At 62.1% G+C, this 115,343-nt stretch carries 89 protein-coding genes and 18 pseudogenes (2 of these 107 cut by a window edge); 48 read left to right on the top strand and 59 right to left on the bottom strand.

All coding sequences use genetic code 11. From position 1 onward, the window contains the following. Positions 1–517 carry the 5' portion of a class I SAM-dependent methyltransferase gene (locus F6X42_RS06505; protein ID WP_187633408.1) on the bottom strand. The gene continues 368 nt to the left of window position 1, outside the view, so the window shows 517 of its 885 coding nt (coding positions 1–517); the start codon lies at positions 515–517; its stop codon lies off the left edge, out of view. A gap of 707 nt (positions 518–1,224) precedes the next feature. Here F6X42_RS06505 and ptsP point away from each other — a divergent pair. The 5 genes from ptsP (at position 1,225) to F6X42_RS06530 (ending at position 9,845) form a co-directional block, all read left to right on the top strand. Next, complete coding sequence (gene ptsP / locus F6X42_RS06510) at positions 1,225–3,771, top strand: phosphoenolpyruvate--protein phosphotransferase (protein WP_187633409.1); 2,547 nt, start codon at positions 1,225–1,227, stop codon at positions 3,769–3,771. 22 nt (positions 3,772–3,793) lie between these two features. Further along, positions 3,794–5,602: a PTS glucose transporter subunit IIBC gene (ptsG, locus tag F6X42_RS06515; RefSeq protein WP_187633410.1), complete on the top strand. Its 1,809-nt coding sequence runs from the start codon at positions 3,794–3,796 to the stop codon at positions 5,600–5,602. Between the two features lie 120 nt (positions 5,603–5,722). Continuing rightward, positions 5,723–7,051 carry a c-type cytochrome gene (locus tag F6X42_RS06520; RefSeq protein ID WP_187633411.1) on the top strand — a complete coding sequence of 443 codons (1,329 nt, stop codon included), beginning with the start codon at positions 5,723–5,725 and terminating at the stop codon, positions 7,049–7,051. Continuing rightward, positions 7,048–7,530: a (2Fe-2S)-binding protein gene (locus F6X42_RS06525; RefSeq protein ID WP_187633412.1), complete on the top strand. Its 483-nt coding sequence runs from the start codon at positions 7,048–7,050 to the stop codon at positions 7,528–7,530. The genes F6X42_RS06520 and F6X42_RS06525 overlap by 4 nt, the downstream gene beginning before the upstream one ends. Next, on the top strand, positions 7,527–9,845 hold the full coding sequence (locus F6X42_RS06530) for a xanthine dehydrogenase family protein molybdopterin-binding subunit (protein ID WP_187633413.1): 2,319 nt from the start codon (positions 7,527–7,529) through the stop codon (positions 9,843–9,845). The genes F6X42_RS06525 and F6X42_RS06530 overlap by 4 nt, the downstream gene beginning before the upstream one ends. Before the next feature lie 121 nt (positions 9,846–9,966). On the opposite strand, the gene F6X42_RS06535 is transcribed toward F6X42_RS06530, so the two are convergent. Continuing rightward, on the bottom strand, positions 9,967–10,440 hold the full coding sequence (locus F6X42_RS06535) for a carboxypeptidase regulatory-like domain-containing protein (RefSeq protein ID WP_187633414.1): 474 nt from the start codon (positions 10,438–10,440) through the stop codon (positions 9,967–9,969). Between the two features lie 1,268 nt (positions 10,441–11,708). Between F6X42_RS06535 and F6X42_RS06540 the strand changes: the two genes are divergently transcribed. The 3 genes from F6X42_RS06540 to F6X42_RS06550 are packed head-to-tail and all read left to right on the top strand — an operon-like array spanning position 11,709 to position 15,490. Then, positions 11,709–11,963 (top strand): type II toxin-antitoxin system ParD family antitoxin, encoded by a 255-nt coding sequence (locus tag F6X42_RS06540; RefSeq protein ID WP_187633415.1) that lies wholly within the window; start codon positions 11,709–11,711, stop codon positions 11,961–11,963. Continuing rightward, the gene (locus tag F6X42_RS06545; RefSeq protein ID WP_187633416.1) at positions 11,960–15,106 is read left to right on the top strand and encodes a CheR family methyltransferase; all 3,147 of its coding nucleotides are present in this window, start codon (positions 11,960–11,962) and stop codon (positions 15,104–15,106) included. Before F6X42_RS06540 ends, F6X42_RS06545 begins: the two co-directional genes overlap by 4 nt. Positions 15,107–15,115: 9 nt before the next feature. Then, positions 15,116–15,490 carry a response regulator gene (locus F6X42_RS06550; RefSeq protein ID WP_187633417.1) on the top strand — a complete coding sequence of 125 codons (375 nt, stop codon included), beginning with the start codon at positions 15,116–15,118 and terminating at the stop codon, positions 15,488–15,490. 149 nt (positions 15,491–15,639) lie between these two features. On the opposite strand, the pseudogene F6X42_RS06555 reads toward F6X42_RS06550, so the two are convergent. Both F6X42_RS06555 and F6X42_RS06560 read right to left on the bottom strand, forming a co-directional pair. Next, a pseudogene (locus F6X42_RS06555) lies at positions 15,640–16,415 on the bottom strand (beta-propeller fold lactonase family protein). Positions 16,416–16,481: 66 nt separating this feature from the next. After that, positions 16,482–18,038, bottom strand: coding sequence for a methyl-accepting chemotaxis protein (locus F6X42_RS06560; protein ID WP_187633418.1), 1,557 nt, complete (start codon positions 18,036–18,038; stop codon positions 16,482–16,484). Positions 18,039–18,488: 450 nt separating this feature from the next. Between F6X42_RS06560 and F6X42_RS06565 the strand changes: the two genes are divergently transcribed. Continuing rightward, positions 18,489–18,833 carry a BON domain-containing protein gene (locus tag F6X42_RS06565; RefSeq protein WP_187633419.1) on the top strand — a complete coding sequence of 115 codons (345 nt, stop codon included), beginning with the start codon at positions 18,489–18,491 and terminating at the stop codon, positions 18,831–18,833. 207 nt (positions 18,834–19,040) lie between these two features. Here F6X42_RS06565 and F6X42_RS06570 read toward each other — a convergent pair whose 3' ends face one another. Then, positions 19,041–19,328, bottom strand: a complete 288-nt coding sequence (locus F6X42_RS06570; protein ID WP_187633420.1) for a hypothetical protein — start codon at positions 19,326–19,328, stop codon at positions 19,041–19,043. Positions 19,329–19,865: 537 nt separating this feature from the next. Here F6X42_RS06570 and F6X42_RS06575 point away from each other — a divergent pair. After that, positions 19,866–20,150: a hypothetical protein gene (locus F6X42_RS06575; RefSeq protein WP_187633421.1), complete on the top strand. Its 285-nt coding sequence runs from the start codon at positions 19,866–19,868 to the stop codon at positions 20,148–20,150. A gap of 316 nt (positions 20,151–20,466) precedes the next feature. On the opposite strand, the gene F6X42_RS06580 is transcribed toward F6X42_RS06575, so the two are convergent. The 6 genes from F6X42_RS06580 to F6X42_RS06605 form a co-directional block, all read right to left on the bottom strand. After that, positions 20,467–20,691 (bottom strand): hypothetical protein, encoded by a 225-nt coding sequence (locus F6X42_RS06580; protein ID WP_187633422.1) that lies wholly within the window; start codon positions 20,689–20,691, stop codon positions 20,467–20,469. A gap of 276 nt (positions 20,692–20,967) precedes the next feature. Then, positions 20,968–21,171: a cold-shock protein gene (locus F6X42_RS06585; protein WP_012428559.1), complete on the bottom strand. Its 204-nt coding sequence runs from the start codon at positions 21,169–21,171 to the stop codon at positions 20,968–20,970. A gap of 356 nt (positions 21,172–21,527) precedes the next feature. Continuing rightward, positions 21,528–21,890 (bottom strand): PHB depolymerase family esterase, encoded by a 363-nt coding sequence (locus tag F6X42_RS06590; protein ID WP_222945496.1) that lies wholly within the window; start codon positions 21,888–21,890, stop codon positions 21,528–21,530. Positions 21,891–22,181: 291 nt separating this feature from the next. Beyond that, positions 22,182–22,439 carry a DUF4148 domain-containing protein gene (locus F6X42_RS06595; protein ID WP_187633423.1) on the bottom strand — a complete coding sequence of 86 codons (258 nt, stop codon included), beginning with the start codon at positions 22,437–22,439 and terminating at the stop codon, positions 22,182–22,184. 770 nt (positions 22,440–23,209) lie between these two features. Continuing rightward, a complete protein-coding gene (locus F6X42_RS06600) occupies positions 23,210–23,545 on the bottom strand; it encodes a TonB-dependent receptor domain-containing protein (RefSeq protein ID WP_246529984.1) in 336 nt (111 codons plus the stop codon). 231 nt (positions 23,546–23,776) lie between these two features. Beyond that, complete coding sequence (locus F6X42_RS06605) at positions 23,777–24,709, bottom strand: LysR family transcriptional regulator (protein ID WP_187633424.1); 933 nt, start codon at positions 24,707–24,709, stop codon at positions 23,777–23,779. Positions 24,710–24,898: 189 nt separating this feature from the next. Here F6X42_RS06605 and F6X42_RS06610 point away from each other — a divergent pair, with 189 nt between their 5' ends. From F6X42_RS06610 to F6X42_RS06620, 3 genes are all read left to right on the top strand, one after another. Next, positions 24,899–25,699, top strand: a complete 801-nt coding sequence (locus F6X42_RS06610; RefSeq protein WP_281393948.1) for a putative hydro-lyase — start codon at positions 24,899–24,901, stop codon at positions 25,697–25,699. 155 nt (positions 25,700–25,854) lie between these two features. Next, positions 25,855–27,162 carry an MFS transporter gene (locus F6X42_RS06615; protein WP_187633426.1) on the top strand — a complete coding sequence of 436 codons (1,308 nt, stop codon included), beginning with the start codon at positions 25,855–25,857 and terminating at the stop codon, positions 27,160–27,162. Between the two features lie 50 nt (positions 27,163–27,212). Then, entirely contained in the window at positions 27,213–30,845 is a 3,633-nt protein-coding gene (locus F6X42_RS06620; RefSeq protein WP_187633427.1) for a hydantoinase B/oxoprolinase family protein, read from the top strand. A 39-nt stretch (positions 30,846–30,884) separates the two neighbouring features. Here F6X42_RS06620 and F6X42_RS06625 read toward each other — a convergent pair whose 3' ends face one another. Next, entirely contained in the window at positions 30,885–31,781 is an 897-nt protein-coding gene (locus F6X42_RS06625; RefSeq protein WP_187633428.1) for a LysR family transcriptional regulator, read from the bottom strand. Positions 31,782–31,883: 102 nt separating this feature from the next. Here F6X42_RS06625 and F6X42_RS06630 point away from each other — a divergent pair, with 102 nt between their 5' ends. After that, a complete protein-coding gene (locus F6X42_RS06630) occupies positions 31,884–32,747 on the top strand; it encodes an SDR family oxidoreductase (protein ID WP_187633429.1) in 864 nt (287 codons plus the stop codon). A gap of 430 nt (positions 32,748–33,177) precedes the next feature. On the opposite strand, the gene F6X42_RS06635 is transcribed toward F6X42_RS06630, so the two are convergent. Further along, on the bottom strand, positions 33,178–34,137 hold the full coding sequence (locus F6X42_RS06635; RefSeq protein ID WP_187633430.1) for a GlxA family transcriptional regulator: 960 nt from the start codon (positions 34,135–34,137) through the stop codon (positions 33,178–33,180). A gap of 157 nt (positions 34,138–34,294) precedes the next feature. Between F6X42_RS06635 and F6X42_RS06640 the strand changes: the two genes are divergently transcribed. The 5 genes and pseudogenes from F6X42_RS06640 (at position 34,295) to F6X42_RS06660 (ending at position 38,194) form a co-directional block, all read left to right on the top strand. After that, complete coding sequence (locus tag F6X42_RS06640) at positions 34,295–35,116, top strand: SDR family NAD(P)-dependent oxidoreductase (RefSeq protein WP_187633431.1); 822 nt, start codon at positions 34,295–34,297, stop codon at positions 35,114–35,116. A 98-nt stretch (positions 35,117–35,214) separates the two neighbouring features. Continuing rightward, a pseudogene (locus tag F6X42_RS06645) lies at positions 35,215–36,559 on the top strand (epoxide hydrolase family protein). Positions 36,560–36,722: 163 nt separating this feature from the next. Continuing rightward, positions 36,723–36,947, top strand: a complete 225-nt coding sequence (locus F6X42_RS06650; protein ID WP_187633432.1) for a DUF4148 domain-containing protein — start codon at positions 36,723–36,725, stop codon at positions 36,945–36,947. A gap of 36 nt (positions 36,948–36,983) precedes the next feature. Further along, entirely contained in the window at positions 36,984–37,259 is a 276-nt protein-coding gene (locus F6X42_RS06655; protein WP_187633433.1) for a hypothetical protein, read from the top strand. A 107-nt stretch (positions 37,260–37,366) separates the two neighbouring features. Then, a pseudogene (locus F6X42_RS06660) lies at positions 37,367–38,194 on the top strand (alpha/beta fold hydrolase). 209 nt (positions 38,195–38,403) lie between these two features. On the opposite strand, the gene F6X42_RS06665 reads toward F6X42_RS06660, so the two are convergent. Next, a complete protein-coding gene (locus tag F6X42_RS06665; RefSeq protein ID WP_187633434.1) occupies positions 38,404–39,099 on the bottom strand; it encodes a phosphatase PAP2 family protein in 696 nt (231 codons plus the stop codon). 1,258 nt (positions 39,100–40,357) lie between these two features. After that, positions 40,358–40,765, bottom strand: a complete 408-nt coding sequence (locus F6X42_RS06670) for a hypothetical protein (RefSeq protein WP_187633435.1) — start codon at positions 40,763–40,765, stop codon at positions 40,358–40,360. Positions 40,766–41,100: 335 nt separating this feature from the next. On the opposite strand from F6X42_RS06670, the pseudogene F6X42_RS06680 reads away from it, so the two are divergent. After that, positions 41,101–41,373 (top strand): annotated as a pseudogene (locus tag F6X42_RS06680) (SDR family NAD(P)-dependent oxidoreductase); the annotation flags it as partial. Positions 41,374–41,886: 513 nt separating this feature from the next. After that, entirely contained in the window at positions 41,887–42,183 is a 297-nt protein-coding gene (locus F6X42_RS06685; protein WP_187633437.1) for a hypothetical protein, read from the top strand. 382 nt (positions 42,184–42,565) lie between these two features. On the opposite strand, the gene F6X42_RS06690 is transcribed toward F6X42_RS06685, so the two are convergent. Together F6X42_RS06690 and F6X42_RS06695 are read right to left on the bottom strand one after the other, a co-directional pair. Then, the gene (locus tag F6X42_RS06690; RefSeq protein WP_187633438.1) at positions 42,566–43,951 is read right to left on the bottom strand and encodes a sensor histidine kinase; all 1,386 of its coding nucleotides are present in this window, start codon (positions 43,949–43,951) and stop codon (positions 42,566–42,568) included. Continuing rightward, positions 43,938–44,621 carry a response regulator transcription factor gene (locus tag F6X42_RS06695; protein ID WP_187633439.1) on the bottom strand — a complete coding sequence of 228 codons (684 nt, stop codon included), beginning with the start codon at positions 44,619–44,621 and terminating at the stop codon, positions 43,938–43,940. Before F6X42_RS06695 ends, F6X42_RS06690 begins: the two co-directional genes overlap by 14 nt. A 148-nt stretch (positions 44,622–44,769) precedes the next feature. Between F6X42_RS06695 and F6X42_RS06700 the strand changes: the two genes are divergently transcribed. The 5 genes from F6X42_RS06700 (at position 44,770) to F6X42_RS06720 (ending at position 53,173) form a co-directional block, all read left to right on the top strand. After that, positions 44,770–45,447 (top strand): response regulator transcription factor, encoded by a 678-nt coding sequence (locus F6X42_RS06700; RefSeq protein ID WP_187633440.1) that lies wholly within the window; start codon positions 44,770–44,772, stop codon positions 45,445–45,447. 143 nt (positions 45,448–45,590) lie between these two features. After that, entirely contained in the window at positions 45,591–47,069 is a 1,479-nt protein-coding gene (locus tag F6X42_RS06705; RefSeq protein WP_187633441.1) for an efflux transporter outer membrane subunit, read from the top strand. Further along, complete coding sequence (locus F6X42_RS06710; protein WP_187633442.1) at positions 47,066–48,277, top strand: efflux RND transporter periplasmic adaptor subunit; 1,212 nt, start codon at positions 47,066–47,068, stop codon at positions 48,275–48,277. Before F6X42_RS06705 ends, F6X42_RS06710 begins: the two co-directional genes overlap by 4 nt. After that, positions 48,274–51,387 carry an efflux RND transporter permease subunit gene (locus tag F6X42_RS06715; RefSeq protein WP_187633443.1) on the top strand — a complete coding sequence of 1,038 codons (3,114 nt, stop codon included), beginning with the start codon at positions 48,274–48,276 and terminating at the stop codon, positions 51,385–51,387. Before F6X42_RS06710 ends, F6X42_RS06715 begins: the two co-directional genes overlap by 4 nt. A 340-nt stretch (positions 51,388–51,727) precedes the next feature. After that, complete coding sequence (locus tag F6X42_RS06720; protein ID WP_187633444.1) at positions 51,728–53,173, top strand: DEAD/DEAH box helicase; 1,446 nt, start codon at positions 51,728–51,730, stop codon at positions 53,171–53,173. A 235-nt stretch (positions 53,174–53,408) separates the two neighbouring features. Here F6X42_RS06720 and F6X42_RS06725 read toward each other — a convergent pair whose 3' ends face one another. Together F6X42_RS06725 and F6X42_RS45560 are read right to left on the bottom strand one after the other, a co-directional pair. Then, complete coding sequence (locus F6X42_RS06725; RefSeq protein WP_312892522.1) at positions 53,409–54,137, bottom strand: amidohydrolase family protein; 729 nt, start codon at positions 54,135–54,137, stop codon at positions 53,409–53,411. Next, complete coding sequence (locus F6X42_RS45560; RefSeq protein WP_312892516.1) at positions 54,026–54,340, bottom strand: amidohydrolase family protein; 315 nt, start codon at positions 54,338–54,340, stop codon at positions 54,026–54,028. Before F6X42_RS45560 ends, F6X42_RS06725 begins: the two co-directional genes overlap by 112 nt. Positions 54,341–54,507: 167 nt before the next feature. Between F6X42_RS45560 and F6X42_RS06730 the strand changes: the two are divergent. The 5 genes and pseudogenes from F6X42_RS06730 to F6X42_RS06750 all read left to right on the top strand — a co-directional run bounded on the left by F6X42_RS06730 (position 54,508) and on the right by F6X42_RS06750 (position 60,830). After that, positions 54,508–55,590: pseudogene (locus tag F6X42_RS06730) on the top strand (IS630 family transposase). Between the two features lie 228 nt (positions 55,591–55,818). Continuing rightward, complete coding sequence (locus tag F6X42_RS06735; RefSeq protein ID WP_187633445.1) at positions 55,819–56,361, top strand: (2Fe-2S)-binding protein; 543 nt, start codon at positions 55,819–55,821, stop codon at positions 56,359–56,361. Then, positions 56,358–57,368: an FAD binding domain-containing protein gene (locus tag F6X42_RS06740; protein ID WP_187633446.1), complete on the top strand. Its 1,011-nt coding sequence runs from the start codon at positions 56,358–56,360 to the stop codon at positions 57,366–57,368. The genes F6X42_RS06735 and F6X42_RS06740 overlap by 4 nt, the downstream gene beginning before the upstream one ends. After that, on the top strand, positions 57,365–59,506 hold the full coding sequence (locus tag F6X42_RS06745; RefSeq protein WP_187633447.1) for a xanthine dehydrogenase family protein molybdopterin-binding subunit: 2,142 nt from the start codon (positions 57,365–57,367) through the stop codon (positions 59,504–59,506). Before F6X42_RS06740 ends, F6X42_RS06745 begins: the two co-directional genes overlap by 4 nt. 427 nt (positions 59,507–59,933) lie before the next feature. Then, positions 59,934–60,830, top strand: a complete 897-nt coding sequence (locus F6X42_RS06750; RefSeq protein ID WP_187633448.1) for an alpha/beta fold hydrolase — start codon at positions 59,934–59,936, stop codon at positions 60,828–60,830. Between the two features lie 14 nt (positions 60,831–60,844). Here F6X42_RS06750 and F6X42_RS46385 read toward each other — a convergent pair. The 9 genes and pseudogenes from F6X42_RS46385 to F6X42_RS06790 all read right to left on the bottom strand — a co-directional run. Further along, positions 60,845–60,999: pseudogene (locus F6X42_RS46385) on the bottom strand (transposase domain-containing protein); the annotation flags it as partial. A 112-nt stretch (positions 61,000–61,111) separates the two neighbouring features. Further along, the gene (locus tag F6X42_RS06755) at positions 61,112–63,133 is read right to left on the bottom strand and encodes a sigma-54-dependent Fis family transcriptional regulator (protein ID WP_187633449.1); all 2,022 of its coding nucleotides are present in this window, start codon (positions 63,131–63,133) and stop codon (positions 61,112–61,114) included. Between the two features lie 15 nt (positions 63,134–63,148). Further along, positions 63,149–63,415, bottom strand: a complete 267-nt coding sequence (locus tag F6X42_RS06760; protein WP_187633450.1) for a hypothetical protein — start codon at positions 63,413–63,415, stop codon at positions 63,149–63,151. Between the two features lie 60 nt (positions 63,416–63,475). Then, on the bottom strand, positions 63,476–63,982 hold the full coding sequence (locus F6X42_RS06765) for an acetone carboxylase subunit gamma (RefSeq protein ID WP_187633451.1): 507 nt from the start codon (positions 63,980–63,982) through the stop codon (positions 63,476–63,478). A gap of 43 nt (positions 63,983–64,025) precedes the next feature. Continuing rightward, positions 64,026–66,350: a hydantoinase B/oxoprolinase family protein gene (locus tag F6X42_RS06770; protein ID WP_187633452.1), complete on the bottom strand. Its 2,325-nt coding sequence runs from the start codon at positions 66,348–66,350 to the stop codon at positions 64,026–64,028. 10 nt (positions 66,351–66,360) lie between these two features. Beyond that, complete coding sequence (locus tag F6X42_RS06775) at positions 66,361–68,508, bottom strand: hydantoinase/oxoprolinase family protein (RefSeq protein ID WP_187633453.1); 2,148 nt, start codon at positions 68,506–68,508, stop codon at positions 66,361–66,363. 301 nt (positions 68,509–68,809) lie between these two features. After that, positions 68,810–70,837 carry a sigma-54-dependent Fis family transcriptional regulator gene (locus F6X42_RS06780; RefSeq protein ID WP_246529985.1) on the bottom strand — a complete coding sequence of 676 codons (2,028 nt, stop codon included), beginning with the start codon at positions 70,835–70,837 and terminating at the stop codon, positions 68,810–68,812. Between the two features lie 818 nt (positions 70,838–71,655). After that, positions 71,656–72,411: pseudogene (locus tag F6X42_RS06785) on the bottom strand (DUF6538 domain-containing protein); the annotation flags it as partial. Between the two features lie 372 nt (positions 72,412–72,783). Then, a pseudogene (locus tag F6X42_RS06790) lies at positions 72,784–73,331 on the bottom strand (SOS response-associated peptidase family protein); the annotation flags it as partial. 143 nt (positions 73,332–73,474) lie between these two features. Here F6X42_RS06790 and F6X42_RS06795 point away from each other — a divergent pair. Next, positions 73,475–73,864, top strand: a complete 390-nt coding sequence (locus F6X42_RS06795) for a response regulator (RefSeq protein WP_187633455.1) — start codon at positions 73,475–73,477, stop codon at positions 73,862–73,864. Positions 73,865–74,455: 591 nt separating this feature from the next. Here F6X42_RS06795 and F6X42_RS06800 read toward each other — a convergent pair. Further along, positions 74,456–74,620 (bottom strand): DUF2934 domain-containing protein, encoded by a 165-nt coding sequence (locus F6X42_RS06800; protein ID WP_187633456.1) that lies wholly within the window; start codon positions 74,618–74,620, stop codon positions 74,456–74,458. 799 nt (positions 74,621–75,419) lie between these two features. Then, positions 75,420–75,935 carry a hypothetical protein gene (locus F6X42_RS06805; RefSeq protein WP_187633457.1) on the bottom strand — a complete coding sequence of 172 codons (516 nt, stop codon included), beginning with the start codon at positions 75,933–75,935 and terminating at the stop codon, positions 75,420–75,422. A 173-nt stretch (positions 75,936–76,108) separates the two neighbouring features. Between F6X42_RS06805 and F6X42_RS43865 the strand changes: the two are divergent. Together F6X42_RS43865 and F6X42_RS06810 are read left to right on the top strand one after the other, a co-directional pair. Further along, a pseudogene (locus tag F6X42_RS43865) lies at positions 76,109–76,369 on the top strand (response regulator); the annotation flags it as partial. A 1,381-nt stretch (positions 76,370–77,750) separates the two neighbouring features. Further along, positions 77,751–78,122 (top strand): fasciclin domain-containing protein, encoded by a 372-nt coding sequence (locus F6X42_RS06810; RefSeq protein ID WP_246529987.1) that lies wholly within the window; start codon positions 77,751–77,753, stop codon positions 78,120–78,122. Positions 78,123–78,834: 712 nt separating this feature from the next. Here the strand turns inward: F6X42_RS06810 and F6X42_RS06815 are convergent. Next, positions 78,835–79,050, bottom strand: coding sequence for a hypothetical protein (locus tag F6X42_RS06815; protein WP_187633458.1), 216 nt, complete (start codon positions 79,048–79,050; stop codon positions 78,835–78,837). A 139-nt stretch (positions 79,051–79,189) separates the two neighbouring features. Between F6X42_RS06815 and F6X42_RS06820 the strand changes: the two are divergent. The 3 genes and pseudogenes from F6X42_RS06820 to F6X42_RS06830 form a co-directional block, all read left to right on the top strand. Beyond that, a pseudogene (locus F6X42_RS06820) lies at positions 79,190–79,615 on the top strand (SDR family NAD(P)-dependent oxidoreductase); the annotation flags it as partial. A 58-nt stretch (positions 79,616–79,673) separates the two neighbouring features. Next, a pseudogene (locus tag F6X42_RS06825) lies at positions 79,674–79,874 on the top strand (DDE-type integrase/transposase/recombinase); the annotation flags it as partial. 81 nt (positions 79,875–79,955) lie between these two features. Further along, positions 79,956–80,177, top strand: a complete 222-nt coding sequence (locus F6X42_RS06830; RefSeq protein ID WP_187633459.1) for a hypothetical protein — start codon at positions 79,956–79,958, stop codon at positions 80,175–80,177. On the opposite strand, the gene F6X42_RS06835 is transcribed toward F6X42_RS06830, so the two are convergent. From F6X42_RS06835 to F6X42_RS06865, 7 genes are all read right to left on the bottom strand, one after another. Continuing rightward, positions 80,144–81,658 carry an alginate export family protein gene (locus tag F6X42_RS06835; protein ID WP_187633460.1) on the bottom strand — a complete coding sequence of 505 codons (1,515 nt, stop codon included), beginning with the start codon at positions 81,656–81,658 and terminating at the stop codon, positions 80,144–80,146. The two genes, F6X42_RS06830 and F6X42_RS06835, sit on opposite strands and share 34 nt — an antisense overlap. Positions 81,659–81,750: 92 nt before the next feature. Continuing rightward, complete coding sequence (locus F6X42_RS06840; protein WP_187633461.1) at positions 81,751–82,446, bottom strand: YoaK family protein; 696 nt, start codon at positions 82,444–82,446, stop codon at positions 81,751–81,753. Next, positions 82,443–83,357 (bottom strand): glyoxalase, encoded by a 915-nt coding sequence (locus tag F6X42_RS06845; protein WP_187633462.1) that lies wholly within the window; start codon positions 83,355–83,357, stop codon positions 82,443–82,445. The genes F6X42_RS06840 and F6X42_RS06845 overlap by 4 nt, the downstream gene beginning before the upstream one ends. Positions 83,358–83,397: 40 nt before the next feature. Continuing rightward, positions 83,398–83,844, bottom strand: coding sequence for a DoxX family protein (locus F6X42_RS06850; protein ID WP_187633463.1), 447 nt, complete (start codon positions 83,842–83,844; stop codon positions 83,398–83,400). Between the two features lies 1 nt (position 83,845). Then, on the bottom strand, positions 83,846–85,735 hold the full coding sequence (locus F6X42_RS06855) for an amidohydrolase (protein WP_187633464.1): 1,890 nt from the start codon (positions 85,733–85,735) through the stop codon (positions 83,846–83,848). Between the two features lie 28 nt (positions 85,736–85,763). Beyond that, the gene (locus F6X42_RS06860; RefSeq protein ID WP_187633465.1) at positions 85,764–85,931 is read right to left on the bottom strand and encodes a DUF1427 family protein; all 168 of its coding nucleotides are present in this window, start codon (positions 85,929–85,931) and stop codon (positions 85,764–85,766) included. 164 nt (positions 85,932–86,095) lie between these two features. Next, positions 86,096–86,782 (bottom strand): hydrolase, encoded by a 687-nt coding sequence (locus F6X42_RS06865; RefSeq protein ID WP_184031324.1) that lies wholly within the window; start codon positions 86,780–86,782, stop codon positions 86,096–86,098. A 285-nt stretch (positions 86,783–87,067) separates the two neighbouring features. Between F6X42_RS06865 and F6X42_RS06870 the strand changes: the two genes are divergently transcribed. Next, complete coding sequence (locus F6X42_RS06870) at positions 87,068–87,349, top strand: XapX domain-containing protein (RefSeq protein WP_187633466.1); 282 nt, start codon at positions 87,068–87,070, stop codon at positions 87,347–87,349. A gap of 222 nt (positions 87,350–87,571) precedes the next feature. On the opposite strand, the gene F6X42_RS06875 is transcribed toward F6X42_RS06870, so the two are convergent. Together F6X42_RS06875 and F6X42_RS06880 are read right to left on the bottom strand one after the other, a co-directional pair. Beyond that, a complete protein-coding gene (locus tag F6X42_RS06875; RefSeq protein WP_187633506.1) occupies positions 87,572–87,760 on the bottom strand; it encodes a hypothetical protein in 189 nt (62 codons plus the stop codon). A 105-nt stretch (positions 87,761–87,865) separates the two neighbouring features. After that, positions 87,866–88,861 (bottom strand): alpha/beta fold hydrolase, encoded by a 996-nt coding sequence (locus F6X42_RS06880; RefSeq protein WP_187633467.1) that lies wholly within the window; start codon positions 88,859–88,861, stop codon positions 87,866–87,868. Positions 88,862–89,353: 492 nt separating this feature from the next. Here F6X42_RS06880 and F6X42_RS06885 point away from each other — a divergent pair, with 492 nt between their 5' ends. Next, positions 89,354–90,934: a cation:proton antiporter gene (locus F6X42_RS06885; protein ID WP_187633468.1), complete on the top strand. Its 1,581-nt coding sequence runs from the start codon at positions 89,354–89,356 to the stop codon at positions 90,932–90,934. Positions 90,935–90,975: 41 nt separating this feature from the next. Beyond that, on the top strand, positions 90,976–91,860 hold the full coding sequence (locus tag F6X42_RS06890) for a pirin family protein (protein WP_187633469.1): 885 nt from the start codon (positions 90,976–90,978) through the stop codon (positions 91,858–91,860). 54 nt (positions 91,861–91,914) lie between these two features. Here F6X42_RS06890 and F6X42_RS06895 read toward each other — a convergent pair whose 3' ends face one another. After that, positions 91,915–92,058 (bottom strand): hypothetical protein, encoded by a 144-nt coding sequence (locus F6X42_RS06895; protein ID WP_187633470.1) that lies wholly within the window; start codon positions 92,056–92,058, stop codon positions 91,915–91,917. On the opposite strand from F6X42_RS06895, the gene F6X42_RS06900 reads away from it, so the two are divergent. Next, positions 92,057–92,989 carry a LysR family transcriptional regulator gene (locus F6X42_RS06900; protein ID WP_187633471.1) on the top strand — a complete coding sequence of 311 codons (933 nt, stop codon included), beginning with the start codon at positions 92,057–92,059 and terminating at the stop codon, positions 92,987–92,989. The two genes, F6X42_RS06895 and F6X42_RS06900, sit on opposite strands and share 2 nt — an antisense overlap. A 61-nt stretch (positions 92,990–93,050) precedes the next feature. Here F6X42_RS06900 and F6X42_RS06905 read toward each other — a convergent pair whose 3' ends face one another. The 9 genes and pseudogenes from F6X42_RS06905 to F6X42_RS43870 form a co-directional block, all read right to left on the bottom strand. After that, positions 93,051–96,044, bottom strand: a complete 2,994-nt coding sequence (locus F6X42_RS06905) for an ATP-binding protein (RefSeq protein ID WP_187633472.1) — start codon at positions 96,042–96,044, stop codon at positions 93,051–93,053. A gap of 113 nt (positions 96,045–96,157) precedes the next feature. After that, complete coding sequence (locus tag F6X42_RS06910) at positions 96,158–96,673, bottom strand: DUF3331 domain-containing protein (RefSeq protein WP_187633473.1); 516 nt, start codon at positions 96,671–96,673, stop codon at positions 96,158–96,160. 72 nt (positions 96,674–96,745) lie between these two features. Continuing rightward, positions 96,746–97,734: pseudogene (locus tag F6X42_RS06915) on the bottom strand (MBL fold metallo-hydrolase). An 11-nt stretch (positions 97,735–97,745) separates the two neighbouring features. Next, complete coding sequence (locus F6X42_RS06920) at positions 97,746–99,473, bottom strand: FAD-dependent oxidoreductase (RefSeq protein WP_187633474.1); 1,728 nt, start codon at positions 99,471–99,473, stop codon at positions 97,746–97,748. A 70-nt stretch (positions 99,474–99,543) separates the two neighbouring features. Next, positions 99,544–99,840 (bottom strand): annotated as a pseudogene (locus F6X42_RS06925) (alginate export family protein); the annotation flags it as partial. Continuing rightward, a pseudogene (locus F6X42_RS06930) lies at positions 99,782–99,976 on the bottom strand (DUF1427 family protein); the annotation flags it as partial. The pseudogenes F6X42_RS06930 and F6X42_RS06925, both read right to left, overlap by 59 nt. Positions 99,977–99,999: 23 nt before the next feature. Then, on the bottom strand, positions 100,000–100,641 hold the full coding sequence (locus tag F6X42_RS06935) for a phosphohydrolase (RefSeq protein ID WP_187633475.1): 642 nt from the start codon (positions 100,639–100,641) through the stop codon (positions 100,000–100,002). 231 nt (positions 100,642–100,872) lie between these two features. Further along, the gene (locus F6X42_RS06940; RefSeq protein WP_246529988.1) at positions 100,873–101,388 is read right to left on the bottom strand and encodes a cyclic nucleotide-binding domain-containing protein; all 516 of its coding nucleotides are present in this window, start codon (positions 101,386–101,388) and stop codon (positions 100,873–100,875) included. Then, positions 101,385–101,612 carry a hypothetical protein gene (locus F6X42_RS43870; RefSeq protein ID WP_376776330.1) on the bottom strand — a complete coding sequence of 76 codons (228 nt, stop codon included), beginning with the start codon at positions 101,610–101,612 and terminating at the stop codon, positions 101,385–101,387. Before F6X42_RS43870 ends, F6X42_RS06940 begins: the two co-directional genes overlap by 4 nt. Between F6X42_RS43870 and F6X42_RS06945 the strand changes: the two genes are divergently transcribed. Both F6X42_RS06945 and F6X42_RS06950 read left to right on the top strand, forming a co-directional pair. Further along, positions 101,539–101,853, top strand: coding sequence for a hypothetical protein (locus F6X42_RS06945; RefSeq protein WP_187633507.1), 315 nt, complete (start codon positions 101,539–101,541; stop codon positions 101,851–101,853). The two genes, F6X42_RS43870 and F6X42_RS06945, sit on opposite strands and share 74 nt — an antisense overlap. A gap of 79 nt (positions 101,854–101,932) precedes the next feature. Further along, the gene (locus tag F6X42_RS06950; RefSeq protein WP_187633476.1) at positions 101,933–102,088 is read left to right on the top strand and encodes a hypothetical protein; all 156 of its coding nucleotides are present in this window, start codon (positions 101,933–101,935) and stop codon (positions 102,086–102,088) included. Between the two features lie 227 nt (positions 102,089–102,315). On the opposite strand, the gene F6X42_RS06955 is transcribed toward F6X42_RS06950, so the two are convergent. Continuing rightward, the gene (locus F6X42_RS06955) at positions 102,316–103,890 is read right to left on the bottom strand and encodes an ATP-binding protein (RefSeq protein WP_187633477.1); all 1,575 of its coding nucleotides are present in this window, start codon (positions 103,888–103,890) and stop codon (positions 102,316–102,318) included. A 266-nt stretch (positions 103,891–104,156) separates the two neighbouring features. Between F6X42_RS06955 and F6X42_RS06960 the strand changes: the two genes are divergently transcribed. Then, the gene (locus F6X42_RS06960) at positions 104,157–105,080 is read left to right on the top strand and encodes a LysR substrate-binding domain-containing protein (protein ID WP_187633478.1); all 924 of its coding nucleotides are present in this window, start codon (positions 104,157–104,159) and stop codon (positions 105,078–105,080) included. Positions 105,081–105,644: 564 nt separating this feature from the next. On the opposite strand, the pseudogene F6X42_RS06965 reads toward F6X42_RS06960, so the two are convergent. Next, positions 105,645–105,758: pseudogene (locus F6X42_RS06965) on the bottom strand (helix-turn-helix domain-containing protein); the annotation flags it as partial. A 103-nt stretch (positions 105,759–105,861) separates the two neighbouring features. On the opposite strand from F6X42_RS06965, the gene F6X42_RS06970 reads away from it, so the two are divergent. The 4 genes and pseudogenes from F6X42_RS06970 to F6X42_RS06980 all read left to right on the top strand — a co-directional run. Next, positions 105,862–107,064, top strand: a complete 1,203-nt coding sequence (locus F6X42_RS06970) for an MFS transporter (protein ID WP_187633479.1) — start codon at positions 105,862–105,864, stop codon at positions 107,062–107,064. Between the two features lie 26 nt (positions 107,065–107,090). Further along, positions 107,091–107,372: pseudogene (locus F6X42_RS06975) on the top strand (MoaF-related domain-containing protein); the annotation flags it as partial. Beyond that, positions 107,360–107,653, top strand: a pseudogene (locus tag F6X42_RS43875) (LLM class flavin-dependent oxidoreductase); the annotation flags it as partial. The pseudogenes F6X42_RS06975 and F6X42_RS43875, both read left to right, overlap by 13 nt. A gap of 224 nt (positions 107,654–107,877) precedes the next feature. Then, a pseudogene (locus F6X42_RS06980) lies at positions 107,878–108,828 on the top strand (alkene reductase); the annotation flags it as partial. 459 nt (positions 108,829–109,287) lie between these two features. Here F6X42_RS06980 and F6X42_RS06985 read toward each other — a convergent pair. The 7 genes from F6X42_RS06985 to F6X42_RS07015 form a co-directional block, all read right to left on the bottom strand. After that, on the bottom strand, positions 109,288–110,154 hold the full coding sequence (locus F6X42_RS06985; protein WP_187633481.1) for an alpha/beta fold hydrolase: 867 nt from the start codon (positions 110,152–110,154) through the stop codon (positions 109,288–109,290). Positions 110,155–110,231: 77 nt separating this feature from the next. Then, a complete protein-coding gene (mhpT, locus tag F6X42_RS06990) occupies positions 110,232–111,467 on the bottom strand; it encodes a 3-(3-hydroxy-phenyl)propionate transporter MhpT (protein ID WP_246529990.1) in 1,236 nt (411 codons plus the stop codon). Positions 111,468–111,555: 88 nt separating this feature from the next. Beyond that, positions 111,556–112,578, bottom strand: coding sequence for a 4-hydroxy-2-oxovalerate aldolase (gene dmpG, locus F6X42_RS06995; RefSeq protein WP_187633483.1), 1,023 nt, complete (start codon positions 112,576–112,578; stop codon positions 111,556–111,558). A gap of 12 nt (positions 112,579–112,590) precedes the next feature. Then, positions 112,591–113,532, bottom strand: a complete 942-nt coding sequence (locus tag F6X42_RS07000) for an acetaldehyde dehydrogenase (acetylating) (RefSeq protein WP_187633484.1) — start codon at positions 113,530–113,532, stop codon at positions 112,591–112,593. A gap of 9 nt (positions 113,533–113,541) precedes the next feature. Further along, positions 113,542–114,330, bottom strand: a complete 789-nt coding sequence (gene mhpD, locus F6X42_RS07005; RefSeq protein WP_187633485.1) for a 2-keto-4-pentenoate hydratase — start codon at positions 114,328–114,330, stop codon at positions 113,542–113,544. After that, positions 114,320–115,282, bottom strand: coding sequence for a 3-carboxyethylcatechol 2,3-dioxygenase (locus tag F6X42_RS07010; RefSeq protein WP_187633486.1), 963 nt, complete (start codon positions 115,280–115,282; stop codon positions 114,320–114,322). The genes mhpD and F6X42_RS07010 overlap by 11 nt, the downstream gene beginning before the upstream one ends. Position 115,283: 1 nt before the next feature. Then, positions 115,284–115,343: the 3' portion of a bifunctional 3-(3-hydroxy-phenyl)propionate/3-hydroxycinnamic acid hydroxylase gene (locus F6X42_RS07015; RefSeq protein WP_187633487.1), read on the bottom strand. 1,785 nt of this gene lie beyond the right edge of the window; 60 of the gene's 1,845 nt are visible here — the last part of the coding sequence; its start codon lies beyond the right edge, outside the window; it ends in the stop codon at positions 115,284–115,286.

The following is a 115,343-nucleotide window of genomic DNA, read 5'->3' on the forward strand; positions in this document are numbered from 1 at the left end:
CCCTGAACGCCCTGAGCGATCCGCCAGGCTTGCCCGCGACCATATACGAAACGGTGTCGGAATGTTGGGTCCCGATGCCGATTTCGATCACCGAGCGCATGGCTTCGCGATTCGCAAGGATCGCGCCGTACAGGTGGTGGTAGCTGTGGTGGTTCGACTTGTCGCTGCCTTGAGCGTCGAAGTGCTGCTTGAGCGCATTCGCGGCCTGCCGTTGTTCGTCGGTGGCCGGAAAGTCGGCGATTTCCGTGACGGGCGTCTTTGGCTTTCCGACGGAGGCCGCCAGCTCGCTCAACAGGGGAATCGTCTCGTTGATCGCCTGGACCGTGAGCTTCGACCGGGCCTTGTAGCTGCCTTCGCTGTACGGAATGAATTGCGGGAAGGTGCGCAGCACGTTCAGCACGCTGAAGTTGCTGAGCCTGCGCTGGGCGGCGCGCGCGTAATGATCGACGAGCGCGAAAGGCGCACTGTGGGAATTGCTGCGGAAGCGGGACTCGGTGCTGGCGACGGTATCACGCATAGTCGACCTCCTTCAGTCGGGTAATCGTGTCGTGCATGGAGTAGCAAGCCGTATGAGAATTCACGCAAGGCTCGACCATGAACTACTTCGTCGCCCGGCGCAAGCCCTTGCATGTTCCGGGCCAACATGACAGCGGCATTGCGACGACCGCGTGAAGTACAGGCAGCTTTCGCTAAGCGAGTAAAACACAGCTGCAGAGAAAGAGTCACTGGCAAGTTAGTAAAGACCATGTCGGTCTCGAGTCGACAAATCGGAAAATTCAGGCGCTTGCGTGCGAAATCGTCTCGTCTTGCAATCTGCGCTCAGTAACATATGCTCCTTGTCAGAGCGCTTCTCAGGTCCTTTTTCCGGGACCACGGTGCAAACGGTCGTCCACAGGCGCGAGGCGGTCCTACAAAGCAAAACAGCGCCGTCGCAGCGCGCCTGACGTCTGTCCGTTCGCCCCGGGGTCGATGCTGTGTGGGCGGCACCATCTTGAGAGCCGAGATATCACGCGCAACGAAACCCGTTTTGCGCATACCGGTGACGAGCGCGACCTTGTTTGGCTTTCCTGAGTTTCTGTCACCGACGCTTTTGTGACGTGCGCCGCTCACAGGTGGGTCAGCGGCGTAAGCGGCAATGGCGCCGACCGTACGTGTGAATGTCGCGCTCATGCGGCTCGAATCGAGCCAGTTCAGGCGAGCGTCAATGTACAAGGAGTGTTGTCGATGAAAGCTCCTCACCGTCCTCTGCGCGTCGAGTTGATTGCGCCGCTCTCGGGCGTACTGATTCCTCTCGACAGCGTGCCCGATCCGGTCTTCGCCCAGAAGATGGTCGGCGATGGCGTGTCGATCGATCCGACTTCGGATGAACTGCTATCGCCGCTCGCGGGCAAGGTCACGCAACTCCATAGCTCCGGCCATGCGATAACGATCACGGGCGACAACGGTCTGCAAGTGCTGCTGCACATCGGACTCGACACCGTGTTGCTGCGCGGCGAGGGGTTCATGCCGCTGGTCAAGGAAGCCGACGCCGTCGTCGTGGGCACGCCGCTGATCCGCTTCGACCCGATCGTCGTCGGCGCAAAAGCAACCAGCCTGCTCACGCAGATGGTGATCGCCAACGGCGATCTCGTCACGCGCTACGTTCCCGCGAACGGGCTCGTCGTTGCCGGCACCGACGTCGCGCTGTACGTCGAACTGGTCGGCAGCATCGAGGGCAAGGATACGGCCAGCGTCACCGGCACGATCCTCTCGGATGAGATCACGCTGCCGAATCCGGCGGGCCTGCATGCACGACCCGCCGCTGTCGTCGCGGTCGAAGCGAAGAAATACAAGTCGGAGATTCGGCTGCTGCGGGGCGACGCCAGTGCAAATGCGAAGTCCGTCGTCGCGATCATGGGGCTCGCCACGCAGTTCGGCGACAAGCTGCGCGTCGAGGCCCGCGGTCCCGACGCGGCAGAGGCGGCCGGCATCGTCGCGCGTCTGCTTGCCGAGGGATCGGGCGAAAAGCCCGGTGATGCGCCCGCACCCGCGGCGGCTGCGCCAACCGCACCGGCTGCGCCGGCGCCAGCGCAAAGCCAGGCGGCTGCCGCCGACACCGACGAATTCATAGGCGTATCCGCTTCGCCAGGGCTTTCGGTCGGCAGGATCGCGCAGTTCCGCCAGCAGGTCATCGAGGTCAAGGAAGCGGGTGAGTCGCCGCAACGCGAACGGGCGCAACTCGAAGCGGCCCAACATCAGGCGCGCCAGCAGATCGAATCGCTGAAGGCGACGCTCACCGATCCGTCGAAAGCGCAGATTCTCGACGCGCATCTCGAGCTGCTGGACGATCCGGACCTGATCGACGCCGCGATCGGTCACATCAGCGCAGGAAAGAGCGCGGGATTCGCGTGGCGCGACGCATTCCAGAAGCAGGCAAGCACGCTCGACAAGCTCGACAACCCGCTGCTGCGCGAACGCGCCGGCGACATACGCGACGTCGGCCGCCGTGTGCTCGCGCTACTCGCCGGCGTGAAGCAGGCGCAGATCGACGTGCCGGACGAGTCGATCCTGATTGCCGAGGAACTCTCACCGTCCGATACCACGTCGCTCGATCGCAGCAAGGTGCTCGGCTTTTGCACGACGACCGGCGGCGCGACGAGCCACGTCGCGATCCTCGCGCGCTCGCTTGGCATTCCAGCGATTTGCGGTATCGACGCGCGCGCGCTGCAACTCGCCGACGGTACGCCCGTCGTGCTCGACGGTTCGCGCGGCAGCTTGCGGCGCAACCCGAGCGCCGACGAACTCGAGAAGGCGCGCGAACGCATCAGGCGCCAGGCCATCAAACGCGAAGACGACAAGCTCGCGGCAAGCAAGCTCGCGATCACGGCCGACGGCCATCGCGTCGAAGTCGTCGCGAACATCCGCAATGCGCAGGAAGCGCGCGACGCGGTAGCGGCCGGCGCCGAAGGCGTGGGTCTGTTGCGCTCCGAGTTCCTGTTCGACGCACGAGACACCGCGCCTACCGAGGACGAACAGGCCGCCGAATATTGCGCGGTCGCGCAAGCGCTTGGCCGCGAGCGTCCGCTGGTGGTCCGCACGCTCGACGTCGGCGGCGACAAACCGCTGTCGTATCTGCCCCTGCCGAAGGAAGACAACCCGTTTCTTGGCCTGCGGGGTGTGCGCGTGAGTCTGGAGCGTCCCGACATCTTCCGCACGCAACTGCGCGCGATCCTGCGCGCGGCGCCGCTTGGTTTTCTGCACGTGATGTTCCCGATGATCGCCACCATCGACGAAGTGCGGGCGGCGCGCAAGATCCTGCTCGACGAAGCCGGCGATCGCGCGGCGAGCGTGAAGGTGGGCGTGATGATCGAAGTCCCGGCCGCCGCGCTGATCGCCGAGCCGCTCGCACGCGAAGTCGATTTCTTCTCGATCGGCACGAATGACCTCACGCAATACACGCTCGCAATGGACCGTGGCCATCCGCAGCTTGCGAAGCAGGCCGACGCGCTGCATCCGGCGGTGTTGCGTCTGATCGGCATGACGGTCGACGGTGCGCATAAGCACGGCAAATGGGTCGGCATTTGTGGCGGCATCGCGTCCGATGCGATGGCGGTGCCGGTGCTCGTGGGCCTCGGCATCGACGAGCTTTCGGTGAGCATCCCCGCGGTCGGTTCGATCAAGGCCCAGCTTGCACGGGTGACGACCGACGAAGCAAAGAAACTCGCCGCCGAGGTGCTGCGTCTGGGCACCGCCGCCGAAGTCCGCGCGCATCTGTCGCGCTTTGCCGAATGAGCGGATCAACAGGAGATCAGCCATGTTCTCGCATGCCTTCGGAGTCTTGCAGAAAATCGGCAAGTCGCTGATGCTGCCCGTCGCCGTGCTTCCCGTGGCGGGTCTGCTGCTCGGCCTCGGCGCGACCGACTTTCACGGTTACGTGCCGGCCGTCGTGCTCGCGCTGATGAAGAACGCGGGCGACGTGATCTTCGGCAACCTGCCGCTGATCTTCGCGATCGGCGTCGCGCTCGGCTTCACCGAGAACGATGGCGTCGCCGGCATCGCCGCTACGATCGGGTATCTGGTGATGACGGCGACGTTGGGTGTGATAGCCAGGCTACAGGGCATCGAAGCCGACACGATCATGGGCATTCCGTCGATCCAGACCGGTGTGTTCGGCGGCATCCTCGCCGGTGGTCTCGCCGCCTGGATGTTCAACCGCTACTACCGGATCACGTTGCCGCCTTATCTCGGCTTCTTCGCCGGCAAGCGCTTCGTGCCCATCGTGACCGCAATCGGTGCCATCGTGCTCGGCGCGATCATGTCTTTCGTGTGGCCGCCGATCGGTAGCGCGATCAAGGCGTTCTCGCACTGGGCAGCGGTTTCGGACCCGCGCACCGCCGCCACGGTCTACGGTTTCGTCGAACGCCTGCTGATTCCTTTCGGCCTGCATCACATCTGGAACGTGCCGTTCTTCTTCGAAATGGGCAGCTACCTCGACCCGACGACCGGCAAGACGGTTCACGGCGACATCACCCGTTATTTCGCGGGCGACCGGACCGCGGGCATTCTGGCAGGCGCATTCCTGTTCAAGATGTTCGGCCTGCCGGCCGCGGCGATCGCGATCTGGCATTGCGCGAAGCCGGAGAAGAAGGTGGCGGTCGGTGGCATGATGGTTTCGGCCGCGCTGACTTCTTTCCTCACCGGCATCACCGAGCCGATCGAGTTCGCGTTCCTGTTCGTCGCGCCGGTGCTTTACCTGATTCACGCCTGCCTCGCGGCGTCGGCGCAGTTCGTGGCCAACACCTTGGGCATGCGCATGGGCTTCACGTTCTCGCAAGGCGGCATCGACTTTGTGATGTTCAACCTGATCGGCGGGAAGGCCACGCACGCGTGGTACGTGTTCATTCTCGGTCCGATCTACGCGGTGATCTACTACGGGGCGTTCCGCTTCGTGATCACGCGCTTCAACCTGAAGACGCCGGGCCGCGAGGACGACACGGTCGAAACCGCGCCGCTCGCCGCGAGCGGGGCGGGCGGGCGTTCGCGCGAACTGGTGCTGGCGTTCGGCGGGCGCTCGAATATCACCAGTCTCGACGCGTGCATCACGCGGCTGCGTATTTCCGTGAAAGACCCCGCGGGCGTCGACGAAGCAAAGCTGAAAGCACTCGGCGCCGCGGGTGTGGTGCGCGTGGGCAACGGCGTGCAGGCAATCTTCGGACCGTTGTCGGAAAACATGAAAACCGACCTGCAGGAATATCTGAAGACAGCGGGCACCGAAGCGGATCTGCCGCTGGCCGGCGGGCCGGGCATGGAAGGCGTGGCAGCGGCGGCGACTGCCGCGGCTGCGGCTGCGGCTGCGGCAACTGTCGCGGCCGCAGCGCAAAGCTCGCCGCAACAGACGGAGCGCGCGGAACAGATTCGTGCGGCGCTGGGCGGCGCGGCCAACATCAGGAAGCTCGACGCGTTGGCCGCCACACGGTTGCGTGTCGAGTTATCGGACCCGTCGCGGATCGACGCGGCCGCACTGAAAGCGGCCGGCGTGCTCGCGACGCAAGCGTTGAAGAACGGCGCGCTCGATCTGATCGTGGGTCTCGGCTCGGGCAACCTGGCAGGCGCAATGCGATAAGCGCAAGCAGGTATCGTCAGCGAATGCCGCGCGCTGCACCGCCTCGCGGGTACATCGACTCGACGCGCCCGCATCGCGCGATCGGCGCGGGCGGCCTGGCGGCCTGGCGATGGAGGCTAGATGAAAGGCAGACGGGCGGTAATGGCAGGCGTGGCCGTTATCGTGGTTGCCCTGATGGGCGCATACCGCGGATACGCCGCGCATGCCGGGGAGCCCGCGCCGAGTCCCGTGACCGCACCCGTGACCGCACCCGTGGTAGCCAGCAGCGATACCGCGGCCGCGGCGCGCGGCGCGAAACTCGCCGCCGTTGGCGATTGCGTTTCGTGCCACACCGCGACGGGCGGCCAGCCCCTCGCAGGCGGACTGCCGCTGCAAACACCCTTCGGCGTCATTTACTCGACCAACATCACCCCGGACGACGACACCGGTATCGGGCGCTGGTCGCTCGACGCGTTCGCACGCGCGATGCGGCGCGGCGTGTCCAGCGACGGCCATCTGCTGTATCCCGCGTTCCCGTATCCGCACTTCACGCACATCAACGATGCCGATATCGGCTCGCTGTATGCGTGGCTGATGAGTCGCGCTCCGATCAGCGCTCCTACGCCGCACAACGAGCTGATTTTCCCGCTCGGCTTCAGGCCCATCATGGCCGTGTGGAATCTTCTTTACCTGCATACCGGCGACGAAGCAGCGCCGTCCCCGTCCGAAGCGTCAGACGTCGCACGTGGGCGTTACCTGGTCGAAAGCCTCGGTCATTGCGGCGCGTGCCACACGCCGCTCAACCGGCTCGGTGCCGAGCGCCGCGACCGCGCGCTGCAAGGCGGCACGATCGAGGGATGGGATGCTCCCGCGCTCACCGACCTCGCGGCACGCCCGACGCCCTGGACGCAGGCACAGCTCGTCAGCTATCTGCGCACCGGCCTCGCGAGCGAACATGGGGCGGCGGCGGGTTCGATGCGCCCCGTCACGCGCATGCTCGCCGACGCTTCCGCCTCCGACGTAGACGCGATTTCCGCCTATCTGCTGGCGCTGCCAGCCGGGGCCCGAAGCGGGCCCGAGCATGCCGTCGCTTCACCCCCCGCTTCCGCTGCGAGCGTGCCCGTCTCGACCTCGCCCCGCAGCGGCGCGAATCTTTTCGCGGCGGCCTGCGCATCGTGCCATGCGCAAGGCGCGCCGATGTCGACCGATGGTGCCCGACCGCCGCTGTCCCTTTCCACGGCCGTCAACGCCGACAGCCCACGCAACACGGTTCGCATCATCCTCGATGGAATCGACTGGCACGAGAGCGATAGCGCGCCCTTCATGCCATCATTCGCCAACACATTCACGGACGCGCAGATAGCGGAACTCGCCAACTACACGCGCGAACGCTTCACCGCACGCGGCTCATGGCCCTCGCTCGACGCCGACGCGGTCGCGCATTTTCGCAAGGACGGCCTGCCACGATGATCACACTCAACGTCAACGGTGTCAGTCATACGGTCGAGGTCGACCCGTCCACGCCGCTGCTCTATGTGCTGCGCAACCAGTTGCAGCTCGATGGCGCAAAGTTCGGCTGCGGTCTCGGTCAATGCGGCGCATGCACGGTCAGCGTCGGCGGCGAGCCGGTGTTCTCGTGCCTGATGCCGGTCGTGGCCATTGGCGATCGGCCAGTCGGAACCGTCGAAGGACTTGGCACCGCAGAACATCCGGGACCACTTCAGCAAGCCTTCATTAGCGAGCAAGCCGCGCAATGCGGCTATTGCATCGCCGGCATGATCATGCGCGCGCACACGCTGCTGGAGCGAACCCCGCACCCAACCGATGAACAGATTCGCCGCCACATGCAGCCGAACCTGTGCCGCTGCGGCACGCACATGCGCATTCTCGCGGCGATCCAGCAAGTCGCGACGGCTTCGCCGCGTGCGGACGGCGGAGCCCAGTCGTGAGCGACGGCCGCCCATTCCCCGTCGCTCGCGACGGCGGCCCGGATGACCCCGCGCGGCGCCGCTTCGTCGTTGGCGGCTCGCTGATGGTGAGCTTCGCGATCGTGCCTGGCATGGCCGCGCTCGCGCAAACCACCACCGAAGCGGGCACTTTCACCGCGAACGCTCCGAAACTGCCGGGCAGTCTCAAAACCACGCCGTCGCTCGATGCGTGGATCAAGGTCACCCCTGACGGCCACGTGAGCGTATGCACGGGCAAAGCGGAGCTTGGCACGGGCATTCGCACCGCGCTGCTGCAGGTCGCCGCGGAAGAGCTGGATCTCGCGCCTGATGCGATCGAGCTGATCACCGCCGACACCGCCGAAACGCCGAACGAAGGCTACACCGCAGGCAGTCACACGATGGCGGACAGCGGCAGCGCGATCCTCAACGCCGCGGCTCAGGTGCGCACGCTGCTCGTCGCGAGCGCGGCCTCGCAGCTGGGCGTCGCCGCATCGGCACTCACTACACGCGACGGCGCCATCATTGCGGCCGACGGAAGACGCGTGACCTATGGCGAAGCCGTGCGTTACGCGAACCTCCATCAGAACGCACAGCCCGATGCCGCGACCAAGCCGCCATCGTCGTACGCCGTGATTGGCCATGCGCTGCCGCGCGTGGATATTCCGGGCAAGGTGACGGGCGGCGCCAGCTATGTCCAGGATCTGCGGCTGCACGGAATGCTGCATGCCCGCGTCGTCCGGCCGCCGTCTTATGGCGCGAGCCTCGTTGCAGTCGATAGCGGGCGCGTCGAGGCGCTGCCCGGCGTCATCAAGGTCGTGCACAACGGCAACTACCTCGCGGTGGTCGCCGACGACGAATGGCGCGCGATCCTCGCGATGCGTGAGCTTGCGCTCGCCGCGCAATGGCGGCCCGGGCCGCCCCTGCCCGATCCGGCGAACATCCACGCGTTGCTGATGACTCTGCCTTCACAGGAAATCGCGGTGGCCGACCAGCACGATCAGGACATAACGACAGGCGCGGCCGCGCCCGGGGCGACGTTGCGGGCGCGCTATTCAAGGCCGTATCTGACGCATGGCTCGATTGGGCCATCATGCGCGGTCGCGCAGCTCGACAACGGTGTGATGACCGTGTGGACGCACACGCAAGGCGTCTACCCGCTGCGTGCGGGGATCGCCGGCATGCTCGCCATGCCGCCCGACCAGGTGCGCTGCGTGCATATGGAAGGTTCGGGCTGCTACGGACACAACGGCGCGGACGATGTCGCGGCCGACGCCGCCCTCATCGCACGGGAGCTGCCTGGCCGCCCGGTGCGCGTGCAATTCATGCGCGAACAGGAACACCTGTGGGAGCCGTTCGGCCCGGCAATGACAGTCGAGGCGAGCGCAACGTTCGATGCGGCAGGCACGATTGCCGACTGGCGTTACGAGCTATGGAGCAACACGCATAACAACCGCATCGAGAATGCGGGCCGTCTTTTGCCCGCGCAACTGCTGGCGCAACCGTTCACCCCCGCGCCGCCGAAGCCGATTCCGATGCCGGAAGGCGGAGGCGACCGCAACAGCATTCCGCTTTACCGCGTGCCCAGCCTGCACGTACGGCATCATTTCGTGCCCGCGATGCCGATACGCGTGTCCGCCATGCGCTCGCTGGGCGCGCACATGAACGTGTTCGCGATCGAGAGCTTCATCGACGAGCTCGCCACCGCCGCGCACGTCGATCCGGTTGCATTTCGCCTCAAACATCTCGATGATCCGCGCGCCCGTGACGTCATTCGCGCCGTGGTCGATCAATTCGGTTGGCGAGCCCGCACCGGGCGAACCGGCGAGGCGAGCTCGCGCTCGCACGGTACCGGCTTTGCGTTTGCCCAATACAAGAACCTGATGGCCTACCTTGCCGTCGCGATGGACGTGACGGTCATGCGCGATACCGGCGAGCTCAGTATCGAGCGCGTCGTAGCGGCCGTCGACTGTGGGCAGATCGTGAATCCGGACGGCGTGCGCAATCAGATCGAAGGCGGCATTCTGCAAACCACGAGCTGGACGCTCTATGAAGAAACGCATTTCGACCAGCAACGCATCACGAGCTTCGACTGGAGCACTTACCCGATCATGCGCTTCTCGTCCGTACCCCGACGCGTGGACGTGCTGTTGATCGACCGGCCGGGCCTGCCATTTCTCGGTGTCGGAGAAGCGGCGCAAGGCCCGGCCGCCGCGGCGCTCGCGAACGCGATCGACGACGCGACCGGCGTGCGGATCCGCGACTTGCCGTTGCTCGGGCCAAACGGAAGGAACGTGCTCAAGCATGAGGCTTCGTGAGACTCGTTCACATTTTGCGAAAGCCGATATTCAGTTGCTCCCTTTCCGACCTTCCCGGCCCGCGGTTCTTTCGCCAACCGAATGCGGGCACGCACGACCTTCGGCGCGCCGCCGCGAGCGCTCAGTGACTCGACGGAAACGCGAACGTCGCGCGCGCGCTGCCATTGCCGCGGACGTTCACGTTTTGCTTTCTGGTAACAACGCTGTAGGTGGCGCTGACCGTATAGCGCCCTTGAGGAAGCCGCACGAGCATGTACGGCCCATGCGAAGTGGTATCGAGCACCGTTGCGCCGCCAGCTTTGCCAATCTGCACTTGGACGTCGGCCACATAGCTCGCACCGGGACCGGTGAACTGCAAAGACAGCGGCCATTGCCTTCGTGCCTGCCGCAGCGCGGTTGACTCGTCGCGACCGACTCCGCCGGACACGAACGATATGTCGCCCTGCTGCTGCGTCGCTGGCATGCCAGTTCTATGAATCTCGCTGGCGGTCTGCGGAGCATCCGCTTGCGCCGCTGCGACGCTTGCCTGAACGAGTGTGAATGCCGCGGCGAGCAGAGTCGACGCGATCCGGGGAGCGTTTCGTTGAATTTTCATCGTGGTTGCTCCTTATAGTGTTGCCGGCTGCGGGTTAGAGTGCGTGCCCGGTCCGTCGGATGGAAGCTTCGGCGGGCTCGGCATTGCTTCAAGCATAGGAAAGAATCGTCGATGCGTGAAGAAGCGCCAGACTAGGGCTCGCCGATCCACTGAAGTTATCCGAAAGTCCCCTCATTGGAGCGAATTCCGGTAATCCGTAAGCGATTTGACCTTGCACTGCGGTACCGGCGAATCCGGATGACACGTGGGAGATTTACGTAGCGTTGTAATTTTGGGCATGCCTGTCTCCGCAAGCCCGACCGGCACCACTTCCCCTGCATCCGCCCGCAGCGCCCGCTCGTGAAGACGCGCGAGTATATGGGGCATGTAATTTGCGCCAATTCCAATGACCGGTCGAAGTGCAACAGGCCCGCAAGTCGCGTGCATGCCATTCACCGAAAGCCGGATTGCAGCCAGGCCAGGAGGAATCTGCGATGAAACTAACTGCGAGACATTTTGTAATTGCGGCGTCGGTCGTGCTGCTGGCGATGGGTGCATCTGGATGCAAGCGGGCGGACAACAGTAGCGCGACCAGCGGCGCAGCGGCGGGCAGTAGCGGCCCGATGGCTAACCCCGCAGCGACCGGGGCGATGGGCGCCGCAAGCGGCCCGGCGGCAGCATCGGGCGCCAGCCAATAACGGTAGACAGGTCAATATCTGCGGTGGTGATTTCCGGCACATCAGGGACTGTTTCAACGACTGGAAGCGCCAACCGCTTGTTTATCGCAGCGCGATATATGGCTGGTGATGGCAGCCTACGCGGAGTAATGTCCGTCGCGCACGGGCGCTACTGAACACGAGGCAGATGCACGCCGTACGCGGCTTCCAGCCGGTCGACGCGCCCATTTCAGCGTGTGAGTCTTGCGCCCGACGTTGCGATCCAACCGGAGGCGCGCCCCATCGACATGCTTCTGCGTGCCCCCGGCCTGAAATAGTCCAGCCGGCTAGCGAACGTAGACGTATCTTCAACGTCGGCTCTGCGCCGCCGAACTGTGGCCATTCGATGGCGCCAGTTGAATGTCCCTTTCCCAGGTCCCGCCCGAAACGGTCGTTCCCCCCGTGTCCGGGCGTTCGGGCATCACCTAACTTCACGACAACCTCCCATGATCACGGCGACGAGCTGCGCCTGGCCGAACACTGCACGAGACAAAATCTGAAGGGAGCGCGCCCATGGACTCGGGTACGACAAGGTAGTACCGTTAGAAGTCTATGCTTTGGAGAGGGCCACCCATGTCGAGCAAATACGCACTCAGCGTGTCGCTGACGGAGCACCTGTGTCACCTTGTCAACGAGCAGGTGGCCTCGGGCCGTTACCGCACTGCGAGCGAGGTGGTGCGGGAGGCGCTTCGCCTGCTGGAGTCACAGTTGTCGAACCGGGGACCGTCCACCCAGAATACCGTTGCGCCGGCCAATCGCACCCCGGCCTCGGGCACTCGCGATGACGACCGCGAACTGCCGACGCAAACGCCTGGGAGAGATTTGTGAACGATGCATCGCGGTTCCCGGTTGCCGGCGTCGGCGCCTCGGCCGGGGGAATAGAGGCGCTGGACGGTTTCTTTCGCGGGATGCCTGCCGAGCCCGGCGTCGCTCTTGTCGTCGTGACGCATCTCGGCCCGGAGCGTGAGAGCCTGCTGCACGAGATCATGGCGCGATATACGGCGCTACCGGTACAGGTCGCGGCCGACGGTATGCGGGTGGAGATAAACAGCGTCTACGTGGCGCCGTCCAATGTGGTCCTCGGGATCGGGAACGGCCATCTCCGGGTTCAGGTGCAGAGTACGAGCCGGCGCGAGCGCAAGCCCATTGACATCTTTTTCAGCGAGCTGGCAAATGACCAGGGCGAACTGGCGGTGGGCATCGTTCTGTCCGGCGGCGACTCCGATGGCACGCTCGGGATCAAGGCAGTCAAGGAGCACGGCGGTCTCACCATGGCGCAGATCGCGGACGGATTCGGGCCGCAGCACGCAAGCATGCCCGAGAGTGCGATCGCCACCGGGCTCATCGACTTTGCCGTCCCCGTTGAACAGATGGGGCCGAAACTCGCTGAATTCGCCCATAGCACCTATGTGCTGGACGATATCGCCTTCAAGGCCCAAAACGCGGCGGACCAGCAACAGATCGATGACGCGCGAAAGGAGATTTGCGGCATCCTGCGCGGCCAGCTCGGTCACGACTTCAGTGGCTACAAGGCCAAGACTTTCATGCGCCGCGTGCAGCGGCGCATGCAGGTAATCCATGCCGAGACAGTCGATGTCTATGTCGAACACCTGAGGCGCGATTCGCGGGAAGTCGGCGCACTGTTCCGCGATCTTCTCATCAACGTAACCAACTTTTTTCGCGACGCGGAAGCGTTCGAAAAGCTCGCGAATACCGTCATCCCGCGGCTTTTCGAGGAGCGCGGAGTGGACGATGTGGTACGCGTCTGGGTCCCCGGTTGCGCGACCGGGGAAGAGGTCTACTCGCTGGGTATCCTGCTGCGCGAACACATGGATAAGCTTGCGATCGTGCCCCGGGTGCAGGTCTTTGCCAGCGATATTGACGAACAGGCACTTGCAGTCGCGCGCGCAGCCAAATATCCTGGCCAGTTACTCGATAGTGTGTCCCCCGAACGCCGGGACCGCTTTTTTATTCCCGACGGCGCGAGTTATGTCGTGGCCAAAGAGGTGCGCGACCTGTGCATCTTCTCGCCACACAGTGTGATTCGTGACCCCCCTTTCTCCCGGATCGACCTGGTCTCCTGCCGTAACCTGCTGATCTATTTCGGCCAGGATGTTCAGGGGCAGGTCATTCCGACGTTCCACTATGCGTTGCGTCCCGACGGCTACCTGTTTCTTGGCACATCGGAAAGCGTCAGTCAGTTCGACGATCTGTTTGCACCGGTCGAGAAAAAACATCGCATCTTCCGTCGCCGGTCGGTGCCCGCACCGCACCTTCGACTCCCGCTGATGGTCTCGTCGATGCGGACCGGTCGCGCGGGCGAGCTGACGGCGCGGCGCACGGAAGTTGGCGGTGTTGCACTGCGCGAGATGGTCGATGCTCAGGTGCTAGAGCGGTTTTCGCCGCCTCACGTGCTCGTCAATCGCGACGGTGATGTTGCGTACTATTCAGCGCGGACCGGCAAATATCTCGAACCGCCCGCCGGCATTCCCTCGCGTCAGATATTCACCATGGCGCGCAAGGGCATTCGCCTCGAACTACGAACGGTGTTCCGCGAAGCGGTCGAATCCGGGCGCTCGGTGACACAGGAAGGCATACCGGTTGAGGAAGACGATGGACGCGTGCAGATGGTCACTGTGACGGTCGAGCCGCTCAACAGCCGGCCCGGCGTTGAGCAGCTTTATCTGATTCTGTTCATTGATCAGGGGGCGGTCCTGAGCCGCGAAGAAGCATTAAGTCGTGCTCACGCTGCGCACGACGGCACGACGGTGCAGATGGAACGGGAGCTGCGCGACACGCGCGAGCGCCTGCAATCCGTGATCGAGGAATACGAGACCGCACTGGAGGAACTCAAGTCGTCGAACGAGGAACTTGTTTCGGTCAATGAGGAGATGCAGTCGACCAACGAAGAGCTGGAAGCGTCGAAGGAGGAACTGGTCTCGCTCAACGAGGAACTGCACACCGTCAATAGCGAACTGAACGGGAAGATCGAAGCGCTCGATCGCGCAAACAGCGATCTGCAAAACCTGTTCGAGAGCACGGCGGTCGCCACGGTTTTTCTGGACCGGCAGCTCGTGATTCGCAGCTTCACGCCCGCCATGACGAGCGTATTCAGTATCCGTCCGGCCGACCGGGGACGACCCATTACCGACCTGGCAAGTCCGCTGAATATGCCGGAGTTTGCCAGCGATATCGCGCGCACGGTGACTGAGGGCGAAGTGATCGAGCGTCGTGTCGATAGCAACGACCAGGCGATCAATTATCTGGTCCGTCTCGCGCCCTACCGCAATGGCGACCGGCGGGCGGAAGGTGTGGTGGTCACGTTCCTGAATATTACCGGCCTTACCCACGCGGAGGCACGCCAGAAGGTACTGATTGCGGAACTCCAGCATCGCACGCGCAATCTTCTCGCACTCGTTGAATCAATCGCGCGTCAGACCTTGCGCAAGGAGCCGCCGCTTGAAGCATTTGCCTCGCGATTGCGTGCCCTCGGGCGTCTGCAGGGGATTCTCGGGAAAGCGGCGGGCGAGCATGTCGATCTGGGCGACATCGTACGCATGGAGGTTGAAACGATCGCCGGTGTCGACGCTGACAACAATATTGCCATAAGCGGCCCGAGCGTTCCCCTCGGCCTCGAATATGTTCAGAACATCATGCTGGCCATACACGAACTCGCAACGAACGCGTTGAAATACGGAGCGCTAAAAAACCGCCAGGGGCGGCTGGATATCCGCTGGCGTGTTGAAGACATCGGGCAGGACCAGTCATTGCTACTGCTGGATTGGCGGGAAAGCGGTCTGGCCGTCCCGCCCGACCCTTCGAAACGTGGCTACGGACGACAGTTGATCGAACAGGCGCTGTCTTACTCCTTGCGGGCAAAGGCAGAACTGCTCTTTTGTGACGATGGGATTTCGTGCCGGATCGAAATGCCGTTTGATCGAAAACGTTCCAGTGCTGCCCACCAGACCTGAGGAAAACTGATGGGACAGGGTACAGAACTTCAGGGACGCCGGATACTGGTTGTCGAAGACGACTTCGTCGTTGCGCAGGCGCTTTGTGGCCTGATCGAAGAGGCCGGTGCAACGGCTGTGGGCCCGATCGGCTGGGCGGACGAGGCGCTGGCATACATCCAGTCCAATAAGGACGCCTTTAATGGCGTGGTGCTCGACGTTAATCTGCACGGGCAGAAGTCGTACCCGATCGCGGACTGGCTGACCGAGAACAGCGTCGACTTTGTCTTTACAACCGGCTATGGCGCCGAGGCGCTCGATCCTGCTTATGCCGGCTGCCCGCGGTGCGAGAAACCCTTCGATCCACGTGTTCTTTTCAGGCTGCTCGGTTCCAGCGCTCTCTAGATTGAGTCTGCGGCGTCTTCTTCGTCGAAGTTTCTGGTCGCGGCTGTTGGACGTCGCCAGGGAGCGGACGCGTCTGCACGCGACTGGCGCCCAGTGAAAGCCGAATCAGGAACGCCGTGCTCACCGCACGGCGATCCGGGAATCAAACCTCAATCGGCGTTTGTGCCGTCGAACTCAACGATTTCAACCCAGTTCGCGCCCTTGCCGACCGGATACTGTCCGATCGCACTCAACTTGCCAGTCTTACGATCGATGTTGTAAACGCCAAGGCTCGTCGACAATTGTCCGACAGCCAGCAAGTACTTGCCGGACGGATCGATATTGAATCCACGCGGTTGCTTTTCGGTCTGGTATGTACCGATACGCGTCAGCTTGCCAGAGGCAGCGTTGACCTTGTACGCCGCGAGCGTGCTCGATGTGCGCTCTGATGCAAACAGGAATCGCCCGTCCGGGCCATCGGGCCGGTCTTGACGGTCTGCTGTACGTTGCCGACCACACCATCCGCGCCGATCTGATTCACCGCCAGAAGGTTGCCGCCATATGACGCGGAAAAGAGGTAACGGCCGTTTGCGTCCGTCGAGATATACGCCATGCTATCCGCAAGCGGCGCCCTGCCGAGTTCGATCAGCCGGCCATCGAGCGGATTGACCGCAAAGCTCACCACGCGATAAGGCTTCGAGCGCAGTCCTGCGTAGAGCCGGAGATGATCTGGCGAAAACGACATCGGCATCACCGTTGCCCCGACAGAAACAGTCTCCACGGGCGCAAGCGAGCCGTTCGACTTGTCGAGACTGAACACCGAGATATCCTGACTATCTGCATTCGATACATACGCGTACGTCGTGGCCTGTGAAATGCAGCAGAGGGAAGCACCGGCAATCAGAATTGCGGTGGCGCCCAGGAAGCCTTTAACGTTCATGTTCATATTCCAGTTAGAAATGATTTGAATTGTCTGAATCAACCACGGCTTTGCCTCGATCAATCGGAGCTTCTATTGCGCGGCGAGGCGGAATGCCGAGACTGCATCCGTCATTGACTGCGCCTGCTGTTCGAGCGCGCTCGCGGCAGCGGCGGCTTCTTCGACGAGTGCCGCATTCTGTTGAGTCGCCTGGTCCATCTGCGTAACCGCCTGGCCGACCTGTTCGATGCCCGTGCTCTGCTCGTTCGTTGCTGCCTTGATTTCATTCATGATGGTGGCCACGCCGCGCACGGCGCTAACAATCTCCTTCATCGCCTGACCCGCCTGCGCGACCAGGCTGTTGCCGTTAGCCACATCCTGGACCGAGACGCCGATCAAGGCCTTGATCTCTCGGGCGGCGTCCGCGCTGCGCAGAGCGAGACTGCGAACTTCGCTTGCGACCACGGCGAAGCCGCGTCCCTGCTCACCGGCCCGTGCCGATTCGACTGCCGCATTCAGCGCAAGGATATTGGTCTGAAATGCGATGCTGTCGATCATCCCGGTGATCTCGGCGATCCTGCGCGAACTCTGGCTGATTGCATTCATTGTCTGGATGGCGCGCTCGACCACTTCGCCGCCATGCTCGGCGACATCGGCTGCGCTCGAAGCCTGTGTGCTTGCCTGCTGCGCGTTATCCGCGTTCTGTTTGACGGTGGACGTCAATTGCTCCATGCTGGCCGCGGTTTCTTCCAGCGCCGCTGATTGCTGCTCTGTGCGGCTCGACAGATCCACATTGCCCGCGGCAATCTCGCGCGCGCCGCCGTAAATGGCCTCGCAACTGTTGCGCACGTTCGCCACTGTCTGAGCCAAACCACGCTGCATCCGCTGCATCGCCGCGAATAGCTGACCGATCTCGTTGCCGCTCGCCTCGGGGATGCGCGCTGTCAGATCATTCGCCGCGATTCGATCGAGCAGATTGGCGGCGTCGTTCAGCGGAGCCGTCACGATGCGCCGCAGCGCGAAATGCGAAGCGACGATCAGGGCCAGCGCCGCGCTCACTCCGAAAATAACCAGACTGACGACCCACGTATATTCGCGATCGACCTGCGCGATGGCATCGTTCGACAACGTGTTAGCCATGCTCTGGAATTTCTCGACATTCACCGAATACGCCACACCGGTTGACGTAATGTCGTGATCGTTGATAGCGGCGTAGGCGTTCGTATCGCCGGCACGCAGAGCATCGGAGGCTTTCTTCAGGATCGCGGCGAGGTTGACTGACGATTCGATCAACTGCTGCTTCAACCCGTCGTCCTGCCCACGAAAAACGGCGGCGCTTCGAAACGACTCGGTTTCCGCAGCCGCCCGGTTCATCGTCGTTTCGGCGCTCTTCAATGCCGAGTCTCGCGTCGTCTCGTCGTTGCGCTCCTTTAGCGCTGAGTAGGCTCGTGTCAACGCGGCTCGAGTGCGTGTGGAGTCCTTGTATGCGTCGTTGACGAGGATTTCCTGCGTCGCGATCTGATGGATGCGGTTGAGATTGGCATTCGCGCGGCTGAGCGTGGCGACACCGATCACGCCGCCCAGCAAAATCATCGCCGCAAAGATCAGGAAGACAGTCAGGAGACTATTTCGAACCGATACGTTTCTCATGCCGCTTTTTCAACCCGTTGTTGTACGATGACTTGTTTATCGGCAGATTAGGCGATCTCTTTAGAAAATGGGCATGCCGATAGGCTTGATGCGGGACATCAGACTTCTGCCAGACATTGGTATGCGTTCAAGCACGCTTCGCCTGACACCTTGAAACCCGCTCGCCCGGGTATTGGGAGGATCGACAGGCTCAGACATGGGAAAACTGCTTCAGATACCGTCATCAGCTAACGTATGCAGTTCGTGGGAAACTGCAATGGCGATAGTCAGATACTCGCTCTCTCGTACCTGGGCAATTGCTACGCCTGATTCACCTCGCCAAATCGACGCGAGGGGTTGCCCTGCCAATACAGGTAGCTTGTAAGCCGAGATCCGCTGTATCCGTTCGCCACTCGGCCCGCTTTTCAGCCCACCATTTAGCGCTTATCGAAGCAGGATTTCATAGCCGACATGCGAAACGCGCCTTACATCAAAAGCCGGTTGCTGATCGTCGCGGCGTTCGCGTTGCCAGCGTTCGTCTTCACCAGCGGCTGTAAGTCCACGGTGACGCCGCCCTTGACCGCGCCGGGGAAGATCGCCACTGACGACGCTGCGCTCGCCGCCCGGGTGAAGCAGGCGCTCGTCGCGGACCCGGAACTGCGATCCTTGCCGATGAGCGTCGCGACGTATCGAGGCGTCGTGCAGTTGTCTGGATACGTGGATTCGGAGGCACAGATTCAGAAAGCGCTTGCCGTGACGCGCGGCGTGCCGGGGGTGCAATCCGTGAGCAACGATCTGCTCCTCAGGCCGCAATGACGCGCGTTTGCCGGAAAACAGATGAACCAATGCTCAGCGCCGGGTAAAGGGCCCGTTGCGCAGCGCAATGCGGCCATAGCGGTCGCCAAAGAGCTGGAGGTGCCGGCCACCTTTCATCTGGGAGCGACGATCAGATCGGCCATCAGGCAGAGAGTAATTCGTCGCATGGTCGAGCACATCGGTGGATACTGCCCGTCAGCGACGTTTTCATATGTCGATGACCGAAGCGCCGCTCACCTTTCCGTCGACGATGTCCTTTCCCTGCTGCCGGGCGGCTCGCCTTGCCGTACCGAAGTCAGAGAATGTATGCGCCAGGTTCAGCCTGAAGACCCGGCTTGCGGTGGGAATTGCTGTCGCGGCCGGACGACATATCCGTACTGCAATTTCATAACCTTCCGCGTAACGGGAATGTCCGTCAAAGCGGCTGAATGTGCGGGGAAAGACAAGGGGGTGAAGTTCGTACCCCTTGTAGAGAAAAAACGGGTGTGTCGACATGTTGGTCACTCCACAGGGGGTGACTCACTATACCCCTGAACGGGCTACACCGGGCGGCGCTGAGACTGTTACCAGAATTGAATTGACCGATGGTACTGTCGCGCGTACCGTGAAAGTTAGGATTGACAAAAGCGGGGCACTGCCCGGATTGTCATGGCGTTTGCCTGGATGGCCGGGCGATGGCTGTCTGCCTCGTTCCACCTCCACGCTTACGTGGCAAACTCTTCAAGAACACCACCATCAACAGCGTCTGCCTGCCGCGCGATGAGGCTGGCCGAGGATACGGAGAGTGACCCACTTCGTGAGTTCGGGGCAGCGCGGTGCGCGATCGGACAAACGTGAGCGGAATGCCGGGTGAGGGAACGCCTGCGGAAGTTAAGCACGAAGTTCAGGTATCCGTGTACCGGACAGCTGGCCAGGAAACTCCGTTCCGGTCGCCTCGTCGGTGTCGCTCGGGGGCGTTCGGATATCTCCTTCGGCCAAACCTGCACAACGATCAAAAACGTGCTGCTTGCTGCGGCCAAAAGGAGTGACCTGATGACAACCATTCGCCATTATCGCGGTCTCGATATTTCCCTACTCGTGTATCCGCATCGCACGACTCAACCGGGATATGGTCACAACTACGAGGAAGGATTCGATGCGTCGATTCGCATCAGCGATCCGGACTCCATGACGGACAGCCCACGAAGTCGCCTATTCCGTGTGCCCGGCAAGAGGCCCTTCTTGAATGCCGGCGACGCAAGGCGCGCGTCAGTGGCCTACGCCGAAATGCTGATTGATACTGACGGCTTTGATCGCAGCACCCTGGAATCCCCCTGACTGCTAGAGCCAGAACCGGAATCTATGCAGAAGGTACCCGTGTTCGTGCGCGCCAGGGACACGCCATAAACAGTGTGCATTGCCGTCCGCCCGCGCCTGCGTTCTCACTTCGACCTCCTCTGAAAGCTCAAGAGTGTCGTCGACTTCGATGTCGTGCGTAAATTGCCAAAGACATCGATATGGAAAATCCAAAGGTTCGCACTGAGCGCCGGCTCAAATCGGAAGGTAACCGATCGCGCGTGATATTTTCGCGCGCCTTATTGCACGAGTCCTGATGGCTAAGATGCGTTGAGCGTGCTGAACTGGGGCGTTGCCTTTAACCGCGCGTGTCGACCCAGTTGCGTGCCCAACGTGTCGAGTGCTGCAACGCCTGCTCCTCACTCATGAAGTAATCGAGCGAATAGAACTGGTAACGGCCGTCGGCGCGCTCGCTATCGGCGCGCTCGAGCAGCAGGTTGGAGGAAAAACTACCGTCGGGCAAACGATGCGCCGAAGGCTGGACGGCATAGCCGTTGTATTTTTGAATTTGTGTGTTCTGCATTTTAGTTTTAATAATGTCGAGTGCGCGCGTGCCTTGCGGAATGTGCAGGGGCGCGTCGATTCAAAGGCATCTCGGGCCGAATCTGGAGCAGTCGGAAAGCGAAGACATGGCGCGAATGCCAGAGGGGAAAATGAGCGCAACGAGACGTATGGCGCTTGGCAAGCTGCTGGATAAACAGATACAGCGAGGAGCGAACGCGTCACTTCAGGAAACAACGCTTCGCGAGGATGTCGCTGCAACCCGGCGTCCGTCGCGGAACGCCGGGCTCTTCAAACTTTACAGCGGCTTGATGTTAGCTGCCTGCAGACCCTTCGGGCCTTGCTTCGTTTCGAAGCTCACCTTTTGATTTTCAGCCAGCGTCTTGAAGCCGTCGCCGCTGATTTCGGAGAAGTGAGCGAAAAGGTCGTCACCGCCCTTGTCCGGGGTGATGAAGCCAAAGCCTTTGCTGTCGTTGAACCACTTAACGGTACCGGTATCCATGAAGAATCCTTGAAAAAAATGGGGAAAATGTGCTCCGTTGAAGAGCGTATGAAGAGTCAAGGAGGGAGAGGACAACGAATACCGCTGAGGAGCGAGCAATTGATGAACAGCAATCGAACTTCTTGAACTTCAGACGACAGCCTAACCGCCCGGTGGTACCAGCGTCAATACTTATCTTGTAATTGTTCCACGAGGCGGCCCGTTTTGCGGACGAAGCGATCCAACGACCGGATGCGCCGCTCGAAGCTGCGAAGCGGCACGCCTCGATCGATTTACGGGTTGGCATACCATTTCGCTGTGCCTGTATGGCCGACATGCTCTATATGCAGAACGGGCGCCACGTTGTCGCAACGCAGTTAGCACAAGACAGGACGGCACTGTTGCCGTAGCGGATGATGAAGGAAGAAGCGCAGCATTCCGGCACTTGCATCCGGACCTGTGGGGGCCTGAGTGGCCGCTTCGGAAAAAAGACCGTGTCCTGTTGCCCGCGCCAGCCTTTCGGGCATATTTGCCGCTTTTCTTCGCCGCGAGCCCGAAGTTAGATTGTGCGCGCATCGACCCGGAAGACCGGAATGCACACCGGCCGCGGCATACAGCTCGGGATGCTCGGCGATCATGATCGCCGCCATTGCGGCCCCTGCGGACATCCCCGCGACATACGCGCGCGTAGGATCGACGTTGTGGGTTGCGATGATTTCGCGTGTGATGCCAGCGATCAACGACGGCTCGCCGCTCTCGCGGTGCTGTAGCGCAATGCGTTGCGCGAGAAATACGGTGGCACCGGCTACTGAAAGTGCATATGGTCATGCGACTGGTCGCAAGGCTTAACCCGTCAGACGACGCCGCCATCATTTTCCCACGCCCTTCAGCGCCACTCTCGGGCCTTCGGTTTCGCATTCATCGTCCGCGTTCTCGCGGCAGTATCCCTGCCATTTTCCAGGACCGCAGATGAAAGTTGACGACCAGGATCGCAAGCCTCAGACCCGAGCGGTGCGAGCAGGCACCTTGCTTCATTGCCCACCATACTCCGCGTTTAAGCGGTCGAGTTCGCCCGATTGGCGTGCTTGCTCAAGCTCATGCTTGACCTGGGCTCGGGTCTTTCCCATTGGAGCGCCAGCGTCGCTCCTCGTGGCGGTCACACCACCCACAGAGTCTGTCGAAGACACGGCGGGACCTCTGGGCTGCGTTGCAGGCGCCATATCTTGCGCCTGGACGTATCCGAATGCGAGAACCGCGGCGATAGCTGCCGCGACTTTAAGCGGTTTCATATCTATGTACTCCACAAAGTTCAATTGGTTTGGTTTCTTGAACCGGCCAATAGAGCCGCTATTTCAAATACGGCCCCCCGGAACTATCACGGCACGGGCAAAGCGGTCGGACGATAAATCGCGGTGGGACACTCCCCGGCTGCGCTCCGACTTAGTTGCCGAAAAAAAGTCGCATTGAGGCCTCGGCTGACCCACCTACCGCTTAAAACGAGACTCGAGCAACAACGAATAAACCTTTTCTCGCTCCCTGCTGATTCTTGCTTTCGCTCCGCCAAATGCCATACAGCGTCGTCTCCGACGCTGTTTGGCCGAGCAAATGCGAAGTTGGCTTGTGGCACCGTTTGTGCCCAAAGCCGAACTTATTCGATGACTATCTGGTAATGACGCGAGGCTGGTACCGGGCGGGGCAGAAGGATGCGCAATAAGTGCGCCGGCGAAAGGACGTTGTAAAGTCGAGCCAATAAGACCTTGCTGCTTTAATGTTATAGGACGCAAAGGCCGTGACTGCTAGCGGAATCGAGAATCGCCAAATCAGGGGCGACAGTCGCGCCTGGTCGCGTTCGCCGGTCCGACGCCCCATGACGCTGAGGACGCGACTCCGGTCAAGGCATCGCTCACCGCCGCGCCGCCCGTTGATATCGGCAGGTCTTGAGTGAATGATTAGACGGCCTGCACAACCGAGAGCTTGGCTGTGTCGACTACCCGGTGCGCTGATTCCCATGAATCGTATTGACGCTCAAGCACCCTCTTCCATGTGGGCAGCAGTTTCATCACGGTATAGCCCGACCGCCACAGTTGAGGCACGCTCTGACGCGTCGGGCGAGCGCGAACACCTGAATGTCACGGTAGTCGTAATGGAAGATGCTTGCATTAGCCGTTAGCCGTTTATCGAACCATTCGCTCTTGATGCCAACTTCGTAGTCGGTCAGATACTCTGGCGTAACGGTGGACACTGTGCTTTGCGTATACGCGCTGCCGTTATAACCTCCTGAACGGAAGCCGCGCGCATAGCGAAAATAGGCGCGCACGTTATTACCGATCGCGTATTCCGGCGTCAGGTCCCAGGTCGACGCACGCCATGTGTTGGTCTGATCCTCCTTCGACAATGACTGGAGCAGTCAGCGGCAATCGAATACGCTGATGGCAGAGAAACCTCGCATGGCGAACCGCTCCTATGTCCTCCCGCATGTGCATTGCCCGCGCCCAGTTCGTCGATCTGTCGTGGGCCATGTGTTCTTTTCATGGCTCAGCCGGTGCCATTGGCCATCTACAGACGCTCATCCATGCTTTCGTACGATGTTCGACCCGTTGAATCCGCCACTCGCAAGAGCCGGGCTCTACAGCCGCTCGATCAAGCGTCGGTCTCCCTGCTCGCAGTATTCATGACACGCCGCACGTGCCGCGTTAGCCGCGCCGTGCACGAAAAGCGGCGCATCCGCGCGTCGGGACATCGACACCACGATGGACGGCGGCGAGGGCTGCAGCGGCAGTTCGACCACCTCGCCTCGCGCGATCAGATCATCGACGAAAAGACGCGGAATTGCCGCCACGCCGAAGCCATCGCGCACGAGTTGCACGATCACCGAAATCGATGGTGAACCCGTAATGCGCGTATCCGCGAGCGGCACGCCGTTGGCGAGCGCGAGCTTGCTGACGATGTCCTCCAGTGCGCGATGAGGCGCCGTCCCGCGCCCGAATGTGAGGATCGGATGACGCAGCACGCGTTTCGCGAGTCCGCTGCGCGAAGGCGGTAGCAGCCCCGCTCGCGCAATCCAGTGCACCGGATAGTTCGCGAGCGCATCGCATACGATCGATTCCTCGTCGCTGCCTTCCACGCGAACGATGAGGTCGAGTTCGCCCGCCATCAGACGCCGCTGCAGCACCACACTGACATCCACAGCAAGCTCCACTTCGAGCTGCGGATAGTCCTTCGAGAGCCGCCGCATATAGTCGGCAAGCCAGCTATGCACGACCGTCTCGATCACGCCGAGTCGCAACTTGCCGCGCATCGCGCCTTCATGTGACGCGGCGGCCTGCAACTGGCGCGTCGCCTCGACCACGGCCTTCGCGTAGCCGAGCAGATATTCGCCGTTCGGCGTGAGCCGTAATTCGCGGCTCTCGCGATCGACGAGCACGGTACGCAATTCGTCTTCCAGTGCCTTCAGGCGCTGCGAGATCGCGGCCGGCGTGGCGTGAAGCGCGGTCGCCGTAGTGCGGAAACTGCGCAGCTTGGCAAGCGTGACGAAGGTTTCGAGGAAGCGTGTATTCATAAGCCAAAGGTGGGCGATGCAACGGGAGCCAACCGCTCCAAAAATCTCAACGTGACTCGGGAAAACCCGCGATTCCGTTAAGAAATTCTATCCACCTCGGGCAAAGAAAACTAGCTGGCGTCACATTTTCTTCTTTTCTATGCTTCGCATGACGGTAGGCAAAACACATCGCCCACCGCAGATAAACCGATGCAACCGCCAGAGCACGCTAAGACCATGACTCCATTTGAATTCCGCCAGGCCGTCCGTCACCGCGACTTCCGTGGCCCGACGGCCGGCCATTGCGGCGACTACGCGCAAGCCAATCTCGCGATCCTGCCCGCTGCGCACGCGCACGATTTCCTGCGCTTTTGCCATGCCAATCCGAAGCCATGTCCGCTGCTCGGCGTGGGCGAGGCTGGCGACTTCCGCGTGCCGATGCTCGGGCGCGACATCGACATCCGCACAGACGTGCCCGCGTACAACGTCTATCGCGACGGCGACCTGAGCGAGCGCGTCGAATCGATCGAAGCGCTCTGGCAGGACGATTTCGTCGTATTTGCAATTGGCTGTTCGTTCTCGTTCGAGCACATGCTCGCGAAGGAAGCCATCGGCCTGCGCCATGTGGAAGAAGGCCGCAACGTGCCGATGTACCGCACCAACATCCCGAACCAGCGGGCGGGCGTGTTCGGCGGCGAACTCGTCGTGTCGATGCGGCCGCTGCGCGGCGCCGACGCGATCCGTGCCGTGCAGATCACGAGCCGCTTTCCGGGCGTGCATGGCGCGCCCGTGCATATCGGCGATCCAGCGGAACTCGGCATCGTCGATCTCGCGCGCCCCGAGTTCGGCGACGCGGTGACGATCCGCGCGGGCGAACTGCCTGTCTACTGGGCTTGCGGCGTGACGCCGCAAACGGCACTGATGGCCGCGAAGCTGCCGCTCGCGGTTGCGCACGCGCCGGGCCACATGCTGATGACGGATATCACCAACGCGTCGCTGGCTGTTTTCTGACCGTCCCGGCGGCGCGCGCGGCGCCGTCGCGTAACAAGCGATTGATTCACAGCACCTTGAAGCCATTCGGCCGCGCGGCCCGGAGGGAATGACGCATCCCTACGTTCGTGCGCGGCTTCGATCGTTACCCATGCGTCTATCCATAGGAGCAGCAGATGGACAGCAAGACACTCACGGCGAGCGTCGACGATGCCGCCGACATGAAGTCAGGAACGGGAAGCCCGCAGCTTTCCTGGTATGCCGAAGCCGGTCCGCGCGCGCGTCGCGCGTTCTGGAGTTGCAAGATCGGCTACATGCTCGACGGCATGGACACGCAGATGCTTTCCTTCGTCATCCCGACGCTCGTCGCGACCTGGGGCATCTCGCTCGCGGACGCGGGCTTCATCGGCACGTTGACGCTGCTGTCCTCTGCGCTCGGCGGCTGGATTGCCGGTATTCTTTCCGATCGCATCGGCCGTGTGCGCACGTTGCAACTCACCGTCTTGTGGTTCGCCGTGTTCACCGGCCTATGCGGCCTCGCGCAGAACTACGGCCAGTTGCTCGCGGCTCGCGCGTTGATGGGCTTCGGCTTCGGCGGCGAGTGGACGGCGGGCGCGGTGCTGATCGGCGAAGTGATCCGCGCGCGCGACCGCGGCAAGGCGGTCGGTCTCGTGCAGTCGGGCTGGGCGCTCGGCTGGGGCATGGCGGCCCTGCTCTACGCGGTGCTGTTCTCCGTGGTGGCGCCTGAAATCGCGTGGCGCGCATTGTTCCTGATCGGACTCGTCCCTGCCCTGCTCGTGCTCGCGATCCGCCGCTATGTGAAGGAACCTGAAGTATTCGAACAGGCCAAGGTTCAGCAGCAGGACACTCAAGACACGCCGCGCTTCACTGAGATCTTCTCTCCCAAGCTGCTTTCGACGACACTGCGCGCCGCACTGCTTACGACGGGCGCACAGGGCGGCTACTACGCGATCACGACGTGGCTGCCGACTTTCCTCAAGACCGAACGCCATCTCACGGTGATGGGCACGGGCGGCTATCTGGCGACGATCATCGCGGGCTCGTATGCGGGGTATCTGTGCAGCGCATGGCTCACGGACCGCATCGGCCGCAAGCCGAACTTCATTTTGTTCGCGGTGGGCTCGATGGCGATTGCCTTCGTGTACACCTCGCTGCCGCTCACGAATGCATCGATGCTGTGGCTCGGCTTTCCGCTCGGCTTTTTCGCGTCGGGCATTTTTTCCGGCATGGGCGCGTTTCTCACCGAACTGTTTCCGACACGTGTGCGCGGCTCGGGCCAGGGGTTTTGCTACAACGTCGGACGCGCGATCGGGGCGCTGTTTCCGGTGCTGATCGGCGTGCTGTCGAGCCGTTTCGGCCTGGGCACGAGCATCGGGATTTTCGCCGTGGCCGCGTATGGCGTACTGATCATCGCCGCGCTGACGCTGCCCGAGACGCGCGGCCGCGAACTCGAATCAGCCTGATTTTCACCTTGCGCACACCACTACCACTTTCGCATCACGACCACGACACCATGAAGCACGATTACGCCTCCGATGTTTGCACACCGTCCCGATGGCAGTTCTGGATCGACCGCGGCGGCACGTTCACCGATATCGTCGCGCGCTGCCCCGATGGCACGCTCACCACGCACAAGCTGCTTTCGGAAAACCCGGAGCAGTATCGCGATGCGGCTGTCGCCGGGATTCGCCATTTGCTTGGCCTGCGAGCCGGAGAACCCATTACGTCGCGCGACGTCGAGATGGTCAAAATGGGCACGACGGTCGCGACCAACGCGCTGCTCGAACGCAAGGGCGAGCCCGTAGCGCTCGTCACCACGCGAGGCTTGCGCGATGTGTTGCGGATTGCGTATCAGAACCGCCCCCGCCTGTTCGATCTCGACATCGCGTTGCCGGAAGCGCTCTATGAAAGCGTGGTGGAAATCGACGAACGTGTGAGCGCGCAAGGCGAAGTGATCGCGACGCTCGATCGCGCGGCAGCGGAGCGCGCACTGCGCGAGGTCTACGACAAGGGCATCCGCGCGCTCGCGATCGTGCTGATCCACGGTTATCGCCACACGTCGCATGAAAGCGAGCTTGCGGATCTGGCGCGCCGAATCGGCTTCACTCAGATCTCGGTTTCCCACGAAGTCTCGCCGCTGATGAAGATGGTCTCGCGCGGCGATACGACCGTGGTGGATGCCTATCTGTCGCCCATCCTGCGCCGATATGTGGATCAGGTCGCCAGCGAAATGCCGGGCGTGAACCTGCAGTTCATGCAGAGCAGCGGCGGACTGACACGCGCCGATGTATTTCAGGGCAAAGATGCGATTCTCTCCGGCCCGGCGGGCGGTATCGTCGGCATGGTGCGCGCGGCACAGGCAGCGGGCTTCGAGCGCGTGATCGGCTTCGACATGGGCGGCACGTCGACGGACGTCTCACACTTCAACGGCGAGTTCGAGCGCGTATTCGAAACGCAGGTGGCAGGCGTGCGGATGCGCGCGCCGATGATGAGCATCCATACGGTGGCGGCAGGTGGCGGCTCGGTGCTCGGCTTCGACGGCGCCCGGCTGCGTGTCGGCCCCGACTCGGCGGGCGCCAATCCGGGTCCAGCGGCGTACCGGCGCGGCGGACCGCTCGCGGTCACCGACTGCAACGTGATGCTCGGCAAGATTCAGCCGGACTATTTCCCGCGCGTCTTCGGTCCGAACGCGAACGAGCCCCTCGATCGCGAGGTCGTCGCTGAACGCTTTCGGGCACTCGCCGATGAGATTTTCGCGGCTACGGGTCAGCGTCGCACACCAGAAGAGCTCGCTGAAGGTTACCTGGAGATCGCCATTGGCAGCATGGCTAACGCGATCAAGAAAATTTCAGTGCAACGCGGCCACGACGTCTCGCAGTATGTGCTGACGACTTTCGGCGGCGCGGGCGGCCAGCATGCGTGCGGTGTGGCCGACGCGCTCGGCATGACGCGGGTGTTCGCGCATCCGCTTGCGGGTGTGCTCTCCGCTTACGGTATGGGCCTCGCGGATCAGACGGCGATGCGCGAGCGAGCGCTCGAAATCTCGCTCGACGACTCATCGCTTGCGACGCTGGAAGCCGCGCTCGATGCGCTCGCGGCCGATGCCACCAGCGCACTGCTCGCACAGGGCGTCGACGCCGCGCGTATCACGACCGAGCGACGTGTCCATCTGCGCTATCAGGGCACCGATTCGTCGCTCGCAGTGCCAGCGGGCAGCGTCGATGCGATGCGCGCCGCTTTCGAAGCTGGGTATCGTCAACGCTATGCGTTTCTGATGGCAGATACGCCGCTCGTCGCGGAACTCGCTTGCGTCGAAGCGATCGGCCATTCCGACGCGCCAGTCGATGCCGCCAGCCTGCCGCAGCGCGCGGCGGGCGACGCGGCCCATGCGCAGTCGGTTGTGCGCATGTATTCGGGCGGTAGCTGGCACGACGCATCGCTCTACCAGCGCGAAACGCTGTGCGCAGGCGACACGCTCGACGGCCCGGCGATCATCGCCGAAAAGAACGGCACGACCGTGGTCGAGCCAGGATGGCAGGCGGTGCTGACCGTTCAAGGCAACGTAGTGATGACGCGCGTGCAACCGCTGCCCACGCGCCGCTCGATCGGCACCGAGGCCGACCCTGTGCGCCTCGAAATATTCAACAATCTGTTCATGTCGATTGCCGAGCAGATGGGATTGCGTCTGCAAAACACGGCGTATTCGGTGAACATCAAGGAGCGCCTCGACTTCTCGTGCGCGATCTTCGACGCTGCTGGCAATCTGATTGCGAACGCGCCGCACATGCCCGTGCATCTGGGATCGATGGGCGAGAGCATCAAGACCGTCATCGAGCGAAATCGCGGCGCGATGCGCGACGGCGATGTGTTCATGCTCAACGACCCGTATCACGGCGGCACACATTTGCCCGACGTGACCGTCATCACGCCCGTGTTCGCAGACGGGTCGGCCGAGCCGCTCTTCTACGTCGGCTCGCGCGGCCATCATGCGGATATCGGTGGAATCACACCCGGTTCGATGCCAGCCGCTTCGTCGCATATCGAAGAAGAAGGCGTGTTGGTCGATAACTGGCAGCTTGTTTCAGCGGGCGTGCTGCGCGACGCCGAAACACGCGCGCTGCTCGCGTCCGGCCGCTATCCGGCACGCAACGTCGCACAGAACATGGCCGATCTGCGCGCGCAGATCGCAGCGAACCAGAAGGGCGTGGACGAGCTGCGCCGCATGGTCGCGCAATTCGGCCGCGACGTGGTGCTCGCCTTCATGCAGCACGTGCAGGACAACGCCGAAGAAGCGGTGCGCCGCGTGATCGGCGCTCTCAAGAACGGCGCGTACCGTTACGAACTCGATAACGGCGCGGTGATCGACGTCGCCATTCGCGTCGATGCTGCGACGCGTAGTGCGACCGTGGACTTCAGCGGAACGTCCGTGCAACTGCCGAACAACTTCAACGCGCCGAAGGCGGTCTGCATGGCAGCCGTGCTGTATGTGTTCCGCACGCTCGTCGGCGACGACATCCCGCTCAACGCGGGTTGCCTGAAGCCCCTCACGGTGATCGTCCCGGACCGCTCGATGCTCAATCCGGTCTATCCGGCAGCGGTGGTCTCGGGCAACGTGGAGACATCGTCCGCGATTACGAATGCGCTGTATGGTGCGCTGGGCATCGTCGCGTCCAGTCAGGGCACGATGAACAACTTCACGTTCGGCGACGCGCGCTACCAGTACTACGAGACGATCGCAGGCGGCAGCGGCGCGGGCGATGGCTTCTGCGGCGTCGACGCGGTACAGACGCACATGACCAACTCGCGCCTGACCGATCCCGAAGTGCTCGAATGGCGCTATCCCGTGCGGCTCGAGTCGCACCTGATCCGCGCGGAGTCGGGCGGCGCGGGACGCTGGTGCGGCGGTAACGGCGCGATCCGGCGCATCCGCTTTCTCGCGCCGATGACCGCGTCGATTCTCTCGAACAACCGCATTCACGCGCCTTTCGGCGCGGCAGGCGGACGCGCGGGAAGGCGGGGCAGCAATCGCGTCGAGCGCGCGGACGGCGAGATCGTCGCATTGGGCCATATCGCGAGCGTCGAGATGGCCGCGGGCGACGTGTTCGTGGTGGAAACGCCGGGTGGCGGCGGTTTCGGGGAAGCGTAATGGCTCGCACCGCCGATACCGCTGCGGTCGGCACCGGTCTCACGGTTCTCCCACATATCCAGCCAATTCCTCAGGTCTTCCTGTCGGAAAAGCTTCCTTGATGTGATCGAGAAAGGCGGAAACGCGAGGGCTTAGCAAGCGTCTCGAAGGATAAAGCGCCCATAGTGCGATGTCAGGGCCGTCCAGATCACCCCAGTGCGCAAGTCTGCCGGCCGCGAGGTCATGGCTCACCAGCGATACCGGCAGGCAAGCAGCACCGACGCCGAGACGCACTGTATCGCGAACCATGATCAGCGACGACAGGTGAGCAACCGGCTCGATCGATATGCGCGATTTTCCGACGGACCCTGTGACATCCCAGAAAGCAATCCGATCATGTCTCGCGCGAAGGACAGCCGGAACACTGGACGCATCCGTCGGTCGCGCCAAATCCGGGTTGGCCACGACGACCAGCCGGTCGCGCAGGAACACCCGTCCGATCAGGTTCTCATCCGGATCGGGGTTGACCCTGATCACGAGGTCGTACCCTTCCTCAATCATGTCGACGGGCCGATCTTCCGTCGTGACTTCCAGCCGCATCTCGGGATATTTCAGCGCAAACGTGGCGACCAGCTTGCCCATTGCGATATGGGAAAAGAGCGCCGGCGCGCTGATGCGTAGTCGACCGCGTGGTTGTTCGCTCCCTGATGTGATGGCGGCAGCGCTTTCGGTGAGCTCGGCGAGGAGCGCACCCGTCCGCTCGTAGAGGGCACGTCCTTCCTGGGTGAGTTTCAATCCGCGCGGTCCACGTTCAAACAGCCTGACATGAAGGCTGTTTTCGAGTTCGCTGACCCTGCGTGAGAGCGTCGCCTTCGGGCGCTCGGCCGCACGAGCAGCCTCGCCGAAGCTTCCGTGACGAGCGACGAGATTGAAATCAGCGAGAGCAAGAAGATCCATGCGTTCCACCAGTGAGATACCCCGTCTCTTTATAGCATCTTCCGGACCGGGCATGGATCACTTACCTTGGAGGCATCCCAACCCAACCTAAGGAGTAACACCATGACTATCCTCGTTACCGGTGCCACTGGCCGTGTCGGCCGCCAGGTCGTCGATCAGCTTGCCACCCGCGGAGCCGACGTGCGCGTGCTCGTGCGCGATCCCTCGAAGGCCGACTTTCCTGCCGGAGTGGCTGTCATACAGGGCGACATGCTCGATATCGACTCCCTGCGCAAAGCATTTGCCGGCGTCCGCACACTGTTCCTGCTCAACGCCGTGGCAGGCGACGAATTCACCCAGGCGCTCATCACGCTCAACGTCGCTCGCGAGTCGGGCGTCGAGCGCGTGGTCTACCTGTCGGTCATGCACGCCGAGCGCTTCGTGAACGTGCCGCATTTTGCAGTGAAGTTCGGCGCCGAGCGGATGATCGAACAGATGGGCTTCAGCGCCACTATCCTGCGTCCGGCGTACTTCATGGATAACGATCTGATGATCAAGGACGTTCTCGTCAATCATGGCGTCTACCCGATGCCCATTGGCAGCAAGGGAGTCGCGATGGTCGACACCCGCGACATTGCGGAGGTCGCGGCGATCGAACTGTTGCGTCGAGATCAGGCTCCTGGCAAACTGCCCGTCGACATCATCAACCTCGTCGGGCCTGACACGTTGACGGGTTCGAAGCTCGCCTCCATCTGGTCAGAGCTTCTTGGCCGTCCGGTTGCCTACGGCGGGGACGATCCCACCCAATTCGAGCAGAATCTGGCGAACTTCCTGCCAAAGTGGATGGCGTATGAAATGCGGCTAATGGCCGAGCGCTTCGTCAGCGACGGCATGGTGCCGGGAGCCGGCGACGTCGAGCGTCTTTCCAGCATTCTGGGTCGCCCGCTACACTCGTACCGCGACTTTGCCGCCAGACTGGCTGGCTGAGCTTCGCCCCCCTTCTAAAAGCTTGACGGACTGACTCAGGGCGTGAAGCGGGCATCCGATTCGTCGGCTAAGCAATGGCCGATTCCGAAGTCAAGCGGACATGCCCCATGCACGCAATCAACCAGCACTGTCGCATTCTCTTCTCGCTGCGCTATTCCTGGCTTCGACCGCCTTGCTGCTGTTGGAAAGGCCCTTTCCAGAATGTGCCTGCCGACGGTTCCGAACACGAACGCGAGAACCAGCCCTTTAATGTTCTTGCCTTCGCGCACCACTATCGCGTCCAGCCCGGTCGCTGGCTCGATCAAAATGGAGCAGCCGCACGAAGGCGCTAAAGGGAGGCGCGGCCGCCGAGGTTGTCGGCAGAAAGTCTCCGCCTGTTATCTGCGCAAGCCGAAATCCAATGACGAAGTGGACACGCTTTCCCACCCGCCTAAACACCGATCCGGTCACCGGCACGAGCCTCACGCCGCACTTCCTGCGGCGGTAGGCCAAAGCCGCGCATGAACGCTTCGCGCATATGCCGCCGATCGCGAAACCCCGTCTCTCTCGCAATCACTTCCAACGAGTGCCGGCTCTTCTCGATCATCAACCGCGCGGCTTCGAGCCGCAACCCTTCGATCGCCTTCGCGGGCGACTGTCCGGTCTCCAGAGTGAACACCCGGCTGAACTGCCGCGGGCTTAGATGCGCCGAACTCGCTAGCTCCTCGACGGTGAGCGGCCGGCTCAGGTTCGTGCGTGCATAGTTCAGCGCGTCCTGGATGCGGTCCGATTTGGGCGCCAAGTGGAGCATTTCCGAATGCTGCGACTGGCCGCCCGCACGCCGCTGATGCATCACGAGCTTGTGTGCGACCGAACGCGCCACGTCGGCGCCGAGATCTTTCTCGACCATCCCAAGCGCAAGGTCGAGCCCGGCAGTCATACCCGCCGAGGTCCAGATCGGCCCATCGACAATGTAAATGCGGTCTTCTTCGATGTGGATGTCCGGAAACCGGCTCATCATCGCGCGCCCATGGGCCCAATGCGTCGTCGCGCGCCGGTTCGCGAGCAGGCCTGCTTCAGCCAGTACGAAACCACCTGTACAGATGCCGGCAATGCGTCGCGCACGCGTAGCCGCCTTGCGCAGGAAGGCGAGCATTTCGGCGGACGGAGGCGAGGCGAGTGGTGCGTTGACACCCGCCGCGATCCACGTGTCTATCGCGACGCGTCCCCTGAAGGGGCGCGTGACGACGCACATACCAAGCGAAGAGCGCACCTCGCCGCCCGCCACGGAGAAGTTTTCGATCGTGTAGAAGGTTTCGCCCGCCGCAACGTTCGCGTATTCGAAAACCGACTGTGACGCGAGCGCCATCACCTGAAAGCCATCGCTCAACAAATATCCGATCCGGTGCATGTAGCCCTCCGCTATTCATCAGGTCAAACACCCGCTGCGAAAGCATGCTGGAAATCGCATGTCCTAAATCATGACCCTATACGTCATTTGAGTCGTGGCTAATCCGGACCACAATAGGTTCACGCAATCACAAGCGAACATTCAACAGGAGTCCATCATGATGCAGGCATATCAGGGTACCGCGCTCATTACGGGCGCGTCCACGGGCATCGGCGCGGTCTATGCCGAGCGGCTCGCCAAGCGTGGCTATGATCTGATCCTCGTTGCGCGCAGCCGCGACCGGCTCATCCGTCTCGCCGGGCGCATCGCCAACGAAACCGGCCGGTCCGTCGAGATCATCGACGCCGATCTCAATGATCCGGCTTCACGCGCTACGGTGGAAGCGAAGCTGAAGGAAGACGCCAGCATTACGCTGCTCGTGAACAACGCAGGGGTCGGCACGCATACGCCATTGCTCGACAGCGATGTCAACGCGATGACGCGGATGATCGACCTGAACGTTAACGCACTTACCCGCCTCACGTATGCCGCGGCGCCAGGCTTTGTCTCGCGTGGCAAGGGCGCGATCATCAACATCTCGTCGATCGTCAGTATCGCGCCGGAGCGCCTGAACGGTGTGTATGGCGGCACCAAGGCCTTCGTGCTTGCCTTCAGCCAGTCGCTGCATCACGAACTCGCCATCAAGGGTGTGAAGGTCCAGGCAGTGCTGCCCGGCGCCACGGCCACCGATTTCTGGCAGAGCGGCGGCTTGCCGATCGAGAACCTCGATCCGGCCATCGTCATGTCCGCAGACGACATGGTCGATGCGGCGCTCGTCGGCTTCGAGCGAGGCGAGCTGGTCACGATTCCGTCCCTGCACGACGGTGCGAAGTGGGACGTCTTCGAAGCCGCGCGCCAGGCAATGTCCGGGGAACTGTCATCCAGCAAGCCTGCGCGTCGCTATACCGCCGAGGACGAACGAACCGTCCAGGACGCATAGAAACGAACGCCCGAATGACGCCCGACACGCTAACGCAGCCGCTCCACGTAGCCGTGGACGCCGCAAGGCTGCTCACTCGTACTCAACGGAGTATCACCATGTCCATAGTTTCAGCCGCGCATACCCGGCGCAGCTTGCTTGCCTATTCGATCGCAAGCGCACTTGCCCTTTCTGTGGGCTCCGCCTTCAGTCATGCTCAAGCCGCTTCGGTCGTGGATCAGCCTTCCGCGAACCCGGGCGTGGTGGCTGAAGACGACTCGATCCGCCCATTCCACGTTCACGTTCCGGGACGCAACACTCGTCGATCTCCGCCGCCGCATCGCGGCGACGCGGTGGCCCGATAAGGAGACGGTCGCTGATCAAAGCCAGGGTGTGCAGGAGGCGAAGATCCAGGCCCTCGTGCACTACTGGGGCACGGACTACGACTGGCGCAAGACGGAGGCACGATTGAACGCCTTGCCGATGTACGTGACCACGATCGACGGCGTCGATATCCAGTTCATCCAAGTGAAATCCCGCAACCCGAACGCGTTGCCGCTGCTCATCACTCACGGCTGGCCTGGTTCGCCCCTCGAAATTGAAAAGGCCATCGGTCCGCTCACCGATCCTACGGCCTATGGCGGCCGTGCGGAGGACGCCTTCGATGTCGTCATCCCCGCGATGCCCGGCTACGGTTTCTCCGGCAAACCGACCGGCACTGGCTGGGATCCCGATCACATCGGCCGGGCGTGGGACGTTCTGATGAAGCGTCTGGGATATACGCACTATGTGTCGCAAGGCGGCGATTGGGGTTCGGTGGTGGCGGACGCGATGGGGCGTCAGGCTCCCCCAGGCCTCCTGGGCATTCACGTCAATATGCCTGCGACAGTGCCACCGGAGGTCGCGAAGGCGCTCAACAATGGCGAACCGGCGCCGGCCGGGCTGTCCAGTGCGGAAAAGGCAGCGTATGAATCACTCGCCAACCTGTACAAAAAGGGCGGCGGCTATGCCGCCATGATGGTCACTCGCCCGCAAACCGAGGGCTACAGCCTGGCTGATTCGCCTGCGGGTCAGGCAGCCTGGATGTACGACAAGTTCGCGGCCTGGACCTATAGCGGTGGCGACCCGGAACGCTCACTCACCAGGGATCAGATGCTCGACGACATCACGCTGTACTGGTTGACGAACACTTCGACCTCGTCGGCGCGGCTCTACTGGGAGAACAACAACAACAACTTCAATGCTGTGGCGCAGAAGACAGCCGAGATTTCGGTCCCCGTTGCCGTGACGGTCTTTCCCGGCGAGATCTATCGGGCGCCGCGCAGCTGGACCGAGCGCAGTTATCCCAAGCTCACCTATTTCCACGAAGTCAACAAAGGCGGCCACTTTGCAGCATGGGAACAACCGCAGCTCTACGCCGAGGAGCTCCGCGCGGCGTTCAGGCCGCTGCGCAAACAGCTATGAGGTCCCGCCGGCTGTTGTCGCACGAATGCGCGGCAGCAGCCGACTTCAAGGGTCCACATTTCAACGCGTTCCTGACATAAAGCGCCCGGTATTGCGATGAGCTGCCACGAGTCCAATGTGTCCCGGGCGTTTACCAGCCCTTCATCGTTTCAAGGAGAACAGCATGAAAACTTCGATCATCGCTTTGACTTTTGCCGCATTCACCGCTTCGGGCGCGGCTCTGGCCACCGAGAGCGCCACGCCCCCCACTGTCGCGCAGACGGAGCAATCCGGTTCGAACCACGTCGGCGCGTCGCCGAAGACGCGTGCCGACGCGCGCCACGAATTGGTGCGGGCGCAGCAGGACGGCCAGCTCGCCAGTCTCCGCACGCTCTATCGCGGAAGCTGAAACCTGCTCATTGACATATTTATCCGAGGTTCCATCATGAACAAGCAGTTCATCGCCGCCCTCCTCATCGCAGCCAGTGCAGCTGCTACGGGCCCCGCCTTCGCCAGCAGCGGCTTCGGTCCGGCCCCGCACTACGACCCGATCGCAGGCGCGCCTGCGTCGCAACGCGGTCTGAATAGCGAGACCATCGCCATCGATCAGGCCAGCGCCGATCACGGCACGCGGGCGTTCGGCGGCATGCCCGATACGACATCGCAGTCGGGTACACGGCTCGCGGGCCGCGATCCTTTTTCCACCTACTCGCATCACTGATGCCACCGCGGCGAGGACTTCATCATGACTCGAATCGACAAAGAGTCACCCATGCTACCCGCCGCGCAGCGAATACCGATCGATACAATCTCAAAGCAGATAAAGCCATGCCGGACGAAATGAATCTTCGCCGTCGCCGCCTGCTGCAGACGACTATCGCAGGCATTGGCCTGCTGGAACTCGGCCTCAGCGGATTTGCCAACGCGCAATCGGCCGGAAACACCAACCACATCAACACCAGGATCCCTGCGCGCGTCGCATCATTCGACGCTATTCGCCAGGTCAACGTCGGTGCACTCAGCGTCGGCTATGTGGAAGCGGGACCGAGCAACGGCCCGGTCGTGATCCTGTTGGATGGCCCTATGACATCTACAGCTTCGCCGAAGTCACGCCATTGCTCGCCGCCGCGGGTTATCGCGTGATCGTGCCGTATCTGCGCGGCTACGGCCCGACGCGCTTCCTGTCCGCCGATACTCCGCGTAACGGGCAGCAAGCCGTCCTCGCGGCTGACATCGTCACGCTGATGGACGCGCTGAAGATCGAAAAGGCCGTGTTCGGTGGGTTCGACTGGGGCGCGCGCACCGCCAACATCATCGCCGCGGTTTGGCCGGAACGGTGCAAGGCGATGGTCTCGGTGAGCGGCTATCTGATCGGCAACCAGGCCGCCGGCAGCGTGCCGCTTCCACCGAAGGCAGAGCTTGCATGGTGGTATCAGTTCTATTTCGCCACGGAGCGCGCCGACCATCGCGGTGCCGACCATCACGCTCGAAGGCGATGCCAACGGCGCGCCGCATCCCGAGCCGGCTGCCTACGCGAAGAAGTTCACGGGCAAGTATGTACACCGGAACATCGCCGACGGTATCGGGCACAACCTGCCCCAGGAAGCGCCGAAAGCGTTCGCCGACGCGGTCATCGACGCCGCGCGCATGGGGTGATCGCTGCAGCGAGCGCCGGCGTCGCGTCGCATCCGGACGCTGGCGCTGTACCCGGGAATAACATTCACATGCAACGCATTCGAATTCAACGTGCCATTGTGAACTGTCAGGCCCCGGAGTTTGGCGCAACGGGTGTATCACAACCTCACCTACTGCAACAGACCTGACAGAGATCGGTCTCAGCGCGGCGCGCGCGCTTTCCCGCATAATCATAGGCCTTGTAATACCGACCGCCCCAGAACTAGTAACTCGTTGAACTGGGTCACCAGTTCAAAACACAAAGCAAACAACAGGGTATAAAAGGGCCCGGGAAATCTGTGCATCCAGCCCAGAATCGGCACTGAAAAACGCGTTCTCACGGCGTCCCGAGTCATTATCCAGGTGATGGTCGCTCCAATCGCCGCCCCCGCGAGTATGTCGGTCGGATAGTGCCAGCCGAGATAAACGCGCGGCAGACATATGAAGATCGCGGTGTATAAAAGTGCGAGCATGCCGACGCCGCGCGAAACCATACAGATGCCAGTTGCAACCGAAATCCACAGCATAGCGTGGTCACTCGGAAAGGAGCTCCACGCTGGCAGCACGGCCGCTTCCAGACCACCCGATGGAAAATTCAAGTGCAGCTCAGGATTAAAGAGAGGCCGCATACGGAATGGCAAATAATGGGCAACAATCCTGAATATTGCGAGCGCAAGAAGGCCGCTCGCGATCGTCGCGACGACCATTTCACGCTCCCATTCGCCACGCTGGCTCGGCTTGAACCATATCCACCACAATACGGGCATGAGCACCAAACCTTTGAATGTGTATAGGTCCGCGATGACTCTTATCGCGTGGTTCAACATGGCGTAACTCAAAGCAATGTGCGTCAGGAAAGTCTGGATTGCTGTATCAAAAAGGTCCATTCTGCAATTCCTCCAAACTTTTTAGTTATAAGGTTGAGCAGCGGGAGCAGGCACGGGTTGTGTCGCGCTCTGAAACCTGCCGTCGTCAAAGCCAAAAACCATCACATCTCGCGCGACGTTGGATCGTGCGGATGTTCTTGAGGTGAGCGGTGCTTTGACGGGCGCCAAGTCAACGATTCTGATCGACGCAACCAAATGCTGGATTGGGAACGATGACGAGTTCATCGATACCTCACATCTCAAGCGTGTCGGCCGCCAACATGCTTCCGACTCGCAAACTTTGGCCGACAGCGCAGCGGCCTTTCTTCGAAGAAGCGTTTGGCGTTGGTTGGGCGTGTCGTGGCGCCTTATCAGGTGAGCGTAGGCATGCTATCGGAAACAAGCTCGGGGCTGGATTTGCCGAACCTCGGCAAAGCGGGATGGATCCGGTTTCCGATGCTACGTTCATCTCTGTTAGATCTGCCTTCAAAAGAGCCTCGTCTCGGCGACAGGAGATTGGAAGCCATCCAGACGCCGCCTGATTGGATTGTCGACCCGTGTTGTCCGGTTTATTGCTTCAGATGTCTCATGCTCGAAGAGATCGACGTTACTGCATCGCGGTGGAAGAGAAAGTGGCTCGACCCGGCCGCGGCTGCTCTCGCACAGTCAGATATAGCTGAGTTGCGTCTATAGCGCAGGCTTCGATTCGAGAAGACTCCGGCGAATGGGAGCGATAGTCATTCCACCAATCGCATCTGCCCGCGGGCTTCGAGTCGTTGCTGCGCAGGAACTTTAGCCTTGCGACGTATTCGCGGTCTCTCACGCAGGCACATGGCCCGACGAGTTCGTGCTTCGTCATCCACACACACGCACAGTCCTCCGGGCGCGTGACCGTGATCGTGTATTCGTCGTCAAGAGAAGTAGTCAACACAGGGGCTTTACCAGGCGACTCGAAAAAGATCTTGGGCATGGGATCGTTCGCCTTTGGTTTCTACCTCGCGCAGCCGAGCGACCTGCGGTGTATTGTTGATCGGGTCCTTCGTGCAGACAGTTAATGCACTGGTTCGTTGGCTTGCATCGCCGCTTCAAAACGGCCACCATTCCAGTGTCCTCCTTAGTTTTCGAACAATCCGTGCGATATCGAACGTTCGCGCTCACCGGTGCCGGTTGTGCTCCGGCGATGCCTTGATTGCGACGCGCGGCCGGTGGTCTGGCAACACGTAGCCAGCGAAGACGGTTACTCGCGGCGGGTTTCAACCTGCGCTGAAGACCTCCCTCTTCAACCACGACGAACGACAAAAGTCGTGCAGCCGATCGCTGTCAGGCAGAGGTCGGCCAACTTCGGCCCTTCAACCTCACAATCTGGATTGCTGACAATGAAGCGTCTTTGCTGCTTTGCCAGTGGCGACCGCTCATGCCGACATTCACTTTGGTGTTTTGCACGCTGTCTCCTACTAAACGCAAATCGATTGTCGCTAGTGACGGCTGCGCGTTCGATTCCATGTGCCGCAATTTCCTTGGTCAGCGATGTAAGCACGTAGTCGGCCCATAACAGGTTGTGTGTTTGGCTCATTTGCCGCAAGATGTCTCCGCGAATCGGGTTGGGTTGTACTTTTGTCAAACTCCATATCGTCGTGGCCTGATTACGTGCGTCGCCAGGTATCTGGTTCGGCGCCTGGCCGAGCATCTACGTGCCTCGACCCGCACGCACGGCAGGTCAAGGCTGACGGCCGTAACGCTGAAAATGATCGAGCAGGCCGCCGAACTGGCCGCGGCTACGCCAGCGGCCAAGCACGCCGTCGGCATGCGGTTGCGGCCGATGGTCTCGCAGCGTCTGCGGAACGCTGGCATCCCCACGCTGGGCGATCTGGTCGCGTACTGTAACTGCGCGTGTCGCCCGCTCGCTTAAGGAAGACACGCTCGAAGAAATCGAATGACTGCATCGCAGATCTTGAACGGCAATTCAACCGCTTTAGCGCATGATGGATTCACGGTAACCCACCGGCCTCCCTGGAGAAGAACATGACTCGCTTTCAAGGTAAATCTGTCCTCGTAACAGGTGGCAGCAGCGGCATTGGCCTCGCAACAGCCAAGGCCTTCGCGACAGAAGGTGCACGTGTAGTCATCACCGGCCGGGATGCGGCAGCGCTCGAAGAAGCAACCCACGCCTTGGGCGCGGATGCGGTAGCGATTCGAAATGACGCAGGATCAGTCGCTGCTGCTCGTGAACTCGCTAGCGCTCTCGGTAACGCCAACATCGAACTCGACGCGGCATTCTTCAATGCGGGCGCGGCAATTGCCGACGGCGGCATGAGCCAGCTCTGAACCGAGTCAGAGGCGCCACGCCAAAAAGGCGATCGCTCCTCGTGCGGGCGATCGCGTTATTTCGTTTCACCGCCCGGCAGTGGGTAGGCGGCAACGAACAAACCCAGCCTAAAGTCCCCGCGTCACATCTCGACTCTACCGCCTACTGCCGATCGCTGCATTTCGCTGTCTCGACGTTCGTATGCCGTTTGCATGAGGCGCTGGTCGGCCATGAAGAGGCAGTCAGCCGGGCTGGCTCGAATGGCCGCAAATCAATCCACACGAGACGACCGAAGTACGAACCGCAGTACTTGGTTGCCAAACAGAAGGCCGGCTGAGCCACTAATCCCACCCGGCAGACGCGGCTCGGAAGTGGAACTTTCACCGAGCCTTAAGAGATACTTAAGAACTTCGGAAAACGGAAAAAATATACTTCTCAAGCGCGTCGAATCGAGGCCGTTAGACAGAACGCAGTACTCACGTTTTCTCTATCGGGAGATTTAGATGTCCATTCAGGCAATCAGTCAAAGCACCGTGCAGACAACAGACTCCTCTCTTGCTTCGACTTCGACTTCGGGTTCAGCGTCGACGGCGCCGACCTCCAGCACTAGCACTTCGTCCACGACAGGAGCTAGCGGCAGCAAGTCTACGTCGTCGTACACCGTCAATATCAGCAACGCTGCCCGCGCCATGCTTGCAGAAGCAAGCGAGACCTCGGTTCAAACTGCACAGGAAGCAGGAAAAGGCGATGGACAGGCGCAACGCCTTCTCGCCAAAGAGGCGGCCACCAAGGCAGCCTGAATACGCCACGCGCTCTACACTTGAAGGAACAGGCCGCCGCGTCGCATTGGCGGCGTTCTGGCAGCGAGGATCGGCTATCGTCATTCACATTGTATGTAATCGCCACAAATCGCTTGCTCTGCTGCCGTACGTCGAAGCCGACCGATTTATACGTTAGTACCCGTCATCGCCGCATCTGACAAAGGGTAGCAATCCTTTCGCGCAGCGCAACTCCCGCCGAATTCCAGATTGCGCGCCCTAACGTTGATGACGTGTGCGTGGAGCGCCAATCTGAGCGCTTTTTTCGCGCAGGACTCTGTCTGACATGGAACAGTACGCGGAGCAGAAGCTGAGGCCCTCCGAGCACCTCAAAGAGCGTGGTCAATGCATCGGCAGTTATCGATCATCGGCTATCCGCAAGATGACGTTGGGTATGTTGCGCGGGTTTGAACAGGCTGATCTCGCAACCGAGGTTCGCGTCGTGGAACGCCAGCGTCATGCCGTGCATGCCGGCCACGGCGGTGGCAAGACTGAGCCCCAGGCCGCTGCCGGGCGTATGACGGCTCGCCTCTCCACGATAGAAACGGCGCAGGACGGCATCGCGCTCAGTCGGTGCGATGCCCGGTCCATCGTCGCGTACCGTCACGCCGACCCCTCGTCCGTCGTGCCACAGCGTGATGTGCACAGCTCCGCCATGCGGTGCGAACTTGATGGCGTTTTCCACCAGATTCGCCAGTGCCTCGAATAGCAGATTCGGATCGCCCTGGATCTCCAGCGGCCCGGAAACGGTGCGCTGCAGTTCGAAGGCAATCTGCTTGTCTTCGGCGGTCGGCTCGTAGAACTCGAACACGTCGTCGGCGACGGCGGCCAGATCGACGCTGGTGAAGCCGGCGCGGCGCACGCCGCTTTCGATTTCCGAAATGCGCAGCAGGGCGTTGAAAGTGCGTAGCAGGCCGCTGGTTTCCACGATGGTTTCATCAATGGCCGCGCGATACTCTGCTTCGGTTCTGGCGCGGCGTTGCGCACGTTCGAGTCCGCCGAGCACCCGCGTGAGCGGCGTGCGTAGATCGTGCGCAATCGCATCGCACACACCTTTGACCTCGTTCATCAGGCGTTCGATTTCGTCGAGCATGCCGTTCACGACGACCACCAGCCGGTCTATGTCGTCGCGTTTCGCATGCACCGGCAAGCGCCTGCCGAGATTGCCGGCGACGATTTCCTCGATCGACGCGGTCACCGCATCGAGCCGCCGCATCGCCGAAACGCCAATCAGGGTCGCCCCGATCAGGCCGATCACGAGCGTGATCATCGCAGTGGAGAGCAGCGCATGCAGCAGTTCGTCGTCGAAGTGGTCGAGCTCGAGGGTGTTCTGGCATTGCAAAGCGATGCGGTTATCGGGCACGTGCGCGGCGATGCATCGGCCAGGCGGGTGGCCCGGCAGATTTGCGAGACGCATCGAAAACGGCTGGCCAAAGACGGGGATCGCCGGCAGATCGCCCGCATAGCCGCCAGCAAGATGTTTGCCGCTGGCTTCGAACAGGCCGAACGGGCGCTGGCGGCGCGGATCGAACTGGTTCTGATGTTCGAATCGCGCGACCAGTTCGTCCGGCGCTTCGCGTTTCAATTGTGCGTGCTCGCGAAGCAGCCAGTCGTCGATGCGCTCCTGTTCGAAGCCGGTGATCTCGCGGTACAGGTAACCGAACAGCAGCATCGCGATCACGCCGAACAGCACCAGGAACAGCGTGGCGAGGCGAAAGCCGGTGGTGCGGTGCAGTTCAGTCAGGCGCATGTAGCATGTACCCCGAACCGCGCACGGTATCGATCATCGGAGCCGTGCCGTCCGGGTCGAGCTTCTTCCTGAGACGGCTGATGTGCACGTCGATCACGTTGGTCCGCTCGTCGAGCCGGTAGTCCCATACCGCTTCGAACAGCATGGTCCGGCTCACCACCTGGCCCTGGTGCTGCATCAGGTATTCGAGCAGCCGGTACTCGCGCGGCAGCAGCAGTACCGGGCGGCCGGCGCAGGTCACTTCGCGTTTGAGCGGGTCCAGACGTAACGGGCCGACCTGGTACTCCTGCACAGCGGGCGCCGCCTCGCGCCGGCGCATCAACGCATCGAGCCGCGCGGTCAGTTCGATGAACTCGAACGGCTTGGTCAGATAGTCGTCGCCGCCGGCGCGCAAACCGCGCACACGTTCGTCGACGGCCGACAGCGCGCTCAGGATCAGCACCGGCGTGGGCACGCCGGCGCTGCGCAACGCCGACAGCATGCCGAGCCCTTCGAGGCCGCCCGGCAACATACGATCGAGCACGATAGCGTCATAACTGTTGGCGACCGCGAGCATCAAACCATCGCGGCCGGTGCTCGCGGTTTCGACCCTGCAGCCGTGATCGGTGAGCGCCTCAACGATCTCTGCGAGAGTCTGCTCGTCGTCCTCGACGACCAATACGTTCGACATGCCTTTTTCCAGAAATGAGCGAGCGTCGAACCTGCGCTAGCCGGCCGATTTACACTACGCTCGTACCTAAGATCTCCGCAGTATGCCGCGCGGAGCTGCACAGGCGTTTCGCGCCAACGTGAAAAAATTTTAATGTAAGCCCCAGCGCATGCGAATCCTGCTGATCGAAGACGATATGCGCGCCAGCCAGTTCCTGGCGCGTGGCCTGAGCGAGAGCGGTCTGATTGCCGACACGGTGGCCGACGGCGCGACCGGGCTCGCCTATGCGCGTGAGGGCATCTACGACGTGATTGTGACTGATCGGCGCTTGCCGGCGCTCGACGGCCTGGCTCTCGTCCAGCAGTTGCGCGCCGGCGGGGATACGACGCCGGTGCTGATGCTGTCGGCGGTCGGCGGCCTGAACGAACGCGTGGAGGCGATTCGCGCAGGTTGCGACGACTATCTCGTGAAGCCATATGCCTTCGTCGAAGCGCTGGCAAGAATCGAGGCGCTCGCGCGGCGCGCCGATCGCAGCAGGATGAGCGAGCGGCTCGAATGCGCGGACCTGGTGCTCGATACGCGGGCGCGCACTGCAAGCCGCGGCGGGCGCGATCTGCGCTTGCAGCATCGCGAATTCCTGTTGCTCGAATGTCTCGCGCGCCGCGCGGGGCAGGTCGTCACGCGCAGCATGCTGCTTGAAGCGGCATGGCACTACGATTTCGAGCCGCGCGGCAACATCATCGATATGCACATGCATCGGCTGCGGACAAAGGTCGATCGTGATTATCCCGCGGCGCTGATTCATACGGTGGTCGGCGCCGGATACGTGCTGAACCCGGCGCCCTGACACGCGCTGCAAGCCTTGCAAGCCCCGGCTGGAGCCCGCCGCTCTGCCATGTTGCGCCGCATTAAATTTTTTTAATCAATGGGCGAAAGCGCCGACAGGACCCGCTGGCTAATCTGGCGACATTTCCTCGTTAGGGTTCTCCCATGTCAGGGCTGTCCCGTTCCGCGCAGACGTCGCGCACCGTGAGTCCTCCCGTGCGCCTTTCCTGCGTGCGCGCCGCCTTATATGCGCTCGGCCTCGCGGCGCTCGCCGGCTGCTCGCTTGTGCCTGTCTATCAACGGCCGGGCGCGCCGCTGGCGCAATCCTTCGACGGGGCGGCCGGTGGGTCGCTCGCCGCTACCGTGCCAGTCAGAAGCGGCTGGTGGCGCGAGTATCACGACCCCGCGCTCGACGCGCTGATCGATCGCAGCCTGCGCAACAACTTCACGCTGGCGTCCGCGATTGCGAGCGTCGAACAGGCGCGCGGCAACGCCGAGCGAGCCGGCGCGCCGCAATATCCGTCGCTCTCGCTCGGCGCCAGCTTCGATCGCAGCCATCAGGGACGTGGCTCGACCACGAAGACCCAGAGCCTGTTCGCTGAAGCCAGTTACGAGGTGGACTTCTGGGGCTTCAACGCCGCCAACGCCAGCGCCGCCGACCTGCTCGCGCGCGCCTCCGGCTTCGATCGCGATACGGTGGCGCTGACGCTGACCGCTTCGGTCACCGACACGTACTTTCAGGTGCAGAGCCTGCGCCGCCGGCTCGCGATTGCGCGTTCCATTTCCGACGATGCCGCGCGCGTTCTGCAACTGCTGCTCGCGCAACAGCAGGCGGGCGTCGCGACCGAATTGCAGGTGCAGCAGCAGCGCAACGCGCTCGCCACCTTCCAGGCGGCAGTGCCGGCGCTGCAACAGCAGCTCGATACCGACATCCATGCGCTCGCGGTGCTGGCCGGCACCGCGCCCGAACAATTCACGGTCAGCGATGCCGCGCTCGCCGACATCCCGATTCCCCAACCGCGCCCCAATCTGCCCGCGAGCCTGCTGGAAACGCGCCCCGACATCCGTTCGAAGGAGGCGCAGTTGCAGTCGGCGAATCAGAGTGTCGGCGCGGCGCGCGCGGCCTTTCTGCCGAACATCGTGCTGACCGCGGACGGCGGGCTGAGCAGCAAGTCGCTGTCGCATTTCCTGTCGAGCCCGTTCGCCAGTCTCGCCACCTCGCTGGCGGCGCCAATCCTCGACGGCGGCGCGCTGCGTGGCCAGTTGCACGCGAGCCAGGCGGCCGAAGCGAAGGGCGTCGCGGATTACCGGCAAGCCGTCATAACCGCGCTGCAGGACGTGGAGGACTCGCTCACGGCGGCGCAACAGCAGCAGCTCGCGGAAGCCGCCGACCAGAACGCCGCCGACGCCGCCCGCAAAGCCGCCACGCTCGCGCAAGCCCAGTACAAGCTCGGCACCGTCGACTTTCTGACCGTGCTCGATACGCAACGCACGCTGTATCAGTCCGAAGACACGCTGGTGCAGGCGCGGCTCGCGCGCCTGCAGGCGTCCGTGAGCCTGTTTCGCGCGTTCGGCGGCGGTTTCGGCGTGACCAACGATAGCGACAGCAGCAGCGCCCCCCCTTCTATGGCTTCCAGCTCATGAAATCCGCAGATCTTCCGAACCATGAAGCGCCGCGTGCGCGCCGGCGCGTCCTTCTCGCCGCAGCGTTCGTCATCCTTATCGTGATTCTCGGGGCGTCGAGCTGGCCGAAGCATCGGGCTGCCAAGCCGGCCGCCGCCGTGCCGGTCAATGCCGGCCATCCGGTGAGCCGCGACTTCCCGATTCGCGTCGCCGCGGTGGGCACGGTGCTCGCGCTCAATACCGTGGACGTCAAAGTACGTGTCGACGGCCAGTTGCAGCACGTCGCCTTCACCGAAGGACAGGACGTCAAAGCCGGCCAGTTGCTCGCGCAACTCGATCAGGGACCGCTCACCGCCCAGTTGCATCAAGCGCAAGCGGCGCAGCGCAAAGACCAGGCATCGCTCGATAACGCGCGCCTCGACCTCGCACGCTACTCGAAACTGGTCGGCATCGGCGCGGCGACGACTCAGGCGGTGGACACCGCGAAGGCGCAAGTCGAGGCCCTCGCCGCGACGGTCGCAGCGGACGCCGCGCTGGTGCAGAGCGACCGGCTGCAACTGGGCTTCACCACGCTCGCCGCGCCGTTCACCGGACGCGTCGGCGCACGCGAGGCCGATATCGGCGCGATCGTTCATCCGACTGACACGACCGGTATCGTCACCGTCACGCAGATGGAGCCGATCACGGTGCTGTTCTCCGTGCCGCAGGACGTGCTGCCTGAACTGCTCGCGAATCAGGCGAAAGCGCCGCTCGCGGTGAACGTGACCTCGCGTTCCGGCAGCACGCCGCTCGCCGACGGCACGCTGGTGTTCATCGACAGCGCGGTCGATCCTACGACCGGCCAGATCAGGCTCAAGGCTTCGTTCACCAACCAGGACCGCAAGCTGTGGCCCGGCGAACTGGTGAATGCGCGCGTGCTGGTGCGCACCGATACGCAGCGGCTCGCGGTGCCGAGCCGCGCGGTGGTGAACTCGCAGAACGGCACGCAGCTCTATGTGATCGCCGCGAACGGCACCGCGCAGATGCGCCCGGTGCAAACCGGGGTCACCGTTGATGGCATGACGGAGATACGCAGCGGCATCGCGCCCGCGGATCTCGTCGTGTTCGACGGCCAAAGCCGCTTGAACCCGGGCGTGCCGGTGGCGGCGACCACGGTGGCGGCGGTTGCCAAGGCGCCGGCCAACGCAAACTCGGCGGGCAGCCAGACTGATCAGGATAATCCGTCATGAGCCTCATGGAACTGTTCATCAAGCGGCGCATCGCGACAAGTTTTCTGGCGATCGCGGTGCTGCTGGTCGGCGCGGTGGCGTATTTTCTGCTGCCGGTCGCGCCGCTGCCGCAGGTCGATTTTCCGACCATTCAGGTCGTCGCCAAGTTGCCCGGCGCGAGCGCGGAAACCATGGCGACCTCGGTGGCGACACCACTGGAGCGGCAACTTTCGCTGATTGCGGGCGTGACACAGATGACGTCGTCGAGCTCGCTCGGCAACACCAGCATTGCCGTGCAATTCGATCTCTCGCGCGACATCAATGGCGCGGCGCAGGATGTGCAGACGGCGATCAACGCAGCCGGCGGCACGTTGCCGAAGAACCTGCCGAACCCGCCGACCTATCAGAAGGTCAACCCGGCCGACTTCACGTTGCTGTCACTGGCGCTGACGTCGCCATCGCTCACGCTCACGCAACTCGACAGCTACGCCGAAGACTATCTGGCGCAACAGATCTCGCAGATGCCCGGCGTCGGTCTGGTTGATTTCCACGGCCAGCAGCGGCCCGCAGTGCGCATCCAGCTCGATCCGGACAAGCTCACCGCACGCGGCCTGACGCTGGAAGATGTGCGCTCGATCGTCGGCGTGCAGACGGTCAATGCACCGAAGGGTAGCCTGAACGGCCCGGATCGCTCGGTGATCTTCAACGCGACCGACCAGATCACGACCGCCTCGCAGTATCGCGATCTGGTGGTGGCATACAAGAACGGCGCGCCGATTCGCGTGTCCGATCTTGGCACCGTGCTGAACGCCGCCGAGGACAACCAGCAGGCCGCATGGCTTCAGCACGAACGCGCGATCATCCTCGACATTCACAAGCAGCCGGGCTACAACGTCGTGCAGACGATCGCCAACATCACGGCGAAGCTGCCCGCGCTCGAAGCGATGCTGCCCGCGGCCGCGCATCTGCATGTGGTGGGCGATCGCACGCAAACCATCAACGCGTCGGTGCACGACGTGCAGTTCACGCTGATGCTGACGATCGCGCTCGTCGTCATGGTGATCTTCTCGTTCCTGCGCAACGTATGGGCGACCATCATTCCGAGCCTGACGATTCCGCTGTCGTTGATCGCCACGTTCGGTGTCATGTATCTGCTCGGCTATAGCCTCGACAATCTGTCGCTGATGGGCTTGACCATCGCGGTAGGCTTCGTGGTGGACGATGCGATCGTGGTGATCGAAAACGTCATGCGGCATATCGAAGAGGGCGTGCCGAGAATGAAGGCCGCCTTGCTTGGCGCGATGGAAGTGCGCTTCACGATCATTTCGATGACCATCTCGCTGATCGCCGTGTTCATCCCGATCCTGTTGATGGGCGGCATCGTCGGCCGGCTGTTCCGCGAATTCGCAGTGACGGTGAGCGCCGCGATAGTGATGTCGGCGCTGGTATCGCTGACCGTCACGCCGATGCTGTGCGGCTGGCTGATCCGTTTGCCCGAGCCGGATGGCGGCGGCCGGACGCGCAGGCTCGAAGCATGGCTCGAAGCCGTCTTTAGCGCAGTAGAGCGGCGCTACGAACGTGGCCTCGACTGGGTGCTGGACCGCCAGAAGCTGATGCTGGCTGTCACGGTGGCGACGATTGTCGCGACCGGCGCGTTGTTTGTCGCGATCCCCAAGGGATTTTTCCCGCAGGAGGACTCCGGTCTGATCATGGGCGTCGCGCAGGCCGCGCCGGATATCTCGCCCCGCTCGATGTCGCAGAAGATGCAGCAACTGGGCCATATCATCGAAGCCGATCCCGCGGTCGATAACGTCTACTACTGGATGGGGCCGAATCCGACCGTGAGCCAGGGGCGCGTCATGATCAACCTGAAGGCATTCGGCCAGCGCAAGGACAGTGCCCCGCAGGTGCTCAACCGTTTGAAGCCGCAGCTGGCAAAGGTGATGGGCATTTCGCTGTCGATGCAGGTTCGTCAGGATATTCAGGTGGGCGGCCGTATCAGCGCTGCGCAGTATCAGTACACGTTGCAGGACCCTGACATCAATGAGTTGAATCACTGGGCGGGCGTCCTGACCGATCGCCTGTCGAAGCTGCCGCAACTGGCCGACGTCACGTCCGACCAGCAGGCCGCCGCCACCAGCGCGACGCTCGTGATCGACCGCAGTACGGCCTCGCGCTTCGGCATCACCGCGCAAGCCATCGACGACACGCTTTACGATGCATTCGGCCAGCGGCAGATTGCGACGCTGTTCACGCAGTTGAATCAGTACCACGTCGTCGAAGAAGTGGACCCGCGCTTTCAATTGACGACGGATGCACTGGCGCATCTCTACGTGCGTTCGCCGCTCACGAACGAACTGGTGCCGCTCGACACGCTCGCCAGGATCGAGAACAACGTGTCGCCAATTTCGGTGAATCACCAGGGCTTGTTCCCGGCCGTGACGATCTCGTTCAATCTGGCGCCGGGTCAGTCGCTTGGCAATGCGGTCACGGCGATCCACCAGGCCGAAGTCGCGGCAGGCAAGCCCGATAGCCTGACGGGCTCCTTCCAGGGCACAGCGCAGGCGTTCCAGGCGTCGCTCGCCAGCGAACCGTATCTGATCGCCGCGGCGCTCGTGGTGGTCTATCTGATTCTCGGCATCCTGTACGAAAGCGCGATTCATCCGCTCACCATCATTTCGACGCTGCCCTCGGCGGGCGTGGGCGCCTTGCTCGCGTTGATGCTATGTGGGCAGGATCTGTCGATCATGGGGATGATCGGCATCATCCTGCTGATCGGTATCGTGAAGAAGAACGCGATCATGATGATCGACTTCGCACTGGTGGCCGAGCGCGAACAAGGCATGTCGCCGCGCGAGGCGATCCGGCAGGCCTGTGTGCTGCGCTTCCGTCCGATCATGATGACGACGCTCGCCGCGCTGTTCGGCGCGCTGCCGCTCGCGCTCGGCCATGGCGCCGGTGCGGAGTTGCGCGTGCCGCTCGGCATAGCGATTGTCGGCGGACTGATTGTTTCGCAAATGCTGACGTTGTTCACGACGCCGGTCGTGCACCTGTGGTTTGACCGTCTGTCGCATTGGCTGGCTGATCGGCGCGCGACGGGCAGTGTGGTCGAGCGGGAGGCCGTCGGTTGACTGCCTTTCAGCCTGCCTGGGGGCTTTTCTTCTTTGTCACCATGGAAGCCGCGGCCGTGCGCTGAATTTCCTGAGCTAACGATTAGTACACTTTTGCCCCGTCTCGTGTACGAGCGGCCGCTTGCCTACCACAGAGCGGACACTGTCCACAACCGCGCGACGGGCAGTTGAGGGTCGGTTTCGGGCGACCGCGTCGGATCGATAGGACTTATTCGTCGCACGCTGGATTCCGACCGCCATTCATCGACCGACGGTGGCCACGAAACGCTCGGGCGTCTAACTCCTCCATTGCCGCCCAACTCTAACCGCTAGAATTGCGGTTTCAGCCCGGAATACGCCCATGTCTTTTGCCTCGCTTGGCCTGATCGATCTCTTGCTGCGTAATGTGAAGGACCTCAATTACCAGACACCTACGCCGGTGCAGGTCAAGGCGATTCCTGCTGTGCTCAGTGGCAAGGACGTCATGGCTGCGGCACAGACCGGCACTGGCAAAACGGCGGGTTTTGCGCTGCCGCTGTTGCAACGGCTGGTGCAACACGGCCCGGCGGTGTCCAGCAACCGCGCCCGCGTTCTGGTGCTGGTGCCCACGCGTGAACTGGCCGAACAAGTGCTGCAAAGCTTTATCGATTACGGCAAAGGGCTCGACTTACGATTTCTGGCCGCCTACGGCGGTGTGAGTATCAACCCGCAGATGATGACGTTGCGTAAAGGCGTGGATGTGCTCGTTGCCACGCCGGGCCGTTTGCTGGATCTCAATCGCCAGAACGCAGTGCAGTTTGATCAGGTACAAACGCTGGTGCTGGATGAAGCCGACCGCATGCTGGATCTAGGCTTTGAGCGCGAACTCAACGCCGTCTTTGCTGCCTTGCCCGCTCAGCGCCAGACCCTACTGTTCTCTGCCACGTTTACCGATGATATCCGCGCCATGGCGGCGGGCATTCTGCGCGGCCCGGTCAATATCAGCGTCAGCCCGCCCAATGCCGCGGCCAGCAAGATCAAGCAGTGGGTGGTGCCGGTGGATAAAAGGAACAAGCCTGACCTCTTCATGCACCTTGTGGCTGAGTACAACTGGAAGCACGCGCTGGTGTTCGTCAAAACCCGCAATGGCGCGGATTACCTGGCGGCGATGCTGGATGACGCGGGCTATGCGGTCGACACCATCCACGGCGACAAGCCACAACCCGCGCGCCTGCGTGCGCTGGAGCGCTTCAAGACGGGCGAAGTACATATGCTGGTAGCCACCGATGTGGCTGCGCGCGGGCTGGATATCGACAGTCTGCCGCTGGTGATCAACGTTGATCTGCCGATCGTGGCGCAAGACTATGTGCACCGTATTGGCCGTACCGGCCGCGCGGGCGCCAGCGGCGTGGCGGTGTCCCTTGTGTGTGCCGATGAAGCGCCGCAACTGGCCGCGATTGAAGCGCTGATCCGGCAAACGCTGCCCCGTGAAGAAGAGCCGGGTTTTGAAGCCGAACACCGCGTGCCGCAAACTAGCGCGACGGGCCAGATCATCAAGAAACCCAAAAAGCCTAAGAAGCCGAAAATGCCGCAAGCTGCGCCGGGCGCCCTGCAGGGGCTCAGCAAAAAGCCGCGCCCGCAAAGTGGAGAAAACAAACGCAAGCCTGCGGCGCAGCGCGCTGTGGCCGCGGGTAAAGGTACAAGCTTGTCCAGCGGTAGCCCATTCAGCGTGCAAAAGCCACGCAGCAAACCCGCCGGCAAGCCAGTTGCGGGTTCACGTAAGCCGGCTGGCAAACCCGCTGGTGGCCGCGGCAAACGCCAACCCTGATCCGTGGGGATGAGTAACGCCAGCCCTGGAACAGGCTGGCGGTTTGCGGCCCGCTGGCAGGCAGCGGCGCGGCACGGGCGTGCATCAGGTCGGCGGGTAACGGCGCACTGATTCCAAACAGCTCCAGCTACCTACTGGATAAATGAAAATGGAATTCTCGGTGAAAGTGAAATTCGCTCTGACGACATTGTCACTAGTGAACATGCGATCAAGACGGTCGACGCCGACGCGAAGGTCAGCGTTGATTCGTGGCTGATGCGTGAAGAGTTTCTTGTCGCTTTCGTCGATAAGGACTCACATCGGTTTCGATTGCATTGGATGCAGGTGCCAAGCGGTAGGCACGTCGCGCGTTGGCGCCCAACACCTGACGCACCGCGTCTTCGCCATGTGATGCGATCAGGTCGAGTGCGAATTCGAACCACGCTCGGCCGGAACCCGCGCAGCGCACAACGGGCCAGTCGCTACTCCAAATGGTGCGCTGTACGCCGAACATATCGAGCACGTGCGTCGCCCAAGGTTCCAGTTCAGAAAGACGCCTGCCCGGCGCCGCTTCGTTCCATAGCCCCGAGAGCTTGCAGTAGACCGACGCATGCGTCGCCAATGCCGCGAGCCCATTGATCCATGCATCACGGTCGCGTGTGGACGAGATGACCGGCTTGGCGGCGTGGTCGATAACGACGGTCAGCTCGGGGTGGCTCTCGATCAGGTCAAGCATCGCCGGTAAGTGCGCAGGGCGAATCAGCGCATCGAAAGTCAACCTGGCCTGCGCCATCGCCGTCAGCGCCCTATCCGCGAACGGCTTGCGGATCCACGCAGGATCGGGCAGATCCTGCAGCATCGGGCGCAGCCCCACTAGCCGCGGATGCCCGGCCAATCCGGCGATACGCTCCGCAGCGTCGGGTTGCTCGAAGTCGACCCAGCCGACGACACCGGCGACGAGATCGGGACGAGATCGGGACGAGATGCCGCACATTCAAGCAAAAACGATGTTTCGGCCTCGGTTGGCACGGCCTGCACGACGATGCCAGCCCCGACGCCGAGTGGCCCGAACTCACGCTGCCAATCGTCCACGCCGAAGTCGCGATAGATCGCGGTCAACTCGGGGGTGAGCCATGCGTAGTCACCGCGGGAGATATCCCAGACGTGAAAATGCGCATCGATGTACATCAGCCGATCCCCTCATATGATTACGGACACGTTAGCGACCCGGCTCGCCGCGGCGCGCGAAGCGCGAACCCGCCCTGCCAACCCCGCGCTAGTGTTCCGTCCCAGAAATAACTTTGCATAAATCCAGATTATTTCTATGATCGAGTCACGGTGTGTAGGAGGCGATCATGGGACGCAAAGGAATCGAGGTTGTCGTATCCGAGCTGGAGCGAGAACAATTGCTGTCAATGAGCCGCTCGCGTTCACTGCCTCACTCTCTGGTCCGCCGGGCAAAGATTGTCTTGATGGCCGCTGACGGTCATACGAGTCAGGAAATTGCAACGCAGTGCGAAGTGACGCCGCCGGCGATCACGCACTGGAAGAAGCGGTTTGTCGCGCAGGGGCTTGCCGGCCTGCATGATGAAGCCCGCCCAGGCCGGCCTCGCACGCATGACGATGAAGCGGTAGCGGAACTGCTGGCGAGGATACTGCATGAGAAGCCGGCCGGCGCGACGCACTGGAGCATGCGGTCCGCTGCTGCGCAGACAGGGATTTCGAAGAGTTCGGTGGCCCGATACCTGTCGTTGTTCGGTGTACAGCCCCATCGTTCAAAAAGCTTCAAGCTGTCTAACGATCCCTGCTTCGTAGAGAAGGTGCGCGATATTGTCGGGCTGTACCTGAGCCCGCCGACCAATGCCCTGGTGCTGTGCGTCGATGAGAAGAGCCAGTGCCAGGCGCTGGAGCGTACGCAGCCGATGTTGCCGATGGGGCTGGGCTATCTCGAGTGAGTGACGCATGATTACGTCCGGCATGGCACCACTACTCTGTTCGCCGCGCTCAATACGGCGACGGGTGAAGTCATTGCGCAATGTAAGCCGCGCCACCGACATCAGGAATTCCTGGCGTTTCTCAAGCATGTGGACCAGGCGGTGCCTGCCGATCTCGATGTGCATCTGATCGTCGACAACTACGCGACACACAAGCATCCGAAGGTCAGGGCGTGGCTGACCAGGCATACGCGCTACCACATGCACTTCACGCTGACCTACTCAAGCTGGCTGAACCAGGTTGAACGCTGGTTTGGCCTGATTACGCAGCAGGCGATTCGTCGAGGGTCGTTCAAGAACGTGCGCCAACTCGTTACCAGCATCGAGCGGTATATCGAGCAGTACAACCAACACGGCCGGCCGTTCGTATGGACCGCGACTGCCGATTCAATTCTGCAGAAAGTGGCTCGGCTATGCAAAGTTATTTCTGGGACGGAACACTAGGACCTGGGACCTGGGGCCTCAATCAGCATCAGGTCGAAATCGGCTCACCTAATCCTGGCCCGCTTGCAAGCGTCGAGCGAGTGCATGCGAGCAGCTCGCCGTTGCAGTGCCAGCCGGATCGATTCTTGGGAGACGGTGCGGAAGCAGGAGGGATATCGTCCCTTGATATCGACTCCATATGGTCTATATACAAGCAGAGTGATTGTTGAAACCGGCAAGGAATTGGGAATGGACGACGCTACTTTCGGGGAGCAATCAGGTCCAAATGGAGACGCCGGGCTGCATTGGTCAAGCAGCGTCACGGTGGCGATGCGTGTGAACGGCCAGCCGCGGGCCGCGACGGTGAACCCGCGCGTCACGCTGCTGGACTGGTTGCGCGAAGAGTCGGGTCTCAGCGGCGCCAAGAAGGGCTGTAATGAAGGCGCATGCGGCACCTGCACCGTGCTGGTCGACGGCAAGCGGATGAACAGCTGTCTGACGCTCGTCGTGCAATGCGACGGCTGCGAGGTCACGACTGTCGAAGGTCTGGCCGCCTCCGACGGGACGCTGCATCCGGTACAGCAGGCATTTATCGAGCACGATGCCTTTCAGTGCGGCTATTGCACGCCTGGGCAAATCGTCTCCGCGGTCGCCTGCATCGCTGAAGGGCACGCGACCGATGAGGCGAGCGTTCGCGAATGGATGAGCGGCAATCTGTGCCGCTGCTCTTGCTATCCGCAGATCGCTGCGGCCGTGCTCGATGCCGCCGGCGCGGCCGGGGACGAACGATGAAAAACTTCGAATACGCGCGTGGCGCAACCGCGCAGCAGGTAGTCGCGTCGCTGGCGGCGGGCAACGTGGCGATCATCGCGGGCGGTACGGAGCTGCTCAACTGGATGCGGCTCGGCATCGCAGCGCCCGATCGCGTCATCGATGTCGGTGGACTCACAGGTCTCGTTCGTATTGTGCGCGAGCGTGACGATCTGGTGATCGGCGCGCTGACGGACCTGAACGTGATCGGTGAAGACGCGCTCGTCGGCGCCCACGCGAGCGCGCTGGCTCAAGCCTGTCTGCTCGCCGCCTCGGCGCAGGTGCGCAACCGCGCGACGCTCGGCGGCAATGTGATGCAAAAGACGCGATGCGCTTATTTTCGTTCGGAAGCGCCGTTGCCATGGGGCTGCAACAAGCGCAATCCCGGGTCGGGCTGCCCCGCGCGCAATGGCATCAACGAACGGCATGCAATCTTTGGCTGGACCGATGCATGCGTCGCGATTCAACCGTCCGATCCGGCTGTGGCACTGGCTTGTCTGGATGCGACAGCTGAGGTCATCGGGCCGAACGGCGTTCGAATGATCAAGATGACGGAGTTCCACCTGACGCAGCAGGAAGCGGCCGGCATGGGCGGCGATGCCGCCCGCCTCGAGACGAGACTGGCTGCCGACGAAGTGATCGTCTCCTTTCACATACCCATCCGCGCGGACGCACGATCCGCCTACGTAAAAGTCCGCGAGCGCGCGAGCTACGAATATGCGCTGGTCTCGGCAGCCGCATCCGTGGAGCTCGATCGGGATCGCATTGTGTCGGCGCGCATTGCACTTGGCTCGGTGGCGCAACGCCCGTGGCGCCTTCCAGCCGCGGAGGTGTCGCTGGCCGGGCAGGCGCCGACCAAGGAAGTGGTCACGCCGATTGTCGACGCGGCAATGAGCGACGCCCGGCCGCTCGCTCACAATGGTTACAAGGTGACGATGGCGCGCAATGCCGCGGTGCGTGCGTTACTGACGGCAGCAGGGCGATCATGAGCATCGGCACGGCGGTCTCCCGCGTGGAAGGTCAGGCGAAGGTCACGGGACAGGCGAAATTCGCGGCTGACAACACGCCGCCCGGCACGCTTCATGCGGCGCTGGTCGGCGCGCCCGTCGCGTCGGGCCGGCTGATCGACGTGGATGCCACCGCGGCACTTACCTTACCGGGTGTGGTGCGGGTGCTTACCGCGCACGATATGCCGCGATTCGGTGCGGTTCAGCCGCCTGCGGCGGTGCTCGCACTGCCGTTGCAAAACGACGCGATTCGGTACGAAGGCGAGCCGGTCGCAATCGTGCTTGCGGAATCCATCGAGGCGGCGGAAGCCGGCCGCGATGCCGTGCTTGTGCGTTGCGAGCGCGAGGACCCCATCCTTCCCGGCGCCGCGCCGCGCGAGCCGCCGCCCGAGCCACGCATGCTCGGCGACGATCTGGAGATGGGCGACGTCGATGCGATTCTCGGAACCGCACAGGCAAGCGTGGCGGCGACGTATATTCAAGCCGCGCGTCACCACAATGCGATGGAGACATCGGGCACCGTTGCGCGATTCGAGCACGGCAAGCTCACGCTGTGGGATGCGGTTCAGGCGAGCGAGAATGTGCCGCTTGTCGTAGCCGCGGCACTCGGCATGAGGCCGGACGACATTCACGTGATCGCACCGCACACGGGCGGCGGGTTCGGCTCGAAGGGATATGTGTGGCCGCACCAGATTCTTGCCGCCGCCGCGGCACGCGTCGCGGGGCGGCCCGTGAAGCTTCATCTGCGGCGTCACGATCAGTTCGTCTGCGTCGGCTATCAGCCGTGGATGAAACAGGACATCAAGCTTGCGGCAACGGCCGACGGCCGGCTCAGCGCCATCGATCACGAAATCGTCAATTCGAGCGCGATTGCGGACACGCATCTGGAGCCCGCAAGCGAAGCAAGCAAGACGCTTTATGCGTCGCCCGCCATTCGCACTAAGCAGTGGCTGGAGCGGCGCAACATCAACGTGCCCACGCCAATGCGCGCGCCGGTGGAAGGTCCGGGGCTATGGGCGCTCGAAAGCGCGATGGACGAACTCGCCGTGGCGCTGAAGATCGATCCGCTCGATCTACGACTGGCGAACTACGCCGAGGTCGATCCGCATACGAACAAGCCTTGGTCGTCAAAAAAGCTTCGCGACGCGTATGAGGAAGGTGCGCGCCTTTATGGCTGGCGCACGCGCGGCGAGACGGCACGACGAGACGGAGCGTGGCGCATCGGACATGGGATGGCGACGAGCTCGATGGGCAATTTCCGCTTTCCCGGCGGCGCGCGCGTGCGCCTGAGGTCCGACGGCACGGCGCTGATCGAGGCGAACACGCACGATATCGGCACCGGCACGCAGACGGTCTTTTGCCAGATCGCGGCCGAAGAGCTGGGCTTGCCGATGGAGAACGTGTCGATTGTGTGGGGCGATACCAACCTTCACCCGGCGAGTCCCGTCTATGGATCGAGCGCCACGGGCAGTACGGGAAGCGCGATCGCACTGGCTTGCCGGGAAATAAACGCGAAGCTCGATGCGCTCGGCGGGAAAGACGTTTGCGCGAGCCTGCGGAGGGCCAATCTACCGGAGATGGTCGCGGACGGTGCGTTCACGCTTCCGGGTGGCGCCGGCTTCAGCGCGGACGGCGACGGTACGCCATACGCGATGCGGACGTGGGGTGCGATCTTTGTCGAAGTAGGCGTCGATCCCGAGCTTGGCCTCGTGCGCTTGCGCCGGGCGGTGGGTGCCTATTCCGCGGGCCGGATTATCAATCCGAAAACGGCGCGAAGCCAGATGACGGGCGCGATCATCTGGGGTTGGGGCAAGGCGACGATGGAAGAAAGCGTGCAGGAGCCAAATACCGGTGGCTGGCTCGCGAAGAATCTGTCGAACGTGGCGGTCCCGGTGAATGCGGACATTCCGCTCGATATCAAGATCCACTTCGTCAGTGAGTATGATCCGCATGCAAGTGCGATCGGTACCCGCGGCATCGGAGAACTCGGCGCGACCGGCGTGGATGCCGCAGTGGCCGCAGCCGTCTACGACGCCATTGGCTTGCGTGTGCGCGACCTGCCCATTTTGCCGGGCAAGATACTGGAAGGCCTTTCGAGTCAGCACGCCGCTGCGGGGTAGCAATGCGGCTCGGTCGTGAGTTGAATGCTCAGGACAGACGGCACCACAGTGTTGCGCGCCTTTCGCACCGCGACGTGCTCTATGTCGCGTCGACGGCCGACAAGACGGTGCTCGCGATTTTTGGCGCTGCGTCAGCGACAGAACGCGATGAAGGTTCACGGATTGGCCAGGCCAAGCGCCCCGTGAGCCCCTACCGCTCCAAAAACTGAACGACAGCATGTCACCTCGCCTCGCACCCCGCGGATTTCGAAATTCCAGCGGGACGCGATTCAGATCAGTGACGAACTACGCGATTTCAGGCATCAGTATCGCGCGTCGTTTCTCCGCTGGGCGAACCAGGCGACGCGGGAAACCGGTTACCGTTAAACGACTGCCGCCAGGGATTGCACCATAACGATAATGTTTATATCTCTCGAAGGGCCTCGCCATGTTTGATGGATTCGAAGCCGTTACCGTCGATACTGGTGAATCAAAGATTTTTTTACGGACCTCGGGATCTGGAGTTCCATTACTACTTCTTCATGGCTTTCCTGAGACACATCTGATGTGGAGGGAGGTTGCATCACTGTTGGCCAAACAATACACAATCGTTTGTCCAGACCTTCGTGGTTACGGTAATAGTGGTTGCCCGAACTCGTCTTTCAACCATGAGCCGTACAGCAAGCGAGCCTTGGCTCGCGATATGATCAACGTGATGCGGCAGATCGGGCACGATCACTTCTCAGTTGCCGGGCATGATCGAGGCGCACGGGTTGGACACAGAATGGCGCTCGATTTCCCTGATCAGATCCTCCATTTTGCAGCGTTCGATATATTGCCGACCGAGGTGATGTGGGATAACGCAGATGCAAGATTCGCCTTATCGTTTTGGCCGTGGTCGCTGCTGTCACAACCATCGCCGCTTCCGGAGCGGCTCATTTCAGCCGCGCCTGAAGCTGTCGTGAACGATGCTCTGGATTGCTGGGGGACAAAGGGCGAAACATTTTCGCAGGAGGTACGAGAAGCATATGTCGACGCTTTACGCGACCCAGTGCGGGTCCATGCGATTTGTGAAGAGTATCGAGCAGCGGCAACTATCGATCGTGAACATGATCGTAGTGATATCGCTTCCGGCAAAAAGATCATGTGCCCTTTGCTAGTCGTATGGAGCAAACATGGAGGCATTGAGTCTTGGTACCAGGAGCACGGTGGACCTCTTGAACTATGGCGAAAGTTTGCGCACACGGTTCAAGGTCACGCCATTGATGGTGGGCATTTCTTCCCGGAAGAACTCCCAACTGAAACAGCAAGCATTCTTCACGAGTTCATATCGAAGAGCGCCTGACGTTGGGTATTTTATCAGTGGCCCATGTCGGGGGTATTCCAAGGCACGAGTACCGGGTAATCGTCGGCGCTCGTCGCGAGTAGGAGACGCTGGAATAGCCAGGACAAGTACAGATACGGGTCGATGCTTTGGCCTTACAGGTGTCGACGAGCGAATAGAGATTCGCGCTTGGCATCGTTAAGCTCTTCTCGCGTTTGCAAGCCGCGCGCAGCGATCCACTCTCGAAGCGCCGGGGTGCTTTACGAAGCCAGCTTCGCCCGTCGGCCATGCGGCCGGACCTCCTAACGGCCCTGGTCCCGGATTTCAACTAGCGTTCGATCCAGGCCATATTTCCTGAGCTTCTGGTACAGCGTGCTCTTCGCAATACCCAACTGCTTTGCTGCCGAGGTCAGGTTTCCGCGAGAGATGGCGATCGCGCTGCGAATTGCCCCCTGCTCCGACGCTTCCATCGTGCCCGAGCCGCCGGGGGAGAAAGGCTCATCGCAACCGGCGCGGATCGGCTCGTCTCTCTCGCGCAGCTCCGGTGGCAGATCAGCGAGCGTAAGGACCTCTGAGCCTGCCGTAAGAATCATACTTTCCACCACGTTATGAAGCTCCCGGACGTTCCCCGGCCATGAATACGCACAGAGCGCCACAACCACTTCATCGTCCACCGCCGGGCAAGCCCGGCCAAGCTCCGTCGCAAACTTCCGGACCAGATACTCCGTGAGGCGGCGAATGTCCCCCGGCCGGTCGCGCAGCGGCGGAATACGGATACTGGTCACCGCGACGCGATAGAAGAAGTCCATTCGAAAGCGCCCTTCTGAGACCTCCTTTCTCAAGTCGCGATTGGTCGCCGCAACGAGACGAAAGGTCACCTTCCTCGGGGCGTTTTCGCCGAGCCGATAAATCTCCCCCTGTTCCAGCACGCGCAGGAAATGTGGCTGCAGATCTACCGGCATTTCGCCGATTTCGTCGAGAAACAAGGTTCCGCCATTGGCTGCTTCGATCTTGCCAAGCGCGCCCCCTCGGCGTGCACCGGTGAAGGCGCCATCACCATAGCCGAATAGTTCACTGGCGAGTAGTTCGCGTGACAGGCCCCCGCAGTTGAGTGCAATAAAAGGCCCCTCCTTCGCCTGGCTCGCGTGATGGATTCCCTTGGCAAACAATTCCTTACCCACGCCAGTCTCGCCGAGCAACACAACTGGTGCATGTGAACGTGCTATCTGGCGGGCCTTGTCCACGGCATCGAGCAATGCCGGAGCTTCGCCCTGGATGCGTTCGAAGCCGGCCGTCGATCCACCCTCGGCGCCGCGACCGGATGCGCTGCTGACCCTGCGCGCAGTGCTGTGACGTTGTGCGAACGGCACGATCAGCAAGCTACCGATGCGCCTGCCATCGTCGATCACCGGCTCGATCCAGTCAGGCTGAATCCAGTGGGGGAGATCCGTCGTCACATTGGTAAGCGCAGAGTCGGCGGCAAGCGCCAGAATCCGTTTTGGCCGTGCGAGCGAAAGATCACCGCCGGCTGCCGCGATCGCAGCTTCGGCGTGCTCATTGACCTTGATCGGATAGCCGCCATGGTCGAACACCACGGCGCCGTCCGACGCAAGCATCGCGAGGCGCCTCATGCAGCGATCCAGCAACCGGTAGCGAAGCTCCATGGTCCGCGCAGCCAGACGACTCTCGATCCGGCTGGCTGCCGTGACGACCAGCGCCAGGCTGTGACGGTTGTAGGATTCGGACAGGCCGGACACGTCGATGACGCCGATAATCGTACCGTCGCGCGGGTCGCGGATCGCATTGGCCGAGCAGGTCCAGCGCTTGATGCCGGCGCAGAAGTGTTCGGCAGAATGGATCTGCACGGGCTGGCCGACCTCGATCGCCGTGCCAATCGCATTGGTGCCACAGATCATTTCGTTCCAGGACGCGCCGGGCAGCAGCTGAATCCCTCGCGCGGAAGCAATAGTAGCTGGGTCCCCCTCGAGATTCAGGATGGTGCCGGCCGGCTCGGCAAGCGCCATGACCGTTTCGGTTTGCGCAAGAAAGTCGCGTGCATCCGCCATCACTGGAGCACTCGCCTCGACTAGATCGCGGTGACTGCGTTGCAACGAATACAGTAGATGTTCGTCCAGCGGCGGCGGCGCATGGCCCAGCGTGGGATCCACTTGCCAATCGAGGCAGCGCTGCCATGATGTGTCAACGAGGTGCCGCACAACACTGTGCGGTGCTTCTCCGCCGCTCAGAAACCGTTCCCAGGCGGCCATGACAAACGCTTCGTCGCCAGGGTTTGAGAACATCTGCGTGGCATCCGGCATATCCATTACTTGTCTCCTTCTTCACGCCGCCTTATACCGCACCGCAACATGACGGATGCGGCCGACTCGTGCCAGAAGATGGGCAAGATCGATGCCATCGCGAGAACGCCGAAAGAGGAAGCTCAGCGCACCGCCGAACGTTTGATTTCCGGACCATGGCTCCACGGGACCGTTCGATTTTCGAATGGTCAGATTGAGCCGCTCGCAGGCGGGCAGAGTCCACTCGTTGCGGCGCATCAAACAACGTGCGGGCTGTGAGAAAGCCACACAGCGGCGGCGCCATTCCATGGAATGGCGCCGCCCGCGGGGGAGTACCGGGCGCGAGACAACTGCGCCCTGAGCCATGCGCTAGTCAGCGCGCTCGGGAACCGGCAACTGCAGCCAGTCCTTGTAGAACGCCTCAATGTCCGGCTCGAAATCGTGAATCACCGGATACCACGGCGTCGGCGCTTCGACGTCGTGCATGGTTGCGCAACTCGGACAGTAATACTCGCGGTAGACCTGCCACTGGGTGTCCGGCGCCATGAGCTTCGGATAGACTTCGAGCATGGCCTCCTCTGTGTCGCGCACATAGACATTGGCATACAGTTTCCAGTTTTCGCGGTAGTCGCAGAACTCATGGCCGCAGTCGCATTTGACCAGCCAGTGTTTGCTCTTCGCGGCCTGCACGATATGCAGGTGTGGTCCAAGCGGCAAGACTATCTTGTCGGGCCACGAGACTTTCCCCTGCAACACTTCGAGATACTGGCTAAAGCGCTCATGATCCTTCGGCATGGACAACATGCGTACGGTCGTATCCCAGTCGAGTCGTCCATCGACCAGATTGCCGACCTGTTCCTTCGTGTAAGCAGACATTTCGCTACTCCTTGATTTGCTTCGATATCGATACCGGCATGGATTACTCTTCGACCTGAACCACCGTGGTCACGTCGGGCAGCAACGAGAGATCCATCCGGTATTTCGAGCCGTAGGACGGCACATCCAGTTCTGCCTCGGTCATGTTCCAGTCGGCAGGCAGGTCCCAGAACTTCCGGAAGTCGTTGAGGAATTTCTGCGACAACCCGAAGCTGGTCGCGAACATGTGACGTACCGGGCGCGATGCATGTTTGGTGAGGACGCGTTCACGCTCTTCCTTCATCCATTCCCGCGTCGGCAACGAGCGGGCAAGCCGCTCCTTGCGGATTTCGCCACGGCGCTTCAGCGTCTGTTGCGCATTGACCGTCCAGATCCCCGTTGCGTCCTGCGACAACACCGCGCCATATACCTTCTCGGCAAACTCCGGGAGCAGAAAACCGTTGTTGAGGTCTTTTGCAATGGCTTCTATCTCCCGATCGAGTGGATCACCAAAGCCCGGACCTCCGCGCAGGTAATTGAGGTACAAGTCATGGTTCTCGTAGCAATCCTCCGTCGTCATGCATTGCTTGTCGCGCTTGACCTTGGAAGTCGCGTCGATATGCCGCTCGTAGTCCGGTTCGTCGGGATTCGTGTCGCCGCCGAGGGGCAGCGAGAGTCCCTGCGCGATTCGCTCCTTCAGGCCCGTCTTGTGCGCCTCGAACCGGTAGCCGGTGGCAGACGGATAGCCGCCCATGAACCCCCAGTCACTGTTCATGTAGCCATTGCCCATGAAGAACATGGTCCAGTCCTGGGCCTTCCAGACCATGCGCAGCGTTTCGAAGCCACACCCGCCGCGGTACTTGCCATAGCCACCGGAATTGGCTTTGACGTTGCGCCCGAGATAAAGCAACGGTTCGGCCATCTCCCAGATCTCGATGTCGCCCATGTCGCCTTCCGGGTTCCAGATCGCGGCGGCGTGATTGAGACCGTCCCTGATGGCGCCGGCGCCCGTGCCACACGAAGAGGCCTCGAAGCTGTTGACCGCGTGCACCTCACCGTCCTGGTTGATGCCGCCGCCTTGCAGCCAGTTCGATGTATTGGCGTTGCCGGCGTTGACTTCTTCCAGATAGCCACGGCTGAAGTACGCCTGGCCGAGCCCCCGCCACATGGCACTCCACCCCGATACCAGGAAGTGCCATGCATAGGCGTGCCCGGTGCGGCGATCGTCCGGGTTCATCCATGTGCCCTTCGGCAGGCGGAACTCCGTGCCGAAGTAGGCGCCGTCGTTGATGCGCTGTGTCGGCACCAGGGTCTGGGTCATCATGACCCAGATGCCACTCGTGAACGCCACGTGGTGGGCGTTATAGGTGTGCCATCCCCAGCGGCTCGCGCCTTCGAAATCGAGCCGCCATGTGGCGTCGGCCCTGATCGTCATTTCGACCGGCGAGTGCATGATGGTGTCGATCTTGGCAAAGGCCGAGGGCGTCTGGATATCTTCGTGGGCGTAGGGCACATCCACAAATGCGACCTTCCGGTATTTGCCCGGCAGCGTCATTGCCTTGATGCGGCTTTGCAAGCCACGACGGCCCTCTTCGATGACCTCATAGCTGAACTTCTCGTAGGCTTCCAGCCCCTCGGTGGCTATGATCTCTTCGACCATGTCGCGGATCATGTGACAACCGGCGATCCGGGTGCGCTCGTCGAGGATCCAGTATTTCGGCGTGCGCACCGAACGCTGGCTTTCGTGCAGCCAGTCGCGCAGCGGCTGGTCGTTTACGCCGGTCTTGCGGCAGGTGATCTGGTAGCCATCGCCGAAGCGTTGGACCTGACCCGTCGACATGGAACCCGGCGTCACCGCACCGGTGTCGATCACATGCGTCACCCCGCCTACCCAGCCGATGAGCTTGCCGGCCCAGAAAATCGGCACGATCGTCGCAATATCGCAAGGGTGAACGTTGCCGATCGAGCAATCGTTATTGGTGAACATGTCCCCGGGATTGATGCCCGGGTTGTCCTCCCAATTGTTCTCGATCATGTACTTGATCGCGGCGCCCATCGTGCCGACGTGGATGATGATGCCGGTCGAAGTCAGCACGCAGTCGCCGACCGCGTTGTACAGCGTGAAGCATAGTTCCCCTTCCTGCTCGACGATCGGCGAAGCAGCGATCTTCTTCGCGGTTTCGCGAGCATGCACCAGACCGCCGCGGATCTTGGAGAACAGCTTCTCGTAGCCGATCGGGTCCTTCTCGCGCAACTCGAGCCGGGCGAGCCCGTTGTAATGGCCCGTCTTGCTGGTGCGCTCCATGATCTCGGCGCGGTATGCTTTCAGGGTCTTGCCGTTGGCGAGCAGTTCGGGATGGCCGACTTCCTTGGATGACATGAGGTTCATTTTCGTCTCCTTACTTCACTTCTTGCAGATGGAACAGACGGTGCTTGTCGAGCGTGGTTTCGAACCCATCAGGCACGACGAAGGTGGTGGAGGCGGACTCGATGATGGCCGGCCCCACGATATGGTTGCCCGCCATGAGCGACTCCATCTGCCAGATGTCGGCTTCGACCCACGTCTTGTGGCGATAGAACGGGCGCTTGCCGAGATACGCAGACTTGGGCGGTGTTGCGCCAGCCTCCGGATCCTCGGGCAGTACGGGCTTCTGCGTGGCGACAAGGCCGCGCATGATGGCGCCAGTGGCACTGAAGCCGAGTTCCGGTGAGCGGGCGGAACTTGCGTACACTCGCGAGTAGGTCTCCTCGAACGCGTCGGTAATCTTCTTCCAGTCAGCGGCGGAGGCAGCACCACTGATTGGCGAAGTAATCTCGAGGTCGTTCAGTTGTCCCATGTATTGCATCCGGTAGCCGGGCAGCAAGGTGATGTCTTCCAGCTTGAAGCCGTTGATGACGAACTCCTCGACGACCTTGTCGGCCAATTCCTTCCACGCTTCCTGGATGACCGAGCAGGCCGCCGCTTTCTGTTCGTCGGGCGCGTCCGGCGCGACCGCGATATCCACGCTCTTGTCGTAGCGGTACTCGAAGTCGGCGCATGCGCAGCCGAACGCAGAGAATCCGGCGGCCCATGCAGGGACGATCACGTCCTTGAAGCCCAGGCCTTCCGTATATCCGTAGGTATGCACAGGTCCAGCCCCGCCGTACGAGAAGCACACGAACTCGGTGGGGTTGTAACCCTTCGCGCTGATGTTGGCGCGCAGGTATTCGTGCAGGCTCAGATCGAGCAGTTCGATCACGCCTGCAGCGGCATCCTCCACCGAGAGGCCAAGCGGATCGGCGATCTGTGCCTTGATGTGTTGCCGTGCCCGCTCGACGTCGAGCTTGATCGCGCCGCCGAGGAAGTTGTGGGGGTTCAGATAACCAAGCACCACATGGCAGTCGGACACCGATACCGTATCGAGTCCGCTTTCCGGCCAGCATGTACCCACGCGATAACCCGCGCTATCGGGCCCGAGCTTGATGGAACCGCTATAGGGATCGAGCCGTACAAAGCTGCCGGCACCCGCGCCCACCGAATCCATCGCTACCAACGGCAGGGACAGCACGAGACGGGCCATGTCCGGATCGGAGGCAATCGCAAAGTTGCCCTTGGTGATCAGCGCCATGTCGAAACTGGTCCCGCCGATATCGCTGCATGCGATGTTCTCGTAGCCCAGTCTTTCGCCAAGCAGCCGCGAGCCGATCACTCCCCCGATCGGACCGGAGACAATCGTGCGGGCGAGCTCTTTGGCCTTCCAGCTGATCGTCCCGCCGTGTGTGGCCATCACCCGCAGATCGAACTTCGCGCCGTGCTTCCTGAAACGGTCGCTGACCTTCTTCAGTGTCTGCCGTGACGGTTCAGCCGCGTAGGCTTCGAGAATGGTAGTGTTCGTCCGGTGGCTTTCCTTGCGCGACGGGTAGTAGTCGACGGACGCGAAGACCGGCATGTCCACGCCGATTTTCTTCAGTTCATCGCGGCAGACATCGCGAGCGCGCTTTTCGCTCGACTCATTCTTGTGGGACTGCAGCAGACAGATTGCAATCGCCTTCGATCCGGCGTTCACGAGCTCGCGCGTCGCCTTGCGCACTTCGTCTTCGCGCAGGGGGATCACGATTTCACCCTGAACATCGGTGCGTTCTGTCACCCCCCGGGTGCGCGAAAGCGGGACCAGCGGTTCGTCGTAGCGATGGGTGTTGAGGTGAATCCGTTCTTCCAGCGCGTAGCCGAGATAACTCTGGATGGCCCGTCCCATGGAGTGAATCTGTTCGAAGCCTCGATTGCAGATGAGTCCGACATCCAAACCCTTGCGCTGAACCACGCGATTAAGCATCGCCGTACCGGAATAGACGCATGTGACCAGTTCGGGATACACCTCATCGACCTCACGGCCCCACTGGGCCAGCGCATCATGCGACGACTCCAGAATCGCCAACGACTCGTCTGCGGGATTGCTTTGGGCCTTACCAACCACAAAACGTCCATCCGAGCGCACGAAGAAGGTATCGGTCATCGTGCCGCCGGCATCGATGCCCAGTACCTGGACGTGTGAAAGTTGCTGTTCCATTAGTGTCTCCAGCTCTCCTTGATTGAACATCGCCTCGACGGGGAGGCGCGATGCGAAGCGGTTATTGCGATTCGCTTCGGAGGAGCTAAAGGCAAGGGATATGCCACTGACTGCCGAATCGGCGTCTTGTCGGCAAACTATTGAATGGAATGGCTTTGCGGGAAACTACCGGCATGCTCGCGGTGGACGAGACCGTCGCACAACGACCGGTTCCTGAACGGTCGGCCGTTTGGAGAGCGGAATTCGAACGCAAGTCTGACGGGGAGCGTGACGTGCAAGAACCAGTAGACCGAATTCAACGTCATCGACTCGCGCGCCGGGTGACCCCCAGGTCACGCACCAAGGCGTACTTCCGGATCTTCTGATACAGCGTGCTTTTTGCTATGCCGAGCTGCGCGGCCGCCTCGGTCAGGTTGCCCTGGCATTGCTGGATCGCAAAGCGAATCGACTCTGCTTCCGCCATTTCCAGCGAACGGATCTTTTGGCGCGCAAGCGCAGACATCCCAGAGGACGCCGTCTCTCGAATACCCCCAGGAGAAATGGCCAAAGCACCGATTTCGGGCGGCAGCTCGGCGACTGTCATGATTCCGTCGCGGGCCATGAGTACCGCGCCCTCGATCGCATTTCGCATCTCGCGGACGTTACCTGGCCAAATGTAGTTCAGCAGGCATCCATACGCCACGTCGTCGAAGACGGCATGGGTTACGCCGTACCGCTCGCGCGAGACACTCAACCAGTGTTCGATCATCTCGGGCAAATCCGTCTTCCGTTCGCGCAGCGGCGGTATCGAGATGTTCGTGACGGCCAGCCGGTAATACAGATCCATGCGGAATCTACCGTCAGCGACGTCTGCGCGCAGATCGCGATGCGTGGCGGCGATCAGACGGAAGTCGACCTTGCGAGGCGCGTTGTCGCCCAACCGGTAGATCTCCCCTCCCTCCAGCACACGTAGCAAATGCGGCTGGATGTCGAGTGGCATTTCGCCGATCTCATCGAGGAACAGCGTGCCGTGATTCGCCGCTTCGATTTTCCCTGTCATGCCGGACTTACGTGCGCCGGTAAATGCGCCTTCGGCATAACCAAACAGCTCACTGCTCAATAAATCGCGCGACAAGCCACCGCAGTTCAGCGCGACGAAGGGACCGTCTGCCCTCGAGCTGGCCTGGTGAATGCCTTGCGCGAACAACTCCTTGCCAACGCCGGTTTCACCCAGCAGCAGCACGGGGACCGAGGCTTTAGCCAGCTGCTGCGCCTTCTGGATAGCCGCCCGCAGTGCAGACCCCGCGCCGACAATGCGAGAGAACGCCGCGGCAGGCTTGGGTTCGGCGACCGGCATCGCTTCGGATAACGAAGCGGCGCGCCGACTGGCAGCCGGCGCAATCAACATGAAGCCGAGCGTGTCGGCGCCTTCAGCAACGCGTTCAATCCGTGCGAGGCGCAACCACGCCGGTGATTGCGGCGACATGGAGCCACCGGCAATCCTGGCGATGTCCGGGATCGGAAAAGCGTTGTCCAGTGCGCCTGGAACGCCAAGCCGCGCAAAGGCGGCTGAGGCCTCCGGGTAGGCTCTGACGAGACGTCCGGACTCGTCCACCACGACGACGCCGTCTGTATGACCGGAGCAGTAAGCCATGCAACGCTCCATCAGGTGCAGACGGCGCTCCATTGCGAACTTCCCAAGCCGGCTCTCGATACGCCCGGCCATCGAGACGATAAACGCCAGGCTGTGCTGGCTGTAGGTTTGCGCAAGGCCCGAGACATCAAGTACGCCGAGTACGGTGCCGTCAAGCGGGTCGCGGATCACCGTAGCAGAGCAAGTCCACTGCTTGATACCCGCGCAGAAATGCTCCGAACCATGGATCTGGACCGGTTGCCGCAAAGCGAGGGCGGTGCCGATCGCGTTGGTGCCGCAACTGAGCTCAGTCCAGTTACAACCAGGTATCAACCGGACCTCGCTGGCGGGTTCAACGATGCGCGCGTCGCCGGCTAGTTCGAGGATCATGCCGTCCGGATCCGCGAGCAGCAGAATGGTCCCCGTCTGCGAAAGGAACTCACGTGTCTCCTGGATAAGCGGCACGCTTGCATGCATCAAGCGGTCGTTCCTGACGCGCAAATCGAACAGAGCCCCTTCTTCAAGCGGCAGTGGGGCGCCTGCCGCATCAGGAGCCACGCGGCCATCAAGGCAACGATGCCAGGAATCGTCAACGACGCCACGGAGGGCACCCGAGGGCCGCTTGTCACCTTGAATCAAACGCTCCCACGCCGCCATGACGCTGGTGTCCCGATCGGGACTTGAAAACCAGTCCATTGGCGTGCCTGTCTCTTTCATGCTGTCTCCGTGTGAGCAGAGTACCTCACCCGATCAGAGGGATCGCCTTGCCATAAGGCGTTTTCTTTTTTTTTGCCAGGGACGCGCGATTGCCTCAGTCGATAGGCCGCCGCCCCAGCGCGCGTCGCGAGCGCCAAGGCACGACTCTACGCCGCGCCGCTGCCCATCAGCGATCAATCACGACGCGGTCACCATACAGGCGCGGACCTCCATCTGAATTCTATCCCTGAAATACAGCACCGTCCGGAAATCGAACGCTTTGCGCAACTGGCACCCGTTCAAGCGCCATAAAACATACAGAAAAATGCATAAAATCAATGACTTGATATCGCAGCAGCGATGATGGCATGGCCCATGCGTTTGACTGGGCCAAGGCGAGCGCATGTTGATTGCGCGCTCGGTCTCATAGCAGCAAAGCGCTCACCATTGCGCGACAGGAAAGAGGTCGAAGGAGAAGACGATGAACACCGGTCAGAGATCCCTGCGCTTGCTGGTCGAAAAGTGGCTGGCGCCCACTCCGACGAGGCCGGCTCACGTCACTCGGTTTAGTCGCATGGGTACGAGTCAGAGACGCTATGTGTGCGTCGAAGCATTACATTCGAGCGGTCTGCTGGCGATTTTTTTCTTCAGACACGATGACGGATCTTGGTGTGTATTCCCGCCTGGCACGGAAAGCCCGACCATGAAAGTGTGATCTGCTTTAGGAGATCATGACCGAAATTGAGGTGAGTGTTTTGACTGATGTCTCCGACGGGAACCAAGCTTTGGAAGCATACGATTTACCGCGGGAGGGAACTGTACGCGGAACTCCTGTCGGGTTACATGCGAAAACGCAGTGCGGGATTCTTTGCCGTCTTGCGCCCGAATCCCCGCGCCTCTCCATCGAGCAGGAAGTGTACGAAAGCGACCCCGTGGGCCTTCCGGAGTTCACCCAAGGGAACGACACCCACCGCTTGTTCGAAAAGGTTTATAGCCTTTTCTGCGCGGCCTATAGAGCTTTGCTTCGGGGTGTTGCGCGCTTTCCAAGACGGGACAACATCTCGCAGAAAATTTGCCGCCGCATTAGTTGCGGATGCATCTTTACGAGAAACAGTGCCGCCGTTAGGCGCAACCGCGAGCCCCGTTACGCGTGCGGCTTGCTCCGGTGTCGGTAGATCGCCGGGGTGGAATCCTCCGGCCGCCCGCAGCGCATCTAGCTGGCTGATAGTCGGCAGCCCATACGCATTGAGAATCGCATCTGCATCGGCGGCGACTTGTTGCCTCGCACGAGCCAGCCCGTCGAAATACTCCGGGTTTGCTTCGTTCTCGCGATCCAGTTCCGCTTCTATCTCGTCGGGATACGCATCTTCGCGCGACATGGCCGCCATTTGCTCGGTCCAAGTGTCGGTCTTGGCGGATGCCCTAGCGCGCCGCGCTGCTGCAAATTGCTCGTCCGTGCGCACCGGATTCACGGCTAGCAGGCGTTTCGCTTCTGCGTGGTCACGCGTTTTGAGCGAAAACATGATTTGGGTTTTGGCAAAATGCGCACAAAGATCAACGGGAATTTTGCGGCGGAAGTAGTAGATCTTGCCGCGTGGTACGAGATGGTTTTGTCATGGCGGGCAGAGCGTGTCAAGTGAGTGTGTCACCGGCCACACCCTGCTCTAGGCCATTGATTTTCTTGATTCTCGAATCGAATCAAGGAGATATTTGGTCGGGGCGAGAGGATTTGAACCTCCGACCACCTGCACCCCATACAGGAAATGCGTTCTCCGCCCAAAGAAATTCTCGATTTATTGCCATGACACAAAGATTAGCGATACTGCAGTCCCTATGGGCAATGGAGCGCCGTCATACCGACGGTTTCGAGCGGACGCTCGAACAGAACATATCGATGATTCTCGAAACAGGTTATGACGGCTTCAGCGCGTTGTGCGTGGATAAGAATCGCGTGAACGAGACGGTCGATAACCAAAGAGCGGCTTCCAGAATCCTTCGAGATTGTCACGCCTCGCGTTGTAGCCCCCTTGGTATTTGACGTCATGTGACGCTGGCTTGCCAGCAATGCGACACTGGTAGCGCATCGGCCTGATGACGTGCTGGCCATTTTCGATAATCGTGACTGGCGCGTAGTGACCGGGGAAAGTGCGTGAATCGCGCGACTTCGGCTCGGTTCGCCGAATGTCGTCGAGCCGACCGAGCGTCCATTCAATCTTGTCGGTCGCGATGCGCTTGCTCTCGGTCGCGGCTTTGGTCAGCTTCGTCTGAAGCGACCGTTCCGCCTCTGCTAGCCTCTTTCTCTGCGCGAAAAGGTCCTGTTCGAGCTTGGAAGTCTGTTCCGCGTTGAACTTGTCGATAAGGGTCTTGATGGCGCCTTCGGCGTCAGTTTGCGGCTCAGCGAACGCGTCCTCCATCGCTCGAAGAATAGGCGCGCAAATTCATGGATATCCATCAAGGCGCCAAAGCTGCGAACGAATATCCGGTAGTCAGCCTGAATTTGAGCCGAGTAGCACATCGATGCCTCCGTTTCGTGCTTCCATGATACGCATTCTCTAGAACGACGCGAGCGCGACGAATATGAGGACTCAATGAATGGCCGCGTGAACTTTGGCCACCGTCGAACTGCCAAACAACATGTGGCGACTCGGACAATTGTGTATGGCAAGCGTACTGCTCGTAGACGATGACGTGGAGGCTTTGGCGGCGTGGAGCGCCAGCTGTGCCGCAGACGGATTTGAAGTAAGAAGCGCGAGCGACGGCCAGTCGGCATTGAAGATGTTCATCGAATCCCCTGTCGATGTAGTGGTCGCCGACTGGCGCATGCCGGTGATGTCGGGGAGCGAGCTCTGTCACCGTTTGCGCACACTCCCCGGCTTAGCCGACGTTGCATTCGTCTTGGTTTCGGGAGAGCCGAGCCCACCCGCTTTCGTAAGCTACGACGGCTTTCTTCGCAAGCCTGTAGATGGGCAAATTTTACTGACCACAATTCGACGGCTGCTGGCAGACCGTGTAACCCATCGAGAGCAACAGCGAGGCAAGACAACGTAGTCGAAAAGCCACCTGCTTGTGTGGACAGGCCGGACCAGAGCCTGGTTGCAGGCAAAAGGAACGGCGGCCGCGGGCACAGTGTTGAGTCAGCAAAAATTTCTGCTCGCGGTAATCCAACTGCCAAGCAGATGGGACATGTCAGCAAGCCGCTGTCCGACGAGATGTCGAACTTCTCCGTGGCATTGCCACGTGCCATATACAGCGAGCACCGGGAAACCAGTTCCCGAAGGCCGAAGCAACTCGGATGCCCGTGGATGCTCGTAGGCCGCCTTCAGTCGCATAGCGCCGCCGTTTGCACGCGAACCGAACTTTCCGTTCGTCCAAAGCTTTCGCAAGGTCAGTCCAACTCCCAGACGTTGCGCGCCTTACGCTCGGTCATGCGCGAACCGCCAGTTGTATTCGCAGAGTATCCTAGGTTTGCTACCTGCTAGCGCCGCCGATTTTGGCTCACTGGCGGATAAGGCACTCGAACTGGCAAAGAGCAAAGCGACGCCCGGACTGTCGGGGTACCTGAGACCGGTCCGGTCAATCGTCAAGACAGGCGCGTGAGGACCTTGCTCAGGCGCCCACATTGCCTTTGGCGCGCGCCGCTCAGGCTGCTGTGTCGCCCTCAGATGCTGCCGGTGACTGGTCCGCACCCAACTGCTGTCGAGCCTTCTCCCAGTACTCGTCCGCGCGCCCTTCGGGAGAGCCGTCCTTCTCCCACAGATAGAAAGCAAGTGTTCGGATTTGTTCTTCAGTGACTGGCACGTCCATCTCAACCTCCTTATAGAAAAGTGGCCCGAGCGGGCAGGCAAATTACGGCTAGTCGATGGTAGCAAAGCGCCTGCTTGATGTCGCTGGTCGTCGGCGACTCACGTTTCAGTCTGGCATGGACCCGTGCGCTGCCCATGCCAGGAGGGACGCTATGCGAGGACGATGGAGTTCACCGCGCAAGCGTGAACGGCGGGTGACTGACGACCAGCCGCGACGAACTCATTATCGTCGACGACGAGCACATTCATTCAATATCCTTATTACGCGAAGTTCGCGGCGCTGCCAAGAATGCTTCTTATGTAATTAAATATTATTAAATGGCGTTGCCAGTTAGTTTTACTGATTAATACGTAAGTATAATCACGGACCCGTTCAGCAGGCATTTAAATACGCCCCGTACGACGCGAAGGACAAAGTCGACAATGCAGCCAGGGACTAATGGAAGCAGCGGAGCCCCCGAAGCCCCCGGGTCTTCGCTTCAATCGCGCCGGACGTGCCGCCGCCTGGGCTCACTCTCCTCACTCTCTATCGCGCGGGCAATAGGCAGCTCCCGCCAGAAAGGCCCTTGTAGTCAAATTTCGACGTCCGGGCACTTCCGCTGGCAGATAGTTCTGCTTATCGTCATACGTCAGTTGAATTGACAGCGGAGGTGTTGAAAGACTCGTCGACGTGCAACGGAGGCTGAAACTGGTCGCCGCACGGTCCGACGCTGCCGCGCGTTGGCGGGTTGCGTCCAGTTCACCCACGGCCTCAGCTGTCGGGGAACTGTTGAACGCGACGAGCGCATCTCTGTTAGCGTTCAATGTGAACGCCCGTGACCGCCGCCACCGCCCCAGTAATGGCCGCCGCCGCCCATACCACCCCCTGGGTATCCCTGCCCACCCCAGCCGCCATGACCGCCCCAACCGCCGCGATATCCATGGCCCCAATAGCCGTGGTGGCCCCAGTAGCCGTGCCGGCCCCCGCCGTAACAGCATCCGCCCCAATAGCCGAAGCTCAGTGACACCGATGGTCCCCACCACGCGGGCCAGCCGTAGTACGGATACGCGACGGGGTAATACGCAGGCATGACGAAGACGGGCGCGGCTGGTGCGATATAGGTGTTCGTCGATGCAATTACATCTGACGCGGCCGCACCGGTCGCGGCTGCGTCGGTCATCGAGAAAGGATATTGCTGCTGCGGCGCTGCCACCGGCACTTCGCCGTACGGAACGTAGCCGTAGGGCACGTAGTAGTAGCAACCGGACAAAAATGCGGACAGGACCACCACCGCAACGATGCCGCCCGCGCGCGACGTTGCATCCGGCGTTTTCATAACCAGCTCCGCGGTCCGGCGCGACGTAACTTGCGCCGCGCCCTTTAATACAGTTAGCTTACTTTAGCAAGCAGGATGCCTAGCGCCGCGGGGTTCATGCGCATCTGGTTGCGGCCGCCGGGAACGGTCGCGAAACGTCGGCCATTCATCAGTAGTCGTCGGGGCGGGGGCTCGCTTCGGAAAGTTACGACTGTAAAACGCTTTCGCTCACAGCGCGGAGTATGGCGCACGACACTGTCGACATAGTGGTCGCCGACTGGCGCATGCCGGTAATGTCGAACAGCGAACTCTGTCATCGTCTGCGCACGCTGCCCAGACTAGCTGACGTTGCTTTCATACTGGTTTCCGGAGAGCCTAGCCCACCGGCCTTCGTCAGCTACGATGGGTTTCTTCGCAAGCCTGTAGATGGGCAGATGCTACTGGCCACAATGTAACGGTTGCTGGCGGACAACGTCACGCACCGCGAAACGCAGCGCGGCAGAGCAATGTAGTCGAACGACCGCTGCTTGTGCCGACGGGCAACTCGGAACCTGCCGACTGACGGCGCCCAGTGAGGGGTACGGACACAATTTTGGTCAGCAAAAATTCCTGCTCACCGTTTGCAAACCGCCAAACAGATGCGACATGTCGACAAGTCGCTGGGCCTCGGTCTGAGTCGAGGTCTACGTCCTGACGCATGCAATTCGCGGCGTCTATTTCGAACTCAAGGCGCCCGAGCGTCCAAACTCTCGTAGTGCCCTCCATTCCGCTCGCTCTTGAAGCCGGCGCGCTTCGCATGTCCAGAGGCTTCCCGAATCAGGCGTCCCCGAACCTTAAAGAATGAAAGAGGACCGGGCCAGCCCGACCAAGGACGTCGGCCCCATCTCGGCGCGGGCGCCTGGTGCTTCCGTTGTCGGCTCGCGCGCCGTCAGTTAGTTTTTTTAGCTCCCCCCGAAAAAAACGTTGCATTGTGGGTCCACCCTGCAGGGCCTGCCATGTTTTACGCCGCTTTGTACCCTCGTGTCGGGCATGCCGCCATATGCCTCCATCCCCGCACTTGGGTCTGCGGCTTGAGTCGGGGCGTTTTCCTGTGGGGCGGGTTGAGGGGCTTGAGGCGTGCCTTGCGAATGCGCAAACCCGGCCATGACAAACAACCCTGCAGCAGAAGCGACCATCAGTGATGATTTCACGTTGGCTCCTTTAATCTACGTTGAGTTTTGCACGCATGAGATTCGCTATTCGCGTGCTCCGAACTCGAAATCGACACGGGATTCTCGGACGTGCGGAGCCCACTTCGGGTCTGCGAATGCCATACAGCGTCGTCTCCGACGCCGTTTAGCCGAGCAAATGCGAAGTTGGCTTGTTGCACCGTTTGTGCCCGAAGCCGGACTTATTCGATGACTACCTGGGTAATGACGCGAGGCTGGTACCGGGCGGGGCAGAAGTATGCGCAATGAGTGCGCCGGTGACAGGACGTTGTACGCCCATTGACCGATAAGACCGCTGCTGCGTTTATGTTATAGAATGCTAAGGTCGTGATTGACAGCGGAATCGACAATCGGCAAATCAGGGCCGACAGTCGCGCCTGGTTGCACGCACTGCCATCGGAAGCAGCGACACACCTGTCGCTCCCGCATCCAGCTGCCCGAGGCCTCCGTATATGCAGTCAACGCAGCGCAATCCGGCGTCGCGTGATGAGGAAACTGTCATGAAACACACAGCTTTTCTCGTTGCTGCCGCGTTGTCAGCCGCAGGGTCCGGGTTCTCGCGGCTAGCGATACCGTCACGGCGCGCGGTCCGGCGACGTATCCCGTTGAAGACATTGTGGATATCGCGATGAATTCGACGGACCACACCACGCCCGTCGTCGCAGTTAAGGCAGTAGGCCTCGTGGGTACGCACAAGCGTGTTGCGCGCTTTATCGTTTTCGCACCGGCCAATGAAGCATTTGCAGCATTTGCAGCATTGCCGCCGGCCACGGTCGACAGCCTCATCAAACCAGAAAACAAGCCGATGCTGACCTGTATCCTTCCCTGTCACAAGGTGCAACTTAAAACCGTGAACAGCGAGACGCTCACGTCCCCGGACGACCACACAACATCGTGCTATTGGACGCGGCGGGGGCACACGGCAGACATCTCGGCCTACGACGTCATCCAGAGTAACGGCGTAGTCGTGATGGTCGACAAGATGCCGATGCCGAAGTAGCAGGACCGGCGCGCACGGTCAAATGTTCGAATCCAGCCCGGCTCTGTCATTTTCGGCGCCGAACCACGACTTACCTGCATGCCTGGCGTCCGGATAAGGCAAATGTCTGCCCTGTTCTGGCCCGAGCGGCTGCTTGCGCTTCGCCGCTGCGCAATCAGTCATCTAACGGTCAGGCGTTAGCGGTGCATGAAACTTCGACGCTGCTACAGCACGCGCCGAAATCGCAGGAGAAATGTGATGGAAAAGGCAACGCGGAAAGTCGTGCTGTCGTGCGTCGCTGTCGTCTCGCTCTGCGCCTCGAGCGCGACGTTTGCGCAGGGTGGAGGGAATGGGAACGGTGGAAGTGGGGGCGGCGGTGCTCACGGTGCCGCAACAGCAGGGATGACATACCACAGCGAGCCTGTCTCGAGCCCGTGGAACGCGAGACCGGGCAAAATGACAAAGAACACTGGCTCGACCGATACAGGCATGCACAGTATGTCGCCGGACGACAATGTTATGCCGGCAAAAACAGGGCAGTAGTGCCCGCTGCCAGTAAAAGGCTGGCGCGTTTTATACAGTTCTCGTGTCCCGCTCACTGCTGGCGGGTACATGACAGAGGAAGCGGCTGGGGCTGTACGGGTGGCTCGCCGGACCAGGTAAAGCCGAAACGCGCATTCTGGCCGGCAGCCCCCCGCCGGTCATGCCGGCTTTCACGATCAATACGACGCCGTCAGAAAGTCGTCGGCGACGTGGACTCGCTCACCAATCTGCAGGGTCGCTGCCAGTCGCAGTTAGCACTGGCGTCAAGTCGTCTGCGTACCACGCCAATACTTACTCCTGCCGCGGGCAACGAGTCTGCGCGATGTGCCTCATAGCGTGCTGGCAGCATCTTGCGCTTGGCAAGGTCGGCAGTTGCACCACACAAAACACAAGCGAAGGAAGCCACGCGAGAACGACGGGTTCAGCGTCTGCGACTCACGACGAGATGAGTAACGTACGCCATCCCCTTCACGAGTAACGTCTACATCGGCAACGGCGTGATGACGGCAGCAGCGTATGCTACAGGGAGTGTTCAGGAGACGACTATGACCCTTGCCGGCAAGACCATATTCATGTCTGGTGGCAGTCGCGGCATCGGACTCGCCATTGCACTCAGAGCCGCACGTGACGGAGCCAATATCATGATTGCGGCGAAGACCGGCGACCGGGACCCGCGTCTCGAGGGCACGATTTATACGGCAGCGGCGGCTGTTGAAGCCGCTGGCGGCACCGCGCTCCCGCTTGTTGTGGATATTCGCGACGAAGAACGCGTGAAAGCCGCGGTTGCCGAGACCGTTGGGTTGTTCGGTGGCATCGATATCCTCGTGAACAATGCCAGCGCCATTCGACTGACTGGCACGCTAGACACACCCGTCAAACGGTACGACCTGATGCATGGGGTCAATGGCAGAGGCACGTTCGTGTGCGCGCAAGCGTGCCTGCCGCATCTCCTCAATTCGCCGAACCCGCATCACACCGGGGGTGCGTGAGATGAAGGCCGATGACCTGCTGCCTGAGGACACGAAGATCCGGTCCTCGAAGTACCTGAACAATCTGATCGAGCAGGACCATCGAAACATCAAGTCCAGAACGAACGTAATGCTCGGCTTCAAACGATTCCGGAATGCCGTGACCACAATTTCAGACATCGAATTGATGCATCGCATTCGCAAGGGACAGTTCAACTTCTACATACTCGGGCTTAAAGATACCGCTGCACTCGCTGTCTGAAATTCTGCCCTGTCCTATCGATAAGGTATCCATATCGATAGGAAAAATATCGGCCTGACCAACCATTTGCACCAGAGCCGCATGGATGAACTTGTCTCGAAGTCACTTGTCAACGTCTGTTTCGACCGGCCAGAGGCGACGTATAGCCTTTTCGAATGCACCCGGACGTACGTCGCAGAGAAGTTCCAATGCGCCTTCGACGAGCACGCCCCTAAGAGGGCAGCTCCTCACGCCGCGGGGATCGCCACGAGCCTGATCGCCGACGAGTCCTACCACCCGTACTTGAGTTCGACGCCGGCGTAGTCGGCATTGCGGCCGCCCGCCTCACGAATCGAGTTTCCCACCTGGAAGTGCACGGCTTCGACCGAACCTACCAGATTTGCCGCAATCGTCCAGTCCGCGCGCAACTGCACATACATGCCGGTCCACCGGCTGCCCTTTCCCGCCGTGCCCGGCACTGGCTGATTCGGCTGCTGGTACACGGCGTCGCCGGTCGTCTCGCGCCACTGGAAGCCCAGCGCGCCAAGCAGCGTGAGACTGGCCGAAGGCTTGAGCGTGATGGATGGTTTGATGTGGATAAGGTTCGCGTAGCCCGTATAGCCTGCGAGCGTGAAGTAATAGCCGTTCGGAAATAGCGGATTGAAGGTCTCGATCCGCCCATCATGCGGGTGCCGGTCGCCAGAGGCAGCGTCGATCTGCAGCGCGACGCGCGGCGTCCACGGCAGGTCGAGCTTGTAACCCGCGAGCGAGCCGACCGCCCACGCGAGAACTGTACTATTACCGACCGTTCCCGTCTGCAGCATCGCCTCGGCATCCCAATCCACGCGGCCGCGCGTGCCGAAATAATGCAGGTCCCAGACGTCGCGGTGCTCAGAACCTTGAGCGTCGAGGTATCGCGCGTTGGTGTTGTTATAGCGCGACCAGTAGCCGGACATATCACCCGGCCCGACGGACTGGCGCTCGAAACGCACGCCGCTGAAAGTGAGATTGCGGTTCGACACGTCGTCGAACGCCGTCGCGTTACGGTACTGCACGGGCTGCGTCGCGTAGGCGATAAAGCGCCACTTCTGGTATTCGTAGTCTGCCCAGATAGCATCGAACGCCTGTCGTACGTTCGGGCCATCGCGTACGGCAATGAAACGCTGCAAGTCGAATGCCATTTCCTGGCGGCCAACGCGAAACTTGAACGTACCGCCGCCGACCGCTCCGGTGTAGGCCACGAATGCCTGCTCGAGATCGAGCGGATTCTTGTCCACCGGCGTGACCACGTTCTTGCCAAACGCCCGCGCATCCACGAGTTGCACGAAAAACTGCCAGTGCTCGGCGAGATGTGCATCGGCATGCACTTCGATGCGCTGGATCAGATAGGTATCCGACTGCGCAGAGCCGATACCGAACAGCGGCGCGTCATTGGTTTCGATACGCTCACGCAGGTTGGCGCCAAGCGACAGATATGAGGCGGGGTCGCCGCCGAGCGGAATGTACTTGAGGCTGTCGAGTGGCTTGCGCGGAACGCAGGGGTTCGCAAGCACCGACCAGTCCTCCTGCCAGCGGTTGAACATTACGGCAGGACGTTTGACGTTACACGCGTCGGTCGTTGTGGCGTCATTCACCACCGTGCCAGTGGTCGCACCGGCCGAGTCAGCCGCGAGGCTCGCACCTGTAACCGGTTGCGCAGCCGTATCCGCGAACGCTGCGTCGGCGCCCATCAGCAACAGCCCGGCGATGGCCGTCAAGCGCGCGGCCTTCTCGAATCGACACCCGCGCGTCGTGCTCGATACCATGGATTTCCTTGCCTTTGTCGGCTTGTGTTTGTGTTTGCCCGTCCCGCTCACGCGCCGGGCCTGAGCGGGATGATTCCCTGCGCCGCCTGGATTCATGAGTGCCCCGGTGCGATCGCGCGCTCATGCTCTCCCGTGGTCACCGCGAGCCCGACGAGGGCGCACGCCGGCGCAAGCAGCGCCCAGAAGCCCATGTAGACGACCCCCAGTGCCCCGGCCACCGCGCTAACCGCAAACGCGACAATGGCCGGCATCATCGACCCGAAGCGCGTGCGCGCCGCGGCGCGCACGCTGTCGACCGTGCCCGGCGACAGCATGTCGATCACGTCCAGAACGGCTTGCGTGACGTTGCCCGTCATTACGGTATTCGGCACGCCAGGACGCTGGATCAGGCGCGGATGCGCATTCTGCACACCCATTGCGAACGCACCCACGACGCCGGCCACGATGACAGGCAAGCTCTCGGGCCGGCTGACCGGCGTCGCCCATACGCCGGCGAGGCAAAAGCCGATGATCAGCACGGCCTGCAGCGCATAGAGCAAGCGTGCGCCCTGACGCGCATGCCCCTGCGGGAGCCAACGCACGAACAGGCTGCTGAGAACGACTCCGCCGATAAACGCGGGGAACACGATCAGCTTGAGCAGAACGCCCTGCCCCGAGCCGGCGATGCCGGCGCCAATCAACACGAAGTTGCCCGTCACGTGCGCGGTGAACAGACCGAACAGTGCAACGAAGCTCAGCGTGTCGACAAAGCCGGCGATCGCGGCAAGGATCGTGTCCTCGGACTTCATTGCGCCGCGCCTGCGTGAATTTCGGCGATATAGCCGCCCGGGAACTGCACGACCGCGGCATCACGCCCGGCCGAGGTGAACGGCGGCACCAGCACATTGACGCCAGCGGCCTTCGCCTTTTGAAGCGTATCGGCCAGATTCGATACTTCGTAGCCGGTCACTTCGCGCCCGAACGGGTAAGGCAGATGACCGTCCGTCACGAGCACGGTCATCTTGCCGTACGGCGATTCGATTCGAATGCGGCGATAGGTGTCGTCAGGTCTGCCGATCTCGACACCCGGCGCCTTCATGTCATCGGACACCACCTTGCCGTGCGAGAATTTGACGAAATCGTGAACCAGCTTGTGCACGCTTTGCGGCGACACGTAGACCCGATTCTCGGGAATGGTCTGCAGCTTGTCGTAGTGCGGGGCCTCGGTGTGCCAGTAGAGCTGCATGTTGGTACCACCCGGCCATGTGATGATCGCATCGCGGCCGATCGGGTCGGGGAACGTATCGACGATCACATCGGCACCGAGTGCACGCGCCGACTTCACCGCCGCGTCCATGTCCGTCACGAGGTAGCCCGTGCGCTCCGCGCCGAAGGGATACGGCATGGGCGTCTTGAAGCCGAACACGGAGATCGTGCCTGACGGGGTAAATACGAGTTGCGACATCGTCTGACTCGGTGCCGGCGTGACCTGGAACACACCCTGCTTCGACTTGCTGCCGCCGAACGTCGCCGCGAAGCTGTCGGTGAAGCGGTCGAAGTCCTCTGGTGCCACGTATACGTGCGTCGTGTCGTACTGCGGACCGACTGCGACCGACGGCGATTCGACCGGCGCTACGGGCGGCGTCGCGAAAGAAACGGGCGCGGCGACGAGACCACCCGCGATCATCAGGGTAACTAAGGCAGTGCGAATTGCTTTCATAGCGGAATTTCCTTGATATTTCATCGTACTGATCAACCGGTCAGGCGCGGTTCTCGCCGGACGGACGCTGCGAATCGCCGAGCAGGATCGCGAGCACGAGCCCCGCGATCAGTCCCAGATGCTCGAAAAAACTGTTGAGCGCCTTGAAGCGCTCGACACCGGCATGGTTCCAGAAGTCGTTGGCAACCAGCATCGCGACGACGGTCAGCATGCCGAGGCCGCCTGCGCCGATCCACGCGAAGCGGCGCAATACCACGCACAGCGAGCCGACGATCTCGACCGCCACCGCGAGCGCTGCCCAGAGGGCGGCCGGGTGCAGGCCGAAATGCGCCTGCTCCGCAATCGCGCCCTCGAAGTTCAGCGCTTTGGTGACACCGCCGATGAGGTAGGCGGACACGAGCGCAAGGCGCACGAACGGCCCAGCCCACGGCGGCGATAGCAGCGCACGAACCCATGCGGGGTTGCCGCTGCCGTTCCATATCGTCATGTCAGATCGCCCAGCAAGAGCAGCCGAATGCGCCCCAGAAGCCCTTTGCGTCCGAAGTCGGCAATGCACTGGCCCACGCGCTCGCGTGCGCATGGCCGTGCACGCCGCAGGCGCTCGCGCAGGAGCACATCGCCGCGGCAGCGGCACGCCCGAGCGGCGCGCCCTCGCGTTGCGTAGCGCCCCAGCCGCCATAGCCGCCGTATTGGCGCACCGGCGACCAGTCCGGCATTGCAGGCGGGATGAGCTGATCGTGTTGCGAGAATGGGCCCGCGCCCCAGACGATCTTTCCGCCGACCACCGTGAGCAATGCGGTGGTGCCGGCAATGTCGTCCTCCGCGCACGAGAAGAAGTCGCGGTCCGGAACCATGAGGTCGGCGAGTTGCCCGGGCACGATGCGCCCTTTCTTGCCCTCTTCGTTCGAGAACCAGGTGACGTACTCCGTCCACATGCGCAGCGCGGTATCGCGATCGAGCAGGTTACGTTGCGGATACATCCGCAGACCGCCAACTGTCTTGCCGCTCACGAGCCATGCGAGCGACACCCACGGGTTGTACGACGCGACGCGCGTCGCATCGGTGCCGGCCGAGACCTTGATGCCCTTCTCGAGCATTCTCGCGACGGGCGGCGTGGCTTGTGCCGCTTGCGCGCCATAGCGCTCGACGAAATACTCGCCCTGATAGGCCATGCGATGCTGAACCGCGATGCCGCCACCCAGCGCCGCAATGCGATCCATCGATCGCTCGGAAACGGTTTCCGCGTGGTCGAAGAACCAGTTGATTCCGTCGAGCGGAATATCCTTGTTGACCTTCTCGAACACATCGAGCGCACGGCTGATGGTTTCGTCATAGGTCGCATGCAGGCGCCACGGCCAGCGGTTCTGTGCGAGTACCCGCACCACGCCTTCGAGTTCGCCTTCCATTCCGGGCGGCAGTTCGGGGCGCGCCACGCGGAAGTCCTCGAAGTCAGCGGCCGAAAACACCAGCATTTCACCCGCACCGTTGTGGCGGAAGTAGTCCGAACCATCGTGATACTTGACCGAGCCGGTCCAGTTCACGAAGTCTTCCTTTTCGGCCTTCGGCTTTTGCGTGAAGAGGTTGTACGCGATGCGCACCGTCATCTCTCCCACATCATGGAGCTTGCGGATGACTTCGTAATCGTCCGGGTAGTTCTGCGAGCCGCCGCCGGCATCGATCGCGCCGGTCACGCCAAGGCGGTTGAGTTCGCGCATGAAATGACGCGTCGAATTGTATTGATACTCCAGCGGCAGCTTCGGGCCTTTCGCGAGTGTCGCGTAGAGGATCGACGCATTGGGGTTCGCCAGCAGCAGCCCGGTGGGGTTGCCCGCGCTGTCGCGCATGATCGTGCCGCCCGGCGGCTCCGGCGTATCCTTCGTATAGCCCACGACGCGCAACGCGGCGGCATTGAGCAGCGCCCGGTCGTACAGATGCAGGATGAACACGGGCGTATCCGGCGCCACGGCGTTCAGCTCATCGAGCGTCGGCAGCCGTTTCTCTTCGAATTGGTGCTCGGTGAAGCCGCCGACCACGCGCACCCATTGCGGCGCGGGCGTGATCGCAACCTGCTGCTTGAGCATCTCCATGGCAACGGCGAGCGAGCGCACGCCGTCCCAGCGCAGTTCCATGTTGTAGTTCAGACCGCCGCGGATCAGATGCAGGTGATTGTCGATGAGGCCTGGCAGCACCGGCCGGCCACCGAGATCGATAACTTTGGTTGCGCGGCCCGCGAGCGGCATGACGTCGGTATCGCTGCCGACCGCGACGAAGCGGCCATCGGCAATCGCCACGGCACTGGCGATCGGGTTCGAACGATCCAGCGTGGTGAACCGTCCGTTGTACAAAATGAGATCGGGATGAGTAGCGGTTGCGCTCATTTGCGTTTCCTCGTTTCTATCAGTTCGATTAAAAGCCCAACAACTGCCTCAGGGATGGAACGGCCTGTGCGCCGATCAACATGCCAAGCAGGCCGATGAGGGCAACGAGCGGAGGCGCGGGCGAGCGGACCTTGATCACGCTGTAGATCACGCCTATCAGCATCCCTGCACCGAGGGACACCAGATAAGTTTCCATACGATCAGTCTCTCCGTAAGGTTGGAATACTGATGCGAGACCTCGCGGTTCAACCCGAGTACCTCGCGGGGAATGCACTGCAGCGCAGCGATCGGCAGACCGCGTGCGCTGCCGCCGACTTCACACAGAGCGCATCGCCCCGCTTTCGGCGATCGCGGAGGCGATTAGCGTGCCGGTACAGCCGGCAGCACCTCGTGCGGCGTAGCCGTGCGCTGCGCTGCCTTATGGACCATCGTGTACGCGTAGTCGACGCCCATGCCGTACGCGCCCGAATGTTCCTTCGCGATCGCCATCACGGCGTCGTAGGTCGCACGGTGAGCCCAGTCACGCTGCCATTCGAGCAGGACCTGCTGCCACGTGACGGGCACGGCGCCCGCCTGGACCATGCGCTGCATCGCGAAGTCGTGCGCGTCTTTCGACGTGCCCCCCGATGCGTCGGCCACCATGTAAATCTCGTAGTCACCTTCGAGCATGGCGCAGAGCGCGAACGTCGTGTTGCAGACCTCGGTCCACAGACCCGCTACGACCACCTTCTTGCGGCCATTCGCGGCGAGCGCGTCGCGTACCTTCTGGTCGTCCCACGAATTCATCGACGTGCGTTCGAGCACCTTGTGCTCGGGGAACACGTCGAGCAGTTCCGGATACGTGTAACCCGAGAAGCTTTGCGACTCGACCGTGGTGATCGTGGTCGGAACGTTGAACACCTTGGCCGCCTTGGCCAGACCGACGACGTTGTTCTTCAGCACCTGGCGGTCGATCGACTGAACGCCGAACGCCATTTGCGGTTGGTGATCGATGATGATCAGTTGGCTGTTCTGAGGAGTGAGAACTTCGAGCTTCGAATTGTTCATGACGGGTATGTCCTTTGAACCGGAGAGAGGGGGAAGCCGCCATGCCGGCATGACCGGCAGGCGTCCAATGTGCATTGGCGCTGGGCAATTCGACATCCAGCTCCGGTTATTTGACACGCAAGGACAGAGCAGCAACAACTAAAAAGGGATTAAATTTTATTACCCAAAAAATTAATCTTAAAAGCTCTTAATTGGTATTTTCTTAATCCAGAGTAGCCGGTAGTCTTTTCACGAATTCGCTGGGTAGATCCTGTAACGGGACAAGTCGTCAATGAGACTCGCACTATGAAACCGTATATCCTTTCCTTGTTGGCCGGCATCCTTGCCGGGGTCGTCTACGCTGCGATCGGCGTGCAATCGCCAGCCCCGCCCACCATTGCGCTGATGGGCCTGCTCGGCATGCTGGCCGGCGAGCAGATACTTCCCCTCGCACGCAGGGTGCTCTCCGGTTACAAGTTGGGTGCCGCATGGCGCGAGGCGAAATGCAGCCAGCACATGTTCGGCTCCCTGCCGGGCGCTCAAGGCTCCAACGCGGCCGCAAGGGACCAGAAGCCATCCTCATTCTGATCGGCATCTCTCGGGCGTCAGCCTAGACGAAGGCGTGCCCGACGTTGGCCATCGCGACGCTTCAGTAACGTGACGACACGGTGTCCGAAGCAGTGAACGAGCGCCGCCCGCGGCTTAATGACATCGCCGCTAAAAGTTCAGCGCAGCAATTCTTTACGCATCGGTGCACGGTTGCCCGGCGAGCCGTACCGATACGCCCGAGAAGACCTTCGGTCACATCGCTCAATGCCTGGAGTCACGCTCGCTCAGCGCGCGCAACACCGAATGCGCACCGAAGATAAGGTCGACGCGCGTGCCGGTCCACTTGACCTTGCCGGTGGTGCGGTCGCGGCCCTCTAACACGTCCTTCGCCTCCGAGACCGGCTGCCATTCGGTGCCCATGTCGAGGAGGTTGGTGGTCGCGATTGGCATCGAGCTTAGGCGACGCGCGCCTGAAAGTCCTTGTGACAAGCCGAGGATTTCTGAACAGACGCGCGTTGCCTCGCAGGCGCGTCACGCAGATCTCGTCGTAGCGCCTCAGGACTTGAGGAACGCGAGCAGGTCCGCATTGACCTGATCGACGTGCGTGCTGCACATGCCGTGCGGCGCGTCCTTGTACACCTTGAGCGTCGCGTTCTTGACGATCTTCGCCGAGAGCTTCGCCGAATCGTCGATCGGCACGATCTGGTCGTCGTCGCCGTGCAGGATCAGCGTGGGCACGCTGATCTTCTTGAGGTCGTCGGTGTAGTCGACTTCAGAGAATTGCTTGATGCACTCGTACTGGCCTTTGATCGAACCGGCCATGCCCTGGCGCCAGAAGTCCTGCGCGAGGCCCTGCGAGACTTTCGCGTCGGGGCGGTTGAAGCCGTAGAACAGCGTGGCCAGATCCAGATAGAACTGCGAGCGGTTCGCCGCCACGCCCGCGCGGATGTTGTCGAACACCGACATCGGCAGACCGTTCGGATTGTTCGCAGACTTGACCATTTGCGGCGGCACTGCGCCGATCAGAACGGCCTTCGCCACGCGCTTTTCGCCATGGCGGCCGATGTAATGCGCCACCTCGCCGCCGCCCGTGGAATGGCCCACGAGCATCGCGCCCTTCACGTCGAGCGCGTCCAGCACAGCCGCGAGATCGTCGGCGTAGGTGTTCATGTCGTTGCCCTCGGACGGCTGGCCCGAACGGCCATGGCCGCGGCGGTCGTGCGCGATCACCCGGTAGCCCTGATTCACCAGGAAGAGCATCTGCGCGTCCCACGCGTCAGCCGAGAGCGGCCAGCCGTGCGAGAAGACGACCGGCATGCCCGTGCCCCAGTCCTTGAAGAAGATCTGCGTGCCGTCCTTCGCGCTCACGTAGTTGCCGCCGTGATGATGCGAGGTGCCGTGCGTACGCGCCGAACCGCCCGTCACGGACGCGGCTGCGTTCGCGGACAGGCTCGACATGGCTGCCACGGCGCCGGCCATGCCCGCACTTGCCGAAAGCAGCCTGCGGCGCGACGCCGAAGGCCTGGTCGAATCGATTTGCTGGGTGTTCATGCTAGATCTCCGTCGTTGCATCGCCGCGCGCGGGCGTGGCGACGACTTTGCGTGTTGAGATGGATAGCGATGCGGCGAGGAGCGAGAACTCGCTGAATAGCGCCACATGCCGGCAGGCACTCTAATGATGCAAGCGGCCGAAGTCCTTGGCGCAAACTGAAAAGTCCTGAAATGAAGCCGCAATGCCTTTGCGCCCAGCGAGGCGCAAAAGCTTTAGCCACGATTCGGCGCCGTTGCCGCGCTCACGCACGACCCCAAAGCTCGATCGAGCGGATATCTCGCATGCGCCAGAGATTAAATATTCTTAATCAGACTCTGCCTGATCCAGACGAACCTATACTTTTTCCGCGAGCCTTTCGCGTAGTTCCTGTCACGCCACGTTCACCAACCAAGACTCGCATCATGAATCCGTACATCCCTTCGCTGCTTGCCGGTACTCTCGCCGGGGTCGTCTACGGTCTGATCGACGTGCAATCCCCGGGCTTCTAGCGGATGAACAACGTCGAGTTTTTTCATTACCTCCTGCTGTTGATCTGCGGAGCGGGCGCCCTGACGTGGCTCGCGGAGCGCATCGCGATCCCGCCTGCCGTCGTTCTGCTGCTCGGCGGCTGTGTGATCGCAGTCGCCGGCAGGCGCGTACCCGACGTGGACCCGAACCTGCTGCTCGCGGCCGTGCTGCCGCCGCTGCTGATGTCGAGTTCGTTCTATACGGCGTGGAAGGAATTCCAACGCGGCATCGGCACGATCGTTTCGCTCGTGCTCGGGGCCGTGACATTCACCACCGTCGCCGTGGCTGTCGCCGTGCATGCCTTCAACCCGAACCTGCCATGGGCGGCGTGCTTCACGCTCGGTGCGATCGTCTCGCCGCCCGACGCGGTCGCCGCCAAAGCGATCCTTCAGCGCCACCCGCTACCCGCCAGGCTCGTGGCCGTGCTGGAAGGCGAAAGCCTCGTGAACGACGCGTCGGGCCTGCTGCTCTATCAGATCGCAATCTCGGCAGCGCTAGCCGCGACGATCACGGTCACGAGCGGATCGGTGCTGTTCTTTACGCTTACCCTGATCGGCATCGCGGTCGGCATCGTGTGCGGCCAGGCCATGTGTTGGGTGCTGCCGCGTCTGGGCGATCCGATGCTCGGCATCGTCGTGACCTTCGTTATGGCGTGGGCCAGCTACGGTATCGCGGAGGCCGTCGGCGGATCGGGTGTGCTGTCCGTCGTGACCTGCGGTCTCGTGCTCGGCATCCGCCAGCATCGGGTATTCAACGCCGATATGCGCATAAAAGCCAAGGCGACCTGGGAAGCGGTCGTGTTCGTGCTCGAGGCGCTGGTCTTCATCCTGATCGGCCTCACACTGCATGCGCTCCTTTCACGGGTGAATCACGAATCGGCCGTGTTGACGGCCGGGCTGCGTGTCGCGTTGCCGGCAACTGCGGCAGCCATCGTTGCGCGCCTCGCATGGGTGTTCGCTGCGATCTGGCTGCCCGACCAGATACGCGCGAAACGCTCGGGCCGCGAGCCGTGGAGCTTCAAGGAAGCGGTTGTGCTCGGCTGGGCGGGTATGCGCGGCGTCGTCAGTCTGGCGGCCGCAATCGCGCTGCCAGACAATTTCCCCGGCCGCGACCTGATCGTCTTCAGCACATTTCTGCTGATCATCGCGACGCTTGTCGTGCAGGGCGGCAGCCTCGCGCCGCTCATCCGGCTGCTGAAACTGCGCCCGACAGCCCGTCATACCATGTCCGAGCATGAGGCGCGCGCCCATGCGTTCGGCGCCTCTCTCGCTGCGCTCGAGGAAATCGACGAGCGCTCGTCCGGCATCGAACGCGCGACGTTCGAGCGGCTGCTAGCCGAATACCGGATTCGCGTCACCGCGAACGAAAGCGCATACCAGTTGGGTGCGGACCGAATCGAACACCGTGCGCACTTCCTGCGTGTCGAACTCGAACTCGTTGGCGTGTCGCGCGAGGCATTGCTAGGCCTGCATCGCGACGGCAAGGTGGACGACGCGGTCCTGCATCGCATCGAATCCGAACTTGATTTCGAGGAGCTGCGGCTGTTGCGGCTGCTCGAACCGTGACGGCTTGCCTCCACGTCGGCCCTTAACGAAAGGTATTCATCATGCCCACTACGATCAAGGCTCTGCTCACGCCGCGCGAAAGCGACATCGGCAACCTGATCGTGCGGCGCGTGCTTCCCGCCCGTGCCGCGCGCCTCATCGGACCATTCATTTTCTTCGACCATATGGGGCCAGCCGTGCTGCCCGCTGGCAGCGGCGTGGATGTGCTGCCGCATCCGCATATCGGCCTCGCGACCGTCACGTACCTGTTCGAAGGCTCGTTCATGCATCACGACAACCTCGGCTATCGGCAGAAAATCGTACCCGGCGACGTGAACTGGATGACGGCCGGTCGCGGCATCGTCCATTCAGAACGCACGCCGCTGGAGGATCGGCCAGTTGAACAGGCGATCCACGGCATTCAGACCTGGGTCGCGCTGCCTGTCGAACACGAAGACGCCGCGCCCGCGTTCATTCATCATCCGGCCGATACGCTGCCGACGTTCACGCGCGACGGGGCAACCGTACATGTGATCGCGGGCACGGCTTTCGGGAAGACCTCGCCGGTCGAAGTCTTTTCACCCACGCTCTCCGTCTATGCCGAGTTCGCGGCTGCCGGTCGCCTTGCACTCGATGCCGAGCACGAGGAGCGCGGCGTCTATCTCGTCGACGGAGATCTGACCATCGACGGGACGCCGTTGTCTCCGACAACGATGGCCGTGCTGGAGCCGTGTGCAACGGTCGAACTCGCCAGCGCGCATGGCGCGCGCGTGATGCTCCTCGGCGGCGCGCACCTGCCGGGCGAACGCTTCATCGAGTGGAATTTCGTGTCTGGTTCGCGCGAGAAGATTGTGGCTGCGCGGCAAGCCTGGGCTGCGCAGACCTTCGGCAAAGTGCCTGGCGAAGAGCATGAGTGGACGCCTCAACCCGAGCGTGGCGCACATTGAGCATTGACTTGGGGAGCGATTGCGTTTGGCGCGTCATGCCGCTCATTGGGCGCCTCAAGAAGCCTTGACGCGCGCTTCGTCTCGACCAAGCAACGCATGAATCTGGCTGACTACCGGCCACGCCATCGCGATCAGGATGAAATCCAGTATGCTGGGCGCTTCAGCCGTCCGGCTCAGATGGATTTCGCTCTTCGCCATGAATCTTTCCTTTGAAGTTCTTCAGGTGCTCGACGCGGTCGACCGAACCGGCACCTTTGCAAGCGCCGCCGAAACGCTGCATAAGGTGCCATCGTCGCTTACATATCTGGTGCAGAAGCTCGAGCTCGATCTTGGCGTCAAGCTGTTCGACCGCAGCGGCCGGCGCGCCACGCTCACGCACGCGGGGCGCGTGGTCGTCGAGGAAGGCCGCCGTCTGCTGGCGGCCGCGGAAGACCTGGAATGCAAGGCCAGGCGCATCGAGCAAGGCTGGGAGTCCGACCTGTATGTGGCCGTCGACGAAATCATCCCGTTCGCGCTACTGTGGCATCACGTCGACGAGTTTTACAAGCTGAAGCTCGACACGCGCCTGCATCTGTCGAAAGAAGTGCTGGGCGGTTCGTGGGATGCGCTGCTCACGAGACGCGCCGACCTGATCGTCGGCGCGGCGGGCGACCCGCCGCCGATTCCGAATCTCGTCGCGAAGCCGATCGGCTCACTGCGACACGTGTTCGTGGTAGCGCCGGAGCACCCGCTCGCGTCATTGCCCGGACCGCTGTCACTGGATGTGGTCGCACGTCATCGCGCTGTAGCGATTGGCGATACGTCGCGCAACCTCGCGCCGCGCACCATCGCGCTCGCGGACAATCAGGAAGTGCTGACCGTGCCGACGCTCGAAACGAAGCTCGCCGCGCAATTGCGCGGGCTGGCGGCGGGCACAATTCCGGAGTGCCTCGCCATCGACGCGCTCAGGCGCGGTGAACTCGTCAGAAAAGACGTGCTCGGCATGCGCGAGGTCACGCATTTTTATCTGGCGTGGCGCGACGACGAGACCGGCAAGGCACTGCGCTGGTGGGTCGAGCGGCTGGATCAGGCGGACCTGATCGACAAGGCCGTGCAACAGCAGATTCTGCAGACCCAGGTCAACGCGTGACATAGCGGAAGCTCAACGCCACGCAACGCAATGCAGGGCAATCCAACCACCCAACGCAGCGCTAGCGGCCTTCGCTGACTTTCGGCGGCCGCGAACGCGTGGCGAGCGCCGTGCTCGCATCGCCCTGTATATCCAGACACGCCGGCATGACCCGAGAAGCAACTCTCGCGGTTTCAAGCAGTTGCTGCGCGGCTTTGAAATCTTCGAGATCGAGGCCCTGGGTCAGCCTCGTGCACGCGGCTTCGACGAGGCGCACGGCATCGGCAGCGCGCCCCTGCGCGCACCACAAGCGGCCGAGAGTCGTCGCGGCGCGCAACTGCAACGACCGGCTGCCTTGCGCAAGCGATTCCTCCATCGCCGCCGTCAAGCAGGCCTGCGCATCCGTGGCTACCTCACCGCCTGGCGGCGCGCCCGGATCTCCGAGCAGAAGCAACTCGCCATGCGCGCGCCTCAGTTCGACCACATACCAGTGGTCGCCGCTTTCGTCGCATTGCGCCAACGCGCGCGTCACCGCCGCGATTGCCTGATCGCGCCGCCCCGCGCGGCCCAACGCGAGACCGTATCCCACGACGAGCATCGCGCGTTGAGCGCCGTACTCCAATGCGTCGAGTTCGTCCAATGCGGCGCGAAAGGCATGCAGACGCTCAGGCCTCACGTCGTCGAGCGAGCGCAGATACTCGTCGAAGCAACGGCCGCATGCCTGCGATACACCGAGGCCCGTGCGCGCCGCCACGTCGCCCAGCAACGCAATTGCCTCTGCCGCGCGTTCGCGCTTGCCGGACAGCAGCGCAAGCGGGATCTCCGCTTCGACCAGCACATAGCAGGTAACGATCGACTGGTCCCGCGCACACGCGCTCGCCATACAAGCTTCCGACAGATCAAGCGCCTCGTCGCGCGAGCCCTGCAACCACAGCAGACGCGCGAGCGTGGCGCGCCCCGCAACGCCCTGATCGATGGACTGCCCGAGCGGCAAGCCATGCTGCAGCGTGTCCGTGTGCTGCAGGAACCGTTCGAGCGACGCGCGCGCCTGTTGCTGGTCGCCCGCGTAGTGCGACGCGATGCCCAGGAGGCGCGAAGCGAGAATGCCGTTGCTTGCATCGCCGGTCTGCGCTGCGAGCGACGCGAACCGATGCGCGAACGCAAGCGCATTACGCGCCGCGCCTGACGACTGGCTCGCGTTCCACATACCCCACAACGCGCGCGCTTCGAATGCGTGGTCGCCGAGCGCGATCGCCAGCGCAAGCACCTCGGCCCAGATCGCGAGCGTTTCGCGGTTCGGTCCATTGACATAGACGAGCGCGGCACCGAGCGCGGCGAGCAATTGCATTCGGACTCGCAGATGCCGCGTCGAGCCCGAGCCGCCATGCGTTTGCGCAACGCTGGCGAGCGCGCGCCGCGCCCATGCGCAGCATTCGTCCACCAGTGAAAGCTCGTACAGCAGCGCGACCACCTTGACCGCCAGCTTTTCTCCGAGCGCGTCGTCGCCCTTCGACGACAGTGCCCAGCCAAGTGCCGCACGCGAGTCGTCGAGCCATTCGCGCATGCGCGAATGCCACCGGTCCGCGTCGTTCTCCGCGCAGCGCGCTTCAGCCGACATATGGCGCTCCAGCAAGCCGATGAAATAGCGCGCGTGGTTGAGCGTGACGGCGCGCCGCTCGCCGTTGTCGTCGAGCTTTTGCAGCGCGTAGGCGCGCGTGGTTTCGAGCAACCGGTAACTCGCCCTGCCACGCTCGACGTGCGCGACGACCAGCGACTTTTCGACGAGGCCCGACAGCGCCGCGATCACCTCAGGTTCCTGCAAGCCGTTGTCCGTCACGACGCAGATGGCCGCGTCCATCGAAAAGCTGTTGACGAAAATGCCGAGCCTGCGCAGCGTTGCGCGCTCCGCGTCGTCGAGCAGGCCATGGCTCCAGTCGAGCGTGGCCTTCAACGTCTGATGCCGAGGCAGCGCTGTGCGATTGCCACCCGTCAGCATATTGAAGCGGTCGTCGAGATGATCCGCGAGCGTTTCTATCCCGAGTATCGCCGCGCGTGCCGCCGCGAGTTCGATCGCAAGCGGTATGCCGTCGAGCCGGCGGCATACAGTGCCGGTCAGATGAATGCTTCGCTCGTCGGGCGAAAAGCGCGCGTCCATCGCGCGAGCACGCGACAGGAACAACTGCACAGCGCTGCACTGAAGCACGTGCTGGCTTTGATCGTCGTGCGTGGGAACGTCGAGCGAGGCGACCCAATATAGATGCTCTTCGGCGACGCGCAGCGGCTCACGGCTCGTTGCGAGAACGCGTACGCCAGGGCCTGCATTCAGCAGCGCCTCGGCGAGCTGCGCAGCCGGGCCGAGCACATGCTCGCAGTTGTCGAGCACGCACAGCACGCGCCGTTCGCCCCACTCCCTGCTGACCCGCGTAAGCGTGAGCGGACCGCTCGCCTTGCTCACGCCGACGCTCGCGGCGAACATCGCAAGCACGCTGTTTGCATCCGACGTGGACGCGAGCGAGATCAGATAGACGCCGTCCGGATAATGGTCGAGCAGAGCGCGCGCGACTTCGACCGCAAGGCGCGTTTTGCCGATGCCGCCCGCGCCGAGCAGCGTGACATGCCGCGCCGACGCGAGCGTGAGCGCGACGTCGCACAGCGCCCCGTCGCGGCCGATCAGCGGCGAGAAACTCGCGGGCAGATTGTGCGGCACCTGCCCTGCGGGACGAAGCTGCCGGTGATCGGCCGCGCGAGGATCGGGTTGGTTCGCGCCGTTCGCGGGCAGCACCGGCGACTGTCTTGCGACGAGCCTGTAGCCTCTGCCCGACACGGTCTGTATGAGCCCGCGGCTTTCGCCGAGCGCCTTGCGCAGCGCGGACATATGAACCTGAAGATTGTTCTCTTCGACGATGGTGTCGGGCCACACCTCCTTCAACATGTCGTTCTTCGACACGAGCTCGCCCTTTGCGGCGATCAGCACGGCGAGCATGTCGAACGCACGGCTGCCGATGCGCACGGGTTGTCCGTCGAGAAGCAGTTCGCGACTGGCGAGGTCCACTTGAAAAGAGCCGATGCGAATCATGAGGCGGTATCCAGGACGCAACCAGTGGAGAAGCGGCCGGCCAACAACCGCCCGGCGATGAGTCCCCGAAGTCTAGACTAACCGCAACTTCGCATGCGCGGAAAAAACTGAACCTATCGTTCAAAATTTTTGTATTGAACGAGTGGATGCTGCAAGTCGACTGCCGACGCCAGAATCATCGCGGCCGCGTTGACCGGCACCGCGCTGCGCACCCTCGGTTTGTAGATCAGATCGTTACGGCGGATCGTCGCCCCGCTCACCGCGCAGCGTCCCTTCAGTCTCGCGCGGCAACTGATCCACACCTGGTCCGCATAACGGCATAGCGTGGCGTCCTGCCAGAGGACCGCGATCGACGTCTCCGACAGACGCTCGATCACCTCCACCTGCCGGTGCCGTGACGGTCCACTGGCGGCCTCGCGCATGAGCGGCGCCGCAAGATAGGCTTCGCCTTCCGCTTCGCCGCGATAGCCGGCAAGAAGGCGCTTGATCACGTGACCCCATACCGGCGCGGGGCTTTCGTCGTGCATGGCCGCGTGATCGTCATGCGTTGCGCGGCAAGCTTCATGATGCACGTCCGCTTCGTGCCTGGCTGCATTCGTGCATTGCTTGGCGGGGGATTCGATGTGCATCGTGATTCTCCTCGAGTGTTGGCTCAGCGCCCGTGACAAACGCCGCGAGCGGCGTCGCTCGACAACGCTGCGTCACTGACCGGGCGCTGCTTCGTAATTGACCGGCACCCAATCATAAGTGTTGCGGTTCTTCCTGATATGTCCGAGGCCCGGAAACGCGATATGCGCGGCGCCGATCAGATAACGCCGGCTCGCGGCGAGCTCGAGCGCGCTGCGGCGCGAACGTTGGGCCGCGGCGGCATCGGTGTCGTATTCGACCGATGCTGTCGGGTTCTGCAACTGGATCGCGGCCACATGCACGATGTCGCCCCACACGAGCAGATGATTCGCGCCGCTCTCCACCAGATAGCCGGTGTGGCCAGGCGTGTGCCCGGGCAGCGCGACGGCGCGGATGCCTGGGTCCAGTTCGACATCGCCATTGAACGGCTTGAAGCGGCCCGACGCGAGATACGGGGCGACGCTCTCACTCACGGCATCGAAGAAAGTGCTGAGAAAAGCCGGTGCTTTGGACTTGTTGGCCGGGCTCGGCCAGTAGTTGGCGTCCGTCTCGTTCACTCGCACGACTGCATTGGGAAAGGCCATTGCTCCGCTCACGACGATGCCGCCCAAGTGATCCTTGTGCAGATGCGTAAGCAGTATCTCGTCGATCTGTTCCGCCGATAGCCGGCTGCCCGCAGATTGGCGAGCAGCTTGCCGCAGCAATCGCCGTACAACACGCCCGCGCCGGTGTCGATCAGGATCAGCTTCGAGCCCGTGTTGATCAGAAACGCGTTGATCGAGCCTTGCACCGGCGCCTGCAGGAAATCCCGCTCCAGGTCGCGCGCGATCTCGGCCTTCGGAACATCTTCGATCACGGTGTCGATTGGAAACGGATGCGTGCCGTCGAGCAGCGCGGTCACTTCGAAGCTGCCGAGCATGATCCGGTAAAAGCCTGGCCCCTGACTCTTCACCTGTGGCGCGGCGCCTGACGCTACGCCGCTCCACAGACTCATGACTACGCTCATTAGAAGCAGGCAGCAGGCGGCCGCACGCGGGGTTCCGCTACGTTGAATCGACTTCATCATCTGCTCCGTCAAGGGTTGGCCGCGTCCTTCGTCAACAGGCTCAAGAACGCATGAATCTGCGCGACGACCGCCGCGCCGTCGCCTACCGCGGCGGCCACGCGTTTTGCGGATTCGGAGCGCACGTCGCCGACCGCGAACATGCCCGGCACGCTGGTCTCGAGCGGATAATGCGTGCTGGCCGCCGACGCACCGTGCCCGCTTCTCGCCACACCGGTCACGAGAAAGCCCCGATTGTCGAGCTCGACGCCGCTTGCCGCGAGCCAATCGGTTTTCGGCTCCGCGCCGATGAAGAGAAAGAGATGCCGCGAGGCCACTACTTCCTCCTCACCGCTCGTTTCATGACGCACATGCAGATGCGTGAGCCCCGCTTCGTCGCCTTCCAGCGCACTCAGCGTGCAGTCCGTGCACAGCGAGACATTTGGCAGCGAGTCGATGCGATCGATCAGATACTTCGACATGCTCGCGTTGAGGTTCTGGCCGCGAATCAGCATGCGGATGCTGCGCGCGAAGTTCGCGAGAAAAACCACGGCCTGGCCCGCCGAGTTGCCGCCGCCCATCAGCACGATGTCCTGGCCTTTGACGAGCTTCGCTTCGATCGTCGACGCCCAGTAATAGGTGCCGCGCCCCTCGAAACGCTCAAACCCGGGCACTGTCGGCTTGCGATATGCGGCGCCGCTCGCAACCACGACCGTGCGCGCGCTGATGCGCTGGCCGTCGACGAGCGTCAGCACGAACATGTCGTCCTGCCGCCTCACTTCGGTGACCTTGCCAGGAATCGCGAGATGCGCGCCGAACTTCAGCGCCTGCTGGAACGCGCGCGCGGCGAGCGCCTGCCCGGAGATGCCGGTGGGAAAGCCCAGATAGTTTTCAATGCGCGAGCTCGCGCCGGCCTGTCCGCCAGGCGCGCGCTGATCGAACACGGCAACCGAAAGTCCCTCGGTCGCCGCATAGACCGACGCCGCCAGGCCGGCCGGCCCCGCGCCGACGATCGCGACGTCGTACCTATGCGACTGCTCGAAGGTCGGCACGAGTCCGAGGCACGACGCGAGTTGCGCCTCGTCCGGTGCGCGCAGCACATGGCCGTTGGGGCAGAACACCAGCGGAAAGTCGCCGGGGCCGGTCGTCATGCCGCCGAGCAAAGTTACGGCTTCAGGATCGGAACGCGCGTCGATCACGGTCGCCGGATACGCATTTCGGCGCAGGAAGCCTTGCAGGCCGACGAGGCGCGCATCGTCGCCATTGCCGACGATGATCGGCCCGAGCCCCTGCTCGATCAGTCCGAGCCGGCGCAGAATCAGCGCGCGCATGATGTGCTCGCCGAGTTGCGCATCCGCGACGATCAGCGCTCGCAGGCGCTCGGGCTCGATCACCAGCGTCTCGACATCGGTCAGAGCGAGGCCGTCGATCAGCGCGGGCTTGCCGGAAAGTTGCGCCATCTCCGCCATGAAATGGCCGTCGTCATGTTCGGTCACGAGGGTGGAGCGGCCGAAGCTGTCGCGCGAAAAGATCCGCACGCGCCCATGCAGCAGCACGAAGAGGCCGAGCGCGACCTGCCCGGTCTCGAAGATCAGCTCGCCCGCCTTGAAGTTCATCGGCCGCGCGAAGCGGCGCACGCTTTCAATCTCCGCAGGCGACAGACGCGGGAACATCTGATGTTGCCGGTATTCGAGCGACGAATATGGGAACTCCAGCTCGGACGCTTGCGCCACATCGGGCGATAAACCGGAAGTGCTCATAACGATGACCTTTGTTGTCGTGACCGCCTCAATCGGCGCTATATCAGCCGCTACCACCCACTAGCACGCGCTACCACCCGAACTTCAATTCCGCGCCGACATAGTCGGCATTGCGCGCGCCCAGTTCGCGCAGCGACGGTCCTACCTGGAAATGCACGGCTTCGAGCGCCGCCGCGAGATTGGCGGTGACTGCCCAGTCGGCGCGCAATTGCGTATAGAAGCCTGTCCAGCGTCCGCCGCGTCCCGCCGTGCCCGGCAGGACCGCCGAGCCTTGCTGATAGACGGCGTCGGCGGTGGTCTCGCGCCATTGCAGGCCGACGCCCGCGAGCAGCGAGAGCTTGCTCGTAGGCTTGACGATCATGGACGGGTATCGCGCGTTCGCCGAGCACCATGCCGAGCAGGCCGGAGCGCGCGATCAGCGGCGGCGCCGGCGACTGCACCTTGAGCAGCCAGTACAGAAGTCCGACGCCGAAGCCGACTCCCAATGAAATGATGTAGCCCATGTCAATCTCCTTTTGAGGCCGGATCAGTTCGGCCAGTCCGAACCGAGCACCAACCCGCAAAAATTCAGACGCCGGTAATTCGGATCCCATCGGTCGAGCACGTCGGCGTTGACGGTGCCGAACGTCGTTTGCGGACGATGCTCCATGCCGCGCGCGTATTCCTCGAGAATCCGCTTCTTGAAACCCACTTCGCGCGGACACGCCTGCACGATTTCGTCGCGCTCCTGTGCGGCGTATTCGTTGTAGCGCGCGCCGCGCACGTCCATCTGCACGCCCGCCGCGAGCAACGCGACGAGCGGCGCAAGATGCTCGGGAATGCCCGGCGTCGTATGCAATGCAATCGCCATCCAGACCTCGTCGGTCGCGCTTGCCGCCGCCTGATGCTCGCGCATGAAATCGCGCGCGGCGTTCGCACTGTCGACTTCATAGCGGCACGACGAACGCCGATGCGCGGTGTTCAGGCCCACGTTATGAAACATCGCTCCCACATAAAGCAGTTCCATGTCGAAAACCACGTTCTCGCGATAGCCGGTCAGCGCGCCGAACAGAAACGCCCGTTGCGCGTGATGGAACATCAGCGTGCACTCCGTCGCGCGAATTCGCTCGGTTGCCCCACGGGCCATCGCACTGTCGGGCATGCGGATGCCCGCAATGGTTTTCTTCATGTCACCTCCTCCATATGGCGCATCGCCAGCGATGCGCGCGGGCCTCGTCGCCAGTGGGCCCTTAATCCCGCACGATGCCTACGAACGCGCGAATTCCAGCAGGTCCTGGTTCGGTCGGTCCTTCTGCGAGGCCGTCGCTCGATGACAACCAGCGTAACGATTGCCGTCGATTAAAGCCTTGGCGGAACCTTAAAAAGCCTTAAGCGAAAGCGGCATTTGAGCTGCCCGCACTCACAGCGCGAGTTCGTGAAAGCGCCGCACGCCGTCGCGGATCCATTGCAGCAAGCCGCCGCTTCCTTCGTCGGCGGTCGCGGATGTCGCAAGCAGCATCTTTTCGCTTTCGTGATGGACGGAGAGCGGCCGGCACATTTCACGCGCGACTTCGGGGCCCCGCGCGAGGATCGGCGTGAGCGCGCTTTTGTCGAGCCGGAACACCGTGGCGCGCGTGAGCGCGCGCACGACCACGCCGGTTCTCACGCCGGCGAGTATTCCCGACTGGCCAACGGAGTCGCCTGGCGCGAGTCTGCGCAATTCGGCCTCCCTGCCGTCTTTCGGCACGACGACTTTGGCAACGCCGCGCGCGAGAATGTGCAACTCGTGCCCGCCTTCGTCGGCGGCGGTATAGATGGTGTCGTCACCATCGAACTCGTGCAGCGTTAGTTGGCCGGCGAGCTCGGCGATTTCCGCGTCGTCAAGCGTCTGGAAGATCAGCACGTTGCGCAAGAGCCGCTGCCTCTCGTCCGTCAACTCCCCGTCGGCTCCGCTACCGACGACGGCCGCAAGATCACCCCGCGTGACAGCAGATGCCCGTGCGCAAGGTCGTACAGATCGTTGCGCACGCCGATCTTTTTGCTCCACGCGTCGACGTAGCAGACGATCTCGTACTCGATTGCGTCGTTGGTCGCGCGCTTCACGCTGACGAGCGGCTTCGGCTCGGCAAGCACCTCGGGCGAACTGGCGGCCGCGTGCATCAGCGCCTGCTGGCTGAGTCTTGATGCGCCGTTCAATCCCGGCGTCTATGCTCCCGCGCACGTCCATCATCGCTCCGACGAGACGGGTGAAGTGCAGACCACGCGTTTTGGCGATGTCGATCAATACGTGGCGATGGTGGAGGATTTTGCAGATACCGTACTCCGACTGGAATACGGTTTGGCTTTTCCGCTTGAGAGTTCGCTAGGCAATCAACGTGCCATCGATCAGATTCTTGCGTGACTGGCTCTGACGATACGCCGTAGGTCATCGTTGAGGGTCAAGCCTCGAGATTGAGCGCGAACGTGAGCGGCTCGCACTGGTGCGCCTGCAGATCCGCACACTCGAAGTGCAGCAGGTCCAGCAGGTACGCAGCGGCGCACATCCCGGTATGGCGTTGCTGGCACAGCTCGCGGGCATCGGTACAGGCGGCGCATGGACCCTAGTCAGGGAACTGCACATGTGGTTCCACGATTGAGTAGCCGGTTGCGCGGCATCAAACCGCCCGCCACGCTCGACCTGCACGCGATGAGCAAGGCGGCTGTTTTACGGTTCTAAGACGAGATCATGTCGATCGATATCAACTCAAAAAAGCACCGCTCAGACGGTCGCTCCCGGACACCGCACTGTCTGCGCTCCCTAGTCGTATAAGACTGCATTCGAAGTCAAGCACTCAGACAAGCGGGAGCAGCTCGCCCCACATATCTACGTCATGGCAAAATCGACATTTTGCGCAGATACCCAGTTCAACGTGTCATGGACCTCACCAGGCGACGGCCGACGAACGTTGCCAGATTCGGATTTACGCTGGTGTCCACCGCATCGTGACGGCAGCTGAATAATGTTGCGTTCATATCGCATGGTGACCGTCTCCACTTCGCCTTCGTCGCAAAGCTTCTGCAGCGCATACGCGCGTGTGGATTCGTATAGCCAGTACAGAACGCGCGGCCCCTCCGTTTGGACATTTAGAAGAGAGTTTGCGACGAGCGCGTCGATTGCCGCGATTGCACTGCCTAAGGAAAGCGTCGCGTCACATGCAACGGCGCCGAGCGCGTCTAGCGTAAAGAGACGATCGAATACCGCAATGCGCCTAAAGAGAGTCCGCTCGATATGACCGAGCAACGCATAGCTCCAGTCAAAGGTCGCACGCAGGCTCTGGTGGCGCAGCGGGGCAGTACGATATCCGCCAGTGAGAAACGCCATGCGATCATCCAGGCAACGCCGTGCGCCGTCGAGACCGAGGTCAGCGACGCGGGCAGCCGCCAGTTCAATCGCGAGCGGTATGCCATCCAGCCGTCGGCAGATCTCGCCGACAAGCTGAAGCTGCCGGCCGTCGGCATCCACAGGCACCTGCATGGCGTTTGCACGCTGCAGGAACAATCTGACCGCAGAATGCGCGGGAATATCGACTGGCGCGGCATTGGCCGGTGGCGTTTCGAGCGGATCGACTTTGAATGTCTGCTCGGGCGATATGCGCAACCGTTCCCTGCTGGTCACGACGACGCGCACGTGGTTATTTGCAGCGAGCAAGGCATCGACTATTTCTGCCACGTGCGCGATCAGATGTTCAGCATTGTCGATAAGTAGGAGCCCGCGCAGATTCGAAAGCGCGCAAGCGACGCCTTCCGCAGGGACTCCAGCGTCTCCAGTCGGCCGACCGCAGCCTGTCATAATGGCTTCGAGCATTCGGTCCCGCGTCGTCAGGCCCGATAGGTCGACGAAGTACGCGGATTCGGCCGAGTCTTGTTCAGTTCGACGGGCAACCTCGAGCGAGAGCTGCGTCTTGCCGACCCCTCCGGCGCCCACGAGCGTTACAAGGCGCGTGCTTTCGAGCATCGCGAGGATCCGCTGAACGGCCCTCTCCCGCCCGACCAATGCTATGTTCAACGGCGGCGGCAGCCGATGCGCGTCTCGCATCGACCCGCCCAGCCAAGAAGTGGAGGCCACGTCCGGTTTTCGCACGCAAAGCTGATACCCGCGCCCTGGCACTGTGAGGACAAGATTCCGGTCGGGACCGAGAATTTTGCGCAAGGCCGACAACTGGACCTGGATGTTGTTTTCTTCGACGATCGTTTTCGGCCACACCACGCTCAATAACTCGTCTTTCGTGACAAGACGGCCGCCAGCCGAAACCAGCACGGCCAGGATATCGAAGGCCCGGGATCCAACAGGTATTGCGACGCCGTCCCGGCGCAGCTCCCGCGTTCCGAGGTCGACCTGAAACCGGCCCAGTTCCATCACGCCGGTGGCGAGGTTTAAAGTGCGATTGAAGGTTGCCATGTGAATGCTCGCGTGGGTCGAAGTGAAACGGAGTCTGTCGATCACGATCGCGCTTGAGGTGGACGAGCGCGGTAGGTGGCGCATGCCGCACCTGCCCAACCGTCGCCGTGCGACCGGGACCGAATATCGCGTCCTGCCCGTCGTTGCCCCTCTCCTCGCGAGGATCGCCCGATCAGGTGCACTTACAATGTTGCGCCGAGTGTGCTCGCTTTACCTTTTTCGAGAAACTAGTTCATCAACGAAACTATTTTGAAAATAATTCAACAATGAAAGTCACTTTGGACGAGCTTCAGGCCTTTTCAGCCGTCGTAGACACGGGTTCGATGACAACTGCTGCGCGCCATCTAAACCTGACGGTGTCGGCCGTAAGTCGATTGCTGGGGCGCCTTGAGGGGAAGTTGAGAACGACACTGCTGCGCCGAAATACCCGCAAACTCGAGTTGACCGAGGAGGGACGGGTATTTCTTCAGCATGCACGAGCGATCATCGATTCCGTCGAAAACGCAGAGGAACTGATGGTCGCGCAACGCGAAATGCCTTCGGGGCGGCTGCGGATCGACGCCGCTACGCCGTTCATGCTGCATGTGATCGTGCCAATTGTGCAGGGCTACCGAAAGCGCTATCCGCATGTAACCCTGGAACTCAACACCAACGACAGCATCATTGATCTGCTCGAAAGTCGTACCGATGTAGCGATCAGAATCGCTCAACTCAAGGATTCGACCCTGCACAGCAGGCTCGTCGGAAAGAGCCGGATGCGCATTCTCGCGAGTCGTGGCTACCTCGAAAAGCACGGTCAGCCGCGCAACGCTGAAGAGCTTGGCAAGCATGTACTTCTGGGCTTCAATCAGCCCGAGTCGCTTAATGTCTGGCCACTCTATGGCGCTGATGGTGAACCTTATCGTATCGAACCGGCCGCTTATTCCTCGAGCGGCGAGACGCTTCGGCAACTGGCGCTTCAGGGCGTTGGCATAGTCTGTCTGTCGGACTTCATGACTTCACAGGACCGTGAGTCCGGACGGCTTGTCCAGATTCTCACCCGGCAGACGAGTGATGTTCGCCAAACGATCCATGCTGTCTATTACCGCAATACGGCCCTGTCTTCGCGGATCACTTCCTTCGTTGATTTCCTGGTCGACGCCATAAGTGGTGGTACACAGCCCCGGAACACGGTGTCGTGGGCGCAATGAGAGTAAAGCCAGCCCGAGTGTGCGCTGTTCGAATCGCGGCACGATTCGTACGATTCGTCGGCGCCCGCGAATCGTGCGACTTTTCCTTCGCGTCTCACGCGGCTACAACAATCGCGAACACGCTCGTGCCCTGAAATTTCGATGATTTGTTGGAGCGAATGGGTCGCCGATTCAATGACCGCAGGACACTTGCACGTCCGCTTGAGATAACGTAAAGGCGTACGACACTCCGACTGATGCAGTCTCCGGCAATACGCGCCATGCCACAAGCGAAACAACATCGGCGGCCGGCACACCAGGCAATTACCCGGTTGCTACCGGCGCGCCTCGCGGTCCCCACCTCGTGGACGGTGGGATCCGGCTCACCACACAGCGACCGCCCACCTGCAGATTCAACGCGATGACGCTGCGGCGCATCGTGCGCATCGTTATCAGCAGCAACGTCGACAGGGCTAGTGGTAGAGCACATCGAATGAGATCGGCATCCGAGCGAGGCGTGTTTCCGATTCGTAACAACCTGCGAAAACTCAATTGGTCTTGTGAGGCTTTTCCCCGGGGGAGGCCGAGTGTGCGGCTCGCGGCCGACACAGTCAGGTCGAGCTGCTGCGCGGCCGCCGTGATCGACCCGGTGTCGACCACCGCCGCGAAGGTCCGCAATTCGTCCAGCGTGATTTCCATTGTTGATTTCAAATCAAAACAATTTCATTTATAACCCGGTTTTTCCGCAAAAGTAAAGAGCGCACACTGCACCGGTCTCCACTCATGTTCCGGATCGACCGCCATGCCGCTCGCTCTTCTCGCGCTCACCATCAGCGCCTTCGCCATCGGCACGACCGAGTTCGTGATCGTTGGCCTGATCCCGACAATCGCATCCGACCTCGGCGTCAGCCTGCCGGCCGCCGGGCTTCTCGTGAGCCTGTACGCGCTCAGTGTGGCGATTGGTGCGCCGCTCCTCACCGCGCTGACCGGCCGCCTGCCGCGCAAGACGCTGCTCGCGGGGCTGATGGCGCTGTTTACGGTCGGCAATCTCGTTGCATGGCGTGCGCCGAGTTACGAGTCGCTGATCGTCGCACGGATTCTCACCGGCCTCGCGCACGGCGTGTTCTTTTCGGCGGGCTCGATCATCGCGACCACGCTCGTACCGAAGGAGAAGGCCGCGAGCGCGATCGCGACCATGTTCAGCGGCATGACGGTCGCATTCGTCGCCGGCATTCCGCTCGGCACCTTCATCGGCCAGCATTTCGGCTGGCGCGCGACGTTTCTCGTCGTCGCGGGTTTCGGGCTGGTTGCGTTTCTCGGGGCTGTTGCCTTCGTGCCCCGGCATCTCGCGCATGCGCGTCCCGCGCCGCTCTTCCAGCAATTCCGCGTGCTCGCGCAACCCCGGCTGCTGCTCGTCTATGCAATGACCGCTGTCGGCTATGGCGGCTCACTGATCGCGTTCACATTCATGGCGCCGCTACTCGAGCAAATCTCGGGCTTTACGCCGTCGCAAGTCAGCTTCGTGCTCGTCGCCTATGGCGTGTCGGTCGCGACCGGCAACGTCTGGGGCGGCAAGCTCGCCGATCGTGTCGGCCCGGTCAAGGCGCTCAAGCGGATTTTCCTGCTGCTCGCCGCCGTGCTGTTCGCCCTCACCTTCACCGTGCACAACGCGTGGCTCGCCGTGTTGACGATGCTCTGCTGGGGCGCGGTCGCATTCGGCAACGTGCCGGGCCTGCAGGTGTACGTCGTCAAGCAGGCGCGCCACTTCGCTCCCGAGGCTACTGATGTCGCGTCCGGCTTCAACATCGCTGCGTTCAATCTCGGCGTCGCGGGCGGCTCGTCGCTCGGCGGGCTGATCGTCGCGCACATCGGCCTCGGCCACACGCCATGGATTGCCGCCGCAGTGACGCTCGGCGCATTCGCGCTTACTGCCCTGAGCGGATCCCTCGACCAGCGCGAAGGCCTGCCCGATCGTACCGCCGAACCCGTGGAACTTGCCCACTGAAACCTTCTCTGCCGGAGATCAGCATCATGAACGCACCCGCCGACCATCCGCTGTTTGCAGGCAAGACCTTCGAAGTCCGCTATGCGAGGCTCACGGCCATCAACGCCTATGCCGACGACGGCATCCATATGCGCTACGAGATCACCGAAGGCGCGTTCGCCGGCGCCCGCGGCGAAGTGGCCTACCAGTGGCAACGCATCGTGGACAACGTCTACGCGATTTCGTGGCAGGAAGCCGATCGCTCGACCGTTGTGCACATCGACGACTTCGGCGCCGGCACGTCCCACTCGTTCTTCATCAGCGGCGCGCCGCCGCATGGCGGGCGGTCGCGGGCAACAAGCCGTACGTCACCTTCATCCATCTCGATCTCGCCGACGATCCGCACGAACCGCTGCAACGGCATCGCTTCGGCGCGCGCGCAGGCCGCATTGCACTGATCGAGGAACTGGCGGCTATGCGCGACGCGGGTGCGCAGCACATCGGGCTCCATTTCCGGCGCAACCGCCGCCCGCTCGACGAAACTCTCGCGGAAATCGCGATGGAAGTCCTCCCACATTTTCATTCGCATACCCAGGAGTCCATCGCATGAAACCGACCGCCGCATCCCCTCAGGCCGCGCGCGGCGGCGCGGCGCCGCCGCTCCTCGCGCTTGCCGTCGGCGCATTCGGTATCGGTACGACCGAGTTCTCGCCGATGGGACCGCGACGTCAATCTGGACGGCCTCGCGCCAACCTGGGATTGAGATTTACGGCAAAAATTTTTCATTCGATCGGTTCGCGGCGCCCACGCCGCGAACGATACACGGGAAGCAAGATGACTAACGATCCTTTGTTCCAACCGCTGAAGCTTGGTGGCATAACGTTATCGAACCGTATCGTGATGCCACCCATGACGCGCTCGCGCGCCAGCCAACCCGGCGACGAAGCCAACGACCTGATGGCCGCCTACTACGCGCAGCGCGCCGGTGCGGGACTCATCGTCAGCGAAGGCACCTATATTTCGGCACTCGGCAAGGGCTACGCGTGGACGCCCGGCATTCACACGCCCACGCAGGTCGCCGGATGGCGCAAGGTGACCGACGCCGTGCACGCCGCGGACGGACACATCTTCGCGCAGCTCTGGCACGTCGGACGGCTGAGCCACACGAGCCTGCTCGGCGGCCGGCAGCCCGTGTCGTCGTCGCCGATCCAGGCCGAAGGTGTGAACGTGTTTATCGCGAGCGACGACGGCAGCACGCCCGGATTCGTCCAGGCGTCCGCGCCGCGCGCGCTGACGGTCGATGAGATCCGCGAGGTCGTGAACCAGTACCGCGCTGCGGCCCGCAACGCGATCGACGCGGGGTTCGACGGCGTCGAACTGCACGGCGCGAACGGCTATCCCGTCAACCAGTTCATCGATTCGAACGCCAACACACGCAAGGACGAATACGGCGGGTCACTCGAGAACCGGCTGCGTTTTCTCGGCGAAGTCGCACAGGCGCTGATCGAAGGCACGGGCGACGCGTCGCGCGTCGGCATCCGTCTCGCGCCGCTGACCACGCTGAATGGCTGCGTCGACGCGGACCCTGAGACGACCTACCTCGCGGCGGCAAAGCTGCTCGGCGATCTCGGCGTCGGCTACCTCCACATCGCCGAAGCGGACTGGAACGACGCGCCGCTGATGCCGGTCGAATTCAAGCGAAAGCTGCGCGAAGTGTTCCAAGGCGTGCTCATTTACGCGGGCAAGTACAAGGTAAGTTGTAGAGGAACTCGATTTGCTTCCGGAAATTTAACCAAATAACTTCCGTTTGGCCGGATTCTAAGTCAAAAAGGGGGCCTAGGCGCTGGGTCTGTTACTCAAATAACTTCCGAGATCGACAAGTTTCAACCATAAACCTTCCATGGTCACAAAAGGTCGTCAACCGGCGTTGCGACACGCCCCGTGAGCGTCTGTGACCGCTACCAAGCAAGAACGTCCGAGACGAGCGTCTCAAGATCGGCCTGAGCCGTCATTCGAGCATCGGTGCCGGTCAGACGGGTATGGGGCGCTTTCCTGTCATTCACAGGTCGGTGGTCGCGAATGACTCGTCCCGCGGAAAGCGAATGAGTACTTGCGACCCGAAGCCGCCAGTCAACCCACGCTCGCGACTGTCCGCTGTTTGCAGTGAAACTGACGCTCACGGCAGCTCGGCGCTTCGTCTTTCGATCCAACGCAGACTGCACGCACACGCCGTTGTAAATCGCCTCAACGCCCCAGGAATTCCAGCACCATCTGATTGAACTTCCCGGCATGCTCCCACTGCGCCCAATGGCCGCATCGACCGAAGACATGCAGGTCGGCATTCGGCATCCCCCACACAAGACGCAGTCCGATATCCACTGGCACGAAGCGGTCGTCGCGCCCCCAGATGACGAGCGCCGGCGCGGAGATCTCGCCGAGACGTGGGCCCACGTCCGGGAACTGCTTCGGATTGGCCGCGAGGCTCTTGACGAAATTCTCAAGGTGATCGCGCCGCGCAAGCATGTTTTCCAGCCGCGCTTGCATCAGCTCATCGGTCAGCGTGCTGGTGTCGAACACGAAGACGTTCAACATTCTTTTCAGGTTGTCGAGCGTCGGCTCACGGTAGAGCGCCTGAAGCAGCTTGATGCCTTCCGTCGGCATCGGCACGAACTGGCTAGGGCCGCCCGTGCCGCCGCCCATCAGCACCAGCTTGCCGACACGTTCCGGGTCCGCCAGGGCAAACGCGACCGCGCTGTGACCGCCCATCGAATTGCCGACGATGTGGACGCGTTCAATGTCAAGCGCATCCATCAGTCCTTTTAGTACGCGTGCATTCAGTTCTGAACGCGAGCCGCGGCACACAATGGAATCGGACTTTCCCCACCCGGGGCAGTCCAGCAGGATCACGCGATAACCGGCGTCGACGAATGCGTCGACATTGCGGTTGAAGTTCGCCCAACCGCTCGCGCCGGGACCAGACCCGTGCAGCATCACGACCGTCTCGTCGCCTTGGCCGGCATCGTTGTAATGCACGCGCAGTTCGCCCTCGCCTTCCTTGATGCTCACGAATTTGCTGGTCGCCATTTCGCTTTGAACCTTCGTTGCTGTCATTTCACGTTACCTCGTTTCAGAGTGAGTATCGGAACGGGCGAAAGCCCGCTGTATCGGATGATCCGAGTGCGCGCGAGCTACTGCGCCACGGCCATGTATGAGCCACGCGGAAACCTGGCTACCACGAACAGCGCCGCGATGGCGGCCACCGCGATCATCGGGATGCTTGCGGTAACCAGCACCGACGCGCTTTGCCCGATCGCCAGCAACTGGCCGGCAATCAATGGCCCGAGGATCGAGCCCATGCGCCCCACCGCGACGGCGGCGCCGACACCCGTGCCCCGAACCTGCGTCGGATAGATGTTGCTGGCGAGCGCATACAGCACAGACTGTCCGCCGACGAGAAACAGACCCGCCAGCAGACCGCCGAACGCCATCCCCATACTCGAGCCAGCACTCGCGAGCACGGCGAGCGCCACGGCGATCCCGATGTACATACCCGTGACGGTAGGCCGCCGGCCGATCCGGTCCATCAGCCCCGCGATGACGATGGCACCGATGCCGCCGCCGATGTTGAACATCATCTGCACGACGCTCGATTGCACGCGCGTGAGGCCCCGGCTCAGCACCATCGACGGCAACCAGTTGATCAAAAAGTACAGCACGATCAGCGTACCGAGAAAGCTGATCCACAGCGCGAGGGTCGTACCGGCGCGGCCTTCTTTCCAGAGTGCCTGAGCGACACCGGGTGCCGGCTCATGATGCGCAGATTCGGTCGACCTGGTCGCGATGAAGTGAGCGGATTCCTTCAGGAAGAGCGCGAGCAGCGGCAGAATCAGCAACGGCCCAACGCCGCCGACATAGAAGATGTGCCGCCAGCCTTCATCGCCCGGGCTGACGATCCCGATCACGGCTGCGATTGCCGCGCCGAACGGCATGCCGCAGTACATCGCGCCGACGGCCGAACTGCGCTGATGCGGCGACGCCGCTTCGGAACAGAGCGCGATCAGGTTCGGCATCGCGGCGCCGAGTCCGAGGCCCGTCAGGAAGCGCGCGGCGAGCAGGCTCTCGAAGTGCCAGACCTGAGTCGTCGCAATCGAGCAAATGCCGAACAGCGCCACCGCGAGCATCAGCACACGCTTGCGGCCGAGCCGGTCCGCGAGGCGCCCGCCAACTGCCGCGCCCGGCAGCAGGCCGAGTGCGCCGACGCTGAACGCCCATCCCATCTGCGCGACGGCGAGGTGAAATTCGCGCGCCATGCGTGGCGCGGCGACCCCTGTGGATTGCAGATCAAGTCCCTCGAGCAACGCGACGATAAGGCACAAGCCGACGGTAATGGCGCCGCTCGCGCGAGCGGGTGTTGAGGTTTTCATATGATGTCTCCAATGTAGGTTCAGCATCGCTCTTGGCGGCGATAGCGCTGCGGGCTATGACTGCATCCGTTCAAACGAGAGCGTTGCGCTAGTTGGGTGTGTTGAGCTCGCGCTTAAGATCCAGGGCGACGTCGACGATCATGTCTTCCTGGCCGCCCACCATGCGGCGCCTTCCCAGTTCGACGAGGATGTCCACGGTCTTGAGGCCGTACTTCCTCGCCGCGACTTCCGAGTGGCGCAGGAAGCTCGAATAGACACCGGCATAACCCAGCGCGAGCGTCTCGCGATCCACGCGGACGGCGCGGTCCTGCAGCGGTCGTATGAGGTCGTCGGCGGCGTCGAGCAGCGTGTAGAGGTCGGTGCCGTGATGCCAGCCGAGCCGTTCTGCCGCCGCTATGAACACTTCGAGCGGCGCATTGCCGGCTCCCGCGCCCATCCCTGCAAGGCTTGCATCGATGCGGTCGCATCCTTCCTCCACTGCGACGATCGAATTTGCCACGCCGAGGCTGAGGTTGTGATGCGCATGCATGCCCGTCTGCGTGGCGGGATCCAGCACGTCCTTGAACGCCTTGAAGCGCGCGCGAATGTCGCTCATGTTCATCGCGCCGCCCGAGTCCACCACGTAGATGCAGGTCGCGCCGTAACTCTCCATCTTCTTCGCTTCGACGGCCAGCTTTTCCGGCGTGGTCATGTGGCTCATCATCAGGAAGCCCACAGTGTCCATGCCGAGTTCGCGCGCGTACTCGATATGCTGCTTCGAGATATCGGCTTCCGTGCAATGCGTTGCCACGCGCACGACGCGCGCGCCCGCGTTGTAGGCGGCCTTAAGATCGTGAATCGTGCCGATGCCGGGCAAGAGCAGCGTCGCAATCTTCGCGTGACTCACGACATCGGCGGCCGCTTCGATCCACGCCAGATCGCTGTGCGCGCCGAAGCCGTAGTTGAAGCTGGAGCCCTGCAAGCCGTCGCCGTGTGCGACTTCAATGCTGTCGACCTTCGCGCGGTCCAACGCGCGGGCGATGTCCTGCACGTTCTCAATCGAATATCGATGGCGGATCGCATGCATGCCGTCGCGCAGCGTGACGTCGGAGATGTAAAGTTTCTTGCTCATTTCGATGATCCTTTATGCGTTCGCGAGCGATTGGGCCATGCGTTCCGCCGTCGCAAGCGCGGCCGAGGTCATGATGTCCAGGTTGCCGGCATAGGCCGGCAGATAGTGCGCGGCGCCTTCCACTTCGACGAACACGGAAGTCTTCAATCCGCTGACGCGGCCGAGCCCGGGAATGCTGAGCGGCTCGGCGGCGGGAATCTCGTCGAACTGAACCTTTTGCTTGAGACGGTAGCCCGGCACGTAGGCCTGCACGGCGGCGGCCATGGCTTCGATCGATGCTTCGATCTTTGCCTGGTCGGCAAGCTCGGAGAGCACGTAGACCGTATCGCGCATCATCAACGGAGGCTCAGCCGGGTTCAGCACGATGATCGCCTTGCCCTTGTGGGCGCCGCCCACCGCTTCGATCGCCTTCGACGTGGTTTCCGTGAACTCGTCGATGTTCGCGCGAGTGCCGGGTCCGGCCGACTTGCTGCTGATCGACGCGACGATCTCCGCGTAATGAACCTTCGCCACGCGCGACACAGCTGCAACCATCGGAATGGTCGCTTGCCCGCCGCAGGTCACCATGTTGACGTTGCTGCTGTCGATGTGCGCATCCAGATTCACGACGGGCACGCAGTACGGGCCGATCGCCGCTGGCGTCAGGTCGATCAGGCGAATGCCGGGCTTGAGCGCGCGCAGAAACGCGTCGTTCTTGACGTGCGCGCCAGCAGAGGTCGCATCGAACACGAAGTCGATGTCGTCGAACTCGGGCAGACGCGCGAGTCCCTGAACGCCACCGTGCGTCGTCGCGACACCGAGGCGCGCAGCGCGCGCGAGACCATCGGACGCCGCGTCGATGCCGACCATGGCGGCCACTTCCAGATGCTTGCCGTGTCGCATGATCTTGATCATCAGATCGGTGCCGATGTTGCCGGAGCCGATGATCGCGGCCTTGAGTTTGTCGGTTGCCATGTGAGTTCCTTAGTCGGTGAAAGTGGCGCAGACGCTGCCGAGTCCGTCGATTTGCGCGGTGAACGTGCCGGGGCGCTTGACGGTTACCATCGGTCCGAGCGCGCCCGTCAGCACGACGTCGCCGGCGCGAAGCGGCGTGCCGAGTTGCACCATGCGATTAGCAAGCCACACGGCTGCGTTGAGCGGATTGCCGAGACATGCCGAGCCATTGCCGCGCGACAGCACCTCTTCGTCCTGCGAAAGCGTCATTGCGCAGGCTCTCAAATCGATTGCGGAGAGCGGCACCGGACGGCTTCCGAGCACGAACATCGCGCTCGACGCGTTGTCGGCGACGGTGTCCACGAAGCGGATGTCCCAGTTCTGGATACGGCTGTCGACGACCTCGATCGCAGCGAGCGTGTAGGCGGTCGCGCCGATCAGGTCGGCGAACGTGTGTTCGTCCTGCACGAGATCGCGCTGAAGCACGAGCGCGATCTCCGCTTCGACCTTCGGCTGGATCAGACGCGATAGCGGCATCGGCGCGTTGTCGCCGTAGGCCATCGATGCGAACAGCGTGCCGAAGTCGGGTTGATCGACACCAAGTTGCTGCTGCACGGCAGGCGACGTTAGACCGATCTTGCGGCCGACCACGCGCTCGCCGGCAGCGCATCGCGCGTCGACGTTCGCGCGCTGCACGGCGTACGCGAGCGCGGCATCGTCGGTGGAAATCTCGCCGCGCACCGGCGCGACCGGCTGCCGTGTGTGTTCGGCATCGCGCAGGCGTTCAGCCAATGCACTTTCGATTGCTTCATTGGACATGAAAGTCTCCTTGTGTGTCCGGCTGCGCATGCATCGCGCCGAAGCCTGCGATCCATTCGGGAATGGGACGGTAGTAATCAAGCGATGCGCGATACGGGCCGTACGCCGAGAGCGCGCCGAACGCCGCGATCCAAGTGCGGATTTCATGTGCGGACTTGCCGGCGTCGCGCGTGATCGCGGCATTGGTCATGCCGTCGGCGGCGGTGACTTCACCCGCTGCGAGCTGATTGAGGAATGCGCGATCCCAGTCGGAATTCAAGGGATGCAAATGGCTGTCGCCCGCCGTGAACGACTTCGCCGCGGCTACCGTGCGTGCTTGCCGAGCCGCGCGCGCTTCGGCCGACGGATTGCGTCCGTCGATCAGCCGTTCGGCGACCTCTGCGCTTGCGCCTGCGATGTCGGGCACGGGCGGTTCGTGCGAGATGCCGCCCGAGCCGATCACGAGCACACGCTTGTCTGTACGCGAGAGAATGCGGCCGATCCCGTCGCCGAGCAGGCGCGAACGGCGGCACGATGCCATCGGCGACGCCACCGAATTGATGAAGACCGGGACGACCGGGTAACGATCGAGGCCGCCCGTCAACACTTCCAACGCCTGCGCGCATCCGTGATCGACCTGCATCCGGTACGACACCGACACATCGACTTCATTCGCCAGCACGTTCTCTGCCATCGCCAGCGCGATGTCCTGCGGCACGTCGAGCGGGCCGGCGAGACTATTGAAGTCGCCAATCGCCGTCGCGGCGACGCCGATGCAGAACTGCGGCATCATGTCGTAGAAGAAGCCGTTGTAGTGATCAGGCGCGAAGGCCACGACCAGTTCCGGATCGAATTCTTCAACGCGCGCGCGGGCTTTGCGCTGCACACGTTCCACCTCGGCGACGATCTCCGGCGCGGGGTCGAAGTAACCGTGCAGCGGCGTGTGGGACAGGCATTCGAGAAGGATCGGCATGTCAGGCTCCTGCTTCGATTGCGACAGTCGCGGCACAGCCAGCTTCATCGTCTGCGTACTG

The sequence above is a fragment of the Paraburkholderia podalyriae genome (genome assembly GCF_014397785.1).
GTDB classification, from domain to species: domain Bacteria; phylum Pseudomonadota; class Gammaproteobacteria; order Burkholderiales; family Burkholderiaceae; genus Paraburkholderia; species Paraburkholderia podalyriae.

Bases quoted from the DNA above. Each gene is read 5' to 3' on its own strand.
- ptsP (WP_187633409.1), top strand. From the start codon at position 1,225: ATGAAAGCTCCTCACCGTCCTCTGCGCGTCGAGTTGATTGCGCCGCTC.
- ptsG (WP_187633410.1), top strand. From the start codon at position 3,794: ATGTTCTCGCATGCCTTCGGAGTCTTGCAGAAAATCGGCAAGTCGCTG.
- F6X42_RS06520 (WP_187633411.1), top strand. From the start codon at position 5,723: ATGAAAGGCAGACGGGCGGTAATGGCAGGCGTGGCCGTTATCGTGGTT.
- F6X42_RS06525 (WP_187633412.1), top strand. From the start codon at position 7,048: ATGATCACACTCAACGTCAACGGTGTCAGTCATACGGTCGAGGTCGAC.
- F6X42_RS06535 (WP_187633414.1), bottom strand. From the start codon at position 10,440: ATGAAAATTCAACGAAACGCTCCCCGGATCGCGTCGACTCTGCTCGCC.
- F6X42_RS06540 (WP_187633415.1), top strand. From the start codon at position 11,709: ATGTCGAGCAAATACGCACTCAGCGTGTCGCTGACGGAGCACCTGTGT.
- F6X42_RS06550 (WP_187633417.1), top strand. From the start codon at position 15,116: ATGGGACAGGGTACAGAACTTCAGGGACGCCGGATACTGGTTGTCGAA.
- F6X42_RS06560 (WP_187633418.1), bottom strand. From the start codon at position 18,038: ATGAGAAACGTATCGGTTCGAAATAGTCTCCTGACTGTCTTCCTGATC.
- F6X42_RS06565 (WP_187633419.1), top strand. From the start codon at position 18,489: ATGCGAAACGCGCCTTACATCAAAAGCCGGTTGCTGATCGTCGCGGCG.
- F6X42_RS06570 (WP_187633420.1), bottom strand. From the start codon at position 19,328: ATGTCGACACACCCGTTTTTTCTCTACAAGGGGTACGAACTTCACCCC.
- F6X42_RS06575 (WP_187633421.1), top strand. From the start codon at position 19,866: ATGACAACCATTCGCCATTATCGCGGTCTCGATATTTCCCTACTCGTG.
- F6X42_RS06580 (WP_187633422.1), bottom strand. From the start codon at position 20,691: ATGCAGAACACACAAATTCAAAAATACAACGGCTATGCCGTCCAGCCT.
- F6X42_RS06585 (WP_012428559.1), bottom strand. From the start codon at position 21,171: ATGGATACCGGTACCGTTAAGTGGTTCAACGACAGCAAAGGCTTTGGC.
- F6X42_RS06595 (WP_187633423.1), bottom strand. From the start codon at position 22,439: ATGAAACCGCTTAAAGTCGCGGCAGCTATCGCCGCGGTTCTCGCATTC.
- F6X42_RS06605 (WP_187633424.1), bottom strand. From the start codon at position 24,709: ATGAATACACGCTTCCTCGAAACCTTCGTCACGCTTGCCAAGCTGCGC.
- F6X42_RS06610 (WP_281393948.1), top strand. From the start codon at position 24,899: ATGCAACCGCCAGAGCACGCTAAGACCATGACTCCATTTGAATTCCGC.
- F6X42_RS06615 (WP_187633426.1), top strand. From the start codon at position 25,855: ATGGACAGCAAGACACTCACGGCGAGCGTCGACGATGCCGCCGACATG.
- F6X42_RS06620 (WP_187633427.1), top strand. From the start codon at position 27,213: ATGAAGCACGATTACGCCTCCGATGTTTGCACACCGTCCCGATGGCAG.
- F6X42_RS06625 (WP_187633428.1), bottom strand. From the start codon at position 31,781: ATGGATCTTCTTGCTCTCGCTGATTTCAATCTCGTCGCTCGTCACGGA.
- F6X42_RS06630 (WP_187633429.1), top strand. From the start codon at position 31,884: ATGACTATCCTCGTTACCGGTGCCACTGGCCGTGTCGGCCGCCAGGTC.
- F6X42_RS06635 (WP_187633430.1), bottom strand. From the start codon at position 34,137: ATGCACCGGATCGGATATTTGTTGAGCGATGGCTTTCAGGTGATGGCG.
- F6X42_RS06640 (WP_187633431.1), top strand. From the start codon at position 34,295: ATGATGCAGGCATATCAGGGTACCGCGCTCATTACGGGCGCGTCCACG.
- F6X42_RS06650 (WP_187633432.1), top strand. From the start codon at position 36,723: ATGAAAACTTCGATCATCGCTTTGACTTTTGCCGCATTCACCGCTTCG.
- F6X42_RS06655 (WP_187633433.1), top strand. From the start codon at position 36,984: ATGAACAAGCAGTTCATCGCCGCCCTCCTCATCGCAGCCAGTGCAGCT.
- F6X42_RS06665 (WP_187633434.1), bottom strand. From the start codon at position 39,099: ATGGACCTTTTTGATACAGCAATCCAGACTTTCCTGACGCACATTGCT.
- F6X42_RS06670 (WP_187633435.1), bottom strand. From the start codon at position 40,765: ATGCTCGGCCAGGCGCCGAACCAGATACCTGGCGACGCACGTAATCAG.
- F6X42_RS06685 (WP_187633437.1), top strand. From the start codon at position 41,887: ATGTCCATTCAGGCAATCAGTCAAAGCACCGTGCAGACAACAGACTCC.
- F6X42_RS06690 (WP_187633438.1), bottom strand. From the start codon at position 43,951: ATGCGCCTGACTGAACTGCACCGCACCACCGGCTTTCGCCTCGCCACG.
- F6X42_RS06695 (WP_187633439.1), bottom strand. From the start codon at position 44,621: ATGTCGAACGTATTGGTCGTCGAGGACGACGAGCAGACTCTCGCAGAG.
- F6X42_RS06700 (WP_187633440.1), top strand. From the start codon at position 44,770: ATGCGAATCCTGCTGATCGAAGACGATATGCGCGCCAGCCAGTTCCTG.
- F6X42_RS06705 (WP_187633441.1), top strand. From the start codon at position 45,591: ATGTCAGGGCTGTCCCGTTCCGCGCAGACGTCGCGCACCGTGAGTCCT.
- F6X42_RS06710 (WP_187633442.1), top strand. From the start codon at position 47,066: ATGAAATCCGCAGATCTTCCGAACCATGAAGCGCCGCGTGCGCGCCGG.
- F6X42_RS06715 (WP_187633443.1), top strand. From the start codon at position 48,274: ATGAGCCTCATGGAACTGTTCATCAAGCGGCGCATCGCGACAAGTTTT.
- F6X42_RS06720 (WP_187633444.1), top strand. From the start codon at position 51,728: ATGTCTTTTGCCTCGCTTGGCCTGATCGATCTCTTGCTGCGTAATGTG.
- F6X42_RS45560 (WP_312892516.1), bottom strand. From the start codon at position 54,340: ATGTACATCGATGCGCATTTTCACGTCTGGGATATCTCCCGCGGTGAC.
- F6X42_RS06735 (WP_187633445.1), top strand. From the start codon at position 55,819: ATGGACGACGCTACTTTCGGGGAGCAATCAGGTCCAAATGGAGACGCC.
- F6X42_RS06740 (WP_187633446.1), top strand. From the start codon at position 56,358: ATGAAAAACTTCGAATACGCGCGTGGCGCAACCGCGCAGCAGGTAGTC.
- F6X42_RS06745 (WP_187633447.1), top strand. From the start codon at position 57,365: ATGAGCATCGGCACGGCGGTCTCCCGCGTGGAAGGTCAGGCGAAGGTC.
- F6X42_RS06750 (WP_187633448.1), top strand. From the start codon at position 59,934: ATGTTTGATGGATTCGAAGCCGTTACCGTCGATACTGGTGAATCAAAG.
- F6X42_RS06755 (WP_187633449.1), bottom strand. From the start codon at position 63,133: ATGGATATGCCGGATGCCACGCAGATGTTCTCAAACCCTGGCGACGAA.
- F6X42_RS06760 (WP_187633450.1), bottom strand. From the start codon at position 63,415: ATGGAATGGCGCCGCCGCTGTGTGGCTTTCTCACAGCCCGCACGTTGT.
- F6X42_RS06765 (WP_187633451.1), bottom strand. From the start codon at position 63,982: ATGTCTGCTTACACGAAGGAACAGGTCGGCAATCTGGTCGATGGACGA.
- F6X42_RS06770 (WP_187633452.1), bottom strand. From the start codon at position 66,350: ATGAACCTCATGTCATCCAAGGAAGTCGGCCATCCCGAACTGCTCGCC.
- F6X42_RS06775 (WP_187633453.1), bottom strand. From the start codon at position 68,508: ATGGAACAGCAACTTTCACACGTCCAGGTACTGGGCATCGATGCCGGC.
- F6X42_RS06780 (WP_246529985.1), bottom strand. From the start codon at position 70,837: ATGAAAGAGACAGGCACGCCAATGGACTGGTTTTCAAGTCCCGATCGG.
- F6X42_RS06795 (WP_187633455.1), top strand. From the start codon at position 73,475: ATGGCAAGCGTACTGCTCGTAGACGATGACGTGGAGGCTTTGGCGGCG.
- F6X42_RS06800 (WP_187633456.1), bottom strand. From the start codon at position 74,620: ATGGACGTGCCAGTCACTGAAGAACAAATCCGAACACTTGCTTTCTAT.
- F6X42_RS06805 (WP_187633457.1), bottom strand. From the start codon at position 75,935: ATGAAAACGCCGGATGCAACGTCGCGCGCGGGCGGCATCGTTGCGGTG.
- F6X42_RS06810 (WP_246529987.1), top strand. From the start codon at position 77,751: ATGAATTCGACGGACCACACCACGCCCGTCGTCGCAGTTAAGGCAGTA.
- F6X42_RS06830 (WP_187633459.1), top strand. From the start codon at position 79,956: ATGGATGAACTTGTCTCGAAGTCACTTGTCAACGTCTGTTTCGACCGG.
- F6X42_RS06835 (WP_187633460.1), bottom strand. From the start codon at position 81,658: ATGGTATCGAGCACGACGCGCGGGTGTCGATTCGAGAAGGCCGCGCGC.
- F6X42_RS06840 (WP_187633461.1), bottom strand. From the start codon at position 82,446: ATGAAGTCCGAGGACACGATCCTTGCCGCGATCGCCGGCTTTGTCGAC.
- F6X42_RS06845 (WP_187633462.1), bottom strand. From the start codon at position 83,357: ATGAAAGCAATTCGCACTGCCTTAGTTACCCTGATGATCGCGGGTGGT.
- F6X42_RS06850 (WP_187633463.1), bottom strand. From the start codon at position 83,844: ATGACGATATGGAACGGCAGCGGCAACCCCGCATGGGTTCGTGCGCTG.
- F6X42_RS06855 (WP_187633464.1), bottom strand. From the start codon at position 85,735: ATGAGCGCAACCGCTACTCATCCCGATCTCATTTTGTACAACGGACGG.
- F6X42_RS06860 (WP_187633465.1), bottom strand. From the start codon at position 85,931: ATGGAAACTTATCTGGTGTCCCTCGGTGCAGGGATGCTGATAGGCGTG.
- F6X42_RS06865 (WP_184031324.1), bottom strand. From the start codon at position 86,782: ATGAACAATTCGAAGCTCGAAGTTCTCACTCCTCAGAACAGCCAACTG.
- F6X42_RS06870 (WP_187633466.1), top strand. From the start codon at position 87,068: ATGAAACCGTATATCCTTTCCTTGTTGGCCGGCATCCTTGCCGGGGTC.
- F6X42_RS06875 (WP_187633506.1), bottom strand. From the start codon at position 87,760: ATGCCAATCGCGACCACCAACCTCCTCGACATGGGCACCGAATGGCAG.
- F6X42_RS06880 (WP_187633467.1), bottom strand. From the start codon at position 88,861: ATGAACACCCAGCAAATCGATTCGACCAGGCCTTCGGCGTCGCGCCGC.
- F6X42_RS06885 (WP_187633468.1), top strand. From the start codon at position 89,354: ATGAACAACGTCGAGTTTTTTCATTACCTCCTGCTGTTGATCTGCGGA.
- F6X42_RS06890 (WP_187633469.1), top strand. From the start codon at position 90,976: ATGCCCACTACGATCAAGGCTCTGCTCACGCCGCGCGAAAGCGACATC.
- F6X42_RS06900 (WP_187633471.1), top strand. From the start codon at position 92,057: ATGAATCTTTCCTTTGAAGTTCTTCAGGTGCTCGACGCGGTCGACCGA.
- F6X42_RS06895 (WP_187633470.1), bottom strand. From the start codon at position 92,058: ATGGCGAAGAGCGAAATCCATCTGAGCCGGACGGCTGAAGCGCCCAGC.
- F6X42_RS06905 (WP_187633472.1), bottom strand. From the start codon at position 96,044: ATGATTCGCATCGGCTCTTTTCAAGTGGACCTCGCCAGTCGCGAACTG.
- F6X42_RS06910 (WP_187633473.1), bottom strand. From the start codon at position 96,673: ATGCACATCGAATCCCCCGCCAAGCAATGCACGAATGCAGCCAGGCAC.
- F6X42_RS06920 (WP_187633474.1), bottom strand. From the start codon at position 99,473: ATGAGCACTTCCGGTTTATCGCCCGATGTGGCGCAAGCGTCCGAGCTG.
- F6X42_RS06935 (WP_187633475.1), bottom strand. From the start codon at position 100,641: ATGAAGAAAACCATTGCGGGCATCCGCATGCCCGACAGTGCGATGGCC.
- F6X42_RS43870 (WP_376776330.1), bottom strand. From the start codon at position 101,612: ATGCACGCGGCCGCCAGTTCGCCCGAGGTGCTTGCCGAGCCGAAGCCG.
- F6X42_RS06955 (WP_187633477.1), bottom strand. From the start codon at position 103,890: ATGGCAACCTTCAATCGCACTTTAAACCTCGCCACCGGCGTGATGGAA.
- F6X42_RS06960 (WP_187633478.1), top strand. From the start codon at position 104,157: ATGAAAGTCACTTTGGACGAGCTTCAGGCCTTTTCAGCCGTCGTAGAC.
- F6X42_RS06970 (WP_187633479.1), top strand. From the start codon at position 105,862: ATGCCGCTCGCTCTTCTCGCGCTCACCATCAGCGCCTTCGCCATCGGC.
- F6X42_RS06985 (WP_187633481.1), bottom strand. From the start codon at position 110,154: ATGACAGCAACGAAGGTTCAAAGCGAAATGGCGACCAGCAAATTCGTG.
- mhpT (WP_246529990.1), bottom strand. From the start codon at position 111,467: ATGAAAACCTCAACACCCGCTCGCGCGAGCGGCGCCATTACCGTCGGC.
- dmpG (WP_187633483.1), bottom strand. From the start codon at position 112,578: ATGAGCAAGAAACTTTACATCTCCGACGTCACGCTGCGCGACGGCATG.
- F6X42_RS07000 (WP_187633484.1), bottom strand. From the start codon at position 113,532: ATGGCAACCGACAAACTCAAGGCCGCGATCATCGGCTCCGGCAACATC.
- mhpD (WP_187633485.1), bottom strand. From the start codon at position 114,330: ATGTCCAATGAAGCAATCGAAAGTGCATTGGCTGAACGCCTGCGCGAT.
- F6X42_RS07010 (WP_187633486.1), bottom strand. From the start codon at position 115,282: ATGCCGATCCTTCTCGAATGCCTGTCCCACACGCCGCTGCACGGTTAC.